The organism is Streptomyces sp. NPDC090106 (assembly GCF_044747265.1).
Taxonomy (GTDB): Bacteria; Actinomycetota; Actinomycetes; order Streptomycetales; family Streptomycetaceae; genus Streptomyces.
Map to the genome: position 1 here is coordinate 454,108 of NZ_JBIVDS010000008.1, position 88,508 is coordinate 542,615.

92 protein-coding genes and 2 pseudogenes (1 of these 94 running past the window's edge) are annotated in these 88,508 nt (G+C 72.9%); 44 read left to right on the top strand and 50 right to left on the bottom strand.

Going from position 1 to position 88,508, the window contains the following annotated elements; genetic code table 11:
- On the top strand, positions 1-267 hold the final stretch of the coding sequence (locus ACIPSE_RS27140) for a SpoIIE family protein phosphatase (protein WP_401667003.1). The gene continues 1,824 nt to the left of window position 1, outside the view; only the last 267 of its 2,091 coding nucleotides appear in the window; the start codon falls outside the window, past its left edge; the stop codon is at positions 265-267.
- A 22-nt stretch (positions 268-289) separates the two neighbouring features.
- Positions 290-1,153 (top strand): Fpg/Nei family DNA glycosylase, encoded by an 864-nt coding sequence (locus ACIPSE_RS27145; protein ID WP_401667006.1) that lies wholly within the window; start codon positions 290-292, stop codon positions 1,151-1,153.
- Positions 1,154-1,243: 90 nt separating this feature from the next.
- Here the strand turns inward: ACIPSE_RS27145 and ACIPSE_RS27150 are convergent, their stop codons facing one another.
- The 3 genes from ACIPSE_RS27150 to ACIPSE_RS27160 form a co-directional block, all read right to left on the bottom strand.
- A complete protein-coding gene (locus ACIPSE_RS27150) occupies positions 1,244-1,903 on the bottom strand; it encodes a zf-HC2 domain-containing protein (RefSeq protein ID WP_401667009.1) in 660 nt (219 codons plus the stop codon).
- Positions 1,904-2,096: 193 nt separating this feature from the next.
- A complete protein-coding gene (locus ACIPSE_RS27155; RefSeq protein WP_401667011.1) occupies positions 2,097-2,612 on the bottom strand; it encodes a hypothetical protein in 516 nt (171 codons plus the stop codon).
- 149 nt (positions 2,613-2,761) lie between these two features.
- Positions 2,762-3,310, bottom strand: a complete 549-nt coding sequence (locus ACIPSE_RS27160) for a sigma-70 family RNA polymerase sigma factor (protein WP_401667014.1) — start codon at positions 3,308-3,310, stop codon at positions 2,762-2,764.
- A gap of 277 nt (positions 3,311-3,587) precedes the next feature.
- Between ACIPSE_RS27160 and ACIPSE_RS27165 the strand changes: the two genes are divergently transcribed.
- Positions 3,588-4,763, top strand: a complete 1,176-nt coding sequence (locus ACIPSE_RS27165) for a CapA family protein (RefSeq protein WP_401667017.1) — start codon at positions 3,588-3,590, stop codon at positions 4,761-4,763.
- 17 nt (positions 4,764-4,780) lie between these two features.
- On the opposite strand, the gene ACIPSE_RS27170 is transcribed toward ACIPSE_RS27165, so the two are convergent.
- On the bottom strand, positions 4,781-5,323 hold the full coding sequence (locus ACIPSE_RS27170; RefSeq protein WP_401667019.1) for a MarR family winged helix-turn-helix transcriptional regulator: 543 nt from the start codon (positions 5,321-5,323) through the stop codon (positions 4,781-4,783).
- 72 nt (positions 5,324-5,395) lie between these two features.
- On the opposite strand from ACIPSE_RS27170, the gene ACIPSE_RS27175 reads away from it, so the two are divergent.
- On the top strand, positions 5,396-6,214 hold the full coding sequence (locus ACIPSE_RS27175; RefSeq protein WP_401667021.1) for an alpha/beta fold hydrolase: 819 nt from the start codon (positions 5,396-5,398) through the stop codon (positions 6,212-6,214).
- A 3-nt stretch (positions 6,215-6,217) separates the two neighbouring features.
- Here the strand turns inward: ACIPSE_RS27175 and ACIPSE_RS27180 are convergent, their stop codons facing one another.
- Positions 6,218-6,679, bottom strand: a complete 462-nt coding sequence (locus ACIPSE_RS27180; protein ID WP_401667024.1) for a universal stress protein — start codon at positions 6,677-6,679, stop codon at positions 6,218-6,220.
- A gap of 89 nt (positions 6,680-6,768) precedes the next feature.
- Here ACIPSE_RS27180 and lysX point away from each other — a divergent pair, with 89 nt between their 5' ends.
- Positions 6,769-10,023, top strand: a complete 3,255-nt coding sequence (gene lysX / locus ACIPSE_RS27185) for a bifunctional lysylphosphatidylglycerol synthetase/lysine--tRNA ligase LysX (RefSeq protein WP_401667027.1) — start codon at positions 6,769-6,771, stop codon at positions 10,021-10,023.
- Between the two features lie 89 nt (positions 10,024-10,112).
- Complete coding sequence (locus tag ACIPSE_RS27190; RefSeq protein WP_401667028.1) at positions 10,113-10,961, top strand: polysaccharide deacetylase family protein; 849 nt, start codon at positions 10,113-10,115, stop codon at positions 10,959-10,961.
- Positions 10,962-11,007: 46 nt separating this feature from the next.
- On the opposite strand, the gene ACIPSE_RS27195 is transcribed toward ACIPSE_RS27190, so the two are convergent.
- Complete coding sequence (locus ACIPSE_RS27195) at positions 11,008-11,676, bottom strand: class F sortase (protein WP_401667031.1); 669 nt, start codon at positions 11,674-11,676, stop codon at positions 11,008-11,010.
- Between the two features lie 332 nt (positions 11,677-12,008).
- Here ACIPSE_RS27195 and ACIPSE_RS27200 point away from each other — a divergent pair, with 332 nt between their 5' ends.
- Positions 12,009-12,497, top strand: a complete 489-nt coding sequence (locus tag ACIPSE_RS27200; protein WP_401667033.1) for a hypothetical protein — start codon at positions 12,009-12,011, stop codon at positions 12,495-12,497.
- A gap of 117 nt (positions 12,498-12,614) precedes the next feature.
- Here the strand turns inward: ACIPSE_RS27200 and ACIPSE_RS27205 are convergent, their stop codons facing one another.
- The 3 genes from ACIPSE_RS27205 to ACIPSE_RS27215 form a co-directional block, all read right to left on the bottom strand.
- A complete protein-coding gene (locus ACIPSE_RS27205) occupies positions 12,615-13,151 on the bottom strand; it encodes a hypothetical protein (protein ID WP_401667035.1) in 537 nt (178 codons plus the stop codon).
- A 223-nt stretch (positions 13,152-13,374) separates the two neighbouring features.
- Positions 13,375-14,139, bottom strand: coding sequence for a hypothetical protein (locus ACIPSE_RS27210; protein WP_401667037.1), 765 nt, complete (start codon positions 14,137-14,139; stop codon positions 13,375-13,377).
- Between the two features lie 16 nt (positions 14,140-14,155).
- Complete coding sequence (locus ACIPSE_RS27215; protein WP_401667039.1) at positions 14,156-14,284, bottom strand: hypothetical protein; 129 nt, start codon at positions 14,282-14,284, stop codon at positions 14,156-14,158.
- 343 nt (positions 14,285-14,627) lie between these two features.
- Between ACIPSE_RS27215 and ACIPSE_RS27220 the strand changes: the two genes are divergently transcribed.
- The 4 genes from ACIPSE_RS27220 to ACIPSE_RS27235 all read left to right on the top strand — a co-directional run bounded on the left by ACIPSE_RS27220 (position 14,628) and on the right by ACIPSE_RS27235 (position 19,216).
- Positions 14,628-14,900: a hypothetical protein gene (locus tag ACIPSE_RS27220; RefSeq protein ID WP_401667041.1), complete on the top strand. Its 273-nt coding sequence runs from the start codon at positions 14,628-14,630 to the stop codon at positions 14,898-14,900.
- Between the two features lie 87 nt (positions 14,901-14,987).
- The gene (locus ACIPSE_RS27225) at positions 14,988-15,941 is read left to right on the top strand and encodes an SCO0930 family lipoprotein (RefSeq protein WP_401667044.1); all 954 of its coding nucleotides are present in this window, start codon (positions 14,988-14,990) and stop codon (positions 15,939-15,941) included.
- Positions 15,942-16,271: 330 nt separating this feature from the next.
- A complete protein-coding gene (locus ACIPSE_RS27230) occupies positions 16,272-17,084 on the top strand; it encodes an SAM-dependent methyltransferase (protein WP_401667047.1) in 813 nt (270 codons plus the stop codon).
- Positions 17,081-19,216 carry a putative bifunctional diguanylate cyclase/phosphodiesterase gene (locus tag ACIPSE_RS27235; protein WP_401667050.1) on the top strand — a complete coding sequence of 712 codons (2,136 nt, stop codon included), beginning with the start codon at positions 17,081-17,083 and terminating at the stop codon, positions 19,214-19,216. The genes ACIPSE_RS27230 and ACIPSE_RS27235 overlap by 4 nt, the downstream gene beginning before the upstream one ends.
- Before the next feature lie 133 nt (positions 19,217-19,349).
- Here ACIPSE_RS27235 and ACIPSE_RS27240 read toward each other — a convergent pair whose 3' ends face one another.
- Complete coding sequence (locus ACIPSE_RS27240; RefSeq protein WP_401667052.1) at positions 19,350-20,240, bottom strand: LysR family transcriptional regulator; 891 nt, start codon at positions 20,238-20,240, stop codon at positions 19,350-19,352.
- Between the two features lie 119 nt (positions 20,241-20,359).
- On the opposite strand from ACIPSE_RS27240, the gene ACIPSE_RS27245 reads away from it, so the two are divergent.
- From ACIPSE_RS27245 to ACIPSE_RS27270, 6 genes are all read left to right on the top strand, one after another.
- Positions 20,360-21,031, top strand: a complete 672-nt coding sequence (locus tag ACIPSE_RS27245; RefSeq protein ID WP_401667280.1) for a succinate dehydrogenase — start codon at positions 20,360-20,362, stop codon at positions 21,029-21,031.
- A gap of 2 nt (positions 21,032-21,033) precedes the next feature.
- The gene (locus ACIPSE_RS27250) at positions 21,034-22,980 is read left to right on the top strand and encodes a fumarate reductase/succinate dehydrogenase flavoprotein subunit (RefSeq protein WP_401667054.1); all 1,947 of its coding nucleotides are present in this window, start codon (positions 21,034-21,036) and stop codon (positions 22,978-22,980) included.
- Positions 22,977-23,726 (top strand): succinate dehydrogenase/fumarate reductase iron-sulfur subunit, encoded by a 750-nt coding sequence (locus ACIPSE_RS27255; protein WP_401667056.1) that lies wholly within the window; start codon positions 22,977-22,979, stop codon positions 23,724-23,726. The genes ACIPSE_RS27250 and ACIPSE_RS27255 overlap by 4 nt, the downstream gene beginning before the upstream one ends.
- A 183-nt stretch (positions 23,727-23,909) precedes the next feature.
- A complete protein-coding gene (locus tag ACIPSE_RS27260) occupies positions 23,910-24,923 on the top strand; it encodes a hypothetical protein (protein ID WP_401667058.1) in 1,014 nt (337 codons plus the stop codon).
- A gap of 159 nt (positions 24,924-25,082) precedes the next feature.
- Positions 25,083-25,850, top strand: coding sequence for a GNAT family N-acetyltransferase (locus ACIPSE_RS27265; protein ID WP_401667061.1), 768 nt, complete (start codon positions 25,083-25,085; stop codon positions 25,848-25,850).
- The gene (locus ACIPSE_RS27270) at positions 25,850-26,662 is read left to right on the top strand and encodes a lysophospholipid acyltransferase family protein (protein ID WP_401667063.1); all 813 of its coding nucleotides are present in this window, start codon (positions 25,850-25,852) and stop codon (positions 26,660-26,662) included. Before ACIPSE_RS27265 ends, ACIPSE_RS27270 begins: the two co-directional genes overlap by 1 nt.
- Before the next feature lie 124 nt (positions 26,663-26,786).
- On the opposite strand, the gene ACIPSE_RS27275 is transcribed toward ACIPSE_RS27270, so the two are convergent.
- From ACIPSE_RS27275 to rpmF, 4 genes are read right to left on the bottom strand one after another with little or no spacing between them, the layout of a single operon-like run.
- Positions 26,787-29,132 carry an ATP-binding cassette domain-containing protein gene (locus tag ACIPSE_RS27275; RefSeq protein ID WP_401667065.1) on the bottom strand — a complete coding sequence of 782 codons (2,346 nt, stop codon included), beginning with the start codon at positions 29,130-29,132 and terminating at the stop codon, positions 26,787-26,789.
- Between the two features lie 9 nt (positions 29,133-29,141).
- A complete protein-coding gene (locus tag ACIPSE_RS27280) occupies positions 29,142-30,140 on the bottom strand; it encodes an LLM class flavin-dependent oxidoreductase (RefSeq protein WP_401667068.1) in 999 nt (332 codons plus the stop codon).
- 39 nt (positions 30,141-30,179) lie between these two features.
- On the bottom strand, positions 30,180-31,349 hold the full coding sequence (locus ACIPSE_RS27285) for a GTP-binding protein (RefSeq protein ID WP_401667071.1): 1,170 nt from the start codon (positions 31,347-31,349) through the stop codon (positions 30,180-30,182).
- 4 nt (positions 31,350-31,353) lie between these two features.
- Complete coding sequence (gene rpmF / locus ACIPSE_RS27290) at positions 31,354-31,524, bottom strand: 50S ribosomal protein L32 (protein WP_401667073.1); 171 nt, start codon at positions 31,522-31,524, stop codon at positions 31,354-31,356.
- Positions 31,525-31,639: 115 nt separating this feature from the next.
- On the opposite strand from rpmF, the gene ACIPSE_RS27295 reads away from it, so the two are divergent.
- Positions 31,640-32,137: a hypothetical protein gene (locus ACIPSE_RS27295; RefSeq protein ID WP_401667076.1), complete on the top strand. Its 498-nt coding sequence runs from the start codon at positions 31,640-31,642 to the stop codon at positions 32,135-32,137.
- Between the two features lie 43 nt (positions 32,138-32,180).
- Here the strand turns inward: ACIPSE_RS27295 and ACIPSE_RS27300 are convergent, their stop codons facing one another.
- From ACIPSE_RS27300 to egtA, 5 genes are read right to left on the bottom strand one after another with little or no spacing between them, the layout of a single operon-like run.
- Complete coding sequence (locus ACIPSE_RS27300; protein WP_401667078.1) at positions 32,181-32,396, bottom strand: dodecin; 216 nt, start codon at positions 32,394-32,396, stop codon at positions 32,181-32,183.
- Positions 32,397-32,439: 43 nt separating this feature from the next.
- Positions 32,440-33,402 (bottom strand): L-histidine N(alpha)-methyltransferase, encoded by a 963-nt coding sequence (gene egtD, locus ACIPSE_RS27305; RefSeq protein ID WP_401667080.1) that lies wholly within the window; start codon positions 33,400-33,402, stop codon positions 32,440-32,442.
- Complete coding sequence (egtC, locus tag ACIPSE_RS27310; RefSeq protein WP_401667083.1) at positions 33,399-34,184, bottom strand: ergothioneine biosynthesis protein EgtC; 786 nt, start codon at positions 34,182-34,184, stop codon at positions 33,399-33,401. The genes egtD and egtC overlap by 4 nt, the downstream gene beginning before the upstream one ends.
- The gene (egtB, locus tag ACIPSE_RS27315; RefSeq protein ID WP_401667086.1) at positions 34,184-35,491 is read right to left on the bottom strand and encodes an ergothioneine biosynthesis protein EgtB; all 1,308 of its coding nucleotides are present in this window, start codon (positions 35,489-35,491) and stop codon (positions 34,184-34,186) included. Before egtB ends, egtC begins: the two co-directional genes overlap by 1 nt.
- Positions 35,488-36,783, bottom strand: a complete 1,296-nt coding sequence (gene egtA / locus ACIPSE_RS27320) for an ergothioneine biosynthesis glutamate--cysteine ligase EgtA (RefSeq protein WP_401667089.1) — start codon at positions 36,781-36,783, stop codon at positions 35,488-35,490. The genes egtB and egtA overlap by 4 nt, the downstream gene beginning before the upstream one ends.
- Positions 36,784-37,071: 288 nt before the next feature.
- Here egtA and ACIPSE_RS27325 point away from each other — a divergent pair, with 288 nt between their 5' ends.
- Entirely contained in the window at positions 37,072-37,881 is an 810-nt protein-coding gene (locus tag ACIPSE_RS27325; protein ID WP_401667091.1) for a TIGR02452 family protein, read from the top strand.
- A gap of 33 nt (positions 37,882-37,914) precedes the next feature.
- Here ACIPSE_RS27325 and ACIPSE_RS27330 read toward each other — a convergent pair whose 3' ends face one another.
- The 4 genes from ACIPSE_RS27330 to ACIPSE_RS27345 all read right to left on the bottom strand — a co-directional run bounded on the left by ACIPSE_RS27330 (position 37,915) and on the right by ACIPSE_RS27345 (position 41,742).
- Entirely contained in the window at positions 37,915-38,358 is a 444-nt protein-coding gene (locus tag ACIPSE_RS27330; protein WP_401667094.1) for a type II toxin-antitoxin system PemK/MazF family toxin, read from the bottom strand.
- Positions 38,359-38,463: 105 nt separating this feature from the next.
- A complete protein-coding gene (locus ACIPSE_RS27335; RefSeq protein WP_401667096.1) occupies positions 38,464-39,948 on the bottom strand; it encodes a flotillin family protein in 1,485 nt (494 codons plus the stop codon).
- A 133-nt stretch (positions 39,949-40,081) separates the two neighbouring features.
- On the bottom strand, positions 40,082-40,300 hold the full coding sequence (locus ACIPSE_RS27340) for a hypothetical protein (RefSeq protein ID WP_401667098.1): 219 nt from the start codon (positions 40,298-40,300) through the stop codon (positions 40,082-40,084).
- 26 nt (positions 40,301-40,326) lie between these two features.
- Complete coding sequence (locus tag ACIPSE_RS27345; protein WP_401667101.1) at positions 40,327-41,742, bottom strand: amidase; 1,416 nt, start codon at positions 41,740-41,742, stop codon at positions 40,327-40,329.
- Positions 41,743-41,985: 243 nt separating this feature from the next.
- Here ACIPSE_RS27345 and ACIPSE_RS27350 point away from each other — a divergent pair, with 243 nt between their 5' ends.
- The gene (locus ACIPSE_RS27350) at positions 41,986-43,365 is read left to right on the top strand and encodes a glycoside hydrolase family 43 protein (RefSeq protein WP_401667103.1); all 1,380 of its coding nucleotides are present in this window, start codon (positions 41,986-41,988) and stop codon (positions 43,363-43,365) included.
- A gap of 1 nt (position 43,366) precedes the next feature.
- Here the strand turns inward: ACIPSE_RS27350 and ACIPSE_RS27355 are convergent, their stop codons facing one another.
- From ACIPSE_RS27355 to ACIPSE_RS27380, 6 genes are all read right to left on the bottom strand, one after another.
- The gene (locus ACIPSE_RS27355) at positions 43,367-44,533 is read right to left on the bottom strand and encodes a PAS domain S-box protein (RefSeq protein ID WP_401667106.1); all 1,167 of its coding nucleotides are present in this window, start codon (positions 44,531-44,533) and stop codon (positions 43,367-43,369) included.
- A gap of 56 nt (positions 44,534-44,589) precedes the next feature.
- Positions 44,590-45,621, bottom strand: coding sequence for a SpoIIE family protein phosphatase (locus tag ACIPSE_RS27360; protein ID WP_401667108.1), 1,032 nt, complete (start codon positions 45,619-45,621; stop codon positions 44,590-44,592).
- A 332-nt stretch (positions 45,622-45,953) separates the two neighbouring features.
- Positions 45,954-46,382 carry an anti-sigma regulatory factor gene (locus tag ACIPSE_RS27365; protein WP_401667110.1) on the bottom strand — a complete coding sequence of 143 codons (429 nt, stop codon included), beginning with the start codon at positions 46,380-46,382 and terminating at the stop codon, positions 45,954-45,956.
- A gap of 6 nt (positions 46,383-46,388) precedes the next feature.
- The gene (locus tag ACIPSE_RS27370; protein WP_401667113.1) at positions 46,389-46,769 is read right to left on the bottom strand and encodes an STAS domain-containing protein; all 381 of its coding nucleotides are present in this window, start codon (positions 46,767-46,769) and stop codon (positions 46,389-46,391) included.
- Entirely contained in the window at positions 46,766-47,986 is a 1,221-nt protein-coding gene (locus tag ACIPSE_RS27375; protein WP_401667116.1) for a PAS domain S-box protein, read from the bottom strand. Before ACIPSE_RS27375 ends, ACIPSE_RS27370 begins: the two co-directional genes overlap by 4 nt.
- A gap of 218 nt (positions 47,987-48,204) precedes the next feature.
- Positions 48,205-49,011 carry a hypothetical protein gene (locus tag ACIPSE_RS27380; RefSeq protein WP_401667118.1) on the bottom strand — a complete coding sequence of 269 codons (807 nt, stop codon included), beginning with the start codon at positions 49,009-49,011 and terminating at the stop codon, positions 48,205-48,207.
- A gap of 475 nt (positions 49,012-49,486) precedes the next feature.
- Here ACIPSE_RS27380 and ACIPSE_RS27385 point away from each other — a divergent pair, with 475 nt between their 5' ends.
- The 3 genes from ACIPSE_RS27385 to ACIPSE_RS27395 all read left to right on the top strand — a co-directional run bounded on the left by ACIPSE_RS27385 (position 49,487) and on the right by ACIPSE_RS27395 (position 52,175).
- On the top strand, positions 49,487-50,686 hold the full coding sequence (locus ACIPSE_RS27385; protein WP_401667121.1) for a CaiB/BaiF CoA transferase family protein: 1,200 nt from the start codon (positions 49,487-49,489) through the stop codon (positions 50,684-50,686).
- A 115-nt stretch (positions 50,687-50,801) separates the two neighbouring features.
- Positions 50,802-51,602 (top strand): SGNH/GDSL hydrolase family protein, encoded by an 801-nt coding sequence (locus tag ACIPSE_RS27390; protein ID WP_401667124.1) that lies wholly within the window; start codon positions 50,802-50,804, stop codon positions 51,600-51,602.
- Between the two features lie 9 nt (positions 51,603-51,611).
- Entirely contained in the window at positions 51,612-52,175 is a 564-nt protein-coding gene (locus tag ACIPSE_RS27395; RefSeq protein ID WP_401667126.1) for a PadR family transcriptional regulator, read from the top strand.
- Here the strand turns inward: ACIPSE_RS27395 and ACIPSE_RS27400 are convergent.
- Entirely contained in the window at positions 52,172-52,999 is an 828-nt protein-coding gene (locus tag ACIPSE_RS27400) for an aldo/keto reductase (RefSeq protein WP_401667129.1), read from the bottom strand. The genes ACIPSE_RS27395 and ACIPSE_RS27400 overlap by 4 nt on opposite strands.
- Positions 53,000-53,132: 133 nt before the next feature.
- Here ACIPSE_RS27400 and ACIPSE_RS27405 point away from each other — a divergent pair, with 133 nt between their 5' ends.
- Positions 53,133-53,486, top strand: a complete 354-nt coding sequence (locus ACIPSE_RS27405; protein ID WP_401667131.1) for a hypothetical protein — start codon at positions 53,133-53,135, stop codon at positions 53,484-53,486.
- 27 nt (positions 53,487-53,513) lie between these two features.
- On the opposite strand, the gene ACIPSE_RS27410 is transcribed toward ACIPSE_RS27405, so the two are convergent.
- Both ACIPSE_RS27410 and ACIPSE_RS27415 read right to left on the bottom strand, forming a co-directional pair.
- Positions 53,514-54,503 carry a helix-turn-helix domain-containing protein gene (locus ACIPSE_RS27410; RefSeq protein ID WP_401667133.1) on the bottom strand — a complete coding sequence of 330 codons (990 nt, stop codon included), beginning with the start codon at positions 54,501-54,503 and terminating at the stop codon, positions 53,514-53,516.
- 51 nt (positions 54,504-54,554) lie between these two features.
- Complete coding sequence (locus tag ACIPSE_RS27415) at positions 54,555-55,529, bottom strand: alpha/beta hydrolase (protein WP_401667135.1); 975 nt, start codon at positions 55,527-55,529, stop codon at positions 54,555-54,557.
- Positions 55,530-55,763: 234 nt separating this feature from the next.
- On the opposite strand from ACIPSE_RS27415, the gene ACIPSE_RS27420 reads away from it, so the two are divergent.
- Positions 55,764-56,756 (top strand): TerC family protein, encoded by a 993-nt coding sequence (locus ACIPSE_RS27420; protein WP_401667137.1) that lies wholly within the window; start codon positions 55,764-55,766, stop codon positions 56,754-56,756.
- An 83-nt stretch (positions 56,757-56,839) separates the two neighbouring features.
- The gene (locus ACIPSE_RS27425; RefSeq protein WP_401667139.1) at positions 56,840-57,721 is read left to right on the top strand and encodes an LLM class F420-dependent oxidoreductase; all 882 of its coding nucleotides are present in this window, start codon (positions 56,840-56,842) and stop codon (positions 57,719-57,721) included.
- On the opposite strand, the gene ACIPSE_RS27430 is transcribed toward ACIPSE_RS27425, so the two are convergent.
- Positions 57,697-57,915 (bottom strand): hypothetical protein, encoded by a 219-nt coding sequence (locus ACIPSE_RS27430; RefSeq protein ID WP_401667142.1) that lies wholly within the window; start codon positions 57,913-57,915, stop codon positions 57,697-57,699. The genes ACIPSE_RS27425 and ACIPSE_RS27430 overlap by 25 nt on opposite strands.
- A gap of 114 nt (positions 57,916-58,029) precedes the next feature.
- Between ACIPSE_RS27430 and ACIPSE_RS27435 the strand changes: the two genes are divergently transcribed.
- Entirely contained in the window at positions 58,030-58,935 is a 906-nt protein-coding gene (locus ACIPSE_RS27435; RefSeq protein ID WP_401667144.1) for a LysR family transcriptional regulator, read from the top strand.
- 92 nt (positions 58,936-59,027) lie between these two features.
- Here the strand turns inward: ACIPSE_RS27435 and ACIPSE_RS27440 are convergent, their stop codons facing one another.
- Positions 59,028-59,591 (bottom strand): NAD(P)H-dependent oxidoreductase, encoded by a 564-nt coding sequence (locus ACIPSE_RS27440; RefSeq protein ID WP_401667147.1) that lies wholly within the window; start codon positions 59,589-59,591, stop codon positions 59,028-59,030.
- Positions 59,592-59,692: 101 nt separating this feature from the next.
- Between ACIPSE_RS27440 and ACIPSE_RS27445 the strand changes: the two genes are divergently transcribed.
- The 3 genes from ACIPSE_RS27445 to ACIPSE_RS27455 all read left to right on the top strand — a co-directional run bounded on the left by ACIPSE_RS27445 (position 59,693) and on the right by ACIPSE_RS27455 (position 62,736).
- Positions 59,693-60,373 (top strand): TetR/AcrR family transcriptional regulator, encoded by a 681-nt coding sequence (locus ACIPSE_RS27445; protein ID WP_401667149.1) that lies wholly within the window; start codon positions 59,693-59,695, stop codon positions 60,371-60,373.
- An 85-nt stretch (positions 60,374-60,458) separates the two neighbouring features.
- Positions 60,459-61,493, top strand: coding sequence for a LacI family DNA-binding transcriptional regulator (locus ACIPSE_RS27450; protein WP_401667151.1), 1,035 nt, complete (start codon positions 60,459-60,461; stop codon positions 61,491-61,493).
- A gap of 64 nt (positions 61,494-61,557) precedes the next feature.
- Positions 61,558-62,736 (top strand): 4-hydroxybenzoate 3-monooxygenase, encoded by a 1,179-nt coding sequence (locus ACIPSE_RS27455; RefSeq protein WP_401667154.1) that lies wholly within the window; start codon positions 61,558-61,560, stop codon positions 62,734-62,736.
- 60 nt (positions 62,737-62,796) lie between these two features.
- Here ACIPSE_RS27455 and trxA read toward each other — a convergent pair whose 3' ends face one another.
- Positions 62,797-63,183 carry a thioredoxin gene (trxA, locus tag ACIPSE_RS27460; protein WP_401667157.1) on the bottom strand — a complete coding sequence of 129 codons (387 nt, stop codon included), beginning with the start codon at positions 63,181-63,183 and terminating at the stop codon, positions 62,797-62,799.
- A gap of 140 nt (positions 63,184-63,323) precedes the next feature.
- Here trxA and ACIPSE_RS27465 point away from each other — a divergent pair, with 140 nt between their 5' ends.
- Positions 63,324-64,742 carry a dihydrolipoyl dehydrogenase family protein gene (locus ACIPSE_RS27465; RefSeq protein ID WP_401667159.1) on the top strand — a complete coding sequence of 473 codons (1,419 nt, stop codon included), beginning with the start codon at positions 63,324-63,326 and terminating at the stop codon, positions 64,740-64,742.
- A 69-nt stretch (positions 64,743-64,811) separates the two neighbouring features.
- On the opposite strand, the gene ACIPSE_RS27470 is transcribed toward ACIPSE_RS27465, so the two are convergent.
- A complete protein-coding gene (locus ACIPSE_RS27470; RefSeq protein WP_401667161.1) occupies positions 64,812-65,525 on the bottom strand; it encodes a peptide deformylase in 714 nt (237 codons plus the stop codon).
- Between the two features lie 144 nt (positions 65,526-65,669).
- Between ACIPSE_RS27470 and ACIPSE_RS27475 the strand changes: the two genes are divergently transcribed.
- Positions 65,670-67,064: a PepSY-associated TM helix domain-containing protein gene (locus ACIPSE_RS27475; protein WP_401667163.1), complete on the top strand. Its 1,395-nt coding sequence runs from the start codon at positions 65,670-65,672 to the stop codon at positions 67,062-67,064.
- 87 nt (positions 67,065-67,151) lie between these two features.
- Here ACIPSE_RS27475 and ACIPSE_RS27480 read toward each other — a convergent pair whose 3' ends face one another.
- From ACIPSE_RS27480 to ACIPSE_RS27490, 3 genes are read right to left on the bottom strand one after another with little or no spacing between them, the layout of a single operon-like run.
- A complete protein-coding gene (locus tag ACIPSE_RS27480) occupies positions 67,152-67,499 on the bottom strand; it encodes a tetratricopeptide repeat protein (RefSeq protein ID WP_401667166.1) in 348 nt (115 codons plus the stop codon).
- Between the two features lie 52 nt (positions 67,500-67,551).
- On the bottom strand, positions 67,552-68,028 hold the full coding sequence (locus ACIPSE_RS27485) for a MarR family transcriptional regulator (protein WP_401667168.1): 477 nt from the start codon (positions 68,026-68,028) through the stop codon (positions 67,552-67,554).
- Positions 68,025-68,537 carry a MarR family winged helix-turn-helix transcriptional regulator gene (locus ACIPSE_RS27490; RefSeq protein ID WP_401667171.1) on the bottom strand — a complete coding sequence of 171 codons (513 nt, stop codon included), beginning with the start codon at positions 68,535-68,537 and terminating at the stop codon, positions 68,025-68,027. Before ACIPSE_RS27490 ends, ACIPSE_RS27485 begins: the two co-directional genes overlap by 4 nt.
- Before the next feature lie 193 nt (positions 68,538-68,730).
- Between ACIPSE_RS27490 and ACIPSE_RS27495 the strand changes: the two genes are divergently transcribed.
- The gene (locus ACIPSE_RS27495; protein ID WP_401667174.1) at positions 68,731-69,696 is read left to right on the top strand and encodes a pirin family protein; all 966 of its coding nucleotides are present in this window, start codon (positions 68,731-68,733) and stop codon (positions 69,694-69,696) included.
- A 25-nt stretch (positions 69,697-69,721) separates the two neighbouring features.
- On the opposite strand, the gene ACIPSE_RS27500 is transcribed toward ACIPSE_RS27495, so the two are convergent.
- The 4 genes from ACIPSE_RS27500 to ACIPSE_RS27515 all read right to left on the bottom strand — a co-directional run bounded on the left by ACIPSE_RS27500 (position 69,722) and on the right by ACIPSE_RS27515 (position 73,136).
- Entirely contained in the window at positions 69,722-70,570 is an 849-nt protein-coding gene (locus tag ACIPSE_RS27500) for a universal stress protein (RefSeq protein ID WP_401667177.1), read from the bottom strand.
- A gap of 17 nt (positions 70,571-70,587) precedes the next feature.
- Entirely contained in the window at positions 70,588-71,493 is a 906-nt protein-coding gene (locus ACIPSE_RS27505) for a universal stress protein (RefSeq protein ID WP_401667179.1), read from the bottom strand.
- A gap of 168 nt (positions 71,494-71,661) precedes the next feature.
- Positions 71,662-72,327 carry a hypothetical protein gene (locus ACIPSE_RS27510; protein WP_401667283.1) on the bottom strand — a complete coding sequence of 222 codons (666 nt, stop codon included), beginning with the start codon at positions 72,325-72,327 and terminating at the stop codon, positions 71,662-71,664.
- 182 nt (positions 72,328-72,509) lie between these two features.
- Positions 72,510-73,136: a molybdopterin-dependent oxidoreductase gene (locus tag ACIPSE_RS27515; protein WP_401667182.1), complete on the bottom strand. Its 627-nt coding sequence runs from the start codon at positions 73,134-73,136 to the stop codon at positions 72,510-72,512.
- A 773-nt stretch (positions 73,137-73,909) separates the two neighbouring features.
- On the opposite strand from ACIPSE_RS27515, the pseudogene ACIPSE_RS27520 reads away from it, so the two are divergent.
- The 6 genes and pseudogenes from ACIPSE_RS27520 to ACIPSE_RS27545 all read left to right on the top strand — a co-directional run.
- Positions 73,910-74,161: pseudogene (locus ACIPSE_RS27520) on the top strand (class I SAM-dependent methyltransferase); the annotation flags it as partial.
- A 208-nt stretch (positions 74,162-74,369) separates the two neighbouring features.
- Positions 74,370-74,465 (top strand): annotated as a pseudogene (locus ACIPSE_RS27525) (helix-turn-helix domain-containing protein); the annotation flags it as partial.
- A gap of 116 nt (positions 74,466-74,581) precedes the next feature.
- A complete protein-coding gene (locus ACIPSE_RS27530; protein ID WP_401667184.1) occupies positions 74,582-75,508 on the top strand; it encodes a LysR substrate-binding domain-containing protein in 927 nt (308 codons plus the stop codon).
- Between the two features lie 104 nt (positions 75,509-75,612).
- Positions 75,613-76,779, top strand: coding sequence for an NAD-dependent formate dehydrogenase (locus ACIPSE_RS27535; RefSeq protein WP_401667187.1), 1,167 nt, complete (start codon positions 75,613-75,615; stop codon positions 76,777-76,779).
- 256 nt (positions 76,780-77,035) lie between these two features.
- Complete coding sequence (locus ACIPSE_RS27540) at positions 77,036-77,401, top strand: cupin domain-containing protein (protein ID WP_401667190.1); 366 nt, start codon at positions 77,036-77,038, stop codon at positions 77,399-77,401.
- 188 nt (positions 77,402-77,589) lie between these two features.
- Positions 77,590-78,291, top strand: a complete 702-nt coding sequence (locus ACIPSE_RS27545; RefSeq protein WP_401667193.1) for an SDR family oxidoreductase — start codon at positions 77,590-77,592, stop codon at positions 78,289-78,291.
- 60 nt (positions 78,292-78,351) lie between these two features.
- Here ACIPSE_RS27545 and ACIPSE_RS27550 read toward each other — a convergent pair whose 3' ends face one another.
- Complete coding sequence (locus ACIPSE_RS27550; RefSeq protein WP_401667196.1) at positions 78,352-79,707, bottom strand: VWA domain-containing protein; 1,356 nt, start codon at positions 79,705-79,707, stop codon at positions 78,352-78,354.
- On the bottom strand, positions 79,704-80,561 hold the full coding sequence (locus ACIPSE_RS27555) for an AAA family ATPase (protein ID WP_401667199.1): 858 nt from the start codon (positions 80,559-80,561) through the stop codon (positions 79,704-79,706). The genes ACIPSE_RS27550 and ACIPSE_RS27555 overlap by 4 nt, the downstream gene beginning before the upstream one ends.
- 156 nt (positions 80,562-80,717) lie before the next feature.
- On the opposite strand from ACIPSE_RS27555, the gene ACIPSE_RS27560 reads away from it, so the two are divergent.
- Positions 80,718-81,272: a TetR/AcrR family transcriptional regulator gene (locus ACIPSE_RS27560; RefSeq protein ID WP_401667202.1), complete on the top strand. Its 555-nt coding sequence runs from the start codon at positions 80,718-80,720 to the stop codon at positions 81,270-81,272.
- Positions 81,273-81,323: 51 nt separating this feature from the next.
- Here the strand turns inward: ACIPSE_RS27560 and ACIPSE_RS27565 are convergent, their stop codons facing one another.
- Complete coding sequence (locus tag ACIPSE_RS27565) at positions 81,324-82,634, bottom strand: FtsX-like permease family protein (protein WP_401667205.1); 1,311 nt, start codon at positions 82,632-82,634, stop codon at positions 81,324-81,326.
- Positions 82,635-82,637: 3 nt separating this feature from the next.
- Positions 82,638-83,459, bottom strand: coding sequence for an ABC transporter ATP-binding protein (locus ACIPSE_RS27570; RefSeq protein WP_401667208.1), 822 nt, complete (start codon positions 83,457-83,459; stop codon positions 82,638-82,640).
- 203 nt (positions 83,460-83,662) lie between these two features.
- On the opposite strand from ACIPSE_RS27570, the gene ACIPSE_RS27575 reads away from it, so the two are divergent.
- From ACIPSE_RS27575 to ACIPSE_RS27590, 4 genes are read left to right on the top strand one after another with little or no spacing between them, the layout of a single operon-like run.
- Positions 83,663-84,343: an ABC transporter permease gene (locus tag ACIPSE_RS27575; protein WP_401667210.1), complete on the top strand. Its 681-nt coding sequence runs from the start codon at positions 83,663-83,665 to the stop codon at positions 84,341-84,343.
- Positions 84,340-85,011, top strand: coding sequence for an ABC transporter permease (locus tag ACIPSE_RS27580; RefSeq protein ID WP_401667213.1), 672 nt, complete (start codon positions 84,340-84,342; stop codon positions 85,009-85,011). Before ACIPSE_RS27575 ends, ACIPSE_RS27580 begins: the two co-directional genes overlap by 4 nt.
- Positions 85,008-85,991: an ABC transporter substrate-binding protein gene (locus ACIPSE_RS27585; RefSeq protein ID WP_401667215.1), complete on the top strand. Its 984-nt coding sequence runs from the start codon at positions 85,008-85,010 to the stop codon at positions 85,989-85,991. Before ACIPSE_RS27580 ends, ACIPSE_RS27585 begins: the two co-directional genes overlap by 4 nt.
- A gap of 33 nt (positions 85,992-86,024) precedes the next feature.
- Entirely contained in the window at positions 86,025-86,675 is a 651-nt protein-coding gene (locus tag ACIPSE_RS27590; RefSeq protein ID WP_401667217.1) for a hypothetical protein, read from the top strand.
- 63 nt (positions 86,676-86,738) lie between these two features.
- On the opposite strand, the gene ACIPSE_RS27595 is transcribed toward ACIPSE_RS27590, so the two are convergent.
- From ACIPSE_RS27595 to ACIPSE_RS27605, 3 genes are all read right to left on the bottom strand, one after another.
- Positions 86,739-87,149: a DUF3224 domain-containing protein gene (locus ACIPSE_RS27595; RefSeq protein WP_401667219.1), complete on the bottom strand. Its 411-nt coding sequence runs from the start codon at positions 87,147-87,149 to the stop codon at positions 86,739-86,741.
- A gap of 53 nt (positions 87,150-87,202) precedes the next feature.
- Complete coding sequence (locus ACIPSE_RS27600; RefSeq protein WP_401667221.1) at positions 87,203-88,357, bottom strand: betaine/proline/choline family ABC transporter ATP-binding protein; 1,155 nt, start codon at positions 88,355-88,357, stop codon at positions 87,203-87,205.
- 36 nt (positions 88,358-88,393) lie between these two features.
- Positions 88,394-88,508, bottom strand: a 115-nt coding sequence (locus ACIPSE_RS27605) for an LUD domain-containing protein (protein WP_401667286.1), incomplete at its 5' end; no start/stop codon positions are given.

The following is an 88,508-nucleotide window of genomic DNA, read 5'->3' on the forward strand; positions in this document are numbered from 1 at the left end:
GCCGACGAGCTGATCACCAACGCCCTCATGCACACCGAGGGCTCCGCGATCGTCACCCTGAGGGTCCTCGCCGGCGCCGACCGCAGGCTGCGCGTCGAGGTCGAGGACTCCTCCAGCGCCCTCCCGAGACGCCGCGACGCGGGGGAGTCCGGGGTCTCCGGGCGCGGTCTGCTCCTCGTCGACCTCCTCACCGACGGCTGGGGCGTGGAGGCCCGGGGCGGCGGCAAGTGCGTGTGGTGCGAGTTCGTGGTCCCGGGCCGCGGGTGACCGCCGGTGGCACCCTGGACATATGCCGGAACTCCCCGAGGTCGAAGCGCTCAAGGACTTCCTCACCGAGCACCTGGTCGGCCATGAGATCGTCCGCGTCCTCCCCGTCGCCATCAGCGTCCTGAAGACCTACGACCCTCCCCTGAGCGCCGTCGAGGGCCACGAGGTCGTGGCGGTGCGCCGGTACGGCAAGTTCCTCGACCTCGTCACCGACGGCGGCCCGCATCTCGTCACCCACCTCGCCCGCGCGGGCTGGCTGCACTGGAAGGACCTCCTCCCCAGCGGGATGCCCCGCCCCGGCAAGGGCCCCCTCGCCCTGCGGGTCGCCCTGGAGACCGGCGCCGGCTTCGACCTGACGGAGGCGGGCACCCAGAAGCGCCTCGCCGTGTACGTCGTGGGGGACCCGCTGGAGGTGCCCGGTGTCGCCCGCCTCGGCCCGGACCCGCTGGCCGGCGATTTCGACGAGGCCCGGCTCGCCGGACTCCTCAAGGACGAGCGCCGGCAGCTCAAGGGCGCGCTGCGCGACCAGGGACTGATCGCCGGGGTCGGCAACGCGTACAGCGACGAGATCCTGCACGCCGCGAAGATGTCGCCCTTCAAGCTCGCCGCCTCCCTCACCCCCGAGGAGAGCGCACGCCTGTACGAGGCCCTGCGCGCCACGCTCACCGACGCCGTCGAACGCTCGCGCGGGGTCGCCGCCGGACGTCTGAAGGCGGAGAAGAAGAGCGGCCTGCGCGTCCACGGCCGGACCGGCGAACCCTGCCCCGTGTGCGGCGACACGATCCGCGAGGTGTCCTTCAGCGACTCCTCGCTCCAGTACTGCCCCACCTGCCAGACCGGCGGCAAGCCCCTCGCCGACCGCAGGATGTCCCGGCTGCTCAAGTAGCGGAGAGCAGCAGCGGAAGGACGAGACCGGCCCTGGTGCGCTTGTGCATGCGGGGAGTCGCGGGTGCTCGGCCAGGGGACGTGGGGGTGATCAGCCGGAGGACTTGAGGGTGATCAGGCGTTCGCCGTCCGCCGAGCGCACCTCGTAGCCGGCGATCTGGTCGGCGTGGTACGACGAGGCGCCCTGCATGACGAGTTCGCGGGCGTCGTGGCGCGGGACGCTCCAGGTGGTGACGGTCTCCTCCGAGCCGTCCGCCGTCATGATCACCAGATGACAGGTGCGGGGCCCGGCCGCGTCCTTGACCTTCAGCTCCACATGGCTGCCCGAGTCGTCGTCCTCGGCGGTCACCTGCGCCCAGACACCGGACTTCTCGTCCGTCGCGGTGACCCGTACGGCGGTGCCCCCCTCTCCGCCCTGGGTGAGCGCCACGACACCGGAGCCGCCCACCGCGAGGGCCACGCTCGCGGCGAGGCCGAACAGGAACCGGCGCCGCCCGGCGCGGCGTTTGGACGCCACCTCGGTCAGCAGCCGGTCCAGCATCCGCGGACCCGGCTGGGCCATCGGGTGCACGAACCGTGGTGTCGAACGCCGGTAGAGCAGCAACTGGCGGGTTATGGGGCCGAATTCGGTGACGGAAGCCGCGCACCGAGGGCACTCCATGAGGTGGTCCTCGAAACGGAACGCGTCCGCCTCGTCCAGCACGCCGAGCGCGTACGCGGCGACGTCGCGATGCCTCTCCTGGGACCTCATGCGGAATCCTCGTGCCGTTGGGTGCGGGTGGGGTTACTCCTTGCTCCCACCCGTACGCACCGGACCGTCGAATCACTCAAGGCCTACACCGAATCGCAACCAAACGATTCGGAGCGGGACGGCAGGAGGATTGGTCCCGTTCGAAAAAAATCCGGACGGGATGCGTGCGGCGGTTCGAAGAGGCGTCGAACGGTCAGAACAGATGGATGGCCAGATGCCCGAGCGGAAGCCCCAACTGCCAAGCGGGCGTCCATACTTTGGGGCCCTCGTCCTCGCCGAACACGGGGCCGCCGCCCGGCACCGCGTTGAGGTCGGGAGCGAGCAGTTCGGTCTCCTGGAGCCAGCGCCAGGCCGCCGCCGCGAGGTCCAGATCGGGGTCGGGGCCGCCCGCGTCGATGGCCTCGGCGGCGAGCCGCGCCATGCGTTCGCGGACCCAGTCCTGCCAGGGCTGGTCGTACGCGGTCAGGGACAGCCAGGTCTCCAACTGGGAGACGACCCGGATGCCGGAGAGCTCGCCGTCGGTGTCGGACAGGAAGATGGTCAGGGCCAGCGCGTCGCGCCCGGCCCGGAACTCGAAGGACGTCGGCGGCATCAGATCGCCGGTGCGCAGCAGTTCGTCGGCGATGTACTCCGCGTACAACCAGGCCATGGGAACCGTGAGTTCACCACCGCCGGCGCCGTTCGTGCTCTCTTGACCTCTGTGCAGCATCCCGTCCTGCCTTCCTCCGGTGCGTCAGCGTCGCCCGATGCCGGGCCCGGGGCGTGAGGCCCCATCCGGAACACGGATAGAAGACAGCGGATTACTCAACCATGGTCCTCAGCAAGGCGGTTTGCCAATCCTTTGCTCTGGCATGGGTTTCATCGCAGGTCGGCCGCATAACCCGGCAGCACCCGGCGGAGGGCGCGCAGCGCGTAGTACGCGCGGGACTTCACCGTACCGGGTGGGATTCCTAGGGTTTCGGCTGCTTCCGCCACACTCGCCCCCTGGAAGTACACGAGCACCAGGACTTCGCGGTGCTCCGGAGTGAGTGTCTTCACAGCCTCGCGTACGTCCAGGGTCGCCGCCGCCCGCTCGGCGTGGTCCGCGCACACCCGCGCGTTCTCCAGGACCGCGTCCCCGACCTCCGCCGGACGCGCCTGCCGGGCCCGCCGCGCGTCGATCGCGAGGCGCCGTCCGACGGTCAGCAGCCACGGCCGCACCGAGTCGAAGTCGTCGGCACGCAGCGCCTCGGGATGCTGCCAGGCCCGTACGAGGGTCTCCTGCACCAGGTCCTCGGCGCGTTGCCGGTCTCCGTCGCACAGGCGCAGGAGCAGCGCGAAGAGGGGCCTGCCGTGCTCCCGCGTCAGTGCGGCGAGCTCGTGCTCGGCGGTCGTCCCGTTGATGAGTGTCGTCCCGGCGGCCGTCATGGCCGTATGGCACCGCAGGGCCGTCGTCAGGGACAGAGCGCGTACGTGGATCTGCGACGGGCGGTCGATCGCGTCGGCGAACGGTTCGTCGAACGGTTCCCTCCGCTCGGCCGCGCCCCGATCGAACGGTTCCCTCCCCTCGGCCGCGCCCCGATCAAGAGGCTCCCTCCCCTCGGTCGCGCGCGGCGGACGGGCGAACGAACGGGCGGGAACCGTTTGGGGAAGGGCTCATCTTCATAAGCATTTGTGGGTAAATATGACCCACTGGGGTGAGCTGATGATCGCACGCAGTCGACAAGTGGCCCTGGCCCTCACGGCCGTCCTGGCGGCGGGCGCCGCCTGCCAGGCGAAGGACACGGACAACCACCCGCCTCCCGCCCGCGGCGGCCGGCCCGCGCCGCAGCCGTCCGCCTCCCCGGCCGCCGGGGCGTTCACCCTCGTCGCCTCCGGCGACGTGCTGCCGCACAGCTCGATCATCGAGCGCGCGAAGTTCGACGCGGGCGGCACCGGATACGACTTCCGCCCGATGCTCTCCGGCGTCGAACCGGTCGTCTCGCGCGCCGATCTGGCGCTGTGTCACATGGAGACCGTCTACGGCGCGAACGGCGACTACACCGGATACCCGGCCTTCAAGTCCCCGCCCGAGGTGGCGAAAGGCCTCGCGGCGACCGGCTACGACGGCTGCTCCACCGCGTCCAACCACAGCCTCGACGACGGCGCCGACGGCATCCGGCGCACCCTCGACGCCCTCGACCGCGCGGGCGTGCGCCACGCCGGTACCGCCCGCACCCCGCAGGAGGCGCGCACCGTCACGATCCTGCGGGCCGGCCGGGCGAAGGTCGCCCATCTCGCCTACACCTACGACACCAACGGCTATCCGCTGCCCGCCGGGCAGCCCTGGGCGGTCGCCCTCCTCGACGAGAACCGGATCCTTGCCGACGCCCGCGCCGCCCGGCGGGCAGGCGCCGACGTGGTCGTGGTCTCCGTGCACTGGGGCACCGAGTGGCAGGACGCGCCCGACGAGCGCCAGCTCTCCCTGGCCCGCACCCTCACCGCGGCCCGCACCGGCGGGCGCCCCGACATCGACCTGATCCTCGGCACCCACGCCCATGTCCCGCAGGCGTACGAGAAGGTCAACGGGACCTGGGTGATCTACGGGATGGGCGACCAGATCGCCGGTGAGATGTCCAACCACGAGGGGGTCCAGGACCCGCGCGGCAACCAGTCCACGATCGGCCGCTTCACCTTCGTGCCGCCGAAGCGGTCCGGCGGGCGGTGGGAGGTGGCGAAGGCCGAGTTCGTGCCGCAGCTGTTCGACATCGACGCCGGACGGGTCCTCGACGTCAACGAGGCCATCGCCGAGGGCGCCGAGCTGAGCGGGGTGCGGGACCGGATCAGGGAGGTCGTGCTGAGCCGTGGCGCCGCGAAGGACGGGCTGCGCATGGGCCGGTGACCGCGGGGAGGGGGCGGTCAGTCCTCCTCCGCCGGGTCGAAGGTCCGCAGCATCTCCTTCAGCACCCGCGTGCACGCCCTGAGTTCGGCCTCGGTGAGATCGCCGCCGACCTGCCGGTTCAGGGCGTGCTCGCGTGCCAGGATCGTGTCGATCATCGCCTCTCCGGCGGGCGTGATCCGGATCAGCGAGGACCGCTGGTGCGCCGGGTTGGGCGTCGCCTCAGCCCATCCCTCGGTCACCGCGTCGTTGACCATCCGCTGCACGAACTGCCGGGTCAGGGTCATGATCCGGCCCATCTGAGGCACCGTCATCGACCCGTAGCGGCGCAGCAGGACGAGCACGGAGCGGACCCCGACGGAGACCCCCTCGACCTGTTCGCCCTGCTCGATCTTGCGCAGACCGCGGCGGTAGAGCGCGCCGACGAGATCGAAGACCTCGGAGACCCGGTGGCCGAGCTCGTCAGGGGAGAGGGGAGCGCCGGGAGAGGGGGAGGCGCCGGGGGAGTGCGGGGCGCCGGGTGGGAGGGAGGCGTCGGGTGAGAGGGGGGTGTCGTCGTTCACCGGGACATCATGCACCGCCCCATCATGACAACTAGGTTGTCAAATGCGTCTACTCATGACACCTTGGTTGTCATGAGCGTTGACGGGAAACTCAACCGCTTCACCTCCACCGACGGCGACCTCGCCTACCGCGACACCGGTACCGGCGACCTCGTCGTCCTCCTCCACTCCGGCTACGTCGACCACCGCGTCTTCGACGCCCAGACACCCGCCCTGACCGCCGCCGGGTACCGGGTCGTCGCCGCGGACGTCCGCGGGCACGGCTGGTCGGCCAACGCGAGCGCGCCCTTCCGCTGGGCCGACGACCTCGCCCAGCTGCTGCGGCACCTCGACGCCGGACCCGCGGTCCTCGGCGGGGTGTCGATGGGCGGCGTCATCGCCTCCGACACCGCGATCGAGTACCCCGAACTCGTCCGGGCCCTCGTCCTCAGCGGCGCCTCGACCAGCGACTTCGAGTACACCCACGAGGCGACCCGTGCGATCCTCGCCGCATCCGCCCGCGCCCTGGGCGCCGGGGACGTCGAGGGCTGGCTCACGGTCTTCCTGAGCGCCGTCGCCGGCCCCTTCCGCACCACCGACGACGTCGACCCGGCCCTCCTCGCCCGCCTGAGCGAGATGGCCCGGCACACCCTCGCCAAGCACACCCCCGGCGAACACGACTGGCACGTCCCCCTGACCGACGTGCGGTCCCGGGCGGCGAAGATCGACGTCCCCGTCCTCACGGTCAACGGGAGCCTCGACTCACCGGACCTGCTCGCCGACGCGGAACTCCTCGCCGCCACCGTCCCCGACGGACGCCCGGTCCTGATCGAGGGAACCTCGCACCACCCGAACATGGAGGAACCCGAGGAGTTCAACCGCGTCCTCCTCGGGTTCCTCGACACGCTCTGACCGCTACGGCACCACCGTCACCGGCCAGCGGCCCGCCTTCACCAGGCGCACCGCCACCGACCCGACGATCCGGTGCCCCGCCTGCTCCGAGGCGCCCACCACCACCGCGTCCGCCGTGAGCTCGTCGGCGGCCCGCGCCAGCCCGTTGTACGGGTCGCCGCGGAAGGTGTGGAACTCCCAGCGCACGTCGAATATCCCCTTGACCCGCTCTGCGGCGTCCCGGATCTGGGCGACCAGGTCCTGGGCGATCTCGTCGGTCGTCTCGGCCACCGGCGCCCCCATCGCCGCGCCCGCGGCCATCACCGGCTGCACGTACACGACGGCGAGCAGGGCCCGCTGCCGCCGGGCCAGGCCACCGGCGTACGACGCCGCCCTGAGGGACGAATCGGAGCCGTCCACGCCGACCATGATGACCTTGGGCCCGTCCGTGCCCCGCTCGAACTGGTGCGAGTGCTGTTCCGTCACGCGGCGAGGCTATCGGAAACCCCAGGTCCCGCCGCCGCCCGGGACCCGCCCGACGGGCGGGGCGGCCCGGCAGTTCCTACAGTCGGAACATGAGCGCCAGAGCCGACGCCGCCCCCGAACCGGTACGACGGGGCGGCGGCGGCCACCTCGCCAGGGTGCCGGAAGGCTTCGCGGCCTTCTTCGGCGCCCTCGGCCTGCTGTGCCTGCTGCTGGCCTTCATCCCGCCGCTGCGACGGCTGCTGCGCCCCGTCGTCCGGCTGCTCGACCTGCTCATCGTCCCGGTCAGCGCCAACCTCGCCTACGCCGTCTTCCTCTTCCTCCTCGCCGGCGCCACCGCCGCCCGCAAGAAGGTCGCCTGGTGGCTGGTCGTCGTCTACCTGGGCCTGCTCGTCCTCGTGGACGTGCTCGGTGTGGCCGCCGGCCTGTACGCCGCGTCCCTGCCGTCGCTCGTCGTGTGCGCGCTCGCCCTCGCCCTGCTCGTCGTCGCCCGGGGCGAGTTCTACGCCGCCTCCCGCCGCGCGGCCGTCAGACGGGCCGTCGGGGTCCTGCTCGCGGGCCTCGCGCTCGGCATCCTCGTCGGCTGGGGCCTGGTCGAGCTGTTCCCCGGCACCCTGCCGCGCGGCCAGCGCCTGCTGTGGGCGGCGAACCGGGTCTGCGGCGGTCTGGTCTCCGGCCGCTCCTTCGACGGCGTCCCGCCCCGCGCCCTGTTCTTCCTCCTCGGCCTGTTCGGCGCGCTCGCCCTCCTCAACGCCGCCGCGACCCTCTTCCGCTCGCAGCGCATGGAGGCCGCCCTGCACGGCGACGAGGAGGACCGCATCCGCGCCCTGCTCACCGCGTACGGCGCCCGCGACTCCCTCGGCTACTTCGCCACCCGCCGCGACAAGGCCGTCGTCTTCTCGCCCAGCGGCAAGGCCGCCGTCACCTACCGCGTCGAGGCGGGCGTCTGCCTGGCCAGCGGCGACCCCGTCGGCGACCGGGAGGCCTGGCCGCACGCCATCGGCGCCTGGCTCGACGCGGCCCGCCGGCACGGCTGGGCGCCCGCCGCGATGGGCGCCTCCGAGGACGGCGCCAAGGCCTACGCCCGCGCCGGGCTCGGCGCCCTCCAGCTCGGCGACGAGGCGATCCTGAACGTCGCCGACTTCGACCTCAAGGGCCGTGACATGCGGGTCACCCGGCAGGCCGTGCACCGCGTCGCCCGCACCGGCGCCCGCTGCCGGGTCCGCCGCCACTCGGCCCTCACCGACGCCGAGATGGAGGAGATCGTCGACAAGGCCGACGCCTGGCGCGACACCGAGACCGAACGCGGCTTCTCCATGGCCCTGGACCGCCTCGGCGACCCGGCCGACGGCGACTGCCTCCTCGTCGAGGCCCTCGGCGAGGACGGCCGGCTCCTCGCCCTGCTCTCCTTCGTCCCCTGGGGCACCGACGGCGTCTCCCTCGACCTGATGCGCCGTGACCGCGGCGCACCCAACGGGGTCATGGAGTTCATGGTCGCCGAACTCTGCGAGGCCGCCCCGAAACTGGGCGTGCGCCGGATCTCCCTCAACTTCGCCGTGTTCCGCTCGGTCTTCGAGGAGGGCGCCCGCATCGGCGCCGGACCCGTGCTGCGCCTGTGGCGCCGGCTGCTCCTGTTCTTCTCGAAGTGGTGGCAGCTGGAGGCCCTGTACCGCTCCAACGCCAAGTACCGCCCCGAGTGGTACCCCCGCTTCATCTGCTACGGCGAGACCGGCGCCCTCGCCCGGATCGGCCTCGCCTCCGGCATCGCCGAGGGCTTCGTAGCCGTACCGTCGCTGCGCAAGCTCTGGGGCAAGGGGCGGCCGAAGGCCGGGCCGCGGCCGGCCACCACCGAGCACCTGCCCTCGCTGTCGGCGCTCGGCCTCGACACGGCGGACGGGACCGGGACCGACGGGGACGAGAGGCTGCCCGAACAGGCCCGCGTCCGCCGCCGCACACTGGACCGGCTCCGCGCCGACGGCACCGACCCCTATCCCGTCGGCGTCGCCGCCCGCACCCACGCCCTCGCCGAGGTCCGCGACGGCGACCGGGTCACCGTCGCGGGCCGGATCATGCGGGTCCGCGACTTCGGCGGCGTGATCTTCGTGACCCTGCGCGACTGGTCCGGCGACCACCAGCTCGCCCTCACCCGCGACCGCGGCGGCCTCCCCCGCTTCCGCGCCGACACCGACATCGGCGACCACATCACCGCCACCGGCACGGCGGGCGTCAGCGACCGGGGCGAGCCCACCGTCTTCGTCACCGGCTGGCAGCTCGTCGGCAAGTGCCTGCGCCCGCTGCCCGACAAACGGCGCGGCCTGACCGACCCCGAGGCCAGGGTCCGCATGCGCTACCTCGACCTCGTCACCAGCCCCGCCGCCCGCGACGTCGTGCGCGTCCGCTCCACCGCCGTGCAGGCCCTGCGCCAGGGCCTGCTGCGACGCGGCTACCTGGAGGTCGAAACGCCGATGCTCCAGCAGATCCACGGCGGCGCCAACGCCCGCCCCTTCACGACCCACATCAACGCCTACGACCTCGACCTGTACCTGCGCATCGCCCCCGAGCTGTACCTCAAGCGGCTCTGCGTCGGCGGCCTGGAGAAGGTCTTCGAGATGGGCCGCACCTTCCGCAACGAGGGCGTCTCCCACAAGCACAACCCCGAGTTCACGATGCTGGAGGCCTACCAGGCCTTCGCCGACTACGACGTGATGCTCGACCTCACCCGCGAACTGATCCAGGACGCGGCCACCGCCGCCTTCGGCACACCGGTCGCCCGCAAGGACGGCGAGGAGTACGACATCTCCGGCCCCTGGCCCGTCAAGACCGTCCACCAGGCTCTCTCGGAGGCCCTCGGGGAGGAGGTGGACGCCGACACCGACCTGGCCAGGCTGCACCGGCTCTGCGACCGCGCGGGCGTGCCCTACACCCCCGACGACGGACGCGGGGACGTCGTCCTCGAAATGTACGAGCGGCTCGTCGAGGAGCGCACCGAGCTGCCCACCTTCTACAAGGACTTCCCGACCGACGTCTCCCCGCTCACCCGCCCGCACCGCACCGACCCGCGCCTCGCGGAGCGCTGGGACCTCGTCGCCTTCGGCACCGAACTGGGCACCGCCTACTCCGAGCTGACCGACCCCGTCGAGCAGCGCCGCCGCCTCACCGCCCAGTCGCTGCTGGCCGCCGGGGGAGACCCCGAGGCGATGGAACTCGACGAGGACTTCCTCGACGCCCTGGAGTACGCCATGCCGCCCACCGGCGGGCTCGGCATCGGCGTCGACCGGCTGGTCATGTTCCTCACCGACCTGACGATCCGCGAGACCCTGCCGTTCCCCCTGGTGCGCCGCCACTGACGCTCCGTCATAGGCCGGGCGGGTGCTTTCCCGCCGCCGCACCGGTGTAGTCCTGGTGCGTCGGCCGTGTTCCGGGCGACTGATGAGTCATGACGAAGGATCAGTTGCTCACACGGCTGCTCACCCGGCGCCGCGCGCTGTTCGCGGGCGCCGCCGCCGTCGGCGCGGCGGGCACCGCCGGACTGTACGCGGCGCTCGGCGGCGAGGAGCCGGTCAGGGCCGCCGCCCCCGCCGCGGGCGCCCCGGCCGCCCGCCCGCTCAAGCCCTCCGCCTACCGGCTCCAGCCCCTCACCGGGTACGGCCCGCCGCGCGCCGCCCCACGCCGCCTCACCGTGCGGCGCGAACCCCTGCTGAAGATGACCGGACGCGGCCGGACCATGGTGCTGACCTTCGACGACGGCCCCGATCCCCGCTACACCCCCGACATCCTCGACACCCTCGCCGAGTACGACGTGCGCGCCATGTTCTTCGTGTGCGGCGAGATGGCCGTCGACAACAAGGAGCTGCTGGCCCGGATGTCCGACGAGGGCCACGTCGTCGGCAACCACACCTGGTCCCACCCCCTGCTGACCCGGCTCAGCCGCGGCCGGATGCGCTCCGAGATGGAACGCACCTGCGACGTCATCGAGGAGGCGTACGGCGAGCGGCCCGCCTGGTTTCGCGCGCCCTACGGGGCCTGGAACCGCACCGCCTTCCAGCTCGGCGCCGACCTCGGCATGGAACCCCTCGCCTGGACCGTCGACACCCTCGACTGGACCACCCCCGGCACCCGCACCATCACCGGACGCGTCGAGAACGGCGCCGCCCCCGGCGTCGTGGTGCTCTCGCACGACGCCGGGGGCGACCGCTCCCAGAGCGTCCGGGCCCTGCGGCAGTATCTTCCGCAGCTCCTGGACGCCGGATATCACATCACCGTCCCGAGACGGCAGTACACATAACCGGCGGGAATCCGGCAGGCCGTGCGCCCGCCCGGTCGGGGAACGCTCAGCGGACCTCGACCAGGCGGGCGAACACGACCACGTTCCCCGCATAACCGTCCTGCTTGGTGAATCCGCCGCCGCAGGTGATGACCCGCAGTTCCGCGGCGCCCTTCGCACCGTAGACACGGTCGCCGGGGAAATCGTTCTTCTGGAACACCTCGATGCCGTAGATCTCGAACACCGCGGTCTTTCCGTCCTTGCGTCCTACCTCGACGCGATTTCCCTTCTTCAGGGACCCGAGTCCGTAGAACACGGCGGGGCCCGACGTGTTGTCGACATGGCCGACGACGACCGAGGTGCCTTTCTCGCCGGGCGACACGTTGCCGGTGAACCAGCCCGCCAGATTCGGGTCCTCCGGCGGCGGCGCGCCCACCCAGCCCTCGCTGTCCAGGCCGACCGGCATGATCGGCGCGTCCACCTGGATGGAGGGGATCCGCACCCGTTCCGGCTCGGAGAACGCCAGTGGGGCCACGTTCCCGGCGGAGCTGCCGGGCACCCGGCTGTCCGCGGCGGCAGCCGTCGCCGGCTGCGGAGGACCGACGTCGAATTCCCCCGACCCGTTCCGGATGAGCGCGAGGCCGGTCAGCAGAACAAGCGCTATCACGCCCCAAGGAGCGCGCTTCCTCGGCTGCTCCTCCTCTTCGGCCGTACCGGCCAGCTCGGACGCAGACATTCACTTCCCCTCTCGACGCGGCCGTCGCCGCGTCAGTCGCGCATACGGGAACGCTAAGCGCAGCGCGCGCGACCGGCGACGGGGCACGGGCGAACGGGTGGCCGCCACCCGTGGGGTGCGCCATCCGAGTTGCCGTGCACAGGAAATTTCTGACGGTGTGTGACCTGCGGCAATATCCGATTGTGCGCTTTTCGCTCGGCGTGTCCCCTCACCAGGACGGACCATCGCCGAAATGCGCACGCGTGCACGGCATCTGAGGGTCTTTCTGGGAGGCGCTTTCTCGCCGATCAACCGGGGACCGTTTTCCCGGGGCGTCTTCCGCGGAGGAACACATGCGTACCACTCGTGCCCTGGCGGCCTCTGCCGCAGCGGTCGCCGTGCTCGGACTCGCCGCTCCCGTCGCGGTCGCGGACGGGATGACCAGCCCGACCAACGCCACGGTCCTGCCGAGCGTCATCGCGCGCGGCGGGCAGCTGACCATCACCGTCAACAACTGCTCCGGCGTCGGCACCGCGAACTCCGACGCCTTCACGGCGCCGGTCACGCTCACCAACGGGCGGGGCGGACTGTCGACCGGTACCGCGACCGTCTCCCGCAACGCCCGGCAGGGCTCCCACTCCATGACCGTCACGTGCAGCAACGGGACGGTCGTCAACCCCAACGCGTTCACCGTCATCGGCGCTGTCCGCGGTGGTCTCGGCGGCAGCAGCTCGACCGGCGCGACCCCGACCGACATGGCCATCGGCGGCGGGCTCGTGGCCGCGGCCCTCGTCGGCGGCGGTGTGTTCTGGATGCGCCGCCGCGCCGAGCGCCGGATCTGACCCCCGCCCCTTCTCCGATCCCCGGCCCTTCGGAGATCGCACACAGCGCGAAGGCCTTCGCCCCGGACCCTTGGAGGGTTCCGGGGCGAAGGCCTTTCACCGTGCCGTCAGGTGCCGTCAGGCGCCGTCCTCGCCGGTGCGGCGGCGCGAGAAGTGGTACGCCGCGCCGACCGAGCCCGCGATGAGCGCGGCACCGAGCCCGATCTCCTTGAGGTCGAACCCGCCGATCGTCCCGCCCTCACCGGCGTGCACACCCCGGTCGGGATACGGGTACGGGTAGGGCGGCGTCGTCGGGTTGACCCGGCCGCCCGCGATCGTCAGCCCCACCGAGGCCGTGTTGCCGTCGCACGTGAACTTGACGTCGTACACGGCACCCGGTTTGGCGTCCCAGTCGACCGTCGCCGTTCTCGAGGACTGCGACGGTTTGATCGACACCGTGTCGAAGACGCCCGAGGACACGATCACCTTGCCCGTGCAGTCGCCGTTGGAGCGGTCGACCTGGAGGGTGACCTGGCCGCCCGCCGCGATGGTCGAGGGCACGACGTTGAAGCGGAAGGCGGTGACGCCCACGTCCCCTGCGGCGGCGACCGGCGCGGCCAGGGTCAGAGCGGTCATGCCCAGCAGTGCCGCCGAAGCTACGCGTATCGCGCGCATGGTGAGTCCTCCGGGTCCCCGAGGAGCAGCCGCGGACCTGTTCCGCTGGTGTGGGAAATGCACCTCGATGATCGGAACGCTAGGAAGGTACGCACATGTGCGCGAACGGTGTCGGGCGAATGGGGCAAGAGGCTGGGCCGGGCGGGGGAAACCGGCGGCGTGGCGGCCTCCGCCCGGCCCTGCGCTCCGGGTTGCCCCGGGGCCCGGGCCGGGTGAGTGCCCGTCAGCGCCCGATGCCCGGGAAGAAGTCCAGGAACGGTTCCGCGGAGGCGGTCACGCCCCGGCTGTAGGGGGCGTCGAAGTCCCAGATCAGGAAGAGGAGGAAGGCGATCAGCGCGGAGAACAGCCCGGCGAGGATCAGCTCGCGCGGTGTTCTGCGGATCTGGAGCGCCAGCACCATGCCGATGGTGATGACGGCTCCGGCGATCAGGCCGAACCACACCACCCCCGGCATCGTCGCCGAGGTCGAGTTCGCGCGGGCGGTGCGGGCCGCGTCGGCCGCCGCCACCTGGTCGACGAGCGGCTGATAGGCCTGCGCCTCGAAGTCCGTGGCCGGTTCGTAGTCGATGACGTCCTGGCGCAGCCGCTCCATCAGCCGGTCGCCCCGCTCGGTGACCTCGCCGTGGTCGGCCATCGCCTTCCATTCGACGTTCACGACCTGTCCGACATAGGCGTTGACATCCTCTCGAATGCGGTCACGGGTGTCGGCCGGGTAGACCCGGACCCGCTCCGACACCTCGTGCAGGGCGATCGCCTCGGCCTGGACGTGGTCCTCGGCGGCGGCCCGCCCCTCCCACACCCCGGCGATGGCCAGACCCAGCACGATGGCGTAGACGACGCCGATCCACATCGTCATGTACTCGATGACGTCCGGGGTCTCGTCGGTGTCCTCGTCGTCGGCCGCCGATTTGTGGCGGACGAGGGTGATGACGACCACCACGGCGCAGGCGGCCAGCATCGCGAGGGTGAGAACAAGCCATTCCGGCAAGGGGGACCTCCAGGGGTCAGCGCGGGCGCAGCGCGGCCACGGCGACGATCGCCGGCGCCGCGATGAGCAGGACGAAGGTGAGCGGGTCGGTGCCGTGGTGCGCGGGTGGGCGCGACGCCGGGGAGTGGTACGCCGGGTAGGTCACGGGGGACGCGGAGGGCCGGGGTGTCGGCGTGGGCGTGGGCGTCGGTGACGGGGGCGGCGTGGGCGTCGGGGTCGGCGTGGGGGTGGGCGTCGGGGTCGGCGCCGGGCGGGGTGCGGGCGGTGCCGGACGCGCGGCCGGGGGAGGCGGGGTGGGCCTCGGGGTCGGCGTCGGGGTGGGGGTGGGCTCCGGGGTCGGCGTGGGCGTCGGCTTCCGGGTCGGAGGCGGCGTCGGCGTCGGTTCCGGGGTGGGGGTCGGGGTGGGCGTGGGGCACGGCGACGGCGGGGGCGGCGGGGGAGGGGGCGTGGGGCACCCCGGAGGTGTGGTCCACGTCACATTCCCGGCGATGGCCACCGCGACCGTTCCGTCCGGCCCGGTCGACGCGGACGCGCAGGCGTCTGCCGCGGCGGTGCCGGCCGGTGCGCCGACGAATAGCCATGCCACCGTCAACACGGTCAACACCCGTATGACGGAGCCGTATTGGGTCGGTTCGGGTCGATGCACGCAGCAGATCATGAACCTCCAACGCGCGGCCGCGCGCGCAGGTGGCGGGGTATTGCCCCGAAGGAGTGAGAGGGGTGCGACACAGGTTCCGGAAAGAAAAATGTGCGCCGGTTGAACACATCGCCCCCCGGGCTGCGTACTCATGACCGTGCGGCGGCGCAATACGGCGCTGCAACGCCCTTACGAGTATGGGGAGTTGACGATGAAGACCTCCTGGCGGAGTGCCTCGCTGATGGCGAGTGCCGCCGCGGTGCTGACGCTGACGACGGCGTGTGGCCAGGAATCGGCGCCGTCCGCGAGCAGCCAGAACGTGGGCGCGACGGCCGCGGCCGGTGACTACGGCAACGCGGGCGCGGGCATCGGTTCCGGCGTCGGTGCCATCGGTTCGAGCCCTTCGGCGAGCAGTACCGCCTCCAAGGTGGATCCCGCGGGCAAGCTGGCCGTCGTCACCAATCCCGAACTCGGCAAGGTCCTCACGGACAACGCCGGCCTGACGCTCTACCGCTTCGACGCGGACACCGCCGAGCCGCCGAAGTCCACCTGCGACGGCGACTGCGCGACCGCCTGGCCGCCGGTGCCCGCCGACGACGCCTCGGCCGGTGAGGGCATCGACAAGGCGCTGCTCGGCGAGGTCACCCGCACCGACGGCACCAAGCAGCTCACCATCGGCGGCTGGCCCGCCTACCGCTTCGCCAAGGACGTCAACGCCGGTGACGTCAACGGCCAGGGCGTGAACGGCAAGTGGTACGCCCTCGCCCCCACCGGCAAGAAGGCCACCGAGGGCGACCAGCCCGGTCTGTCCACCCGTGAGGACCCGAAGCTCGGCGAGATCGTCATCGACGAGAACGGCATGACGGTCTACCGGTTCATCAAGGACGTGGCCTGGCCCGACCCGATCTCCAAGTGCACCGGAGCCTGCCTGGAGAAGTGGCCGGCCGTCGGTCCGGTCGAGGCCAACGACACCAAGGGCGTCGAGAAGAAGGGCCTGATGAGCTTCACCCGGCCCGACGGCGTCAAGCAGCAGACCATCGACTGCTGGCCCATCTACACCTTCACCGGGGACAAGGAACCCGGGGACACCAACGGTCAGGGCGTCGGCGGCACGTGGTACGCCGTGACGCCCGAGGGAAAGCCGGTCGGCGCGCCGAAGAGTTAGTCAGGTCATCTCCCCAGGGCTGGCCGCCCCGTTTCCTGTCGGTGACGCATCGCGGAGAGGAGGCACGAGGACCCAGCGAGAGAGTGCCGGACGCGAGAGCGCCGGACGGAGTTCAGCGCGTACGACCCACCGGCCCGTCCCCCGTGCACCGCACGCGGGGGGCGGGCCGGTATGCCGTGTTTAGGGTGGGTGTGCGGCATGGTCGGCCGGGCACGTGCCGCAGGCAGTGACCGGGAACGGACGGTCAATTTCCGGTTCGGCTCGCTCTGTTGGCAGGCGATCAGTAGCCTCTGCTCGAACACCGGATCGCCTGACGCCTTGGAGATGTAGATGGAGCGACCCGTCTGGGCCCCACGGAGCATCGACATCACGGTGCCCAGTGTCGCGCGCATCTACGACTACTACCTGGGCGGTTCGCACAACTTCGAGGTCGACCGGGAAGCCGCTCGCAAGGCGATGGAGTTCATGCCGGGACTCCCCAAGATCATGCAGGCCAACCGGGCGTTCATGCGGCGCGCGGTGCGGTTCGCGGCCCAGGAGGGCATCACCCAGTTCATCGACGTCGGCTCCGGCATCCCGACCTTCGGCAACGTCCACGAAGTGGCCCGGCGGGCCAGCCCCGGAGCCCGGGTCGTCTACGTCGACCACGACCCGGTGGCGGTCGCGCACAGCGAGGCCGTCCTCGCCGGGAACCCGGACGCGGGGGTCGTCGCGGCGGACCTCCGCAAGCCCCGGGAGATCCTCGACAGCGTCGAAGTACAGCAACTGATCGACCTGAACAGGCCGGTGGCCCTCCTCCTCGTTGCCATACTTCACTTCGTGGAAGACATGGACGACCCGTACGCGGCGGTGGCCGAGCTGCGCGACACCCTCGCGCCCGGCAGCCTGCTGGTGCTCACCCACGCCTCGTACGAGGGAATCCCGCTCCCACCGGAGAAGGCCGCGGGCACGGTGGACGTGTACAAGGACATTCGCAACCCGCTGATCATGCGTTCGCGCGAGCAGATCGCGCGGTTCTTCGAGGGGTACGACATGGTGGAACCGGGACTGGTGCCGATGCCGCTCTGGCGGCCGGACACGGAGCCCGAGGAAGAAGATCCCTGGGCCTTCTCCGGGTTCGCCGGCGTGGGGCGTACCGCGTGATCGCCGAGCCGGACGGGCCGGAGGACAGACTGCGCCGGTTCGCGACGATCTGGAGCCGGGCGGTGTTCCCGGTGACGACGACGTCCTCGACCCGGCCCGAGTTCGAGGAACAACTCCTGCCGCTGGCCCGCCGGCTGAGCGAGGCCCTGCGCGCGAGGACCTTCGACGCGGACGAGGGCAGGGCCGTCGGCGCCGCCCTGGTCACGGTGCACTGCACCGACCCCGAGGCCCTCAGCCGGACCCTGGACTGCGTGGACGCCTACCTGGTGCTCTACTGCGGCGGCGAGGGCGCCCAGGAGGACCTGCGGGTCCGCGCCTCACGCCTCCAGCACGCCATGGCCGCCGGTTACGCGCAGGCGCTCAGGGAACGCACACTGGCCGAGCAGGAGGCCATCTCGGCCGCCGCGCTGACCGCGCAGGGCGTCGTGGCCCAGGCGCTGCACGCGAGCGAGGCCCGCTTCCGTGCGGTCTTCGAGGGTGCCGCCATAGGCATCGGCATGGCCGACCTGGACGGCAACATCCTCCAGGTGAACGACGCGCTGCTGCGCATGTTCGGCATCACCGAGCAGCTGATGCGCGGCCGCAACGTCCGCGAGTGGACCCACCCCGAGGACGCGCCCCAGACCTGGACCCTCTACGACGAGCTGGTCCGCGGCGAGCGCGAGCACTACCACCTGGAGAAGGCGTTCTCCCGCCCCGACGGCACGGCCCTGTGGACCAACCTCACCGTCTCCCTGCTGCGCGACGCCGACGGCAACCCGCAGTACCAGCTCGCGCTGATGGAGGACACCACCGAGCGCCGGCTGCTCAACCTCCGCCTGCGCTACGAGGCCACGCACGACGCGCTCACCGGCCTGCCCAACCGCACGTTCTTCTTCGAGCGCCTGGAGAAGGCGCTCGGCGCGGGCGAGGGCCAGCGCTTCGGGCTGTGCTATCTCGACCTGGACGGCTTCAAGACCGTCAACGACAGCCTGGGCCACGCGGCCGGCGACCGGCTGCTGGTGGAGGTCGCCGACCGCCTCCAGTCCTGCGCCACCGCGCCCGGCGAGATGGTCGCCCGTCTGGGCGGCGACGAGTTCGTCGCGCTGACGACCGGCGCCGACACCGAGCGCGAGGTCGACGAGCTCGCCGGCCGCATCATGAACGCCCTGATCGCCCCGATCAGCGTCGACGGCCGCTCGCTGACCGTGCGCGGCAGCATCGGCATCGTCGAGGGCCCGGCGGGGGAGCGCAGCGCGGCCGAGGTGCTGCGCAGCGCCGACATCACGATGTACCGGGCCAAGTCCGCGGGCGGCAACCGCTTCGAGCTGGCCGACGAGGAGGCCGACGCGCGGGCCATCACCCGGCACGGGCTGACCACCGCCCTGCCGACGGCCCTGGAGCGGGGCGAGTTCTTCATCGAGTACCAGCCGCTGGTCCACCTCGGCGACGGCAGCGTCCGCGGCGCCGAGGCGCTGGTGCGCTGGCTGCACCCGCAGCACGGGGTGCTGGGCCCGGACCGGTTCATCCCGCTCGCCGAACACACCGGCCTGATCGTCCCGCTCGGCCGCTGGGTCCTGGAGCAGTCCGTACGGCAGGCCCGCGACTGGCGGGAGCGTCACACCGATGCCGGGCCGGTGCGCATCAACGTCAATCTCTCGCCCTGCCAGCTCACCCACCCCGGCCTGGTGCAGGACACGGTGGACATCCTGGAGCGCATGGGTGTGGAGCCGGACGTGCTGTGCCTGGAGGTCACCGAGTCGGCGCTGATCGGCGCGGACGACGACCTGCTGAAGCCGCTGCGCCGGCTGGCCGAGATGGGCGTGGACATCGCCCTGGACGACTTCGGCACGGGGTACTCGAACCTCGCGAACCTGCGCCGGCTCCCGGTGAGCATCCTCAAGCTCGACCGCTCCTTCACCCAGAGCATGCAGCAGTTCCCCGCCGACCCCGTCGACCTGAAGATCGTCGAGGGGATCGTCTCGCTCGCCCACAGCCTGGACCTCGCGGTCACGGTCGAGGGCGTGGAGACGGGCGCGCAGGCCGAACAGCTCCGGATACTCGGCTGCGACACCGCGCAGGGCTGGTACTACGCCCGCCCGGGCCCGCCGGACCGGCTCCACGAGCTGGCGCTGGTGGACGCGACGGGCTGACCGCCAGGGGGCACCGGACAGGCAGTCCGTCGTGCGGCGGCCCACCGAGGGGAACACCTCCTCGGCGGGCCGCCGCCAGGCGCGGGTCAAGGTGCCGGCGGCGGGCCCGACGGCTGCGGCGCCTCGGGTGTCGTCACGGTGACTCCGCCAGCAGCATGCGCTGGAGTTCCCGTGCCGCCCTGGGGGGCGCCACGTCGCTGCGGTGGGCCAGGGCGATCGTGCGGTGCAGTCCGGGCCGGGCGAGGGGGGTCACATGGAGGTCCCGGCCCGAGCGCGAGGCGACCATGCGGGGCACGACGGCCACGCCCAGCCCCGCGCGGACGAAGCCCAGCACCGCGTCCATCTCGCCGCCCTCGACGGCGAAGTCCGGCTCGAATCCCTCGGCCCGGCACGCCGCCACCGTCAGCTCGCGCAGGTCGTAGCCGTGCCGGAACATCACCAGACGCTCGCCCTCCAGGTCGGCGACGCGGACGGTGTGCGCGGCCCGTCCGGGGCGGGGCGCGTCGGGCGAGGAGACGACGACCAGGTCCTCGCGCAGCAGCTCCACCGTGGTGAGCGCCGGTGACGGCGTGGGCAGCGGGAGGACCACCAGGGCCAGGTCCAGGGCGCCGCGGGCCAGCAGGCGCACCAGGTCGTGCGAACCGCCCTCCTCAATGAGCAGCCGGATGCCCGGGTAGCGGTCGTGGAAGGCCCGCAGCACGTCCGGCAGCAGCCCCGTGCACAGGCTCGGCGTCGCGCCCAGCCGCACCCGTCCGCTGCGCAGCTGCGCCAGCTCCTGCACCTCGTGCCGGGCGGTGTCCGCGTCCGCCAGGATGCGGCGGGCCAGCGGCAGCAGCGCCTCGCCCGCGTCCGTCAGCGTGATGTTGCCGCGAGCCCGCAGGAACAGATCCGCCCCCAGTTCCCGCTCCAGCGCCTTGATCTGCTGGGACAGCGACGGCTGCGCGACATGGACCAGATCGGCGGCCCGGGTGAAGTGCCGGGTCTCGGCGACGGCGACGAAGTACTGGAGCTGCTGGAACTGCATCCGGCCATGATAGGCGTTCGCTATGGAAACGAGCCGGACCATGTCTTGGACCGATGGGGCCGTCCGGCCCTAGCGTCGTGGACATGGCTCTGGCAACGCGGACGGACCGACGACCGTCCATGGCGCGCACCGTGTGGCACTCCACCGTCGGCAAGAAGACCGTGATGGCCGTCAGCGGCGTGATCATGCTGCTGTACCTGGTCGTCCACATGATCGGAAACCTGAAGATCTTCTTCGGGGCGGCCGAGTTCAACCACTACGCCCACTGGCTGCGCACCCTCGGCGAGCCCTTCATGCACTACGAGTGGTCGCTGTGGCTGATCCGCGTGGTCCTCGTCGTCGCGGTCGTCGCGCACGCGGTCTCCGCGTACCAGCTCAGCCGCCGCGACATCCGGGCACGCCCCACGAAGTACGTCCACAAGAAGCCCCGGGCGAGCTACGCGACCCGCACGATGCGCTGGGGCGGGATCATCCTCGCCCTGTTCATCGTCTGGCACCTGCTCGACCTGACCACCGGCACCGTGCACCCGGGCGGCTTCCAGGAGGGCCGGCCGTACCAGAACGTCGTGGACACCTTCTCCACCTGGTACGGCAACGTCGTCTACATCGTCGCCATGCTCGCCCTCGGCCTGCACGTGCGGCACGGCTTCTGGAGCGCCGCCCAGACCCTCGGCGCGGGCAGCCGCAGCCGTGACCGTGCCCTGAAGACCACGGCGAACGTCCTCGCGCTGCTGCTCACGGCCGGCTTCATCGCCGTACCCGTGGGCGTCATGACCGGAGTGGTGAGCTGACCATGACCTACACCGACTACGTCACCGGCGAACCCCTCGCCGACACCAAGGCGCCCTCCGGGCCCGTCGCCGACCGCTGGGACACCCGGCGCTTCGAGGCGAAGCTCGTCAACCCGGCCAACCGGCGCAAGCACACCGTCATCGTCGTCGGCACCGGCCTCGCCGGCGGCTCCGCGGGCGCCACGCTCGCCGAACAGGGCTACCACGTCGTCCAGTTCTGCTACCAGGACTCCCCGCGCCGCGCGCACTCCATCGCCGCGCAAGGAGGCATCAACGCGGCGAAGAACTACCGCAACGACGGCGACTCCGTGCACCGGCTGTTCTACGACACCGTCAAGGGCGGCGACTTCCGCGCCCGCGAGTCCAACGTCCACCGCCTCGCGCAGATCTCCGTCGAGATCATCGACCAGTGCGTGGCCCAGGGCGTGCCCTTCGCCCGCGAGTACGGCGGGCTCCTGGACACCCGCTCCTTCGGCGGCGTCCAGGTCTCCCGGACCTTCTACGCCCGCGGCCAGACGGGACAGCAGTTGCTGCTTGGCGCGTACCAGGCGCTGTCACGGCAGATCGCCGCCGGGAACGTGGAGATGCACCCGCGCACCGAGATGCTCGACGTCGTCGTCATCGACGGACGGGCGCGCGGCATCGTCGCCCGCGACCTGATCACCGGGAGGATCGACACCTACTTCGCGGACGCCGTCGTCCTGGCCAGCGGCGGCTACGGCAACGTCTTCTACCTGTCGACGAACGCCATGAACTCCAACGCCACCGCGGTGTGGCGGGCCCACCGGCGCGGCGCCTACTTCGCCAACCCGTGCTTCACCCAGATCCACCCCACCTGCATCCCGCGCACCGGCGACCACCAGTCCAAGCTGACGCTGATGAGCGAGTCGCTGCGCAACGACGGCCGGATCTGGGTCCCCAGGGCCCAGGGCGACCGGCGTCCCGCCCACGAGATCCCCGAGGACGAGCGCGACTACTACCTGGAGCGCATCTACCCGTCCTTCGGCAACCTCGTGCCGCGTGACATCGCCTCCCGCGCCGCGAAGAACGTCTGCGACGAGGGCCGGGGGGTCGGCCCCGGCGGTCAGGGCGTCTACCTCGACTTCGCCGACGCCATCCGGCGGATGGGACGCAAGGCCGTCGAGGCCAAGTACGGCAACCTCTTCGACATGTACCAGCGGATCACCGACGAGGACCCCTACCGGGTGCCCATGCGGATCTACCCCGCCGTGCACTACACGATGGGCGGGCTGTGGGTCGACTACGACCTCCAGACCACCGTGCCCGGCCTGTTCGCGATCGGCGAGGCCAACTTCTCCGACCACGGCGCCAACCGGCTCGGCGCGAGCGCCCTGATGCAGGGTCTCGCCGACGGCTACTTCGTCCTCCCCGCCACCATCAACGACTACCTGGCCCGCAACCCGCACCAGGAGGCGGTCACGGCCGAACACCCGGTCGTCCAGGAGGTGCTGGCCGAGACGGAGGACCGCCTCAACCTCCTCCTGGCCGTCGACGGCGACCGCACCCCCGACTCCTTCCACCGCGAACTCGGCGAACTCATGTGGGAGTTCTGCGGCATGGCCCGCACCGACGCCGGCCTGCGCAAGGCCCTGGAACGCATCCCGCAGATCCGCGAGGAGTTCTGGCGGCGCATCAAGGTCCCCGGCACCGGCGAGGAGTTCAACCAGTCGCTGGAGAAGGCCAACCGGATCGTCGACTACCTGGAGCTCGCCGAGCTGATGTGCCTCGACGCGCTGCACCGCGCCGAGTCCTGCGGCGGCCACTTCCGCGAGGAGTCACAGACCCCCGACGGCGAAGCCGCCCGCCGGGACGAGGAGTTCGGCTACGCCGCCGCCTGGGAGTTCACCCGCACCGGCGAGGCACCGGCCCTGCACAAGGAAGACCTGGTCTTCGAGTACGTCCACCCCACCCAGCGGAGCTACGCATGAAGCTCACCCTGCGCGTCTGGCGGCAGAAGAACGCCGACGCCGACGGCGCCATGTCCACCTACGAGGTGGACGGCATCTCGCAGGACATGTCGTTCCTCGAAATGCTCGACACCCTCAACGAGGAACTCATCCTGCGCGGTGAGGACCCCGTCGCCTTCGACCACGACTGCCGCGAGGGCATCTGCGGCGCCTGCTCCCTCGTCATCAACGGCGACGCCCACGGGCCCGAGCGCACCACCACCTGCCAGCTCCACATGCGGTCCTTCCGGGACGGCGACACCATCGACGTCGAACCCTGGCGGGCGTCCGCGTTCCCGGTCGTCAAGGACCTCGTCGTGGACCGCACGGCCTTCGACCGGATCATCCAGGCCGGCGGCTACGTCACCGCGCCCACCGGCGCCGCCCCCGAGGCGCACGCGGCCCCGGTGCCCAAGCCCGACGCCGACTTCGCCTTCGAGCACGCCGAGTGCATCGGCTGCGGTGCCTGCGTCGCCGCCTGCCCCAACGGCGCGGCCATGCTGTTCACCTCCGCCAAGATCAACCACCTGAACGTGCTGCCGCAGGGCGCCCCCGAGCGCGAGACCCGCGTCCTGGACATGGTGGCCCAGATGGACGAGGAGGGCTTCGGCGGCTGCACCCTGGCCGGAGAGTGCGCCACCGCCTGCCCCAAGGGCATCCCGCTGGTCTCCATCACCGGCATGAACAAGGAGTGGCTGCGGGCCACCCGCAAGGCCGCCAAGCGATAGGACCGGCCGGCGGATCGCACCGCACCGGATCGGGCCGCCGGATCGGGCCATCCGGCCGGGCCGGCGGATCAGGCCGCCCCACGGACGTTCGCCGACGTGCGCGGACGGGCGGGGCCGGGAGGTGCTCCCCGGCCCCGTCTCGCACGTCGCCGTTTCGCTACGCTGCCCGCATGAGTGCCGGGCATGACGGAGCAGGACGGTTCCTCGCGGCCGTCGTCGGATTTCGGGGCCGCCGTGCGCGAGCGCGACGGGGACCGCTGCGAGCAGGCCATGGAGGAACTCCAGCGGTACTTCGGGGCCGCCGGACAGGCCGAGTTCACCCGCGCGGGACCGCTGCTCGCCACCCTGCTGCCCGAAGTGCCGCAGGGCCCGCGCTCGTTGGTCGCCGTGCTCGTCGGCGCGTGCGTCGAGAAGGGCGCCGACGCCGCCGACTGCGCCCCACCGGTCCTCGACGGGCTCGGCGAAGCCCTCGACGTGGCACGGGAGTTCTGCGACCGCTGGGCCGCCACCGGCGGGGGCGACGTCCCCGACCCCGACGCCGCCGACCTGGACGACGACGTCTGCGACCGCGTCGGCGAACAGACCGCCCTGGGCTGGCTCACCCTGCCCCAGTGGGAGATGGCGTCCGTCGCCGTCCTCAACCACGCCCCCGTGCGCACCGCCCTCGCCCCGGAACACCGGGCCCGGCTGCAACAGGCGCTGCGGACCGTGGAGGAGACCTCCGGGCACCCGTTCAAGTGCCTCGGGTACGCCCTGCGCGTCCTCGACGACGAACCCCTCATCGTCCTGCACCGCCCCACCGGCACCGGCTACGCGCTGCGCATGAGCGGCATCGGCGACAACTTCCAGCTGCACACCCTGCTCGCGGACGTCCTGGTCGGCGGCGGCCACGTCCCCGGCCGGGCACCCTCCGCGCGGGAGGCCGCCGTGTGCCGCGACGCGCCGGGCCAGCAGCCGACCACCGGCACCTTCAACCTCGTCGCACCCGACGGGCAGTGGGTGTGGAACGAGGGCACCCCCGCCGACATCCCCCTCGTCGACGGCCGCCGCCTGCTCGTCCTCGACCCGGCGCCGTACGAACGCGGCTGGGCCGCCGGACGGTTCTTCCCCGGCATGACCGGGGACCTCGTCCTGGAGCGGGTACTCGACGTCCCGGAGACGCGCTACTGGCTCGGAGGTTGCCGACCGGCCACGTGACGGGAACACCACCGGTCCGTTCAGCAACCCCACATCCCGGCTCCCGCCTTCGGTCATGTACCGGCCAGACGGCATCGGAAGAACAGGTACGCGCAGGCCGTCACCCGGTCCGCGCGCCCTTCCGCTCAGGCCCCACGGGCCCGTGACCTGGAGTGAGCCATGACCGCCGTATCCGCTCCCGAAGCCCCGCCCCTGTCCGCGGCCCCCACCCGCTACACCGTCACCCTCGCCCGCGACGAGGCCGACGTCCGGGCCGCCCAGCGGCTGCGCCACGACGTGTTCGCCGGCGAGATGGGCGCCCTGCTGGAGACCCCCGAACCGGGTCACGACATCGACGCCTTCGACGCCTACTGCGACCACCTGCTCGTTACCGACACCCTCACCGGACAGGTCGTCGGAACCTACCGGCTGCTGCCCCCGGAACGGGCCTCGGTCGCCGGACGGCTCTACTCCGAGGGCGAGTTCGACCTCAGCCCCCTCGACGCGCTGCGTCCCGGCCTCGTCGAGGTCGGCCGCTCCTGCGTCCACCCAGCCCACCGCGACGGCGCCGTCATCGGCCTCATCTGGGCCGGCATCGCGCGCTACATGGTCGACCGCGGCCACGAATGGCTCGCCGGCTGCTGCTCCATCCCGCTCGCCGACGGCGGCCGGCTCGCCACCGCGACCTGGGACCGCGTCCAGGCCAAGCACCTGGCGCCCGAGGAGTTCCGGGTCCGGCCGCTGCTGCCCTGGAATCCCGGCCCGGCCACCGGCGAGCGCGCCGAACTCCCCGCCCTCCTGCGCGGCTACCTCCGCCTGGGCGCCTGGGTGTGCGGCGAGCCCGCGCACGACCCGGACTTCGGGGTCGCCGACCTGTACGTGCTGCTGTCGATGCGCCGGGTCAACCCGCGCTACCTGCGGCACTTCCTCTCCCTCGTCCCGGCCTGATGAGCGTCTGGCTGCCCAGCGCGCCCTGCACCCCGCGGGCGTGCGTCGAGCCGACGGGGTCCGGCACCGCCCTGCCGCGGGCCGTGCTGCGCCTGGTGACGGTCGTCGTCCTGGTCCTCGCCGGGGTCGCGCTGACGCCGGTCGGCGGACGCGTCCCCGCCGGCTGGACCCGGCGGTGGTGCCGGTGGATCGTCCGGGCCGCCGGGGTCCGGGTCCGCATCACCGGCGCCGCCGCGCCCACCGGGGGCGTCCTGCTGGTCGCCAACCACATCTCCTGGCTCGACATCCCGCTGCTCGCCGCCGTGCGCCCGGCCCGGATGGTCGCCAAGCGGGAGATCCGCGCGTGGCCGGTCGCCGGCCGGCTGGCCTCCTGGGGCGGCGTCCTGTTCATCGACCGGGACCGGCTGCGCGCCCTGCCCGGCACGGTCGCCCGGCTCGCCCGGGCCCTGCGGGACGGCCAGGCCGTCGCGGTCTTCCCCGAGGGCAGCACCTGGTGCGGCCGGGCCCAGGGCACCTTCCGCCGCGCCCCCTTCCAGGCCGCCCTGGACGCCGGGGTGCCCGTCCAGCCCGTCCACCTCCACTACCGGCTCGACGGCGGCACGGCGGCCAGCACGGCCCCCGCGTTCGTCGGCGAGGACACCCTCCTCGCGTCCCTGTGGCGGGTCGTGACCGCCCGCGGCCTCGTCGCCGAGGTCACCGTCCTCGCCCCCATCGCCCCCGGCACCCACCCCGACCGCCGCACCCTCGCCCACGCGTCCCAGCCCGGCCCCGCGGGCCGCCCCGGCTGGATCCACTCGACGCTGGTCGCCTAGGAGCCGCCGCCCGGATCATGTCGGTGTCGGTGCCGGTGCCGGTGCCGGTGCCGTCGCTGGAAGCCGGCCTGATCCGGATGCCGCCCCTGGCGCCCGTGTTCCGGGACCGGCGCGGGCGCGCGATCTAGCGCGCGGGGTCGCCCGTCAGGGTGCGGGACAGATACGGGGCGGTCGTGCTCGCCGCCGCGCGGGCCACCTCGGCGGGCGGGCCGGCGGCGACGATCCGGCCGCCGTCGTCGCCGCCGCCCGGCCCCAGGTCGATCACCCAGTCCGCGCCCGCGACGACCGGCATGTCGTGCTCGACGACGACGACGGTGTGCCCGGCGTCCACCAGACCGTGGAGCTGTCGCATCAGGACGTCGACGTCGAAGGGGTGGAGGCCGGTGGTGGGCTCGTCCAGGAGATACAGGGTGCTGCCGCGCCGGCCGCGCTGCAACTCGCCCGCCAGTTTGATGCGCTGGGCCTCCCCGCCGGACAGCTCGGTGGCGGGCTGGCCGAGCCGGAGATAGCCGAGACCCACGTCGAGCAGCGTGGCCAGACTCCGTGCCACGGCCGGGGTGTCCGCGAAGAACTCCGCCGCCGCCTCCACGGTCAGGTCCAGCACCTCGGCGACGTTCCGTCCCCGGTAGGTCACTTCGAGCGTCTCGGGGTTGTAGCGGGCGCCCGCGCAGTCCGGGCACGGCGCGTACGTGCTCGGCAGGAACAGCAGCTCGACGCTGACGAACCCCTCGCCCTGACAGGTCTCGCAGCGCCCGCCCGGGACGTTGAAGGAGAACCGGCCCACGCCGTAGCCGCGTTCACGCGCCTGGTCCGTCGCCGCGAACTCCTTGCGCACGACGTCGAAGAGACCGGTGTAGGTCGCCAGGTTGGAGCGGGGGGTGCGGCCGATCGGCCGCTGGTCGACCGAGACCAGCCGGCCCACGCCCGCCGTGTCCTCGGTGATCTCCCCGATGAGCGTGGACTTCCCGGAACCCGACACGCCCGTCACCGCGGTGAGCACACCCAGCGGGAACTCCGCGGTCACCGCTCGCAGGTTGTGCCGGGCGACCGGGCCGACCGTCAACCAGCCCCGGGGCGCGCGGACTTCGCGGTGCGGGGCGGGGGAGCGGTCGAAGAGGTAGCGGGCCGTCGCCGAGTCCGGGACCGTCGCCAGGTCCGCGACCGGCCCGCTGTGCAGCACCCGGCCGCCGTGCTCGCCGGCCCGCGGCCCCACGTCCACCACCCAGTCCGCGCCGCGCACGACGTCGAGGTGGTGCTCGACCACGAACACCGAGTTGCCCGCCGCCTTCAGCCGCTCCAGGACCGTGAGCAGCGCCTCGGTGTCCGCCGGGTGCAGCCCCGCGGACGGCTCGTCGAGGACGTAGACGACCCCGAACAGCCCGGACCGCAACTGGGTGGCCAGCCGCAGCCGTTGGAGCTCGCCCGCCGAGAGCGTGGGTGTCGCCCGGTCCAGACTGAGGTAGCCGAGGCCGAGTTCGAGGACGGGGGCGATACGGGCCCTCAGGTCGGCGGTGAGGACCCGGGCGGCCTCGGAGCTGCCGTCGGGCATCCCTGTCAGGTCGGCCAGCGGCAGCGCCGCCAGCTCGGCGATCGTACGGCCCGCGAACGTCACCGCCAGCGCCTCCCGCCGCAGCCTGCCGCCCTCGCACACCGGGCAGGGCGCACTGGTCAGGAACCGCTCCGCCTTCGCCCGCAGCGCCGGGCTCTTCGAGTCGGCGAAGGTCTTCAGCACATACCGCCGGGCGCTCATGTACGTGCCCTGGTAGGGCCGTTGGATGCGATGCGCCTCACGGACCGGCTGCACGGTCACGACCGGCTGCTCATCGGTGAACAGGATCCACGCGCGCTGCTCGGCGGGCAGCTCCCGCCACGGCCGGTCCACGTCGTGGCCGAGCGCGTCCAGGATGTCCCGCAGGTTCTTGCCCTGCCAGGCCCCCGGCCAGGAGGCGATCGCACCGTCCCGGATCGACAGCGACGGGTCGGGGACCAGGGACTCCTCGGTCGTCCCGTGCACCTCGCCCAGGCCGTGGCACTCCGGGCAGGCCCCCGCCGCCGTGTTCGGCGAGAACGCGTCCGACTCCAGCCGCCCGGCACCCGGCGGATACGTGCCGGCCCGGGAGAACAGCATCCGCAGCGAGTTCGACAGGTTCGTCACCGTCCCGACCGACGACCGCGACGTGGGAGAGGAGCGCCGCTGCTGGAGCGAGACCGCCGGCGGCAGCCCCGTGATCTCCGCGACCTTCGGCGCCCCCACCTGATGGATCAGCCGCCGCGCGTAGGGGGCGACCGACTCGAAGTACCGCCGCTGCGCCTCCGCGTAGACCGTCCCGAACGCCAGCGACGACTTCCCGGACCCCGACACCCCCGTGAACACGGCGAGCACGTCCCGCGGGATGTCGACGTCCACCCCCTTGAGATTGTGCTCACGGGCGCCACGGACTCGGACATAGGGGTCATGGGGGTGGTGCATGGGGGAACACTAACCCGCGATGATCGCCGCGAGCCGTCGGTAGGAGTCCAGCAGTGCGTCGCGGTCGTAGGTGCTCGTCGTGACGAGGACCTCCTGGGCCTGCGTCTCCTTCAGGAGCGTCTCCAGGTCGGCGGCCACCTGGTCCTCGGTGCCCGCGATGTGGCCGGTGAGGCCGGAGGCGTGGAGGGCGCGCTCCTTGGCGGTCATCGGCAGGGACTCGACGCGCTCGGCGGGCGGGAGGGGCGGGAACGTGCCGCGGGTGCGGGCGTGGGCCATCGACCAGGCCTCGGGGACGAGGATGCGCCGGGCCGCCTCGGGGGTCGCGGCGACGGCGACCGTGCCGGAGACCACCACATACGGCTCGCTCGCCCAGGGAGAAGGGCGGAAGCCGTCGCGGTAGCGGTCGATGCCGCGCCGCATCCGGTCGCGGTCGCGCAGGTCCCCGATGACCATCGGCAGGCCCGCCCGCGCGGCGATCGCGGCGCCCTCGTTCATCGCGAGGACGAACGGCGGCACGGTCAGGCCCTCGGCGGGCCGGGCGTGCACCCCGGTGGGGTCGGTGCCGCGGAACCAGCCGAGGAGTTCGTCGAGCTGGGCGGCGAAGTCGTCGGCGTCGTCCTTGCCGCGGCCCAGCGCCCGGCGCACCCCGTCCGTGAAGCCGACCGAGCGGCCGAGGCCCATGTCGACGCGGCCCGGGAAGAGGGACTCCAGCACCCCGAACTGCTCGGCCACGACCAGCGGGCGGTGGTTGGGCAGCATGACCCCGCCGGTGCCGACGCGGATCGTCCGTGTGGCGCCCGCCACCGCCGCGGCCAGCACCGTCGGCGCGGAACCGGCGACGCCGGGCACCCCGTGATGCTCCGAGACCCAGAAGCGGTGGTAGCCGAGCCGCTCCGCCTCCCGCGCGAGGTCCACGGTGTCGCGCAGCGCCTCGGCGTACGGGTGCCCCTCGCGGGTGCGGGAACGGTCGAGGACGGAGAAGCGGGCGGCGGCGATCACGGAACTCACACGGGCTTCAACGCCTGCGGCACTCCGGCATTCCCGGCGTCACCCCACGGATGCGGCGGGTCGCTCCTGGTCACAGGTGTCGTCGATGCCGTGGCCGCTCCAGGAGGGGAACGGGTCGGCGTCCGGCGCGGGCTCGCCGGGCGCCAGGAGGCAGGCCGACAGGGCCGCGTGGAGTTCCGGTGCCCTCAGCCCCGTCCCGATGAAGACGAGTTCCTGCGCGTGGGGCGCCTCGTCGTCACGGGCCGCCGACGGCTCGAAGCGGGCCACCGAACCGGCCTGCGACCACAGGCCCGTCACCTGCGGGCGGCTCGCGAGGGTGAAGAAGCCCTTCGAGCGCAGGACCCGGCCGAAGGAGCCGCCGTCGAGCTCCGTCGTCACGAAGGACCACAACCTCCCCGGGTGGAAGGGGAGTCCGGAGCGGAAGACGGTCGAGGAGACGCCGTACTCCTCGGTCTCGGGCACATGGCCGCCGTTGAGCTCCCGCACCCAGCCCGGCGCCTGCTGGGCCCGCTCCAGGTCGAACAGGCCGGTCTCCAGGACCTGGTGGAGGTCCACGCGCCCATGGCGGGCGTCCACCAGCCGGGCCGCCGGGTTGAGACGGCGCAGTGCCGCGCGCAGCCGGTCGGCGTCGTCCGCGCCGACCAGGTCGAGCTTGTTGAGGACGAGGACGTCCGCGAACTCGACCTGGTCGACCAGGAGATCGCTGACCGTGCGCTCGTCGTCCTCGAACGGGGCGAGACCGCGCTCGGCGAGGTCGTCGCCGCCGTCCAGCTCGGGCAGGAAGCCGGCCGCGTCCACGACGGTGACCATGGTGTCCAGCCGGGCCACGTCCCCGAGGACGGCGCCGTCGTCGCGGGGGAAGGCGAACGTGGCGGCCACCGGCATCGGTTCGGAGATCCCGGAGCTCTCGACGAGGAGATGGTCGAAGCGCCCTTCCCGGGCCAGCCGGTCCACCTCCTCCAGCAGGTCGTCGCGGAGGGTGCAGCAGATGCAGCCGTTGGTCATCTCGACCAGCCGCTCCTCGGTGCGCGACAGCGCGGCCTCGCCGCCCCGCACGAGCGCCGCGTCGATGTTGACCTCGCTCATGTCGTTGACGATCACGGCGACGCGCAGACCCTCGCGGTTGGCCAGGACATGGTTGAGCAGGGTCGTCTTGCCCGCCCCGAGGAATCCGGACAGGACGGTCACCGGGAGGCGCTCGCGGGTCACCGGCTCAGTCCTCGGGCCGCAGCAGGCCGCGCTCGTACGCCCGCACCAGGTGCTGCGGCACGAGGTGGCGCACTCCGTCGACGGTGACGGGCACCAGGGCCGGCGTGGCGGCCTTCCACCGGGCGCGGCGGTGGCGGGTGTTGCTGCGGGACATCTTCCGCTTGGGGACAGCCATGACGGGAACCCTCCTCGGTCGGCACCGAGGAACGCTCCTCGGGCGGTCGGCACCGAGGACGCTACATGAAAATGGTTCCCATTAACAATGAGGTGGTCGCGGGTAGGGTGACGGTGTGACCGACAGTCGCGGCGCACGCCGCCCGCTCGCCGTGTTCGACCTGGACAACACCCTCGCCGACACCGCCCACCGCCAGCACTTCCTGGAGAGCCGGCCGCGCGACTGGACCGGGTTCTTCGCCGCGGCGTCCGAGGATCCGCCGATCCCCCAGGGTGTCGCCCTGGCCGTGGAGAGCGCCGAGGAGTGCGAGGTCGTCTATCTGACCGGGCGCCCCGAACGCTGCCGCGCGGACACGCTGGAGTGGCTGGCCGCCCAGGGGCTGCCCGAGGGCCGGGTGCACATGCGGCGCAACGACGACCGGCGGCCCGCCCGGCTCACCAAGCTGGAGGTCCTGCGCCGGCTCGGCCGCACCCGGGAGATCCGGATGCTGGTGGACGACGACGAACTCGTCTGCGACGGCGCCGAACGGGCCGGGTTCACGGTCGTCCGGGCACGCTGGTCCGCCCCTTCCGCCACGCTGGAGAACGCGCAGGAACGGGAGGGGCGGACCTGACGTGCGGACCCCGGACGTCAGGAGGTGACGTGCGGACCCGGGGTCAGTCGGACTCGTCGAGCCGGAAGCCGACCTTGAGTCCCACCTGCCAGTGCTGGACGCCGCCGTCCTCGATCTGGCCCCGCACCTGCGTCACCTCGAACCAGTCCAGGTTCCTGAGGGTCTGCGAGGCGCGGGCGATGCCGTTGCGGACGGCCTGGTCGACGCCGTCGGGCGAGGTGCCGACGATCTCGGTCACCCGATAGGTGTGATTCGTCATGGTTCCACCGTGCCCCAGGCGGCGGCGGAGCGCGAGTGGTCCGTCATCGCACGGTGCTCAGCGACAACGCGAACCGGCCCTCGTCGTCCGTCCACCAGTGGGACAACTCCAGCCCCGCCGCGGACAGTTCGGCGCGCACTCCCTCCTTGCGGAACTTCGCCGAGATCTCCGTGTGCAGCTCCTCGTCCGCCGCGAAGTCGACGGCGAGGTCCAGCGCGGGCAGTTTCACGGTCTGCGCGACGCGCGAGCGCAGCCGCATCTCGATCCACTCGTGCTCCGCGTCCCACAAGGCCACATGGTCGAAGGCGCCGGGATCGAAGTCGGCGCCCAGCTCGCGGTTGACGACGCTCAGCACGTTCTTGTTGAACGCGGCCGTCACGCCCGCCGCGTCGTCGTACGCCCGGACCAGCACCTTCTCGTCCTTGACCAGGTCCGTGCCGAGGAGCAGCGAGTCGCCGGGGGAGAGCAGGGCGCGGATCGAGGCCAGGAAGTCGGACCGCTCGGCGGGGAGCAGATTGCCGATCGTGCCGCCGAGGAAGGCGATCAGCCGGGGCCCCGGAGTGTCCGGGAGGGCGAGCGCGGCCGTGAAGTCCGCGATCAGCGCGTGCACGGCGAGCCCCGGCCGCTCGGCGATCAGCGCCTGCCCGGCGTGGGTGAGGGCGCTCTCGCTGACGTCCACCGGGACATAGGTGTGCAGGCCGGTGAGCGCGTCGATGACGTACCGCGTCTTCTCCGAGGAACCGGAGCCCAGCTCCACGAGGGTGCGGGCGCCCGACGCCCCGGCGATCTCGGCGGCGCGGGCGACGAGGATCTCGCGTTCGGCGCGGGTCGGGTAGTACTCGGGCAACTCCGTGATGCGGTCGAACAGTTCACTGCCGTGCGCGTCGTAGAACCACTTCGGCGGGAGCGTCTTCGGGGTGCTGGTCAGGCCCTTGAGCACGTCGGCGCGCAGGGCGGCCTCCGTGGCGTCCTCGGGCAGGGTGCGGGTCAGTCGGAACGGGCTCACGTACGGGGCTCCTTCGCCGGTGCGGGTGCGTCGGTCGGCTCCTTGAGCGGGGTGAGCAGCACATCGGTGCGGCTCGCCGCGAGCAGTGTGCGGTCGGGCACCTCCCGCCAGTGCGGATCGTCGTCGTAGGGCTCGGACGCCACGACGGTGCCGCGAGCGGGGTGCGTCAGGTACCACAGGGTGTCGCCCCAGGTGGTCGCGGCGATGCTCTCGCCGTCGGTGAGCAGGAGGTTGAGGCGGGAGCCCGGCGCCGCCTCGGCGACCTCCGCGACGGTGTCCGCGAGCGCCTGCCCCTCCGTGTCGCCGTCGCGCAGCCGGGCCAGGACCAGGGCCCAGACGAACGCCGAGTCGTTGCGGGCCTCCATCGACAGCAGCTCGGCGGCCGGGAGGGCCGTGGTGAGCGGGGCGAGGGAGCGCGGCCAGCCCTTGACCGCGCCGTTGTGGCTGAACAGCCAGGGACCGCCCGCGAACGGCGCCGCGGCGGCCTCGGCGTCCGCGCCGGCGAGCGTCGCGTCCCGGACGGCTGCCAGCACCGCACCCGAGCGCACCACCCGCGCGAGGTCCGCGAAGGACTGGTCGGCCCAGATGGGCCCGGCCCGGCGGTAGCGCGCCGGGACGCGGTCCCCCTCGGCGTACCAGCCGACGCCGAACCCATCGGCGTTGACCGTGCCGTACCGCTGGTGCCGGGGTGCCCACGACTGGCGGTACAGCGCGTGCGGCGGCTCCACCAGGAGCGTTCCGAGCGGCTCCGCCGGTCCCAGATACGCCAGGTGACGGCACATCAGAGACCCTCCGCGGAGCGGGCGGTGCGGAAGCCGGAGAAGATCTGCCGCCGGATCGGGTAGTCCCAGTTGCGGAACGTCCCCCGGCAGGCGACCTCGTCCACGGCGAACGAACCACCCCGCAGCACCTTGTGCTCGGACCCGAAGAACACCTCCGAGTACTCCTTGTACGGGAACGCCCGGAACCCGGGGTAGGGCAGGAAGTCGCTCGCCGTCCACTCCCACACGTCACCGATCAACTGGCGTACCCCGAGCGGCGACTCGCCCGCCGGGTAGCTCCCCGCCGGGGCCGGACGCAGATGCCGCTGGCCGAGGTTGGCGTGTTCCGGCGCCGGGTCGGCGTCACCCCACGGGTAGCGCATCGAGCGGCCCGAGGTCGGGTCGTGCCGGGCGGCCTTCTCCCACTCGGCCTCGGTCGGCAGCCGCCGCCCGGCCCAGCGGGCGTAGGCGTCCGCCTCGTACCAGCTGACGTGCACCACCGGCTCGTCGGACGGGACGACCTCGGTGACGCCGAAGCGGCGCCGCAGCCACTGGTTCCCGTCGCGGCGCCAGAACAGCGGCGCGTCGATCGAGTGCGCGCGGATGTGGTCCCAGCCGGCCGGGGCCCACCAGCGTTCGGTCCGGTAGCCGCCGTCCTCGATGAACTCCCGGTAGGCGCCACAGGTGACCGGTGCCGTGTCGATGCGGAACGACGCCACCTCCCGTATGTGCGCGGGACGTTCGTTGTCCAGCGCCCACGGCTCGTCCGAGGTGCCCATGGTGAACGGGCCCCCGGGGACGAGGACTTCGGCGGGGCCGGTGTGCAGCGGCGCCGGGTCCGGGTCGGGGGCCGTCAGGGCCTGGGGGCCGGTGCGGAGCTGATGGGTGATCAGCATCGTCTCGTCGTGCTGCTGTTCGTGCTGAGCGATCATCCCGAACGCGAAGCCCGCCTCCGTCAGCCGGGTCCCGTGGAACGCCGTGGACTCCAGCAGGTCCGTCACCCGGCCGCGCACCTCCGCCGCGTACCGGCGCGCCTCCTCGGGCGGCAGCAGCGGCAGCTTGGGCCGCTCCGCGCGCGGGTGCTCGAAGGCGTCGTACAGGCCGTCGATCTCCGGGCGCATCGCCTCCCGGCCCGCGACGTTGCGCAGCAGCCAGAGCTCCTCCTGGTTGCCGATGTGGGCCAGGTCCCACACCAGCGGCGACATCAACGGCGAGTGCTGAGCGGTCAGTTCGGGGTCGTCCACGCAGCTCGTGAGCAGCGTCGTGCGGTCGCGGGCGGTGGTCAGCGTCGTCAGCGCCCGCTCCCGCAGGGCGTCGGCGTCGGTCATGTGCTCAGTTCCTTCCCGTACTGCCGGTCCAGCAGCTCGTCGGCGGGGCAGCGGCCTCGGTTCACGTACCGCTCGGCGTAGGCGGCGACGGCGTCCACCACCGTCTCCTCGGCCCCGATCCGGGGCAGCGCCTCGATCGCGGCGGCGAAGCACGCGACGGCGACCTCGTGCAGCTCCGGGTCGGCGAGCCCCGTACGGGCCGCGTCGAGCCACAGCGGGTTGTGCGGGGCGGGCAGCCCCAGCGACCGTTCGGCGAGCGGTTTCACGGCCCGGTAGGCGGTCTCGGCGGCCTCCGGGTCGTCGAACAGGGCCGTCGTCACGGCGACGGGCACGATCCAGCCGTCCTCGCCGGGCTGGGCGTCGATCATGCGCAGCTCGATGTGGCCGCGCGGCCTGACCGGCGGGAACAGCGTCGTGAGGTGGTAGTCGAGGTCCTCCCGGGTGGGCGGCCTCGGCGAGCCGGAGCGGGTCCACTCACGGAACGTCATCGAGTCCGGGACCTCCCAGTCCCGCCCGTCCCGCCGGATGCACATCACCGGGGAGTCCAGCACGTGCCGGGCCCAGGCCGTGCGCGGGTCGCCGGTCAGCGGGGGCGCGCCCGCGCGGCCCGCGCCGATCTCCGTCCACCGGAGCTGGCGGGTGGAGAGCCAGCCCGTGGGCTCGTCGCCGACCAGCGGCGAGTTGGCGAACGCCGCCACCAGGACCGCGCCCAGCTGGTGCGCGAGCCACCAGCGCCGCCCGTGCCCGAGCGGGCCCGGCTCCTCGTGCCCGGCGTCCAGGCAGACCTGCACGGAGGCGGAGGTGCACATCATGGCGCGGCCCGCCGGGCCGGTGCCGGTGCGGTCGAAGCACGCCTCCATCGCGTCGTAGCGCGGCTCGTGCAGGAAGCGGCGGGGCGAGTGCCAGGGATCGTGGCCGAGGCCGACGAGGCCCAGTCCGTGCCCGGTGAGGGCGGTGCGGACGGTGTCGAGGTCGGCCGAGAGAGTGCCGATGACCTCGGTGAGCGAGGCGGCGGGCGGGGAGCTCAGCTCCAGCTGGCCACCGGGTTCGACGGTGAGCGCCGACCTCAGGGGCACGGCCCGCAGCGCGGCGTAGGCCGCTTCGAGTCGTTCGGGTGTCACGGGGAGCTGCGGCGTGCGCAGCTCATGGACGAGCCATTCGACCTCGACCCCGAGGGTGCGGGGCGGGCCGGTCTTGAAGCAGATGCCCCTGACCAGGGCCTCCACCTCGGCCTCTGACAGCGCGGTACGGGGTTCCGTACAGTCGCCGCAGTCGGTTGCCGAATCTGACATGTCGGGATCCTCCTGGGATGCCGCTCGACACCGGCCCGCGTTGTGTCGGACCGGCCCGGCATCGCTCGTCCCACCCAAAACCCTCGCGGCGATTCGCACAAGGGTGCACATCGCCGCATTCGGGGCCGGGAAGCCGTGTTCCCTGGGCGTTGTCGGGGTGTTCCCGAGGTGTTCTCCGGGCCCGGAAACTCCGTTGCACCGCATCACCAGCATCGCTCAGGATGCCTGCATGAGCACGACGGGGGAGCGCGCACGGCGCGCGGCCATGGCGCCCACGGGGGTGGCGCCATGAGCGCGCGCCTGCGCGGCATCGCCACGGAGACGGAGCGGATCGTCGGGTCCGGCCGCTATCGCACGGCCGCCGGACACGAGGTCGACATCGCCGCCCAGGTGGCGGCGGCACGCGCCGGGACACGCCTGTACGGGCCCGCACCCGTGCCGGTGCCCCCGGTGCCCGGGACCGCGCTGTCCGTCGAGGTCACCGGCGAGAGCAGCCTGGAGGCCGCACACCGGGTCGGCGGCCGGGTCGCCGTCCTGAACTTCGCCTCGGCCCGCAACCCGGGCGGCGGCTACCTGAACGGCGCCCAGGCCCAGGAGGAGGCCCTGTGCCGGGCCTCCGCGCTGTACGTCTGCGTCCGCGAGGCCCGCGCGTTCTACGAGCACCACCGCGCCCACCGCGACCCGTTCTACACGGACCGTGTCATCCACTCACCGGCCGTGCCCGTCTTCCGCGACGACCGCGGAGACCTCCTCGACACGCCCTACGCGGCCGGCTTCCTGACCGCCGCCGCCCCCAACGCGGGCGTCGTACGGCGGACGGCACCCGAGCGCGAGGGCGAGATCCCGCGCGCCCTCGACGTCCGCGCCGAACGGGTCCTGGAGGTCGCGGCGGCCGAAGGGTACCGGCGGCTGGTGCTGGGCGCCTGGGGATGCGGGGTGTTCCAGAACGACCCGGCGCGGGTCGCGGAGGCCTTCCACGCCCTGCTCGGGCCCGACGGACGGTTCTCCCGCACCTTCGAGCACGTGGTGTTCGGCGTGCTGGACCGCACGCGCGGCGCCGTGGTGCGGGGCGCCTTCGAGAAGGTGCTCGGCGGCTGAGGGGCACCCGGCGCCCCACGGCCCCGCCGTCGCTCAGGTCCAGCCGTAGCGCTCGTGCAGCCGCTGCCTGACCAGGTTGAAGCGGCCCCGGTCCAGCGCGCACGCCTCGCGCCGCATGCCGTCCTCGTGCAGTCGCAGGATGCGGTCCACGTCCACCCAGGAGTCCCGGCCGGTGCGGTCCCAGGGGCCGCTGCCGATCGGCACCCACTCGCGGTCGCCGTCGTGCCGCTTGCTGGACAGCTGCACGGCCAGCACGGTCCCGGCCGCCTCACGGGCGACGACCAGCACCGGCCGGTCCTTGCCACGCCCGTCGTTCTCCTCGTAGGGCACCCAGGTCCAGACGATCTCGCCGGGGTCGGGGTCGCCGTCGTGGGCGGGGGAGTACTCGGTCCGCACCCGGCCCACCTGGCGGGCGTCGGCCTCGGTGGTCGCGGTGGGGCCGGAGCGGCCGGGGTTGTCATCGGTAAACGCAGTCACGGGGGCACCCTAAAGCCTGGGCCGCAGGCTCTCTCAGGGTGCCCCCGTGCCGCTCCCGCGGCTCGGTTCCGGATGAGTCCGGATCAGTCCCGGTTCGGTCCCGGCTCAGTTCTCCTGGACCGGAACCTTCTGCGACTTCGGCGGCGCCGAGGTCCCGTTGAGGGCCGAAGTCCCCTCCGGTGCCTGGCCGTTCTGGTTCATCGACGCGAGCAGCTGACGCGCCAGCCCCAGTCCGGTGCCGCCCATGGTGAGCGCCTTGGCCAGCATGTCCGAGACGCCGTCCGCCCCGTTGAGGACGACCATGTTGTCGACGTTGCCGAACGCGGACGCGCCCGCCCGCACGATCTCCGGCCAGTTCTCGGCGAGTTGCTGGGCGACCACGGCCTCCTGGTTCTCGGCCAGCGCCGCCGCGCGCGCCTTGATGGCCTCCGCCTCCGCGAGCCCCTTGGCCCGGGTCGCCTCGGCCTGCGCGAGCCCCTTGGCCTGGGCCGCCGCGGCCTCCGCCTCACCCGTGGCCCGGGTGGCCGAGGCCGACGCCGTACCGCGCGTCTTGGTCGCCTCGGCCTCGGCGCCCGCGGCCGTCTTGACCCGGGTCGCCTCCGCCGCCGCGGCCAGCTCGGTCTCCTTGGCCTTGGCCTGCGCCGCCGAGATCCTGACGTCGCGCTCGGCCTCGGCCAGCGTCCGCTTCTCGTACGCCTTCGCGTCCGCCGGTTTGCGCACATCGGCCTGGAGCTGCTGTTCGCGCCGGTGCGCCTCCAGTTCGGCGACCCGGGTCTCCTGGACGACGACCTCCTGCCGGGCGCCCGCGTCGGCCAGCGGTCCCGCCTGACGGGCCTTGGCGGCGGCCTTGTCGCGCTCGGCCTGGTAGCCGGCCTGGAGGATCTCGCTGTCCCGGGTGGCCTCCGCCATCCGCGCGAACGACTGCTGCTCGGCCTCCGTGGCCAGGCGGTTGGCCTCCGCCTGGGCGATCCGCGCGTCGCGCTGCACGGCCGCCGCGTGCGGCATCGCCAGGTTCTGGATGTACCCGGTCGGGTCCTCGATCTCGTGGATCTGCAGCGAGTCGACGATCAGACCCAGCTTCTCCATCTCCGTGCCGCACGCCGCCCGGGTCTGCCCGGTCAGCTTGTCCCGGTCGCGGATCATGTCCTCGACCGTCAACCCGCCCACGATGGACCGCAGATGACCGGCGAAGACGTTGTGCACCCGCTCCGACATCAGCTTCTGCTGGTCCAGGAAACGGCGGCCCGCGTTGGCGATCGACACGAAGTCGTCGCCCACCTTGAAGATGACGACGCCCCGCACCTTCAGCGGGATGCCCTGATGGGTCACGCAGTCCACGTGCAGTTCGGTCTCGTTGAGGTCGAGCGAGAGTTTGCGCACCGCCTGGACGCCGGGCAGCACCAGCGTCCCGCGCCCCGTGACGATCCGGAAACCCATGCCCTCCTCGAGGCCCTCGGTCCGGTGCTTGGAACCGGAGATGATGAGCGCCTCGTTGGGTTCGGCGACCCGCCACATCATCTTGAACACACCGATCAACACGAGGACGGCGGCAACCGCCACCCCCGCAACGACGCCGACGACCATCGGCATTCGCCCCCTTTGGATGGTGCCCTCTCGGCACCGAACGAAGGGAGTGTGCGCCTGCCGGGACGCCAGGTACAGACGCTGACGGATCCTTGTCACAACCTTGACGCATACGGCTCTCACCTGCGACAAAGCTTGCTCAACTGTCGTATGCGGCCTGCACGTAGACGGTGCGCGGTGCCTGGTACTCCACGACCATCACCACGGTGCCGCGCTCGATCCGCCCGCTCCCGGGGGCCGGGTACGCCAGGAAGTGCTCGGCACCTCCGCGCACCCGCACGATCACCTCACCGACCAGCCCCGGCCCGACCGTTCCGGTCACCCGTCCCATCAGCCCGACCATCGACGCGTCCCCCATGAGGCCAGGGTACGGGGCCGCAGCCGTCAGGCGGCCGGTGAGCCGGCGCCGATCCCCGGCCACGCCTCGTGCCAGCGCAGCTCCGCCTCCAGCTGAGCGGCCAGCGACACCAGCAGCGGCTCGCTGCCGGCCGGGCCGAGCAACTGCGCCCCGACGGGCAGTCCTCGGACGAACCCCGCGGGCACGTTCACGCCCGGCCAGCCCAGCACGTTCCACGGCCACGCGTACGGACAGGCCGCGATCATCGCCCGGTCGGTGGCGAGCCCGCCCAGGTCCAGCAGCGCCCCGACGCGGGGCGGGGGAGCGGCCGTGGTGGGCGCGAGGACCACGTCGTAGGCGGTCAGGAAGGTGCCGATACGGCGGTGCAGCACCGCTTCCGCGCGGCGCGCGGCCCGCAGCGGCGCACCGCCCAGCAGCCGTCCGAGGCGGGCGGCGTCGCGGGTGCGCCGGTCGAGCAGTGCCGGGAAGGGCGCCTCGCCGACCCGTTCGGCGAGCCCGACGGTCGCACGCGGGACGAACGTCAGCCCGATCCGCCCGTACGGCGGGTCGGCCTCCTCGACGGTGTGGCCCAACGCGGCGAGCCGCTCGGCCAGTTCGACGACCCGGGCGCGGACCTCCGGGTGGAGCCTGGCCGGGAGCGCGGTGAACGGCGGCTTGAGGGAGAGCGCGACGCGCAGCTTGCCGGGGTCGCGCCGGGCGGCGGCGGACGCGTCGACGGCCGGCGGCCGGTGCGGGTCGCGGGCGTGGTTGCCGCTCGCCGCGTCGAGCAGGAGCGCGGCGTCGGCGACCGTGCGGGCCAGGGTCCCGTTGACGGTGATGCCCTGGAAGGACTCGCCGCGCGGCCAGGTGGAGATCCGCCCGCGCTGCGGCTTGATGCCGACCAGATGGGTCCAGGAGGCCGGGATGCGCACCGATCCGGCGCCGTCCGAGCCGAGCGCGGCGGGCACCAGCCCCGCGGCCACGGCGACGGCCGACCCGCCCGACGAGCCGCCCGGCGTGTGCTCCTGGTTCCACGGATTGCGGGTCGCCCCGAAGGCGGGCCCCTCGGTGAAGGGCCACTGACCGAACTCGCAGGTGTTGGTCTTGCCGACGACGACCGCCCCGGCCGCCCGCAACCGCCGTACCGCCTCCCCGTCCTCGGCGACGGCGGGGAAGTCGCCCCGGCAGCCGAACGCGGTCGGCTCGCCCGCCACGTCCATGTCGTCCTTGACGGCGACCGGCACCCCGAGCAGCGGTCGGCGCACCCCGGCGGCCAGCTCTCGGTCCGCCGCGTCCGCCTCGGCGAGCGCCGCCTCGGCCCGCACGACACGGAAGGCGTTGAGCGTCGGCTGCGTCGCCCCGATCCGGGCCAGGGCCCGTTCCACCAGGGTGCGGGAGGACACCTCGCCGTCGGCCAGCGCACGGGCGGACTCCGCGAGACCCGCGGACGGTTCGAACGTCATGAGGCGCCACCTCCATCGTCGTACCGCACAGTAACCTGTGCGGGGTCTGTGGCGGAACGCCCTTGTCAGAGGCGGGAGTTCGGCTCCTCGAACGGGAACTCCGGGGCGCTTCCGTGTCGTGCGCAAACCATTGACGCGCACCAGCCCCACCCCTACCTTCTGACCGACTTTCCGAACTGCGTTCGGGATGTCGGACGCATGAGCCGCGTCAGGAACGAGTCCGAGCCCGAGGGAGAGCCGCCCGTGACCACACGTCCCCCCGCCCCGTCCCGCCGCACCCTGCTGCGCGCGATGGCGGCCCTGCCCGCCTCGGCCGTCCTGCTGGGCGAACTGCCGGGCGCCGCGTACGCCGCCGCGCCCGCGAGCGGCAACGCCACCCGCTACACGATCGTGCCGTTCCTCAACAGCAACGACGGCACCGTGAACGTCTACCAGTCCGACGACGCCATCGACTTCCGGCTCGTCCAGTCCTCCGCGTACACGCCGCCCAGCAACCGCATCCGCGACGCCAGCGTCTTCAAGCACACCGACGGCTACTACTACGTCACCTACACCACCCACACCTGGCAGGACACCAGCACCACCATCGGTTTCGCCCGCAGCTCCGACCGCGTCAACTGGACCTTCCTGTACGACTACACGGTCCCCATCACCAGCCTCTCCCGGGCCTGGGCGCCCGAGTGGTTCGTCGACAGCGACGGCAGCGTCAACATCATCGTGTCCTGCTCGGTCACCAGCGACGAGTGGATCTTCACCCCGTATCTGCTGAAGGCGACGAACACCGCCCTCACGGCCTGGAGTTCACCGGTCGCCCTCTCCGGGATCGGCTCCAACCACATCGACACGTTCCTCGTGAAGATCGGCTCGACCTATCACGCGTTCACGAAGAACGAGACGACCAAGTACATCGAGTACGCCACGGCCTCCGCGCTCACCGGCCCCTACACGATCTCGAAGACGGGTGACTGGGCCGGCTGGGGCAGCTACCGGGAGGGCCCCGCCCTCGTCCAGCTCGACAACGGCGGCTGGCGGCTCTTCTTCGACGGCTACGGTGACGGCACCTACTACTACAGCGACAGCTACGACACCTTCGCGACCTGGTCCACGCCGGTCGCCCTGCCCGTGATCTCCGGCACCGCACGGCACTTCACCGTCATCAAGGAGACCGTCTCGGGCGGCCCCTCGCTCGCGAAGAACGTCACCCGCTCCTTCCAGTCGGTCAACTACACCACCCGCTACTGGCAGACGCAGTCCTCGCTGCTCAACCTCCCGGTGGTCACCAGCTCCAGCACCAGCACCGAGAAGACCGCCTCCACCTTCACGGTCGTCGCCGGACTCGCCGACTCCAACGGCTACTCCTTCCGCGACTCCTCCGGCAACTACCTGCGCCACTACAACTACCGCGCCCGCTTCGACGCCAACGACTCCACGACCACCTTCGCCAAGGACGCCACCTTCGTCGCCCGCACGGGCACGGCCACCGGGTCCCTCCGCTTCGAGTCGTACAACTACCCCGGCTACTACCTGCGCCACTACAGCTACCAGTTGCGCTTGGACCGCTCCGACGGCACCGACACCTTCCGGCAGGACAGCTCCTTCACGCCGGTGACCGCCTGGGCGTGAGTCACGGCTCCGCGCGGCCCAGCGGTATCCGCCAGCACAGGCGGGTGCCGCCCTCGGGCCGCGCGGTGAGGTCGAGGGTGCCGCCCAGGCGGTCCGTGCGCCGGCGCAGCTCGGCGAGACCGCCCCGGCCGGGCGCCGACGGACCGGGGCCGCGGCCGTCGTCGGTCACGTCCAGCAGCAGGTCGGCGCCGGACTGGACGCGGACGTGGACGGCGGTCGCCCGCGCGTGCCGGGCCGCGTTGGACAGGGCCTCGCGCAGGACGGCGAGCAGCTGGGCGGCGGTCGCGTCGGGCAGCGAGGCGTCGACCGGCCCGTGGAACTCCACGGCCGGCGCGAACCCGAGACGGCCGTGCGCGGCGGCCGTCTCGCCGAGCACCTGGGCGCGCAGACTGGCCGCCTTCTGTCCGGGCTGATGCAGCTCGAAGATCGTCGTGCGCAACTCCCTGATGGTGGCGTCGAGTTCGTCGATGACCGTGTGGATGCGGTCCGTCTCGCCCGCCGGCAGCCGGGCCGCGGCGCTCTGCAGGACCAGTCCCGCGCCGAACACCCGCCGGATGACCATGTCGTGCAGATCCCGGGCGATCCGGTCCCGTTCCGCCATCACCTCGCGCTCGGCGCGGGCGGCGGCCAGCTCGGCCTGCGCGGCGAGCTGGTGCGTGATGTCCCGGGCCGTCGCGCAGTAGCCGATCAGCGTGCCGTCGCCGTCGCGCATCGCCCACACGACGACCGCCATGTCGACCTCGGTGCCGTCCGCCCGGCGCCAGCGGCACTGGTGCGGCTCCGCCCGCAGCCCGGCCCGAATCTGCTCCACCGCGGCCAGGAACGCGCCCCGCGCCGCGTCCGGCATCAACAGGTCGACCGGCTGCCCCGCGATGTCCCGCTCGCTGTGCCCGAGCAGCCGCCGCGCACCCGGATTCCACGTCCTGACCCGGCAGTCGGCGTCCAGGGCCAGCATGGCGTCGTCCGAGGAGGCGACGATCGCCGCGAGCCGCGCCTCGGCCAGCCGGGCGTTCTCCAACTCCGTGTGCAGGGCGATCAGACCCCGGTTGGTGTCCTCCAACTCCTCGCGCAGCTCGGCGATCAGCCGCGCCTGATGCGCCGATCCGGGCTCCGGGGAAGAAGGTTCGCGTGGTGCGGGTGGTGCGCCCGGGCTGCCCGGATTCCCCATGCCTGAACGTCCTTCGCCTGAGGTGAGGTGGGACCGGTCGATCGGGGTGCGGTCCATCATGCCGCCCCGGAGCCGTCACGGACCACGAGAACCGTGGCGTCGTCGGTGAGCCGCCCGTGATCGCGGTGCAGGACGGCGGCGACGACGGCCGGATGGTGCCCGAGCAGCCGCGGGTGCGCGTCGAGGTTCCAGCCGGAGCGGATGCCGTCGGTGGCCAGGACGAGCGTTGCCCCGGACTCCCAGGCGCAGGTCTGCGGCCGGACGGCGGGCTGGGCCAGCTGGGTGCCGAGGGTGCCCGGCCGGTCCAGCAGATGCACGGACCGGGCACCGCTCAGCACCCGCCCCGTGATGTTGCCGACGCCCGAGTAGGTCAGCGTCCCGCCCGCCGGGTCGATCCGGCAGGCGCCCAGCACACCGCCCCGTGTGACCCGCATCGCCTCGTGGGAGCGCCGGAACAGGGCGTCGAGCTCGCCTGCCGGGTCCTGGGCGAAGGCGCCGATCGCGGCACCGGCCGCCACGGCAGCGGCCGGACCGTGCCCGAGACCGTCCACGACCACGGCCGCGAGGCCCTCCGCCGCCACGTCCGGCGCCACCGCCCACGCGTCCCCCGACTCGCCCTCCCCGCCCCGCGGCACCTCCACACCGCCGAACCGCCACCGGCCCGCCGTGCCCGGGTCGACGGTGCCGAGCCGGGCGTAGACGACCGTGCCGCCGCGCGTGGAGTAGCAGTCGAACTCCGCCGCGTACCGTCGCACGACATTGAGCCCGGCGCTCAACCCGCCCCCGCGCACCGGGAGCACGGCCGTGCCCGCACCCGGCGCGAGCGCCCCCGGGGCCAGCCCCGGGCCCTGGTCGACGGAGATCAGCTCGATGCCGTCACCGCAGCGCCGCACCAGCACCCAGCCGCCGGGGTGGGCGTGCCGCAGGAGGTTGGTGCCGAGCTCCGTGGCCACCAACTCGCCCGCCCCGGGCCGCAGTCCGGGCTGTCCGTCGGCGATCCGGGACACCGCGCGGCGCAGCGCGCCCACGTCCTCCTCGGCCCCGACCGCACAGCGGCGGTGCGGGCCGCCGATCACCGACGTCAGCACGGGACCCCCTTGCGCACAGCGGAGGACCACCGGCCCCCTCCGTTCCTCGACGTCACCACGGCCGGCCTTGGTGCCTCGGCTTCACGACGGGCCGTCCCAGCTCACCCGCGTCAGCACGGGCAGCCTCCGTTCGCCGGCACGACCATGGGCCCCCTCCGTTCACCGGTGTCACCACGGCCGGCCTTCGTTCCTCGGCGTCACGACGGGCCGTCCCAGCTCACCCGCGTCAGCATGGGCGGCCTCTGCTTGCCGGCATGGCCACGGGCCCCCTCCGCTCACCCGCGTCACCACGTCAGCTCGCCGCTCGCGGCGGCCACCACGGACCCGGCCGTTCACCGCTGCCACTTCACGATGACGACGGTCGTGCCCGAACCGGCCGCCGACTCCAGGGACATGTCGTCCACCAGCCGGCGGGCGCCCGGCAGGCCGAGGCCCAGGCTGCCGCGGCTGCTGAAACCGTCGGTCATCGCCAGGTCGACGTCCTCGATGCCCGGTCCCGCGTCGCCGAACGTGGCCCTGACGCCCCGCCTGCCCCGGTGGACGACCTGCTCGACGGTGAGTCTGCCGCGGCCGTCGGTGGCGTAGTTGAGGATGTTGCGGGCGAGTTCACTGCCCGCCGTGATCAGCTTCGTCGTGTCGACGAGGCCCAGCCCGGTCGCCTGTGCCTCGGTGCGCAGCACCTTGCGGACCCGGATCAGGTCGGACTCGTCGACGACGTCGAACTCGGCCGTCACCCTGGCCGTCTCCGTCTCGATCGGCATCGTCAGTCAGTCCGAACCGGTCTCGTCGCGGTGCAGCCGCTCCAGCAGGGCCAGCCCCTGCTCGGCGTTGAGCGCGGTGTCCAAGTGGCCCATGGGCACGCCCAGTTCGACCAGGGTGATGGCGACGGCGGGCTGGATGCCGACCACGGCGGCCCGCGCGCCCAGCAGCCGGATCATCGCCACGATCCGGGCCAGCACCCGCGCGATGAAGGAGTCCACGACGCTCAGCCGGCTGACGTCGATCAGCATGCCCGTCGCGGCGGCGTGGGCGATCTCCCGGGTGAGCTGCTCCTCGATCCGGATGACCGTGGTGTCGTCCAGGTCGCCCTGCAACGCCACCAGCAGCGTGTCACCGATCCGCATGACCGGGACGACGTCCTCGGTCACGGTCCCTCCCCGGCGGCCAGCGCACGCGCCGCCGAGACCGCCGTACCGGCCCGCTCGGCCAGCAGCGACAGCGCCAACTGGAGAGCGTCCTGAAGGGTGTTGCGCGAGCGCAGCCGCCCCATGTCGATGCCGAGATGGACCATCGACTGCGCGGTCTCCGGGCGCACCCCGCTCATGATGCTGGCCGTGCCCATCAGCGCCGCCGCCTGCACCGTCTTCAGCAGGTGCTGGGCGACCTGGGTGTCGATGGTGGGCACCCCGCTGATGTCCAGGATGGCCACCTCGGCCTGCGACTGGGCGATCCGCTCCAGCAGGCCCTCGGTGAGCCGGGTGGCGCGCAGGGTGTCGAGGGTGCCGATGATCGGCAGCACGAGGATCTTGTCCCACACCTGGATCACCGGCGTGGACAGCTCCAGGATCTCGTCGCGCTGGCGCTGGAGCCGCTGCTCGGTCTCGCGGCGGTCGGTGACGTCCCGGATCGCGGCGGCCACCAGCCGTCCCTCGGCGGTCTCCAGGGGGCTGAGGCTGATCTCGACGGGGAACTCGGAGCCGTCCCGGCGCAGCCCCGACAGTTCGAGACCCGCGCCCATCGGTCGTACCTGGGGGCTGGAGAGGAAGCCGTCGCGGTGCCCGACATGGCGCTCCCGGAACCGCCGCGGCACGAGCACCTCGATCTCCCGCCCGGTCAACTCGTCGCGGGTGAAGCCGAACAGGGCCTCCGCCTGCCGGTTGACCAGGACGATCCGGGCGTCGGGGCCGACGATGACCATGGCGTCCGGCGCGGACTCCAGCAACCCGTGGAAGAGCGACTCGACCCGCGCGGACTCCGTGGCGTCCTTGAGGACCTTCACGAACCCGGTGACCGTGCCGTCGTCGTCGGTGACCGGTGTCAGGCTGACGTGCGCCAGGAACCGCTCGCCGCTCCTGCGCACCCACCAGCCCTGGAACTCGCGCCGGCCGTCCTGCCGTACCGACTCCAGTTCCTGCTCCAGGAGCCCGGCGACCCGGTCCTCCTCGGTGCGCAGCAGGGACAGCGGCCGTCCCATGACCTCGTCCTCGGCGTACCCGGTCAGCGCGCGGGCGCTGCCGCTCCACCGGACCACCTCACCGCCCGGGCCCAGCTTGACGACGGCGTGGTCGCCGAGCGCGTCCAGCATCGCCTCCAGGTCGCGCAGCCTGGCCCGCGGATCCTGCTCGTCCACCGGTGACGTCGTCATGACCGGTCCCCCTTCGCCCTGCCGAGGTCTCGCCGGGGCACACCGGTGGCGGTGCCCGCCCCGGCTCCGGCGCGGCCGATGCTAGCGGCACCGGGGGGCGGTGATGAGGGCTTCGGCGAGGCGTCAGCCGAAGGTGCGTAGAAACCGGTCAGGACCGACTCTGACCTGGGCAGATATCGTGCCCGTTGGGCCAGAAGCGGACGTGCGGGGCAGGGGCGTCAGCCGATGCAGATCACCAGCAGGCACAGCCCCGTGGACGCGGTCTCGGTGGCCGTGGGGGCCGGGCTCGCCGTCGAGGTGTCCGAGGTGTCCGAGGCGTCGCCGGTCGCGGTCCCGGTGGCGCTCGGGGCGGGCGTGGCCGTCGTCTCCGTGACGGTCCCCGCGACGCCGGAGGCCGCGGAGGCCGCCGTCGACCCGACGGAGCCGGCCGCCTCGGTCGCGGCGGAGGAGAGCGTGTCCCGCTGGACGATCCGGACGCTCCGGGCGGCCGGTGTGGCCTGCGGGGTCGTCGCCGACTGCTCGCGCGGGGAGTTGGCCGAGGACGTACGGGCGGGGGAGCGGTCGGCCTCGGTCCGCCGCGCGGCCGGCTGCTCCGGGACCGCTCCGGTGGGGTCGGCGACCTGCTTCTCCGCGATGCCCATGGCCTCACTGTCGGGCGCGGCGGCGGCCTGGGTCCGGTCGGTGGACTGCCGCTCCATCGAGGCGACGGTCAGACCGCCGCCGACCAGCGCCACCGCCGTCGCCACCAGGGCGCGCCGCTGGGTCTTCCGCCAGCGGACCCGCTGTCGCCGCCGGGCCGCCCGGCCCGTCGGCGCGGGCGGCGCGGAGTCCGGACCGTCGTACGGGGACACGTCATCCACCGGGACCTCCGGCTCCCGCAGCGGGGGGAGACCGTCACCGGTGTGCGCGGCGGAGTCCCGCCACATCTCGTACGGCAGCGGGGCGTGCTGCGGGGTGTGGGCGCCGCAACCGGGGCACACCAGGGCGCCGTTGAGATGCCGACGGCACGTGGAGCAGTAGTCCATCCGTGGTTTTCCTGACTCGACTGCGCCAGCGGCCGGCTGCCGTGGCCCGATCTCGATCGCACGTGGGATCGAACGGCCTGAACGGTAGCGGCCCTTTCACCGGGCGGTGTGCAGCCTGTGTGTCGCTCTTGCACAGATGCCGTCCTGATCCGGTGGCCGCCGGTGCCGGTGGGCGGGACGGGGAAGGGCATACCGCCGCGTCGCCGTCGGACGGGGGGCACGACGTCGCACCCCGACCACGCGGCGGCAGCCGCTCCCCACGGCGAGGAGATCCTCGCCGCACCCTGAACCGTTCTCACGATCCCGTCACCAGGCGCCCGCCCCACAGGGGCCGAACGACCCCCGCACCGGGACCGGTCGGCCTCACCCGCCCCGTCCTGTCCGGCGGACCCGGGCATGCGTGACCATGTGGAGGCCCCAGCACCATGTGGAGGCCCCAGCAGATCGGTCCGGTTCAGCCCGACGGAGGTCCCGTATGCCGCAGCACCCCGACGCCCCGCCCCTGGCCGGGATCACCGTCGTCAGCGTCGAGCAGGCGGTCGCCGCGCCGTACGCGACCCGGCAACTGGCCGACCTCGGGGCGCGGGTCATCAAGGTGGAGCGGCCGGGGGAGGGGGACTTCGCGCGCCGGTACGACACGACCGTGCACGGCGAGTCCAGCTATTTCGTCTGGCTGAACCGCTCCAAGGAATCCCTCACCCTCGACCTGAAGGCCCCGGACGGGCGGCGCGTCCTGGAACGACTCCTCGCCCGCGCCGACGTGTTCGTGCAGAACCTCGCTCCCGGCGCGGCCGAGCGGATGGACCTGGGGGCGCGGGCGCTGAGCGAACGGCATCCCTCGCTCGTGCCCTGCACGATCTCCGGCTACGGCACCTCCGGGCCCTGGGCCGCGCGCAAGGCGTACGACCTGCTCGTGCAGTGCCAGACCGGCCTGGTCTCGCTCACCGGCGGACCCGGCGAGCCCGCCCGGGTGGGGATCTCCGTCGCCGACATCGCGGCCGGGATGTACGCCTACTCCGGCATCCTGACCGCCCTGTTCACCCGGGCCACCACCGGGGTCGCCCGCGCCGTCGAGGTGTCGCTGTTCGAGGCCCTCGCCGAATGGATGGGCCAGCCCGCCTACTACACCCGCTTCGGCGGCACCCAGCCCCCGAGGATCGGCACCCGGCACCCCACCATCGCCCCCTACGGCGCGTTCACCTGCGCCGACGGCAAGGACGTCCTGTTCTCCGTGCAGAACGAACGCGAGTGGGCCGCCCTGTGCGAGCGGTTCCTGCACGCCCCCGAACTCGTCGGCGACCCCCGTTTCGCGACCGGTTCGGACCGGGTGGCCCACCGCGACGCACTCGACGCGATCGTCGCCGAGCGGTGCGCCGCCGCCACGAGCGCCGAGGTGATGAAGGCGCTGGACGACGCCGCCGTCGCCAACGCCGGGGCCAACGACATCGAGGAGTTCCTCGCCCACCCCGTGCTCGACGCGCGCGGCCGGTGGCAGGACGTGCCGATCCCCGGCGGGATCACCGTCCCGGCCCTGATCCCGCCCGCGGACCTCACCGGCGTCACGCCCCGCATGGACCCGGTCCCGGCCGTGGGCGAGCACACCGACCGGGTGCTCGCCGAACTCGGGTACACCCGGGCCGAGATCGAGGCCCTGCGAGCCGACGGGGTCCTGTGAGGGCGGCGGCCCCGGAGAGGTGACGTCCGGGAACCGGCCGGGCGCCGCGTTCCGCATCACCATCGTCTATAGTCAACAAAGTTAGTAGGTGAGTAGTTGGCTGAAGGGGCCGATCATGACGGCACACGCGTATCTGCGGTACGTCGCTCTCGGTGACAGTCAGACCGAGGGGCTGGGGGACGGGGACGACGTCCGGGGCCTGCGTGGCTGGGCCGACCGGCTCGCCGAGCGCGCCGCGGCCTCCTCCCCGGAGCTGTCCTACGCCAACCTCGCCGTACGGGGCCGCCTCGCCGGAGCGATCCGGGCCGAACAGCTGGCGCCCGCGCTCGCGCTGAAGCCCGACCTCGCCACCGTGTGCGCCGGGATGAACGATCTGCTGCGCCCCCGCGTCGACCTCGACGAGGTGGCGGGCCATCTGGAGGCGATGTTCGCGGCGCTCACCGGCGCGGGCGCCCGCGTGGCCACCCTGACCTTCCCCGACGTCGCCCGGCTCATCCCGATGGCCCGCCCGCTCGCCCCACGGGCCGTCGCGCTGAACGACCGCATCCGGGAGGCCGCGGCCCGGCACGGCGTGGTGGTCGCCGAGACGTCCGGCTACGCCTTCGCCACCGACCCCCGCCTGTGGAGCACCGACCGGCTGCACGCCAGCACGTTCGGGCACACCTGGATCGCCACCATGGTCGCCGACGCGCTCGGCCTCCCCGACGACGGCAGGCGTCCCGAGCCCCCGCCCGCCGCCGTGCGCGAGGGCTCCGCCCTGCGGTCCGTCGGCACCGAACTGCGCTGGGCCGGCACCTTCCTGGGCCCCTGGCTCGTCCGGCGCGTGCGGGGCAGGTCCTCCGGTGACGGCAGGCGGGCCAAGCGGCCCGAACTGCTGCCCGTGCGGGCTCCGTCCGCTGATCAGCCCCGGTGTTAGGTTGAGGTCATGGCTCTGCGCAACGCCGTGATGGCCGCCCTGCTGGAGGGCGAGGCCTCCGGATACGACCTCGCCAAGGGCTTCGAGGCCTCCGTGGCGAACTTCTGGATGGCCACCCCCCAGCAGCTCTACCGGGAGCTGGAGCGCATGGAGGGCGAAGGGCTGGTCTCCGCCCGGGTCGTCGAGCAGGAACGCCGCCCCAACAAACGGCTGTTCTCCCTGACGGACGCGGGCCTGGAGGTGCTGCGCGCCTACGTCGCCGACGTCCCCGCCAAGCCCACGGCCATCCGCGACGAGCTCATGGTCAAGGTCCAGTGCGTCGACATCGGTGACGCCGACGCCGTCCGCACGGCGATCACCGAACGCCGGGAGCGCTCCGCCGCGAAACTCGCCCGCTACGAACGGATGCGGGACCGTATGCTGGCCGGCCGCGGCGAGGACGAGTACCTCGCCACGGCCGACCGCATCGGCCCCTATCTCACGCTCCAGGGCGGCATGGCCTTCGAGCGCGGCATTCTCCAGTGGGCGCAGACGGCGCTCGAACACCTCGAACGACGCTCCGCCGGGCGTTAGTTGAGCGTGTCCGGGTCCGGGCCGGTGCGCAGGCCGCGGTCCAGGGCGGCGATCGCGGCCATCTCGTCGTCGCCGAGAGCGAAGTCGAACACGTCCGCGTTCTCCCGGATACGGGCCGGGGTCACGGACTTCGGGATCACCACGTTGCCGAGCTGGAGATGCCAGCGCAGCACCACCTGCGCGGGCGACTTGCCGTGCCGCGCGGCGATCGCGGTGAGCGCCGGTTCGCCCAGCACCGCGCCCTGCGCGAGCGGGCTCCACGCCTCGGTGACGATGCCCAGCTCGGCGTGCAGGGCGCGCAGTTCGGCCTGCTGGAGGCCGGGGTGCAGCTCGATCTGGTTGACGGCGGGCACCAGCGCGCTGTCGTCGAGCAGCCGGCGCAGATGCGCGGGCTGGAAGTTCGAGACGCCCGCGGCGCGGACGCGTCCGTCGGCCACCAGCGTCTCGATGGCCCGCCACGACTCCCGGTACAGGTCGCGCGCCGGGGTCGGCCAGTGGATCAGGTACAGGTCGACATGGTCGAGGCCCAGCTTGGCGAGGCTCGCGTCGAACGCCTTGAGGGTGGCGTCGTGGCCCTGGTCCGCGTTCCACAGCTTCGTGGTGACGAACAGGTCCTCGCGCGCGATCCCGGACTCCGCGAGCGCCTGTCCGACACCCGCCTCGTTGCCGTAGATCGCGGCGGTGTCGATGCTGCGGTACCCGGCCTCCAGGGCCGAGGCGACGGCCGCGGTGGTCTCCGCGTCCGGTACCTGGAAGACGCCGAAGCCGAGCTGCGGGATCTCGATGCCGTTGTTCAGGGTGATGGTGGGAAGGGGCGTACTCATGCGGACGACGATAGTTGCATACGCGGGATAAATGCAAACGCGGAGTACCGTCGAGTGATGGGTACGGACGGAATCCGGTGTCCGACGGCGCGCCGGGCGGCTAGCTTGTGAGCCCCGACCAGGAGCGATCACCGTGAACAGCCGCCGTCCGACCACCACCCTGTGGCGTCCCACCGGCCCCCGGGAGCTGGATCTGGTGCGTGAGCTGGACTGGCGCGCCTGGCCGCCCCGGCTGCCCGAGCAGCCGATCTTCTACCCCGTCCTGAACGAGGACTACGCGGTGCGGATCGCCCGCGACTGGAACGTCAGGCACGACGGCGCCGGGTTCGTGACCCGCTTCGAGGCCGACACCGGCTTCCTCGGCCGGTACCCGGTCCGGCAGGCGGGCGGGAAGACGATCCTGGAGCTGTGGGTGCCCGCCGAGGAACTGGACGAGTTCAACGCGCACATCGTCGGGGACATCGAGGTCGTCCACGAGTTCCGGTGACCGGCACCGCGGCACGTCCCCACCGCCTCACCCGCGCGCCAGGTGCCGCATCGTCAGCGCCGTCTGGAGCCTGAAGCGGCCGTGCGGGGTGCGCGGCGACCAGCCCAGGAGGTGCTCGGCGTGGGTGAGCCGGTCCTGGAGGGTCGAGTGATGGACGTTGATCTCCGCGGCGGCGGCCCGCAGGCTCGTCGTCGAGGCGACCGCGTGGAGGGTGGCCAGCAGCCAGGGCGCCGAGGCGGCGGCCGTCTCCAGCGCCCGGACGTCCGCCGGAGGCCGCCCACCGCGTACGACGAGGTCGGCGAGGAGCGCGAGGCCGCCCAGGTCGTCGGCGTGCACGACCCGCTCGCCGGGGTCCTGGGCGGTGCCCTCCGCGGTGAACCGCAGCGCGGTGCGGGCGGCGTCCCAGGAGCGGGGCAGGTCGGGCACGGGCACCGCGGGGCCGACGCCGAGCCGGCCCGTGGTGAGATCGGCGGGCCGCTGCCCGGACACGATCAGGGGCGGCCCGTCCGCCGAGGCCACGGCCCGCGCGGGCAGCGCCGGGTCGAGACCCAGCCCGCGCGCCGCGTGCAGCCGCGCCGGTTCCGGTGCCGTGGCGTCGAGAAGCGTCTCGACGAGCGCGGGATCGTCGAGCGGGACCCGGCCCCGGGTCCGGTCCAGGACCAGCCGCACGGCACCGGCGGCCCGCTCCAGGATCACCGCGTCGACGACCGTGGCCGGTGACGTCCGCTCCAGCCACAGCGCGGGCGCCCCGTCGGACAGCAGCGGCGCCGAGGGCCACAGCGGGTCGGGCGCGGCGCCGTCCGGATCACGGCGGGTGCCGTCGGGCTCGACCCGCACAGACACCCGGCGCCCGGCGTCCACGAGCCGCGCCGGCACCCCGGCCAGCACGGCTGCGCCGCGCACCAGCGCCTCCAGGCCGGCCCGTGACTCGGCCAGCCGGTCGAAGTAGGCGATGACCCGGACGGCGGCACCGGCGTCCGGATCCAGCGCGGTCAGGCGCCCGGCCAGCTCTTTCATGAGTCCATGGTGCGCGACGACCCGGACGGACGGGAGACCCCGGACCGTCGTTCAGCTTCCGAGCAGTCGGCGCAGCCAGCGCAGGTGGGCCGCGCGTGCGTCCTGGGAGACGGCGGCCTGCGGGGCGAGGCCGTCGAAGCCGTGGAAGCCGCCCGGCCACACGTGGAGTTCGGCGACGCCGCCCGCCTGCCAGATCCGCGACGCGTAGGCGACGACCTCGTCCCGGAAGGTCTCGGCGGACCCCACGTCGAGGAACGCCGGCGGCAGACCGGAGAGGTCCTCCGCGCGGGCCGGAGCCGCGTAGGCGGGCACGTCCGGGCCGCCGCGCAGGTCACCCAGCAGGGCCGTCCAGCCGGTCTCGTTCGCCGTGCGGTCCCAGACCCCGACGCCCGCCATCTGGTGGGTGGAGGGGGAGTCGTTGCGGTCGTCGAGCATCGGGCACAGCAGGACCTGCCCGATCAGGGCCGGGCCTTCGCGGTCCCGGGCGAGGAGGGCGAGCCCCGCGCACAGACCGCCGCCCGCGCTGGCCCCGGCGATGACGATCCGCTCCGGATCGGCGCCCAGCTCCGCCGCGTGTCCGGCCGTCCAGACCAGACCGGCGTACACGTCCTCGACCGGTGCCGGGTGCGGATGCTCCGGTGCGAGCCGGTACTCCACCGACACCACCACCGCGTCCAGCTCCTTCGCCCAGCCCAGCGCCGCGTCCACGCCCACCCGGTTGGTGCCGATGACCATGCCGCCGCCGTGGACGTGGTAGATCACCGGCCGAGGGCCCGAGCGCGGGGCGGCGGCGGGGCGGCAGATCAGCAGCGAGATCTCGGGGGCGCCCGCCGGACCCGGCACCGTCCGGTCCTCGACCTCGAAGAACCCGTCGAGGGTCAGGTCCAGCGCGGCGAGGAGCTGGAGGCCCGGGCCCTGCCGGATGCCGTCGATCTCCTCCAGGGTCAGACCGGGCGTGAGCACGTCTTTGACCAGTTCCAGGGCGGCGGCGAGCTCCGGGTCGAACGGCGGTGGTACGAGGGTCATGGTTTCTCCTCCCAGCGGGCGTGTGCCCATGATCCGCGCGGTCACGCCGGACGGGAGTGCCGCCGTCCGGCGGAACCTGCCCGCCGTACGGCGGGTGGCCGCGGCGCCGGACGGCGCGACCTGAGACAAAGCGCTACGAGACGCGGCGTCGCGGGACAGGGCGCCACGAGACGCGGCGCCACGCGAACCGGAGGCGAGGCGCCGTCGAGGCCCGACCGCACGAGGAGCACCCGCGTGAACGTCACCCTGTCCGTCTGGCTGATCACCGTGGCCGCCCTGTGCGTGCTGGTCGCGGTCGACTTCCTGGTCGGCCGCACCCCGCACGAGGTGACCGTGCGGGAGGCGGGCGTCTGGACGGTCGTGTGGATCGTCCTCGCCGGGCTCTTCGGGCTCGGGCTGCTCGTCGTCAGCGGCGGCGGACCGGCCGGGGAGTTCTTCGCGGGCTACATCACCGAGAAGTCGCTCAGTGTCGACAACCTCTTCGTCTTCGTCCTGATCATGTCCAAGTTCGCGGTGCCCGCCCCGTACCAGCAGCGGGTGCTGACGGTCGGCGTCCTGATCGCGCTGGTGCTGCGCGCCGTGTTCATCGCGGCGGGCGCGGCGATCATCTCCACGTTCTCCTGGGTGTTCTACGTCTTCGGCGCCTTCCTGATCTGGACGGCCTGGAAACTCGTCCAGGACGCCCGCAAGGAGGAGCACGACGAGGAGTACCGGGAGAACAAGCTGCTCAGGATGGCCGAACGGCACTTCGGCGTGGCCGACCGCTACCACGGCACCAAGCTGTGGGTGGTGCAGAACGGCAAGCGCGTGATGACCCCGATGCTGGTCGTGATGCTCGCGATCGGTTCGACGGACGTCCTGTTCGCCCTCGACTCCATCCCCGCGATCTACGGGCTCACCCAGGAGCCGTACATCGTCTTCACCGCCAACGCGTTCGCCCTGATGGGGCTGCGCCAGCTCTACTTCCTGATCGGTGGTCTGCTCAAGCGGCTGGTCCACCTCAGCTACGGGCTGTCGATCGTCCTCGGCTTCATCGGGGTGAAGCTCGTCCTGCACGCGCTGCACGAGTCCGGGTTCCACGTCCCCGAGATCGGCATCCCCTTCTCGCTGGGCTTCATCGTGCTGGTCCTCGCGGTGACCACCTTCACGAGCCTGCGGGCGTCGGCAAAGGAGAAGGAGAAGGAGGGGGACGCGGGGGAGGAGGGGGAGCGGGAATCCGCCCCCTGAGCGCTTGACTTCGAGAGCACTCGAAGATCTAGCGTCGGCAGGGACGACGAAGACGACGGTCTGGACGGCGGACGGAGACGGGCATGCGCGTAGGTGTACACATCAACCAGTTCGGGCACGCCGGAACGGGCCCCGCGCCCGGCCCGGAACTCGCCGCCGCGGGAGCCGCCGCCGAGGCCGGGGGACTGAGCTGGCTGTCGGTCATGGACCACTACTTCCAGATGGAGTTCAACGGCGGCGCCGAGGACCCCATGCTGGAGGCGTACACGACCCTCTCCTACCTCGCCGCCCACACCTCCACGGTCCAGCTCGGCGCCCTGGTGACCGGTGTGACCTACCGTCACCCCGGCCTCCTCGCCAAGATCGTGACCACGCTCGACGTCCTGTCCGGCGGCCGGGCCACGCTGGGCATCGGCGCCGCCTGGTACGACCGGGAGCACGAGGGCCTCGGGGTGCCGTTCCCGGCGCTCGCGGAACGCTTCGAGCGGCTGGAGGAGACCCTGCGGATCTGCCTGCGGATGTGGGACCCGCAGGAGAACGGCCCCTTCGAGGGCGAGCACTACCGGCTCGCCGAGACCCTGTGCGTCCCGGCGCCGGTCAGCAGCCCGCGCCCGCCGATCCTGATCGGCGGCGGGGGCGAGAAGAAGACGCTCCGCCTGGTCGCCCGGTACGGCGACGCCTGCAACCTCTTCGCCACCTCGCCCGAGGAGGTCGCGCACAAGCTCGACGTGCTGCGCGGCCACTGCGACACCGAGGGCCGCGACTACGACACGATCAGCAGGACCGTCACCTACTCCGGCGAACCGCTCGCCGCCCGCGACCTGGACGCCTTCACCCGGGACATCGAGGGCTACGCCGAGCTCGGCGTCGACACCGTGATCCTCGCCCCGCGCACCGTCGAACCGGCCGGGTTCATCGAGACGTTCGCGACGCCCGCGGTTCAGCGGCTGGCCGGGCTCGGCTGAGCCCCGGCGGGGCGACCGCGGGAGACGACCCGGGTCCCGCGGTCGTCGGACACGCGCACCTGCAACGAACCGCAGCCGCACCGCGTCCACACCGTGCGGCCCGCGGCGGTGCCGTGCCGGGACACCACCTGGAAGGGCTCGGCGGCGTCCGGCCATCCGCAGTGCGGGCAACGGCCGGCGGTCGTGCTGGTCATGGGGACTCCTTCGCTGACGTGGGCGGCGGACCGTCGCGACACCACCCAGCGTGCGGCACGCCTCCGTACACGTCCAGGTTGACTTTCCGCACGGCACCTTGAAGCGTGGGCTTCATGATTGATCTGCGTCGGCTCCATGTCCTCAGGGCGGTCGCGCACTACGGCACGGTCACCGCCGCCGCCCGCGCCCTGCACTTCACACCGTCCGCCGCCTCGCAGCAGATCCGCCAGCTCGCCCGCGAACTCGACGTCGACCTCCTCGCACCGCAGGGGCGCGGCGTACGGCTGACCCCGGCCGCCGAGAGCCTCCTCGCGCACGCGGACGCCATCCAGGCGCGCTGGGAACAGGCCGAGCGGGATCTGCGCGCCGAACGGGACGCTCCCGCGGGGCCGTTGCGGGTCAGCGGCCTCGCGACGGCGGTGTCCGTGCTGCTCGCGCCGATGGCGGTGCGGCTCCAGGAGCGGTATCCGCGGCTGGCCGTACAGGTCCGGGAGGTGGGTGTGCCGGAGAGCTTCGACCTGCTCTTCGCGGGGGAGACGGACCTCGCGGTCGTCGAGGCGACCCCGTTCAGCCCGCCGTCGGGCGACGCCCGCTTCGCACAGCGTCCGCTGCTGGACGACCCCTTCGACCTCGTCGTCCCGGTCGGCCACCCGCTCGCCGGGCGCTCTCCCGTCGACCTGGCCGAGGCGGCCCGCGAGCGCTGGATCGCCCCCGTGCCGGAGAGCCCCTGCCGCACCCATGTGATGTCCGCGTGCGGGGCGGCCGGGTTCAGCCCCGACGTCGTCCATCACGCCGTGGAGTGGAACGTCACCGCCCAGCTCGTCGCCCACGGGCTCGGCGTCGCCCTGATCCCGAGGCTGGCCCGGCTCGACACGCACCTCCCGGTCACGCGGGTGCGCTGCGCGGACGAACCCCGCCGCAGGCTCCTGACCTGCACCCGTCGGGGCGCCGAGGACCGCCCGGCGATCGGGGCGGCGCTCGCCGAACTGAGGGAACTGGCCGCGACGGCGGTGGCCTAGGGGGAGTTGGGAAAGTCCCGCACAGCGCCCCCTGGGGACGCGAGAAGGGGGCCGGAGCCTTGTGGGCTCCGGCCCCCTTCGGGGTGCGACGGTCAGGCGGCGACGGTTTCGCCGGCGTGGCCGTGCAGACGGGAGATGACCTCGGTCAGCTGCGCGGCGACCTCGGCGTCGTCGGCCGGGTGGGTCTCGGCGAAGCGGACCACGGAACCGGGGATGGAGAGCTTCACGTCCTCCAGCACCTTGGCGCCGGCGATGCCGAGCGCCTTGCGGGTCTCGTCCTGGGCCCAGACGCCACCGAACTGGCCGAAGGCGGTGCCGACCACGACGGCGGGCTTGCCACCGAAGGCGCCGGCGCCGTAGGGGCGGGACAGCCAGTCGATGGCGTTCTTCAGGACGGCCGGGATGGTGCCGTTGTACTCGGGGGAGAAGAGCAGGAAGCCGTCGGCGGCCTGGGCGGCCTCGCGCAGCTTGGCGGCGGGGGCCGGGACGCTGCCCTCGACGTCGATGTCCTCGTTGTAGAACGGGATGTCCGCGAGACCCTCGAAGAGCTCGATGTTCGCGCCCTCGGGGGCGAACTTGACCGCGGCCTCGGCGAGCTGGCGGTTGTGCGAACCGGCGCGAAGGCTGCCGACGAGCGCAAGGATACGAACAGACATGGCTAACTCCAGGGGGGGTGAAACACTGCCGTCACAATCCGGACCGGGGTCCGTTTAATGTTCTAGCATCCTAACCGGACCACGGTCCAGTTTCATTCCCGATGCTTTACGCTGTCTTCATGTCCGCCACCCTGCCGCCCTTCCCGAGGTCTCAAGATCCTTCGGGCGAGGACGAGTTGCTGCAGCTCAGCAGCCCCGAGGACGAGCCCTGTCTGCGCGCGGACGCGGCCCGCAACCGGGCCCGGCTGCTGGAGGCCGCCACCCGGCTGATCGCGGAGCACGGTGTCGACGGGGTCACCATGGAGGCGGTGGCCGCCGCGGCCGAGGTCGGCAAAGGGACCGTGTTCCGCCGCTTCGGCGACCGCACCGGGCTGCTCATGGCCCTGCTGGACCACTCCTCCCGCACCCTCCAGGCGGACTTCCTCGGCGGCCCGCCCCCGCTGGGCCCCGGAGCCCCGGCCCTGGACCGGCTCCGCGCCTTCGGCGTCGCCGTGCTCTACCGCTCGGCCGAGCAGCTGGACCTCCAGCTCGCCGCCCAGCGCGAACCGACGCGCCGCTACGCCCACCCCACCGTCCGGGGGCTCGCCCTGCACGTGACGGTCCTGCTGCGGCAGATCGTCCCGGACGCCGACTGCGACCTCCTGGCGCTCACCCTCCTGTCGTACCTCGATCCCGCCCTCATCCACCATCTGACCAGGGACTGCGGGATGCCGATGGAACGCCTGGAGCGGGGCTGGACCGACCTGGTCGCCCGTGTCACCGCGACCGCCCCGCCCGCCTGAGCCCTCCACCGCCCGCGCGGCGCCACGATGGCGTGTTCCCCCGCCGGAAGACCGAACCTGTGTGTCTGCCAAGATGCCGTACGTCATGGTGCAGATACCGAACAGCCCCGCGCCCGCGCCCACCGCACCGCGCTCGGTACCCACGAGCGCCGATGTGGCCCGCCTGGCAGGGGTCTCCCGCGCGACCGTCTCCTACGTCCTGAACAACACCAGTGCCGTCCGGATCAGCGAGCCCACCCGCCGCCGCGTCCACGAGGCCGCCAAGGAGCTCGGGTACGTGCCGCACGCGGCCGCCCGCAGTCTGCGCGCCGGACACAGCCGCCTGGTCCTGATGCCCGCCCCGGCCATCCCGGTGGGCCACCTCTACGGGCAGTTCATCAGCGAGCTCCAGTGGGCCCTCAGCCGCCTCGACTACACCGTCGTCCAGCACGGCACCGTCGGCCTGCACGGCGACGAGGCCGCCCGCGCCTGGGCCGAGCTGCGCCCCGTCGCCGTCCTGGTGCCCGGCGCCGGCCTCGGCCCCAAGGGCGTCGCCGTGCTCAAGCGCTCCGGCGCCCGCGCGGTCGTCACCCTCGGCCCGGAGTCCGTCGAGGGCGCCCACGCGCTGCTCATGGACCACGAACTCGTCGGCCGCCGCGCGGGCGCCCACCTCTACGAGCGCGGCCGGCGCCGCATCGGCGTCGTCGTCCCCCAGGAGGCGGGACTCGAACCCTTCGCCGGACCCCGGCTCAGCGGTGTGCGCCGCGCCCTCCACGGCACCGACGCCACCGTCACCCCGCTGCCGCTGGCCTTCACGGAGGAGGCCGGAGCCAGACTCGCCGCCCGCTGGCGCGACCTCGGCCTCGACGCCGTGTTCGCCTACAACGACGAGTACGCGATGCTGCTGGCCCGCGCCCTCCAGGACCAGGGGATCGACGTCCCCGGCGACACCGCGGTGATGGGCGCCGACGACCTGATGCTCGGCCGCCTCCTGCGGCCCCGGCTCAGCACCGTCCGCCTGGAGCTGCCCTCCGGCCGTGACCTGGCCGAACTCGTCGACCGCGCGGTACGCGACCCCGGCGCGGCACCCGAGACGCACAAGGTGCTCGGCGCCTCGGTGGTGCACCGCGAGTCGAGCTGACAGCCTGGACCCGAGGACACAGGACACAGGACCCGGCACGGGCACTCGGCCCGAGGGGAGTGCCATGCGCACGACGGTCGGCATCATCGGCGGCGGCCCCGCCGGGCTGCTCCTGGCCCGCCTGCTGCACCGGGCGGGCGTCGACTGCGTCGTCCTGGAGGCCAGGACCCGCGCCTACGCCGAGCACCGCCAGCGCGCCGGAATGCTGGAGCAGGGCACGGTCGACGCCCTGCGCGCGTGCGGCGCCGCCGGACGGCTGGACGCGGAGGGGCTCGTCCACGGCGGCATCGAGCTGCGCTTCGACCGCGAACGCCACCACATCGACTTCCCCGCCCTCACCGGCGGGCGCACCGTCACCATCTACGCCCAGACCGAGATCGTGAAGGACCTGATCGCCCTCCAACTCGCCGACGGACCACCCCTGTTGTTCGAAGCCGAGGCCCTCGCGGTCGAAGCTCCGGAGACCTCCGCACCCCGCGTACGGTTCCGTCACGAGGGCCGGGAGCGGACGCTGGACTGCGACTGGGTCGTCGGCTGCGACGGCTCCCACGGCGTCGCCCGCGACGCCTTCCCGGCGGGCGCGGTACGGACGTACACGCACGACCACCCGTACTCCTGGCTCGGCATCATGGCCGATGTCGCCCCGTCCTGCGACGAGTTGATCTACGCCCGCGGCGAGGGCGGCTTCGCCCTGCACAGCATGCGGTCGCCGACGGTGTCGCGGCTCTACCTCCAGGTTCCCCCCGACACCGACCTCGGCGACTGGCCCGACGACCGGATCTGGGACGAACTCGCCGCCCGCTTCGCCGTCGACGCCGACTGGACCCTGGAACGGGGCCCGGTCACCGCCAAGTCCCTCACCTCGATGCGCGGCCACGTCCACGAGCCGCTGCGCCACGGCAGGCTCCTGCTGGCCGGGGACGCCGCCCACATCGTCCCGCCGACCGGCGCCAAGGGCCTCAACCTCGCCGTCTCCGACGTACGCCTGCTGGCCCGCGCCTTCCTCGCCCTGCACCGCACGGGCTCCGAGGAACTCCTCGACCGCTACTCGCGGGAGTGCCTGGCCCGGGTCTGGCAGGCCACCCGCTTCTCCCACGAGATGACGAGGATGCTGCACACCCACCCGGACGGCGACCCCTTCGAGGACCGCCTCCAGCTCGCCCGGCTGCGCCGGATCGCCTCGTCGCGCGACGCCGCCGCCGAACTGGCCGCCAACTACACGGGGCTTCCCCTGGAGCGCTGAGCCGCGAAGGCCCCTCGTCGCTCCGGGGGAAGCCCCGGGGATCCCTTCGGGACCCTGGTGTCACTGGCCGTTCTGCTCGGCCTTCGCCTCCGCCTCGGAGACCGCCTTGCGCACCTCGTCCATGTCCAGCCCGCGGGCCTGTCCGATGACGTCCGTCAGCGCGGCCTCCGGCAGCGCGCCCGGCTGGGCGTACACGGCGACCCGGTCCCGGACGATCATCAGCGTCGGGATCGACTGGATGCCGAACGCCGCGGCCAGCTCCGGCTGCGCCTCGGTGTCCACCTTGCCGAACACCAGGTCCGGGTTGTCCTCGGCGGCCTTCTCGTAGACGGGGGCGAACTGACGGCACGGCCCGCACCAGGACGCCCAGAAGTCGATCAGGACGAAGTCGTTGTCCGTGACCGTCTGGTCGAAGTTCTCCTTGGTGAGCTCCACGGTGCTGCTCATGGCGTGCATCCCTCTTCCTGCTGATCCGGCGGCGAACTGACGTGGGCGCGAAGCCGTCCATGCGAACACGGCCGACCGGGCACGTATTCCGCGCCCCTACCCGTGTGGCCTCCCGGCACACCACCCACCAGACTGACCCCATGACGGAAACGGAAACCATCGCGTACGACGTCGTGGTGCTCGGGGCCGGGCCCGTGGGGGAGAACGTGGCCGACCGCACGCGTGCGGCGGGACTCTCCACCGCGGTCGTGGAGAGCGAACTGGTCGGCGGCGAATGCTCCTACTGGGCGTGCATGCCCAGCAAGGCCCTGCTGCGCCCGGTGATCGCCCAGGCCGACGCCCGACGGCTGCCCGGCCTCGCCGCGGCCGTACAAGGCCCTCTCGACACCGCCGCGGTCCTCGCGCGCCGGGACTACTTCACCTCGAACTGGAAGGACGACGGCCAGGTCGGCTGGATCGAGGGCATCGGCGCCGACCTGTACCGCGGCCACGGCCGCCTCGCCGGGCCCCGCACGGTCACCGTCGGCGACAAGACCCTGACCGCGCGGCACGCCGTCGTCGTGTCCACCGGCACCCGCGCCCTCCTGCCCGACCTGCCGGGACTCGACCAGGTCAAGCCCTGGACCAGCCGCGAGGCCACCAGCGCCAAGGAGGCGCCCGGCCGCCTGGTCGTGGTCGGCGGCGGGGTCGTCGCCGCCGAGATGGCCACCGCCTGGCAGGCCCTCGGCTCCCGCGTCACCCTCCTGGTCCGCGGCAAGGGCCTGCTCAACCGCATGGAGCCCTTCGCCGGGGAACTCATCGCCGAGGCGCTCGCCGAGGCGGGCGTCGACGTCCGCACCGGCGTCTCCGTCGACTCGGTGACCCGGGAGAACGGCACCGTCGTGGTCGCCATCGGCGGCGGGGAGCGCATCGAGGCCGACGAGATCCTCTTCGCCACCGGACGCGCGCCGAGGACCGACGACATCGGCCTCGACACCGTCGGCCTGGCACCCGGCTCCTGGCTGGAGGTCGACGACAGCCTCCGCGTCACCGGCAACGACTGGCTGTACGCCGTCGGCGACGTCAACCACCGCGCCCTCCTCACCCACCAGGGCAAGTACCAGGCGCGGATCGCCGGCGCCGCCATCGCCGCCCGGGCCTCGGGCACCCCCCTGCTGGAGACCGACCCGTGGGGCGCGCACGCCGCGACCGCCGACCACGCGGCCGTGCCCCAGGTCGTCTTCACCGACCCGGAGGCCGCCGCGGTCGGCCTGTCCCTCGCGGAGGCCGAACGGGCCGGACGCCGGGTGCGCGCCGTCGACTACGACCTCGCCAACGTCTCCGGCGCCGGCCTCTACGGTGACGGCTACCGGGGCCGCGCCCGCATGGTCGTCGACGTGGAGCGCGAGATCCTCCTCGGCGTCACCTTCGTCGGCCCCGGCGTCGGCGAGCTCATCCACTCGGCCACCGTCGCCGTCGCGGGCGAGGTCCCGATCAGCCGCCTGTGGCACGCGGTACCGGCGTACCCCACGGTCAGCGAGGTGTGGCTGCGGCTCCTGGAGACGTACCGCGACAGCTGACGGGCCCGGGGTCGTGTCCGCAAGGTCCCGCCTGCCTCCGGGCGGACGACGGGACTTCACGGACACGCCCTAACCGGCGGGAAGCTCGAACCCCAGGGCGGCGGCAGCAGCCCCGGGGGTCGGGTGGCCTGCCCAGCGCTCCGCCATCGCCTCGTTCGAGGACAGCGAGCGCAGCTCCGCCCGGTCCAGGTACAGCAGACCGTCCAGGTGGTCCGTCTCGTGCTGCACGATCCGGGCGGGCCACCCCGTGAACACCTCGTCGACGGCCTTGCCGTCCGCGTCCTCGGCCACCAGCCGCACCTCGGCGTGGCGCGCGACGACCGCCTGCCAGCCCGGCACGCTCAGGCACCCCTCGAAGAACGCGGCGCGGGCGGCGCCGACCGGCTCGTACGACGGGTTGACCAGCACCCGGAACGGCAGCGGCACCCGACCCCGGACCAGCCGCACCTCCTCCGGCACCGGCGCCGGGTCCTCGATCACCGCGATGCGCAGCTCCACGCCGACCTGCGGGGCGGCGAGGCCGACACCGGGAGCGGCGCGCATCGTGACGCGCAGCGCCTCGACGAACCGGGCCAGCAGCGCGTCGTCGAGCTGCCCCGTGAAGGGCTCGGTGCCGCGGCGCAGCACCGGGTCGCCGGCCGCCACGATCGGCAGCGGACCGTCGACGGCCAGGAGCCGCTCGACCCGCTCGACGAGGGGCACGCGGTCGAGGGAGACGGGATCGAAGGGGCCGGGGCCCAAGAGGTCGGGGTCAAAGGGGTTGTGATCAGGGAGAGTTGCCATCGCGCCAGAATGCCATGCGCGCAGGTGTGACGCAGACCACTCGCAGCCCCGGGAACTCGGTGCCCACCCGGCCCGACTACTGGACCGGTACCGCTCAAGCCCGTCCCCTTCCAGCCCGTCCTCTCCCCTCGGAGTAAGCCGCCGATGTCCTCCGCTCCCTCGACGATCACGGACGAGGCTCCCCGAGCCGCCGATCCCACGCCGAAACCCGGCACCTGGGCGCCGCTGCGCCCGCTGATGCTGCGACTGCACTTCTACGCCGGTCTGTTCGTCGCGCCGTTCCTGCTGGTGGCCGCGGTGACCGGGTTCCTGTACGCGGCCTCGTTCCAGGCCGAGAAGATCCTCTACGCCGACGAGATGACCGTCTCCGCCGTCGGTGACGCCAAGCTGCCCATATCCGAGCAGGTCGCCGCCGCCCGCGAGGCCCACCCCGAGGGCGCCGTCGCGGCCGTACGGCCCTCCCCCGAGAGCGACGCCACGACCAGGGTGATGCTGTCCGGGGTCGAGGGCGTGGACCCCGAATACACCCTCGCGGTGTTCGTCGACCCGTACACCGGCAAGGTGGAGGGCGCCCTCGAACAGTACGGATCGAGTGGCGCGCTGCCGGTGCGTACCTGGATCTCGGGACTCCACCGCACGCTGCACCTCGGCGAGACCGGCCGCCTCTACGGCGAGTTCGCGGCGAGCTGGCTGTGGGTGATCGCGACCGCCGGTCTGGTGCTGTGGTTCGCGCGCCGCCGGGCCCAGCGCAAGGTGCGTGGCACCCAGGGCCGCCGCCGCACGCTCGGGCTGCACGGCACCGTCGGGGTGTGGGCCGCCCTCGGGTTCCTCTTCCTGTCGGTGACGGGCCTGACCTGGTCGACCTACGCGGGCGCCAGCATCGACGAACTGCGCACCAGCCTGCGCCAGGCCACCCCGTCCGTCTCCGCCGCCTCGGGCGGCGACCACTCGGGGCACGGCGCCTCCGCCTCGGCCGGGGACGCCGAGCACGGTGTCGGCCTCGACAAGGTCCTCGCGGCGGCGCGCGCCGAAGGGCTCGGCGACCCCGTCGAGATCGTGCCGCCGGCCGACGCGTCCTCGGCGTACGTCGTCAAGCAGGTGCAGCGCTCCTGGCCCACCAAGCAGGACGCGGTCGCCGTCGACCCGACCACCGGCGAGGTCACCGACACCGTGCGCTTCGCCGACTACCCGGTCCTCGCCAAGCTGACCCGCTGGGGCATCGACCTGCACACCGGTGTGTTGTTCGGACTCGTCAACCAACTGCTGCTGATGGCGCTCGCGCTCTCGCTGGTCCTGATGATCGTGTGGGGCTACCTGATGTGGTGGAGGCGCGGCAAGGGCAGCGCCTTCGGCCGCCCGATCCCGCGCGGCGCGTGGCAGAAGGTCCCGCCGCAGATCCTCGTGCCGGGTGTGGCGCTCATCGCCGTGCTCGGCTACTTCATGCCGCTGCTCGGCATCCCGCTGGCCGCGTTCCTCGTGACCGACGTGGTGCTCGGCGAGATCGCCCACCGGCGCGCGCACCGCGCTCCCGCGGCATGAGGCGCGCGCACCGCGCTTCCGCGGCATGAGGAAGAGGGCCCGGTTCCCGCGCAGCGCGCGAACCGGGCCCTCTTCCGTCACGTCCGGTCAGTTCTCCTCGAAGTCACCGGCCAGCGCCGAGGCGAGACGCAGATGCGGCTCGGCCTCCTCGTGGCGGCCCTGCCGCTGGAGCGTCCGGCCGAGCATCAGCCGGGCGTAGTGCTCCACCGGGTCGCGCTCCACGATCACGCGCAACTCGCCCTCGGCGCGGCCCAGCTGGGCCGAGTGGTAGTAGGAGCGGGCCAGCAGCAGCCGCGGTCCCGTCTGCTCCGGCACCTCCTCGACCAGTCCGTCCAGGACCCGCGCGGCGGCGGCGTAGTCCTTGGCGTCGAAGAACATCCGCGCGCGCTCCCAGCGCTCCGTCTGTGTTCCGTGGTCGTAGTACGTCGTGTCCACTCGTGTGACGTCCTTCGGCGCCGTCAACGGCGGAGGTCGGTTGAATATTCCACTACTTGGCGGTGGTGGCCGGAGCCCCGGCCAGGGCCGCGAGTTCCGCGTCGGCCCGCTGGGTGATGAGGGTCAGGACCCGTCCGGCGACCGCCAGGTCCTCGGTCGGTATCCCGGCGTAGATCCGGGCGCTGACGGGGGCGGTCTCGGCCGACGTCCTGGCGTGCAGCGCCCGTCCGGCGTCCGTGATCCGCACCCCGGACGGCCCCTCGGCGGCCAGCAGCCCCGCGCCGACCAGCCCGTCGACCACGGCCCGCGCCTCGGCCGCCCCGATCTTCAGCGAGCCGACGACCTCGGCGGCGATCCCCTCCCGCTCGACCGGCCCGTCGGCGACGGCGGCGACCCGGAGGGTGACGGACTCCTGGAAGGTGACGCCGTGCCCGGCCAGCACGCGTTCCAGGATCCCGCGGCCGGCGTAGTGCGCCAGCGCCAGGACGCGGGGGTCGAGCAGGGGAGTGGCGGTACCGGTGGTGGTCATGGCTGCTCCTTGTCGGAGGGGTCGGGCTCCGGAGGGGTGAGGGGCGCGAGGGCGGACGGGTCGAGCGGTGCGTCGAGCAGGGCCGCCAGCTCACGGGTGAACCGCTCGGTCCGCACACTGCCCCGGCCGCCCAGCGGCGCCAGCAACTGCCCGTGCAGTGCCTGGACGACGTCGATGGCACGCCGGGTCGTCCCGCGCCCCCGCTCGGTGAGGGCGAGCCGCACGGCACGCGGGTCGCGCGGGTCCCGGGCGCGTTCGATCAGCCCCGCGGCCTCCAGGGCCCGCGCCAGCTTGGACACGTACAGCGCCTCCAGGCCGGTGCGGTCGGCCAGTTGCCGCTGGCTCGGACGTTCGCCGTCGCGCTCCATGCCGTACAGCGACGCGACGATCGAGTACTGCGCGTGGGTGAGCCCCAGCGGGGCCACCGCCCGGTCGACCGCGGTACGCCACTTCATCGACAGCCGCCACACCAGGAAGCCGGGCGTGGCCTTCTCGGAACCCTCACTCATGAAAAATACAGTACATGGCTACTATATACATGGCTACTGTTTTCGGTGGCGCCGCGTTGACCAGGGACACCAGCGACCCCGGAGCCGTGCCGGAGCCATGTCGAAGCTGTGCCGGAGCCGCCGACCGCCGGTCAGGAGTGCGGGCCGGATGACGAACTGACGGAACGTCCTTCGCGGGACTAGGTTGGGCGGTATGAGCAACCTTGATCGCGAGCCGGTTCCGGCCGTGTGCGGCGGCCGCGGCTTCGTGGTGGCCGAGCCCGTTCGCGAACTCCTCAGCCCCCGTACCGTCCAGCTCGGCGGATCCACCGAGGTCCGCCGTCTGCTGCCCAACCTCGGGCGCCGTATGGTCGGCGCCTGGTGCTTCGTCGATCACTACGGCCCCGACGACATCGCCGACGAGCCCGGCATGCAGGTGCCCCCGCACCCGCACATGGGCCTGCAGACGGTGAGCTGGCTCCACCAGGGCGAGGTTCTGCACCGCGACTCCACCGGCAGCCTGGAGACCATCCGCCCCCGCGAGCTGGGGCTCATGACCTCCGGCCGGGCGATCAGCCACTCCGAGGAGAGCCCCAGGTCGCACGCCCGCTTCCTGCACGGCGCCCAGCTCTGGGTCGCCCTCCCGGACAGCCACCGCCACACCGACCCGCACTTCGAGCACCACGCCGAACTGCCCCACGTCACGGCGCCCGGCGTCGACGCCACCCTCATCCTGGGCGACCTGGACGGCGCGGCCTCGCCCGGAACGACGTACACCCCCCTCGTCGGCGCCGACCTCACGCTGACCGCGGGCGCGGACGTACGCCTGCCGCTGGAACCGGACTTCGAGTACGCCGTCCTGTCCATGTCCGGCGAAGCCCACGTGGACGGCGTCCCGCTCCTGCCGGGCTCCATGCTCTACCTGGGCTGCGGTCGCCGCGAACTGCCCCTGCGCGCCGAGTCGGACGCGGGCCTGATGCTCCTCGGCGGCGAGCCCTTCGAGGAGGAGCTCGTCATGTTCTGGAACTGGATCGGGCGCTCCCAGGCCGAGATCGAGCAGGCCCGCGCCGACTGGACGACCGGCACCCGCTTCGGCGAGGTCAAGGGTTACGACGGCGCCCCACTGCCCGCGCCTGAGCTGCCGCCGGTGCCGTTGAAGCCGCGGGGGAGGGTGCGCTGACCTCGGCGGGAGGCCGTGTGTGCCGTCACTGACGTTCCGGGACGACGGTGACGGGGCAGGTGGAGTGGTGCAGTACTCCGTGGGTCACGCGGCCCAGTTGGAGGCCGAAGTGGCGCTTGCCGCGTCGGGCGCCGACGACGAGGAGGCCGGCCTCGTGGGAGGCGTCCACGAGGACGTCCCTGGGATGACCCTCGACGGTACGGCGGCGCACGTCCACGTCGGGCGGGGCATCCCGCAGCGCGGCTTCCAGCTCGTCGGCCGCGCGCCGCTCGTGCTGCCGGGCGGGGTCCCCGGCGAGGCTCTCGCGCGCGGGGCACCGCCAGGCCCGTACCGCCTCCAGCGGCACCGCGCGGCGCCGCGCCTCCTCGAAGGCGAAGTCCAGCGCCGCCGCGCCGGCCGGCCCGTCCCCGACGCCTACGACGACCCGGCCCGGTCCGGTCCCGCCCCCGGGTGTGCCGCGTACGACGACCATCGGACAGTGGGCGTGCCCGGCCACCGTCAGGCTCACCGAGCCCAGCAGCGCCTCGGTGAGAGCGCCGTTCCCGCGGGTGCCGGTCACCAGCAGACAGGCGTGGCGGCTCTCCCGTACGAGGACGTACTCGGGCTCCTCGACGAGGACTTCGGAGGAGACCTTCACGTCGGGGCGGCGCCGCCGGGCCCGCCGTACGGCGTCTTCCACGACGTGCGCGGCCTCCAGTCCTTCGGCCTGACCGCCCAGGTCCGCGGCGAGCGCCACGCCCTCGTACCGCTGCCACAGCGAGGCGTGCACCAGCCGCAGCGGCACCTCGCGCCGGGCGGCCTCGTCGGCCGCCCAGTCCACGGCCCGCGCGCCGGGCTCCGAGCCGTCGACACCGACGACGATCGGCAGTTCCATCGGGGCAGTCCTCCTGTTCAGGGGTGGGGGACGACCGCGACGGGTGCCTCGGCGTGGTGCAGGACGGCGTGGGTGACGGGGCCTGTGCGGGCGCCCCACCTGCCGCGCCGGACACGGCGGCCCACGACGACCAGGCTCGCGTCGCGCGACGCGTCCACGAGATGGCCGCCGGGGCTTCCGTACGGGGACTCCTCGGTGACCTCGACGTCCGGGAACTTCTTGCGCCAGGGCGCCAGGACCTCGGTCAGTGCGACGGACTCCCGGCGCACCGGTTCCCCGCGGAGTTCGAGGTCGGCGGCGAGCCCGTAGGCGTAGTACGGGGGCGGGTTCCAGCCGTGGACCACCCGCAGGGACGTGCGGCGTCGGCCGGCCGCGTCGAACGCGAACCCGATCAGCGTCTCGTCGGGGTCCTCGACGTCCAGGCCGAGGACGACCGGCCGGAACGGCGTCGCGGCGGACGGGAGGCCCGCCGGGTCCTTCTCGTGCTCGTCGCTCGCCTGTTCCCCGGCCCGCACCAGGACGACCGGCCGCTCGGCGTGCGCCACGACCGCCAGTCCGGCCGAGCCGACCATGAACCCGGCGATCCCGCTCAGGCCGCGCGAGCCCAGCACCAGCAGTTCGGAGTCCTGCGCCGCGTCCGCCAGGACGTCGGCGGGGTGGCCGGACACCTGCTCCGTCGTCACGTCGAGGCCGGGATGGCGCAGCCGGACGCTGTCGGCCGCCTCGCGCGGTATCCGCTCGGTCCAGTGCTGCTGGGTCCCGGCGCCGAGCAGCGGTGCCTGCGCCATCGGGGCCGGCACCGGCTCCCAGACGTGCAGGAGCCGCAACGGCAGTCCGAGCAGCCGCGCTTCACGGGCCGCCCATTCGGCCGCGGTACGGCTCTCGCGCGAGCCGTCGAGGCCGACGGTCACGGTGCGAGGCATGATCTCCACCTCCTGGTACGGGAGTTCAGGGATTGCGGATGAGAGGTGTGGAGTCCGGTGGCGGACCGGGCCCCCGGCAGGGGTCCCACGTTCCTGCCGGGGGACGGCCGGCCCGGGCCGGGCTCCCGGCGCGGCGGGCCCGTCGCCTGCCCGCCGCGCCCCCTGCGGTCAGCGCAGCCAGCGGCTGCGGCGGACGACCGGGAGCCCGGCCCAGACCTTGCCGAGGCCGAGAGTGTCCCCGGCGGAGGCGACGGCCAGAGCGATCAGGACGACGGCGTAGACGACGTGGTAGTCGGCGAACGGGTTCGTCGACATGCTGGGCGAGCCGTCGGAGAGTGTCCTGGCGGGCGGCCATTCGGCGATCCACATCAACGCCATCATCAGCGTGCCCGCGAGGGCGGCGAACCGCAGGGCCACACCGGCGATCAGGGCGACGCCCACGCCGAGCAGGCCGAGCATGAACAGCCAGTCCGCCCAGGCGGCTCCGGCCCAGTCGTGGAACGTGGACTCCATCGGGCCGCCGGCCACCCCGCCGAGGAAGCCCTTGGTGGGCGAGCCGCCGTCGATCCAGCCCTTGCCGGAGGAGGTGGCGTAGCCGAGGCCGAAGGTCTTGTCGAGGAACGCCCACAGGAAGACGAACCCGGTGAGCAGGCGCAGGGAGGCGAGGGCGTACGCCTGCGCGGTGCGGGTGCCGTCGTGCGCCGCGACGGCGGTGTCGGTTCCGGAGCCGGTGTCGGACCCGGTGCCGGACCCGGTGCCGGAGGCGGTCCGCTTCCCGCGGAAGGACGGCAGGTGGAAGCCGGAGCTCCGGTGAGGGTGCTCGTGCACGGCCATGGCGGTGATCCCTTCGGGGGAGGGGGAGTCCATCGGGTGTCCGACGCCTCTCACTCTGCTCTCCGCGGGCACCGGCCACCGGATGCCGAAGGTCCACCGCCGTTGGGCTGAACGGCCCTGTCTCCAGGGGCCGTTCGCCGCACCGGCAGCTCCGGCCCCGCCCGAACACGTCCTGGTTCCGGCTAGTCCCGGGGCGGCGGTCCGTCGCCGGGGGCCTCCTGGTGGGAGTAGCGCTGCTCCCGCCACGGGTCGGCGAGGTTGTGGTAGCCGCGTTCCTCCCAGAAGCCGCGCCGGTCCTCGGTGAGGTACTCGACGGCGCGCAGCCACTTGGGGCTCTTGTAGCCGTACAGGTGGGGGACGACCAGGCGCAGCGGGAAACCGTGTTCGGCGGTGAGCGGCTCGCCGTCGTGGTGGGTGGCCAGGAGGGTCCGCGGCGCGGTGAAGTCGGCGAGGCGGAGGTTGGCCGCGTAGCCGTACTCCGCCCAGGCCAGCACATGGGTGACCTCCGGTGCGGGCGGCACCAGTTCGGTGACGGCGGTGGCCGGGACGCCGTACCACTCGTGGTCCATGGAGGTCGGGCCGGAGGCGCAGTGCAGGTCGGCGACGACCGTCACATGGGGGAGGGCGGCGAGGTCGTCGAAGACCCAGGTCCGCCCGGTGCCGTCGGCCGTGGCGCCGTGCACCCGCAGCGACCAGCGCTCCGGGCGGAACCGGGGGACCGGCCCGTAGTGCGAGACGGGCCAGCCCCGCACCGCGCGCTGGCCCGGCGGAAGGAGGCGGGGCGGCGCGTCCGATCCCTCGCTCGTCACGTCCCGACCCCTTCCGCCCCCGGCTTCCTGAGTATCCGCAAGTGCAAGGTGAAATGAGCAACACGCATTGCATTAGCCGCTTCAGTCACGGCACAGCATGGCATATGCGTTCTGGTGGGGGTCGACTTCGGGTACGGTCGTTCGGCAGGGGCGGACGCGGCGAGAGGGGCACGGTGAGGCACGACTCGGGGGTCGACGTGCTGTTCGTGGAGCACGCGCCGCACGAGGGCCCGCACGCGATCGGTACGGCACTGGAGGCGGCGGGACCGAGACTGCGGACGTGTCGCACCTGGGCGCGTGAACCGGTGCCGGACACGCTCGACGGTTCGGCCGCCCTGGTGATGACGGGCACGGTGCCCGCCGACCCCACCGACCCCACCGGCCTCGCGCGCCGTACGGCGGAACTCGCCCTGCTGCGGGCCGCGTTGGCCGCCGAGGTACCGGTGCTGGGCGTGGGCCCGGGCGCGCTCCTGCTGGCGGAGGCGGCGGCCGGGGGCCCGGCCGCGGTGCGTGTGCCGACGGACGCCGACCCGCTCTTCGCGGGCACTCCGGCCGCCGCCGGGGCGTTCCGGGCCGGCGGCTCGGCCTGGGGTGTGAGGTCCCAGCCCGACGTGGACCGGGCGGCCGGTGACGGGGTCCTCGCCCGCTTCGCCGCGCTCGTGGCCGACCGGGCGGTGACCACGGCGACCCGCACGTTCTTCACCCCGCGCGCCGCGGACTGGGAGGAGCGCTTCGCGGGCGACGGCCCCCGGTACGCGGCGGCCGTCGGGCGGATGGGGCTGCGGCCCGGACAGCGCGCACTGGACGTCGGCTGCGGCAGCGGCCGGGCCCTGCCCGCGCTGCGGACCGAGGTCGGCGACAGCGGCGTCGCCCTCGGCGTGGACCTCACCGCTGCCATGCTGACCGCTGCCCTGCTCACCGCCGCCGCACGGCACCGCCGCACCGACCACGCCCGTCTGCTGCTCGCCGACGCCTGCCGGCTCCCGCTGCGCGCCGGGGCGCTGGACGGCGTGTTCAGTGCGGGCCTGGTCGACCACGTGCCCGACCCGGCGGCGGCCCTGCGCGAGTGGGCCCGGGTGGCCGCCCTCGCCGGCCCTGACCGACGCCGGCACGTTCACCGAGCTGGACGCCCTGCTCACCGGCGTACCGGCCGAGGTCCGCACCGCCTACAGCCGCACCGTCCTCGGGCCGCTGCTCGACCTGAAGAACGCCTCTCTGCTGCACTCCCTGGAGGTGTTCCTCGCCCGCGACGGGTCCTGGGCCCGTACGGCGGAGGCGCTCCGCCTGCACGTCGACACCGTCCACTACCGCATCCGGCGCATCGAGCACCTCACCGGCCGCGACCTGTCCAGCCTGCGCGACCGCCTCGACCTGTGGGCGGCCCTGCTGTGCCGCGGCGGCCCCGGGGATGAGCGGTGGCACACCGGAACCCCTGGGGGTAGCGCATGCTGCTGCGTCAGCTCGAGTACCTGGCCGCGCTCGCCCGTGAGCGGCACTTCGCCCGCGCGGCGGCGGCCTGCTTCGTCTCCCAGCCCTCGCTGTCGGCGGCGATCCGCCGCCTGGAGCACGAGCTGGACGTGCCGATCGTGCGCCGCGGGCGCCGGTACGAGGGGCTGACCCCGGAGGGCGAGGTGGTGCTGGCCTGGGCCCACCGCATCCTCGCCGAACGCGACGCCCTCCAGCAGGAGTTGTCGGCGCTGCGCGGTGGCCTCACCGGCGTCCTGCGGCTCGGTGTCGTCCCCACCGCGGTGCCCGTCGCCTCCCTGCTCACCACCCCGTTCTGCGAACGCCATCCACGCGCCGGAGTGACCCTGCACTCGCTGTCCTCGCAGGAGATCAGGACCGGGCTCGCCGCGTTCGAGCTGGACGCAGCGATGACCTACCTCGACGACGACACGCTGCGGCACGTGCGCCGGCTTCCGCTCTACGAGGAGCGGTACGTGCTCCTCACCCCCTCGGACGGCCCGCTCGCCGGCGCCGCCCGCGCCCGCTGGTCCCAGGCCGCCACCCTGCCCCTGTGCCTGCTCAACTCCCGCATGCGCAACCGCAGGATCATCGACGAGTGCTTCGCCGCCGACGGGGCGAAGGCGGCCCCCGCCGTCGAGTCGGACAGCGTCGCCGGGCTGTACGCCCATCTGCCCGGCGGCCGTTGGTCGTCGGTGATCTCGCACGCCTGGCTGCACATGTTCGGCGTGCCCGACGGGATGCGGGTGGTGCCGCTGACCGGACCCGCCCACGGACCGCGCGTCGGACTGGTCGTGGCCCGCAGCGAACCCGAGTCGGTGCTGGCCGAGGCGCTGCTCGCGGTGGCGCGGGAGGCGGGTGTGCGGGACGCGCTGGACGACCTGCTGCGCACCTATCTGACGCGCTGATAGCCGAGAGCTATGCCGGCATAGCGAGGAACGCTTTGACCAGGGCGAACGCTCGCGAGGATCGTGAACGGCACATCCCACGGCATGAGTTGAGGAGCCGCGACATGGCCAAGGTGCTCTGTGTCCTCTACGACGACCCCACGGACGGATACCCGGCGACGTACGCTCGTGACGACCTCCCCGTCATCGACCACTACCCCGGCGGCCAGACCGCCCCGACCCCGGAGGCGGTCGACTTCGTCCCGGGCCGGCTGCTCGGCAGCGTCTCCGGCGAACTCGGCCTGCGCGGCTACCTGGAGAAGGCCGGGCACACCCTCGTCGTCACCTCCGACAAGGACGGCGCCGGGTCCGTCTTCGACCGTGAGCTGGCCGACGCCGACATCGTCGTCTCGCAGCCGTTCTGGCCCGCCTATCTGACCCCGGAGCGGATCGCCGCCGCCAAGAACCTCAAACTGGCGGTGACGGCGGGCATCGGCTCCGACCACGTCGACCTGGACGCGGCGATCGCGCACGGGGTGACGGTCGCGGAGGTGACGTACTGCAACAGCATCAGCGTCGCCGAGCACGTGGTGATGATGACGCTGTCCCTGGTCCGCAACTACCTGCCGTCCCACCAGGTGGTGCTCGACGGCGGCTGGAACATCGCCGACTGCGTGGCCCGTTCGTACGACCTGGAGGGCATGCACGTCGGCACGGTCGCCGCCGGACGCATCGGCCTGGCCGTGCTGCGCCGTCTCGCGCCCTTCGACGTGAAGCTGCACTACACCGACCGCCACCGGCTGCCGCGCGAGGTGGAGGACGAACTCGGCCTGGTCTTCCACGCGTCGGCCGCCGAGATGGTGCCGCACTGCGACGTCGTCACCGTCAACGCGCCCCTGCACCCGCAGACCGAGGGCTTGTTCGGCGACGAACTGCTCGCGACGATGAAGCGCGGCGCGTATCTGATCAACACCGCGCGGGCCCGGATCGTCGACCGAGACGCCGTCGAACGGGCCCTGCGCAGCGGCCGGTTGGCGGGGTACGCGGGTGACGTCTGGTATCCGCAGCCGGCCCCCGCCGACCACCCCTGGCGCAGCATGCCGCACCACGGCATGACCCCGCACATCTCAGGGTCCTCGCTGTCCGCGCAGGCCCGTTACGCGGCCGGCACCCGGGAGATCCTGGAGTCCTTCTTCGCCGGCCGCCCGATCCGCGACGAGTACCTCATCGCGGACGGCGGCGGCCTCGCGGGAACGGGCGCGCACTCCTACTCGGTGGCGGCGGAGGGGTGAGCCGGGGGCGGACCGGCAGGGCGCTGACCCGGTCCGCCCCCGGTGCCCCGGCGGCCTCGCGCGACCTGACGGCGGCCCGCCCCACCGAAGCGATGGCCGCTCGGCGGCGGGCCGCTCACCCGAATGGCGGCGTCGGCCGGACGGGCGGACGATGGAGTGGTGGGGCTCGGCCCCCGCCGGTGCCGCCGTGGGTGGCGGCCGGGCTGTGGAGACCGGCCCGGTCGTAGTAGGCGGTGCGCGGAAGGGAGAGCCGACCATGCTTGAGATGAAGACCCTCGACAAGCCGGACGACCGACGGGACTTCCCGAGGGGGCACCTGGAAGCCGTCCATCTCGACGGCCTCGACTTCGCGGTGGCGACCTTCGAACCCGGCTGGCGCTGGTCCGAGTCCCTGGGACCCGTCGTCGGCACCACGAGCTGCGAGGTCCATCACAACGGGTACGTCGTCCAGGGCCGCATGCATGTCGTCATGGACGACGGCGACGAGGGCGAAGTCGGTCCGGGTGACGTCTTCGTGATCACGCCCGGGCACGACGCCTGGGTCGTGGGGGACGAGCAGTGCATCGTCCACGACTTCGCCGGGACCATGGCGAACGTCTACGCCAAGCCGCCGGAGGGCTGAGGGCTGAGGTTCGGAGGGCTGACGTTCTGAGGTTCTGAGGTTCTGAGAGCGAGGACAGGGCTCGGTGCGGCCGGAGGCCGGGCTTGCCGGAAGGAAACCGATCGGTTTACGCTGCTCGTCGAGACAGTGGAAACCGATCGGTTTCCGTGTCTCGGCGAGCCGACCGTGCCCACACCCAGGAGACCCCCATGACCGCCCTCGCAGGATCCGTGGCCCTCGTCACCGGCGGCAGCCGCGGCATCGGCCGCGCACTGGTGACCGCCCTCTACGAGCGCGGCGCGACGAAGGTGTACGCCACCGCCCGCGACCCGCGCACGGTGACCCACCCGGACGCCGTGCCGCTCGCCCTGGAGGTGAACGACCCCGCGTCCGTCGCGGCGGCGGCCGAACGGGCCCAGGACGTCACCGTGCTGATCAACAACGCGGGCGCCGCCGTGAACGCGAGCTTCCTCGACTCGCCCGTCGACGACGTCCGCCGGGAGTTCGAGACCAACTTCTACGGGCCCCTCCTCGTCACCCGGGCCTTCGTCCCCGTCATCGAGCGCAATGGCGGCGGCCATCTCCTGAACGTCCACTCGGTGCTCTCGTGGATCGGCCTCGCCGGCTCCTACAGCGCCTCCAAGGCCGCCCTGTGGTCCCAGACCAACTCCCTGCGCCTGGACCTCAAGCCGCGCGGCATCGACGTCACCGGCCTGCACGTCGGCTACGTCGACACCGACATGGCCGCCGCCGTGGACGCGCCCAAGTCCACCCCCGAGTCCGTCGCCGCCCAGGCCCTCGACGGCATCGAGTCCGGCGCCTACGAGGTCCTCGCCGACGACCTGACCCGCCGGGTGAAGGCGGGCCTGTCGGCGGAACTGGGCGCGCTCTACCCGCAGTTGGCGGCGTAAGGAAGCGCCGGGGGAGCGCTGGGAGAGTGCTGGGGCAGTGACGGGGCAGTGACGGGGGTGTCAGATGGGCAGCAGCCGGCCGACCAGGTTGCCCAACTGCCGTACGTTGCGGCACTCGTGCATCTCCACCAGCTCCGCGTACTCCGGCGCCGCCGAGTCGCCCGTGCCCCACTGGGGGCGTGCCTCGGGGTTCAACCAGTAGACGTGGCGGGCCCGTTCGGTGAGCTGCCGGACGGCGGCGAGGTTCGGGTCGCCGAAGTTCGTCCGGGCGTCCCCGAGGACGAACACCGTCGTGCGCGGCCCGACCGCCTCCCCGTGCCGCTCCGCGAACTCGCCGAGCGCGACGCCGTAGTCGCTGCTGCCGTGATAGCCGGTGAGCGTCGCCTCCGACCGGATACGGGCGCCGAGCCCCTCCGCGTCGGCGGCACCGTGCTCCAGCAGCCGGGTCACCTCGTCGACCCGGTTGACGAAGGCGAACACCCGCACCTTGCTGAACTGGTCGTGCAGCGCCTGCACCAGCAGCATCGTGAAGTCGGAGAACCCGGACACCGAGCCCGACACGTCGCACAGCAGCACCAGTTCGGGCCGGGCGGGCCGACGCCGCCGCAGCACCGGACGCATCGGCACCCCGCCCGTCGACATCGACCCGCGCAGCGTCCGCCGCAGATCGATGCTGCCGCGCGAGGCCCGGCGCCGCCGGGCGGCGAGCCGGGTGGCCAGCTTGCGGGCGAGCGGCTGGACCGTCCGCCGCAACTCGGCGACCTGGGCCTTCCCCGCGAACAGGAAGTCCACCCGGTCCGCCGTCGGGGCCACCGCCCGCCGGGCGATCTCGTCCCGCCCGCGCCGCTCGGCGACCCGCCGCCGCGCCTCCGACGCCACCAGCCGCCGGAACGTCTCGATCCGGGCCCGGATCTCGTCGTCCAGCAGCCGGTCCGCGAAATCCGGACTCCCGTCGCGCGCGCGGAGATCGGAACGGACCCGGGCGAGCAGGGTCTGCGGGCGCAGCCGGTCGAGCGTCTGGTACGAAGACCAGCCGTCCGACCCCGGCGTCGAGCCGTACCCGCCGAACCCGTCGACCGCCTCGATCGCGAGCCGGGCGAGCAGCGCCTCGTCGTTCGCCGCGAGGGCGTTCGCCAGCCGGTCGCGCAGTCCGTCCCGGTCGGGCTCCGCATCGGCGTCGGGCACCCCCACGCCGCGCGGGAAGTACAGGTCGAAGACCGGGTCGAACACGGGGCGTTGGGCGGTGCCGTGCAGCAGTGTCGCCGCCAGGCCCTCGCGCAGCAACTCCCGGTCGGCGAGCCCCAGTTCCGCCATCGCCCGGCCCGCGTCCACCGTCTCGCCGGTGCCGATCCGCACGCCGTGCGCGCGCAGGGCGGCGACGAACGACGCGAGCCGGTCGGTGACCGGGGTGGTCACAGCGCGTCCAGGTCCAGCTTGGCGGCGGCCTTGAGGACATCGTCCTGATGCTTGAGGAGCACGCCCAGGGTGTCCCGTACGACGGTCTCGCCGAGGGTGTCGGCGCCGAGCGCGAGGAGCGTGCGGGCCCAGTCGACGGTCTCCGCGACCGAGGGCGCCTTGCGCAGGTCCATCGCGCGCAGCGCGCCCACCACCCGGACCACGGACGCGGTCAGCGCGGTGTCCAGCTCGGGCACCTTCAGCCGGACGATCCTGCGCTCCAGCTCCTCGTCCGGGAAGCCGATGTGCAGGAACAGGCAGCGGCGGCGCAGCGCCTCGGACAGTTCGCGGGTCGCGTTGGAGGTGAGGACGACGAAGGGGCGGCGGGTCGCGGTGATCGTGCCCAGTTCGGGGACCGTGACCTGGAAGTCGCTGAGCACCTCCAGGAGCAGGCCCTCCACCTCGACGTCCGCCTTGTCGGTCTCGTCGATGAGCAGGACCTTCGGGTCGTCGCCGCGGATGGCCGTCAGCAGCGGCCGGGTGAGCAGGAACTCCTCGCTGAAGACGTCCGTGCGGGTCTCGTCCCAGCTCTCGTCGCGGCCCGCGCTGATGCGCAGCAACTGCTTGGCGTGGTTCCACTCGTACAGTGCCCGGGACTCGTCGACGCCCTCGTAGCACTGCAACCGCACGAGCCGGGCCCCGGACGTCTCGGCGACGGCCTTGGCCAGCTCCGTCTTGCCGACCCCGGCGGGGCCCTCCACCAGGAGCGGCTTGCCGAGGCGGTCGGCGAGGAAGACGGTCGTGGCGACGGCGGGGGAGGCGAGGTAACCGGCCTCCGCGAGGCGCGCGGAGACGTCGTCGACTGAGGTGAACAACGGGGCCTCCCGGAGGGCGGTGGCGAGGGCGTGCGGCAGGGCGCTCCGACTATCTAAGCGCTTGTTCACCCCCCATGTCACCCGGTGCGGGGATCTTGGGCCCGTGCGGACACCGATCGGTTTCCGTCGGACGGTGGCGCGCGGTAGCCTCGCAGCATGACCACGACCCGGGACCGTCTGCTCGATGCCGCGGCCGAGCTCTTCTACCGCGACGGCGTCTCCATCGGCGTCGAGACGCTGTGCCGGACCGCCGGTGTCTCCAAGCGGACCATGTACCAGCTCTTCGCGAGCAAGGACGAGGTCCTCGCGGCGAGCCTTGAGCGCCGCGCGCCCGAGTACGAGCGCCGCCTCTCGGCGGGCCCGGACGACTCCCTCACGCCCCGGGCCCGCATCCTCCACGTCTTCGAACGCCTGGAGGCGGCCTCGACCGAGCCCGGCTACCAGGGCTGCCCCTACCTCGCCGTCCTCGTCGAGCTCAAGGACCCCGACCACCCGGCGAGCAAGGTCGCCCGCGCCACCAAGGACCGCCTCACGGAAGGGTTCCGCGCCCTCGCCGAACAGGGCGGCGCCCGCGATCCCCTGTTCCTCGCCCGCCAGTTGACCCTGGTCTTCGACGGCGCGAGCGCCCGCGCCGGAGCCCGTGTCGAGACCCTCGACGGCCTGGCCACCGCGACGGCGGCGGCCCTGCTGGACACGGCGGGCGTGGCCTAGGGGGCGAGCGCTTCGGCGTCGCCCCCTGGCCGAACCGTCCGGTCCCCCCGCTCACGCGGCGAGCCCGACCGCCTCCGTCGCCGGGGCGCGCAGCACCCTGCGGGCCGTGGCCAGGCTCGTCCCCACGACGACGACCAGGGCGACCGAGCCGACCACGAGCCAGACACCGAACGCCTGCCCCGGCAGCACCGCGTCACCGCGGACCACGGTGAACGGCACGATCCCGGCGAGCGCGGCGACCGTACCGAAGAACACCCCCGTGACCGTCAGGACCAGCGCCTCGGTGCCGACCGTCCCCAGCACCTGGCCCGGCGTCGCGCCCGCGAGCCGCTGCCGGCCGAACTCGCCACGGCGGTAGGCCGTCGCCGCGTACAGCGAGTTGACCAGCATCACGCAGACGAACACCACGATGATCCCGACGACCGTGAAGTTGAGCGTCTGGAGGTTCTTCGCGTCCACCGACCTCACCAGCCCCGAGGCCGCCACCGCGTCGCTCTCCACCGCCTGCATGGTGAGCGTGGCCGCGGCCACCGCCGTGAACAGGATCAGGGACATCAGGATCCCGGCCAGGTGCGCGGCCCGCTCCCGCAGATTGCGCACCGCCAGCCACCCGCTCGCCCCCGACAGGTCCAGCCGGTCCAGCACCCCCTCCAGCAGCCGCGGCGCGCGCAGGGCGAACCCCACGGACAGCAGGATCGCGCCGTACGCCGGTGCCGCCATCAGCGCCGCGTCCGTGGCGTCCATCGCGAAGGTCGAGGTCACGGACACCGCACCGGTCACCAGCGCGGCGTTCGCCAGGAACCCGCGCGCCCGGCCTCGCGGGCGCCCGGCCCGGGCCACCCGGCGCACTGCGAGCAACGCGGCACCGGCGGCGGCGACAACGGTGATACCGACACCCGTCAGCAGCGCGACCGGACCGAAGGAGTAGCCGACCGATCCGGCGACCTGCCCGGTGTCCTGGAACACGTCCAGCAGCAGCCGCCCGCCCAGCATCGCCGGACCGACGGCCGCCCCGGCGCCCACCAGCGCCACGGCCACCGCCTCACTGACGACCATCCGCCCGATCTGCCCCGGAGTCGCCCCCGCGCAGCGCAGCACCTCCAGCTCGGGGGCGCGCTGCCGGACGGTGACCGTGAGCGTGGACGCCACGGCGAAGAACACCAGCAGCGTGCCGTACCCGCCGACCACGCTCGCCGCGGTCGTCAGGGTCTCGGCGCTGACGGAGTCGACGCCGCTCCCCGCCGCCGTGTCGTGCAGCGAGCCGAACGTCATGACGACCGCCGCCCCCAGGAACGCGGACAGCAGCGTCGCGAGGAACCGTCCGGGACGCCGCCGGACCGACCGCATGGCCAGCACGAACATCGCTCACACCCCCGTCCGCGTGTCGTCGCCCAGGTGCGCCAGGCGCTCCGCGACCGCGTCGGCGGTCGGCGCGTCCAGCCGTCCGGCCAGCCGTCCGTCGGCGAGGAACAGCACCGAGTCGGCGTACGAGGCGGCGACCGGGTCGTGCGTCACCATCACCACCGTCCGCCCGTGCGTCCGCACCGCCCCCTGGAGCAGCCGCAGCACGTCCCGCGCGCTGCGGGTGTCCAGGGCGCCCGTCGGCTCGTCCGCGAAGATCAGCCGGGGTTCGGCGACCAGCGCCCGCGCGATCGCGACCCGCTGCCGCTGACCGCCGGAGAGCTGGTCCGGACGGTGCCCGAGCCGGTCGCCGAGCCCCACCTGGGTCAGGATCTCCCGGGCCCGCGCCCGGTCCACGCGCCGCCCGGCGAGCTTCAGCGGCAGCACCGTGTTCTGCGCGACGGTCAGCGTGTCCAGCAGGTTGTACTGCTGGAACACGAACCCGACCCGGCCGCGCCTGAACCTGGTCAGCTCGGCCTCGCCGCCCCCGGACAGCTCGGTGCCGTCCACCACCACGATGCCGCTGTCGGGCCGGTCGAGCCCGGCCGCGCACTGGAGCAGCGTCGACTTGCCCGACCCGGACGGCCCCATCACCGCGGTGAACGTGCCGCGCCCCAGGCTGAGGGTGACACCGTCCAGCGCGGTCACGGCGCCCTCGCCCTCCCCGTACGTCCTGCTGACCTTGACCAGCCGCAGCGCCTCGGCGGCGGGTCCCGCGCCGGCCTCGCCCCGGGCGAGTGAACGGGTACGGGTGGCCGTGCCCGTGCGTGTGCGGAACATCGTCATCACCTCTCGGTCCGGCACCCCCTGTGCCCTGACCACGACGCTACGGAGACGACGGCTCCCGGACACGGGGCGCAGGACCCGTATCCCGGGGTGTACCCAGGGACACCCCCGACCCGCCCGGGCGCACCTCCGGCACGGCCCCGGGACCCCGTACGGGTCAGCAGAACGAGCCCGTCCCGCGCCCGGACCGATGGAATGGACCCGTGACCGCGCCCCCGGACGACTGCCTCGCGCGCAACGAGTGGATCTGCGGCGCGTACCTGAGCTCCCGCAAGCAGATCCTCGTCGACGCGGTCGTCCAGCATCTCCAGCTCACCGCGGTCTCCGTCCTCATCGGCCTCGTCCTCGCCGTACCGCTCGCCGTCCTCGCCCGCCGCTGGGGCTGGGCCGCCGGACCCGTGCTCGCCGTCACCACGATCCTCTACACGATCCCGTCCCTGGCGATGTTCTCCCTGCTCCTGCCCGTGTACGGGCTCTCCGCGAGCCTCGTCGTCGCCGGACTCGTCCTCTACTCCCTCACCCTGCTCGTCCGGAACATCCTCGCCGGACTCAGAGCCGTCCCCGAGGAGACCCGGCAGGCCGCGCGCGGCATGGGCTACGGCCCGGTCCGCCTCCTGCTGACCGTCGAACTGCCCCTCGCCCTGCCCGCCTCGATGGCCGGGCTGCGCATCGCCACCGTCTCCGCGGTCTCCCTCGTCACGGTGGGCGCCATCGTCGGCTTCGGCGGGCTCGGGAACCTGATCTACGCGGGCATGAACACCTACTTCAAGGCACAGGTCCTCACCGCGTCCGTCCTGTGCGTCGTCATCGCGATCGTCGCCGACGTCCTGCTCCTGGGTGTCCAGCGGCTGCTCACCCCCTGGACGAGGGCGGCCCGCGGATGAACACCCTCACCGACGCCTGGGACTGGCTCACCGACCCCACCCACTGGTCCGGCGCCGACGGCATCTGGCACCGGCTGCTCCAGCACCTCGTCCTGACGGTCGTCTGCCTGGTGATCAGCTGCCTGATCGCCCTGCCCGTCGCCCTCGTCCTCGGCCACCTCGGCAAGGGCGGGGCGCTCGCCGTCAACATCTCCAACATCGGCCGCGCGGTGCCCACCTTCGCCGTGCTGGTCCTGCTGCTCCTCACCCCCGTCGGCGACTGGGGCGAGGGCCCCACCGTGGTCGCGCTCGTGCTGTTCGCGGTGCCCCCGCTCCTGACGAACGCCTACGTCGGCATGCGCGAGGTCGACCGCAGCGTCGTCCGGGCGGCCCGGGGCATGGGCATGACCGGCCGGCAGATGCTCTTCCGCGTCGAACTGCCCCTCGCGCTCCCGCTGATCCTCAACGGAGTACGGATCGCCGCCGTCCAACTCGTCGCGACCGCCACCATCGCCGCGCTGGCGGGCGGGGGAGGGCTCGGCCGCATCATCACCGCGGGCTTCAACCTCGCCAGCACCCCGCAGGTCGTCGCCGGTGCCGTGCTGGTCGCGGCGTTCGCCCTCGTCGTGGAGGGCGTCTTCGAGATCGCGGAACGGACGGCCCCGCGCTGGGCGAGGGGGACACGATGAGGCGCACCCCGCCGCGCCGCGGGCCCACGCACGGTCGGCCGTTCCTCCTGCCGCCGCTCCTCGGCGCGCTGCTCCTGCTGCTCACCGGCTGCGCGACGGGCCCCTCGCTGGAGAACCAGGACGCCGTCACCGCCGCCCCCGGCGACAGCCACCGACTCACCATCGGATCGGCCGGTTTCACCGAGAGCGACCTGCTCGCCCAGATGTACGCGCTCCTGCTGGACCAGGCCGGATACCAGACGTCCCTGCTCACCGTCGCCAACCGCGAACTGTACGAACCGGCCCTGGAATCGGGCCAGATCGACGTCGTCCCCGAGTACGCGGCCACCTTCGCCGACTGGCTCAACGCCAAGACCAACGGCGCCGACGCGCCCCCCGTCGGCTCACCCGACCTCGCCACCACCATGAAGGCCCTGCGCGAACTGGCCGCCCCGCGCGGCCTCACCGTCCTGGACGCGGGCCGCGCCGTCGACCAGAACGCCTTCGCGGTCAGCTCCTCCTACGCCCGCGAACACCGGCTCAAGACCCTCAGCGACCTCGGCGCCTCCGGGCTGGAGGTACGCCTCGCGGCGGGCGACGAATGCGTGCAACGGCCTTACTGCGCACCAGGGTTGAAGAAGACGTACGGTATCGACATCACCGGCGTCGACCCCAAGGGGGTCGGCACCACCCAGGCCAAACGGGCCGTGCAGAGCGGCCAGGACCAGATGGTCCTCACCACGACGACCGACGCGACCCTCGGCGACTTCGGACTCGTGCTCCTCGCCGACGACAAGCACCTTCAGAACGCCGACTACATCGTCCCCGTCGTCAACCGCTCCCGGGCCGGCAGCGAAGGCGTCACCAAGGCGCTCGGCAAGCTCAACGACGTCCTCACCACGGCCGACCTCGCATCGATGAACCAACAGGTCGACAGCTGGCGGCGCTTGGCCCAGGACGTGGCCCGCGCGTACCTGGAGGACAAAGGGCTGCTCAAGTGAGGCGTTGTCAGTGCGGGCTCGTACAGTGCGCGCATGGGTGTCTATCTGGTGAGCGTCGACGCGGCCGACTGGCGCGGCACGGACGAGGGCGGCTACGGGGAGATCGCCTCTGCGTTCGACGACGAGCTGCGGCGGCGCGGCCTGCCGCCTTTCGACCACGTCGGGCAGGTGGGCCGAAGCCGATCGCTCGCGTCGGCCTCGGCATTCGTATCGGCATTCGTATCGGCGTCCGTGTCCGTGTCCGTGTCCGCGCCCGTGTCCGCGTTCGAGGAGAAGCTCAGCCCTTCCATGCTCGGCTTCGCCGCCCTCTGTCGTGCCCGTCTGACGCGCGAGGAAGAGGACCTGCTGTGCGACTGGTCGGTCCTGGTACCCGTCCCGCTGGAGCGGACGGTGGAACTCCCGATCGGCTCCGCCTACACGGACACCACCGTCGTCGCGGGCGCACCCCAGGTGCTGGCCCTCGCGCAGCGGCTGGCCTCGGTGATCGGGCTGCCGCCCGAGCTGCCCGTGCCGGACACGAACCTCGCCCTGACCAGCTGGTTCCTGGACGGCGCGGCGAAGCGGTGGGCCGATGCCCGGCCCGGTCCCTGGAGTGCGGACCTGGACACGGCCTTCTACGTGGCGCTGTACCGGCGCGCGGCCCAGCACGCGCTGAGCCGGGGCTGCCCGCTCACCTTCTGCTGACCTGACCTGACCTGACCTGACCTGGCCCGGTCGGTCCTTCGGCTCGGTTCGGCTCGGCTCGGCTCAGCCCTCCAGTTCGTAAGTGAACGACATCCGGTGCGTGCCGTCCTCGTCGATCGTGAGAGAACCCGTCCCGGTGATCCCGGCCAGCTCGCCCGTCCCACTGGACGGGACGATGACGAAGAACTCGCTCTCCCGCAACGCACCGCCCGGAGTCGTCGCCGAGTGGGCGAAGTTGAACGTGCCCGACCGCCCGTTCAACACCCCCTCGAAGGACTCCATCGCGACATACGTGCCGACCCCCGTGCCCTGGTCGTACGCGGCGGTGAACAGGGTCTCCGAACGCCCGGTCACCTCACCCTCGTACTGCTTCGACATGGTGGCGACACCGACCTGCACCGCGGTCTCGATCACCGGGCCCGGCACCGGTGCCGGAGTGAATTCCGCGACCTTGAACGTTCCCGAAGCTCTCATGGACACGAGCCTAGAACCCACCACTGACAGCGGGACGGTCCGCGGGCTCCGGCTCAGGCGTCCGCGACCGAGTCGAACCGCACCTGGTCCCGCGGCACCCCCAGCGCGTCCGCGTCCACCGACCGCCGCAGCGCCTCATGCAGCTTCGCCGGCGTCAGCACGCCCAGGAAACGCGCCCCGTCCAGGACCGCGACCCACCCGGCGTCGTGCTGGAGCATCACCCCGAACGCCTGCTTGAGGGGCGCGCCCACCGGTACCCACGCGTTCATCCGGTGCGCGTGGTCACCGACCGTGCCGCCCGCGTCGAGATCGTCGGCACCGATCCAGCCGTGCAGCACGCCCTCACCGTCGAGCACCACCGCCCAGCGCGCCCCGTCCGCCCGCAGCCGTTCGGCGGCGGCACCGGCCTCCTCGTCGGGCCGTGCGATCGGCGGCTGCTCCAGGTCGTCCGCCTCGATGTCCGTCACCGACAGCCGCTTCAGCCCCCGGTCGGCGCCCACGAACTCCGCCACGTACGGCGTCGCCGGCGCGCCCAGGACCGCGCCGGGCGTGTCGAACTGCTCGATACGGCCCTGCCCGTAGACCGCGATCCGGTCGCCGAGCCGGACCGCCTCCTCGATGTCGTGCGTGACCAGCAGCACCGTCTTGCGCACGCTCGCCTGCATCCGCAGGAACTCGTCCTGCAACTGCTCCCGCACGACCGGGTCGACCGCGCCGAACGGCTCGTCCATCAGCAGCACCGGGGGATCGGCCGCCAGTGCCCGGGCCACACCGACGCGTTGGCGCTGTCCGCCCGAGAGCTGGTCCGGGTAGCGCGGCCCGTACCGCTTGGGGTCCAGGCCCACCAGGTCGAGGAGTTCGGCGGCCCGCTCCCGCGCCTTGGTCCGCTTCCAGCCGATCAGCGCGGGCACGGTCGCCGTGTTGTCGAGGATCGTGCGGTGCGGGAACAGGCCGACCTGCTGGATGACGTACCCGATACGGCGCCGCAGGCGCACCGGGTCCACCTTCGCGATGTCCTCGCCGTCGACGAGAATCCGGCCCGAGGTCGGTTCGATCAGCCGGTTGACCATCATCATGGTCGTCGTCTTGCCGCAGCCGGACGGACCCACGAGGGTCACCAGCTCACCCTCGTCCACCTCGAAACTGAGGTCGTCCACGGCCGTCGTACCGTCCGGATACCGCTTGCTGACCTGCTCGAACCGGATCATGCCCTCACGCTAACGGCGCGACTCCCGGACCGCCCTTCAGCGGGGTCCTACCGGTACGTCGGTGAGGAGGACGACTTCGAGGGTGCGGGGGCCGTGGACGCCTTCGACGCGGTCGAGTTCGATGTCGCTGGTGGCGGAGGGGCCGGAGATC

Coding starts and splice junctions, on each gene's coding strand:
- ACIPSE_RS27145 (WP_401667006.1), top strand. CDS start 290: ATGCCGGAACTCCCCGAGGTCGAAGCGCTCAAGGACTTCCTCACCGAG.
- ACIPSE_RS27150 (WP_401667009.1), bottom strand. CDS start 1,903: ATGAGGTCCCAGGAGAGGCATCGCGACGTCGCCGCGTACGCGCTCGGC.
- ACIPSE_RS27155 (WP_401667011.1), bottom strand. CDS start 2,612: ATGCTGCACAGAGGTCAAGAGAGCACGAACGGCGCCGGCGGTGGTGAA.
- ACIPSE_RS27160 (WP_401667014.1), bottom strand. CDS start 3,310: ATGACGGCCGCCGGGACGACACTCATCAACGGGACGACCGCCGAGCAC.
- ACIPSE_RS27165 (WP_401667017.1), top strand. CDS start 3,588: ATGATCGCACGCAGTCGACAAGTGGCCCTGGCCCTCACGGCCGTCCTG.
- ACIPSE_RS27175 (WP_401667021.1), top strand. CDS start 5,396: ATGAGCGTTGACGGGAAACTCAACCGCTTCACCTCCACCGACGGCGAC.
- lysX (WP_401667027.1), top strand. CDS start 6,769: ATGAGCGCCAGAGCCGACGCCGCCCCCGAACCGGTACGACGGGGCGGC.
- ACIPSE_RS27190 (WP_401667028.1), top strand. CDS start 10,113: ATGACGAAGGATCAGTTGCTCACACGGCTGCTCACCCGGCGCCGCGCG.
- ACIPSE_RS27195 (WP_401667031.1), bottom strand. CDS start 11,676: ATGTCTGCGTCCGAGCTGGCCGGTACGGCCGAAGAGGAGGAGCAGCCG.
- ACIPSE_RS27200 (WP_401667033.1), top strand. CDS start 12,009: ATGCGTACCACTCGTGCCCTGGCGGCCTCTGCCGCAGCGGTCGCCGTG.
- ACIPSE_RS27205 (WP_401667035.1), bottom strand. CDS start 13,151: ATGCGCGCGATACGCGTAGCTTCGGCGGCACTGCTGGGCATGACCGCT.
- ACIPSE_RS27220 (WP_401667041.1), top strand. CDS start 14,628: ATGGCCACCGCGACCGTTCCGTCCGGCCCGGTCGACGCGGACGCGCAG.
- ACIPSE_RS27225 (WP_401667044.1), top strand. CDS start 14,988: ATGAAGACCTCCTGGCGGAGTGCCTCGCTGATGGCGAGTGCCGCCGCG.
- ACIPSE_RS27230 (WP_401667047.1), top strand. CDS start 16,272: ATGGAGCGACCCGTCTGGGCCCCACGGAGCATCGACATCACGGTGCCC.
- ACIPSE_RS27240 (WP_401667052.1), bottom strand. CDS start 20,240: ATGCAGTTCCAGCAGCTCCAGTACTTCGTCGCCGTCGCCGAGACCCGG.
- ACIPSE_RS27245 (WP_401667280.1), top strand. CDS start 20,360: ATGGCGCGCACCGTGTGGCACTCCACCGTCGGCAAGAAGACCGTGATG.
- ACIPSE_RS27250 (WP_401667054.1), top strand. CDS start 21,034: ATGACCTACACCGACTACGTCACCGGCGAACCCCTCGCCGACACCAAG.
- ACIPSE_RS27255 (WP_401667056.1), top strand. CDS start 22,977: ATGAAGCTCACCCTGCGCGTCTGGCGGCAGAAGAACGCCGACGCCGAC.
- ACIPSE_RS27260 (WP_401667058.1), top strand. CDS start 23,910: ATGACGGAGCAGGACGGTTCCTCGCGGCCGTCGTCGGATTTCGGGGCC.
- ACIPSE_RS27265 (WP_401667061.1), top strand. CDS start 25,083: ATGACCGCCGTATCCGCTCCCGAAGCCCCGCCCCTGTCCGCGGCCCCC.
- ACIPSE_RS27270 (WP_401667063.1), top strand. CDS start 25,850: ATGAGCGTCTGGCTGCCCAGCGCGCCCTGCACCCCGCGGGCGTGCGTC.
- ACIPSE_RS27275 (WP_401667065.1), bottom strand. CDS start 29,132: ATGCACCACCCCCATGACCCCTATGTCCGAGTCCGTGGCGCCCGTGAG.
- rpmF (WP_401667073.1), bottom strand. CDS start 31,524: ATGGCTGTCCCCAAGCGGAAGATGTCCCGCAGCAACACCCGCCACCGC.
- ACIPSE_RS27300 (WP_401667078.1), bottom strand. CDS start 32,396: ATGACGAATCACACCTATCGGGTGACCGAGATCGTCGGCACCTCGCCC.
- egtC (WP_401667083.1), bottom strand. CDS start 34,184: ATGTGCCGTCACCTGGCGTATCTGGGACCGGCGGAGCCGCTCGGAACG.
- egtB (WP_401667086.1), bottom strand. CDS start 35,491: ATGACCGACGCCGACGCCCTGCGGGAGCGGGCGCTGACGACGCTGACC.
- egtA (WP_401667089.1), bottom strand. CDS start 36,783: ATGTCAGATTCGGCAACCGACTGCGGCGACTGTACGGAACCCCGTACC.
- ACIPSE_RS27325 (WP_401667091.1), top strand. CDS start 37,072: ATGAGCGCGCGCCTGCGCGGCATCGCCACGGAGACGGAGCGGATCGTC.
- ACIPSE_RS27335 (WP_401667096.1), bottom strand. CDS start 39,948: ATGCCGATGGTCGTCGGCGTCGTTGCGGGGGTGGCGGTTGCCGCCGTC.
- ACIPSE_RS27340 (WP_401667098.1), bottom strand. CDS start 40,300: ATGGGGGACGCGTCGATGGTCGGGCTGATGGGACGGGTGACCGGAACG.
- ACIPSE_RS27345 (WP_401667101.1), bottom strand. CDS start 41,742: ATGACGTTCGAACCGTCCGCGGGTCTCGCGGAGTCCGCCCGTGCGCTG.
- ACIPSE_RS27355 (WP_401667106.1), bottom strand. CDS start 44,533: ATGGGGAATCCGGGCAGCCCGGGCGCACCACCCGCACCACGCGAACCT.
- ACIPSE_RS27365 (WP_401667110.1), bottom strand. CDS start 46,382: ATGCCGATCGAGACGGAGACGGCCAGGGTGACGGCCGAGTTCGACGTC.
- ACIPSE_RS27375 (WP_401667116.1), bottom strand. CDS start 47,986: ATGACGACGTCACCGGTGGACGAGCAGGATCCGCGGGCCAGGCTGCGC.
- ACIPSE_RS27380 (WP_401667118.1), bottom strand. CDS start 49,011: ATGGACTACTGCTCCACGTGCCGTCGGCATCTCAACGGCGCCCTGGTG.
- ACIPSE_RS27385 (WP_401667121.1), top strand. CDS start 49,487: ATGCCGCAGCACCCCGACGCCCCGCCCCTGGCCGGGATCACCGTCGTC.
- ACIPSE_RS27390 (WP_401667124.1), top strand. CDS start 50,802: ATGACGGCACACGCGTATCTGCGGTACGTCGCTCTCGGTGACAGTCAG.
- ACIPSE_RS27395 (WP_401667126.1), top strand. CDS start 51,612: ATGGCTCTGCGCAACGCCGTGATGGCCGCCCTGCTGGAGGGCGAGGCC.
- ACIPSE_RS27400 (WP_401667129.1), bottom strand. CDS start 52,999: ATGAGTACGCCCCTTCCCACCATCACCCTGAACAACGGCATCGAGATC.
- ACIPSE_RS27410 (WP_401667133.1), bottom strand. CDS start 54,503: ATGAAAGAGCTGGCCGGGCGCCTGACCGCGCTGGATCCGGACGCCGGT.
- ACIPSE_RS27415 (WP_401667135.1), bottom strand. CDS start 55,529: ATGACCCTCGTACCACCGCCGTTCGACCCGGAGCTCGCCGCCGCCCTG.
- ACIPSE_RS27425 (WP_401667139.1), top strand. CDS start 56,840: ATGCGCGTAGGTGTACACATCAACCAGTTCGGGCACGCCGGAACGGGC.
- ACIPSE_RS27430 (WP_401667142.1), bottom strand. CDS start 57,915: ATGACCAGCACGACCGCCGGCCGTTGCCCGCACTGCGGATGGCCGGAC.
- ACIPSE_RS27435 (WP_401667144.1), top strand. CDS start 58,030: ATGATTGATCTGCGTCGGCTCCATGTCCTCAGGGCGGTCGCGCACTAC.
- ACIPSE_RS27440 (WP_401667147.1), bottom strand. CDS start 59,591: ATGTCTGTTCGTATCCTTGCGCTCGTCGGCAGCCTTCGCGCCGGTTCG.
- ACIPSE_RS27445 (WP_401667149.1), top strand. CDS start 59,693: ATGCTTTACGCTGTCTTCATGTCCGCCACCCTGCCGCCCTTCCCGAGG.
- ACIPSE_RS27450 (WP_401667151.1), top strand. CDS start 60,459: ATGGTGCAGATACCGAACAGCCCCGCGCCCGCGCCCACCGCACCGCGC.
- ACIPSE_RS27455 (WP_401667154.1), top strand. CDS start 61,558: ATGCGCACGACGGTCGGCATCATCGGCGGCGGCCCCGCCGGGCTGCTC.
- trxA (WP_401667157.1), bottom strand. CDS start 63,183: ATGAGCAGCACCGTGGAGCTCACCAAGGAGAACTTCGACCAGACGGTC.
- ACIPSE_RS27465 (WP_401667159.1), top strand. CDS start 63,324: ATGACGGAAACGGAAACCATCGCGTACGACGTCGTGGTGCTCGGGGCC.
- ACIPSE_RS27470 (WP_401667161.1), bottom strand. CDS start 65,525: ATGGCAACTCTCCCTGATCACAACCCCTTTGACCCCGACCTCTTGGGC.
- ACIPSE_RS27475 (WP_401667163.1), top strand. CDS start 65,670: ATGTCCTCCGCTCCCTCGACGATCACGGACGAGGCTCCCCGAGCCGCC.
- ACIPSE_RS27485 (WP_401667168.1), bottom strand. CDS start 68,028: ATGACCACCACCGGTACCGCCACTCCCCTGCTCGACCCCCGCGTCCTG.
- ACIPSE_RS27490 (WP_401667171.1), bottom strand. CDS start 68,537: ATGAGTGAGGGTTCCGAGAAGGCCACGCCCGGCTTCCTGGTGTGGCGG.
- ACIPSE_RS27495 (WP_401667174.1), top strand. CDS start 68,731: ATGAGCAACCTTGATCGCGAGCCGGTTCCGGCCGTGTGCGGCGGCCGC.
- ACIPSE_RS27500 (WP_401667177.1), bottom strand. CDS start 70,570: ATGGAACTGCCGATCGTCGTCGGTGTCGACGGCTCGGAGCCCGGCGCG.
- ACIPSE_RS27505 (WP_401667179.1), bottom strand. CDS start 71,493: ATGCCTCGCACCGTGACCGTCGGCCTCGACGGCTCGCGCGAGAGCCGT.
- ACIPSE_RS27510 (WP_401667283.1), bottom strand. CDS start 72,327: ATGGCCGTGCACGAGCACCCTCACCGGAGCTCCGGCTTCCACCTGCCG.
- ACIPSE_RS27530 (WP_401667184.1), top strand. CDS start 74,582: ATGCTGCTGCGTCAGCTCGAGTACCTGGCCGCGCTCGCCCGTGAGCGG.
- ACIPSE_RS27535 (WP_401667187.1), top strand. CDS start 75,613: ATGGCCAAGGTGCTCTGTGTCCTCTACGACGACCCCACGGACGGATAC.
- ACIPSE_RS27540 (WP_401667190.1), top strand. CDS start 77,036: ATGCTTGAGATGAAGACCCTCGACAAGCCGGACGACCGACGGGACTTC.
- ACIPSE_RS27545 (WP_401667193.1), top strand. CDS start 77,590: ATGACCGCCCTCGCAGGATCCGTGGCCCTCGTCACCGGCGGCAGCCGC.
- ACIPSE_RS27560 (WP_401667202.1), top strand. CDS start 80,718: ATGACCACGACCCGGGACCGTCTGCTCGATGCCGCGGCCGAGCTCTTC.
- ACIPSE_RS27565 (WP_401667205.1), bottom strand. CDS start 82,634: ATGTTCGTGCTGGCCATGCGGTCGGTCCGGCGGCGTCCCGGACGGTTC.
- ACIPSE_RS27570 (WP_401667208.1), bottom strand. CDS start 83,459: ATGACGATGTTCCGCACACGCACGGGCACGGCCACCCGTACCCGTTCA.
- ACIPSE_RS27580 (WP_401667213.1), top strand. CDS start 84,340: ATGAACACCCTCACCGACGCCTGGGACTGGCTCACCGACCCCACCCAC.
- ACIPSE_RS27585 (WP_401667215.1), top strand. CDS start 85,008: ATGAGGCGCACCCCGCCGCGCCGCGGGCCCACGCACGGTCGGCCGTTC.
- ACIPSE_RS27590 (WP_401667217.1), top strand. CDS start 86,025: ATGGGTGTCTATCTGGTGAGCGTCGACGCGGCCGACTGGCGCGGCACG.
- ACIPSE_RS27595 (WP_401667219.1), bottom strand. CDS start 87,149: ATGAGAGCTTCGGGAACGTTCAAGGTCGCGGAATTCACTCCGGCACCG.
- ACIPSE_RS27600 (WP_401667221.1), bottom strand. CDS start 88,357: ATGATCCGGTTCGAGCAGGTCAGCAAGCGGTATCCGGACGGTACGACG.